Genomic DNA, 114,109 nt, shown 5'->3' on the forward strand with positions numbered 1-114,109 from the left:
ACACTGGATTGTGGAGGCCCACAACCTCAGGCACACCACCAAACCCTGTGGGAGCGAGCCTGCTCGCGATGACGCCGGCCCATCCAACATCAAGGCCAACAGACCCACCACCCTGCCACAGTCAGGGTTACAGCGATGTCATCAGCCTGCCTTGACCTTGCTGGCCTGGGGACCTCCGGCCATGGGGGTGGGGGTGGCTTTCATCAGTGTATCCAGCGCCTGCCGATAGTTCTTGCCGGCCAGGCTCATGCTGTTGTTGTGCGTTCCTCCAGGCACCAGCAACAGGTGCTTCGGCTCGTGGGCCGCCTTGAACAGTTGCTCGCTGAATCGCGGCGGAACGTAGTTGTCCGCCGCGCCATGCACCACCAGTAGCGGCATGTTGATTTCGGGGATCTTGTCGATGGAGTCGAACTTCTGCGACAGCAGCCAGCGCACAGGCAGGGAGGTGTCCGCCATGGCGGTCGCCACGTCGCCCAGCGAGGTGAACGTGGACTCGATGATCAAGCCTCGGGCCGGCACGGTGCTGCCGTCTTTCGCAGCCTTCTGGCCGAGTTCGGCGGCGAGGTCCACCGCGACGGCGCCGCCCAGGGAGTGACCGTAGATCAGTCGCAGGGCCGGGTCCGGCTGCAACGCTTCAAGCCGCTCCCAGGCAATCCGCGCATCCTCGTAGACGCTGGCCTCGGACGGCAGGTCGCCATGGCTCTTGCCGAAACCACGGTAATCGATCGCCAGCACCGAAAAGCCCAGGGCGCGCAGTTGCTGGATGCGGAACAACTGGCCCGTCAGGTTCCAGCGCACCCCGTGCAAATACAGGATCGCTGGCGCGTTCTTACGTTCCGCCGGCCACCACCACCCGTGGATATTTTCCCCGGCCTTGAAGCTTTTGGGCTTGAGGTCGAACTCCTGCACGCTGCTCGGAAGGCCGCTGAACCAGCTCGCCGTCCCCGGCTCGATGCGAAACACCAGCTCCCGCTCCTTGTGCTGCAACACCGCACAGCCCGCCGGCAAACCGACCACCATCGCAGCCATGCACAAATAGGCGAACCAGCGGCGCCGACGGCGAGGGAGTAAAGATGAAGGCATCGAAGCGACTCGCTACTCAAGACACAAAGATGCGTTTTAACAGATCCTCTCGCAGGATGGCGGGATTTTGCATGGCTGCCAGTTTCTGACGAGTGACCGGTGTGGTTGATTTGAGTACCCGAATCAGCCACACAAGGCACTTAGCCACGCACATCCTCAAACTCAGTCAACACAAACCGCTGCCTCGCCCCGCCATAAGGCACCTTGGGCACCCCCTCCAGGCGCTTGCGCAACACTTCGGTCAAGGAACACCCTGCTTCCAGGCTGTCGTCGCCAAAGTCCCCTTCGAGGTGTAGCGGATGCACAACCACTTCGAGAGCGCCATGGTCTGGTGGTGCTGCGTGTTGCAGGTCGGCCGGCGTGCAGACGTAGTCGGCCGTGGCGCCGCTGAGGTTGCGCAAGCGCCGGTTGAACAAGGTTTTGAAAATGCGTTTGGGCAGGTTCAGGTTGGCCCCCAGGTTGCGTGCCAGGCGTACGGGCACGCCTTGCCGTGCGGCGAAGCGGGCCACGACTTCGCCGATGGGCCAGATGTTGTGCACATGGTTGTGGGAATCGAGGTGGCTGGGCCGCACGCCGTAGTCCAGGCAACGTTGCCACTGGGCTTGGAGTTCCTCCAGCACCGCGGCCAGGTCCTTCGCGCCCAGACGCAGGGCATGACGCGACAGGCTCAGGTCGAATTCACCGTTTGCGTCGCAAAATGTGCGGCGCGCTGCAATCGACGGGCTCAGCGGCGAGCCATGAGTAATATTGAAGTGCAAGCCAATACGCCCGCGGAGCATGGGGTGCCGGGCCATCTTGCAGGCCTGTTCGAAACCTGGGGTATTGACCATCAGGGTGGCGGAGCTGATGACCCCTGCCTTGAAGGCCGATTGAATGATTGCGTTGTCGCTGAGGCTGAGTCCGAAGTCGTCAGCGTTGATTATGACTTCGCTAGGCATGACCGCTCTCCTTGCTTTTTGGATTGGGTGAAGAAACAGCCGTTGTGTTTTGTTGGCGCGGGCCCTTGCCGAGCCACGGCTTGAGACTCTTCCATAGCCGTAGCGCCAATCCCAGAACCAAGCCACCGGGTTGCCATGAATAGAAGCTCCAGCGCCAGTGTTCCAGTTGTCCGGTCATGCGCTCATGCAGTTGATGGCTGGAATTTTCCAGGCTGACTCGGGATGCATCGATCCAATGCCAGTTGTCATCCAACCCCCAGCGAATCCACTCTTCGAGCAGCACCCGGCCGCTGCCCAGGTCGGCGTGCCCCGGCAGGAATGCCAGGTTGTAGTCGTACAAGCGTCCCTGCTCCAACAGGCCGAGGCGATAGCTGATGCAGTGCCCATCCAATTCCAGCATCACCACCCGCACCAGGCCTTCGGCGGCGAGGGCTGTGAAGGCGTGATTCATCCACTGTCGGCGCATGGGGTCGGAGAAGATGCCGACACCTTCTTCACCTTTCCAACTGGCCGTCTCGACTTCGGCGAGGGTTCGCAGCAGCGGTCCCATGCCGATGGCATCCGGTGTTACCCGTTGGATGCGGGCACCGCACGCGGCGATCCGCTTGCGCGCCCGGCGCAGCTTGTAGCGCGGATCGCCGGAAATTTCCTGATGGTCGCTGTCGCTGATCAGATGCACCGGCACCCGACAACTCAACCGCCGTTCTCCGGTGGAACTCAATGCCATCCAAGCACTGAGGACGCTTTCTTCACCCACCGGTTCGGTCACTTCATTCAACTGTAGCAATGCATGGGGCAGTTGCTGACGGATCTGCATCAATGCCTGGCCCATGGCGTCGGCGTCCAGGTGCACCAGCAAGGCGATGCGGTCGGCCAGTGGATAGCCCAGGTGACGCAGCACCCGAAACCGCAGCCCGCAGATGCGTTCGCGCGTAGACACCAGGGGCAGGCACAGGTTGAGCGCCTGATCCTGCCAGCCCAGCAGCACATGCAGCTCCTGGTCGGGCTGCAGCGCCAGCTCTGCCGCTTGCAGCCAGGCCAGGGTGTTGAACGGCGTCGTATCGGCCACCAGGGTTCGCAGCTGTTCATAAGCTGATACAGGAAAGCTTGCCGCGCCCAGGGAGCGACACCATTGGAACCGGATGGTCATGAACGTCAGGCCGCCGCAGTGGATGGAACCGGTTTGGCCGGTTTACGGAAAGAGTCCAGGACCGAGCCGGTGTAAAACGTGTCACGGAAGAACCGCCAGCGGCCGAACAAGCAATACATATGAGTGATCTGGCCGCGCTCCTGATAGTCCATGCGCAGGTGCAGCTTGACGGCTGGAATGTTGCGCAGCTCGAAGACGTCGACCACTTTGTTGCAACCCTGCTCGGCCATGGCTTTCCACAGATCCAGCTGGAAATCCACCGATAGTTGGGTCCCCCAGTAAGCGCGGTACAGTTCACCGCCGAACTCGAAGAATTCACCCGGTTTGACCGGGAACCAGCAGCGAAAGAAATGGCGGTCGAAATAGTCCCGTTTGCTGCCCCAGATGAAAGCGACGGTGTCGCCCTTGTCGTCCAGGTACATGAGCCCGGTGTGGCCTTCGGCAGCCAGTTCGCGCATGGTCTCGACGCGATCGCCAAAGTACGTGGCGAAGGCATCGGCGTTACGGGTGGTAATGCGTTCCCGGCGCAACGGGGTATAAGGCCTGAGGTTGTTGGGCCGTATCGGACTGACCAGATCGCGTTCCATCCACACCAGCTGTTCGTGGAAATACAGGTAGTGTCTGCACAGCTGATTCAGAACGGCACGCAGACCTTTTTTCCGAATTTGATCACGCAATTTTTGCAGAACGTTCATGGTGCCTCCTGGCGAGGGGCGGGTTGGGGAAAGACCCCATTGCGAGCTTGCTCGCGATGGGGGTTGAATCGCCATGGACATCAAGCTGGGGCAGCCGATGCACGCGGCGGGGTCGGTTTACGAAAAGCGTCCAGTACCGAGCCGCGGTAGAACGTGTCGCGGAAAAACCGCCAGCGGCCGAACAGGCGATACACGTGGGTGAGCTTGCCGCGCTCCTGGAAGCCCATGCGCAGGTGCATCTTGATCGCCTGGATGTTTTGCAGATCGCAGACATCGACCATGGTGTTGCAACCGTGGTCCGCCATGACTTTCCACACTTCCAACTGCATGTCTGCCGAGATAGTGGTACCCCAGTACTCACGGATCGCCTCGCCACCGAACTGAAAATACTCGCCAGGCTTGATCGGAAAATTGCAGCGATAGAAATGGCGGTCGAAATAGTCCCGTGTACTGGCCCAGGCGAAACCCACGGTATCGCCCTGAGCATCCAGGTACATCAAGCCTATGTAGCCTTCGGCCGCCAGCTCGCGCATGGTTTCGACGCGGTCGCCGAAGTGCCGGGCAAAGGCATCGGCATTGCTGACCGTGATGAACTCCAGGCGCATCGGTGGGTAGGGCTTGAGGTTATGCGGGGGGAGTGGGGTCCGCACATCGTGCTCCAACCACACCAGTCGGGTGTGGAAAAACACGTAGCGCCTGAACAGCAGTTTGAGAACGGAGCGCAGGCCCTTTTTCTGAATGCCATCACGTAATGCTTGCAGAACGCTCATGGTGCCTCCTGACGGGTGGCGGGTTGGGGGAAAGAGAGGGCGGTCCAGCCGAGGGCAAACACGGTTTCTCCTGGCAAGAGAAACCGGATCTGCCCGGCCTCGCAGTTGAACGGGGCGCTGCGGCTTTGGTTGTCGGGGCCGAAATACACCAGCTCTGCCTGCGCCTGGGGGCAGGACGCGCCGTCCAGGCTGACCTGTTGCGGGCGCGTGCTTTTGTTCACGCCCAGCAGGCTGCGCCTCGCGTCGGTGGCCATGGCCAGCACGTCGACTTCGAAGGCGTCGTTATCCAGGCGTAGCACCTGATTGAGCCAATGCTGTTGGATGAACTGCTGGGCCAGACCCACCGGCTTGAGTTCGAAGCGCTGGTTGTCCAGCACCCGCACCATGCCCTTGGGGTACTCGGGTTCATCGGCGAGCATGAACCAGTTGAGCATGTCCAGCCAGCCGTCGGCGGAGGCATTGATGACCACGGACGTCCACCACAGGGCGGCGTAGTGGGTTTCCTGGTCGTAGGGGCTCAGGCTCGAACCGCTGGACATGTTGGTCTGGTCCAGCAGCAGGGCCTTGCGTGGTCGTCCGTTGTTATCCAGGCCCACCAGGCGGGCGGCCTGACGCACGCTGTGGCGGTACACACGGGTGGCGAGCAGGTCGCGAATCATCCATTCATGCCAGGCCAACGCGTCGATCTGGTCATCGTATTTCGTCAGCAGGCGTCGCGCCCAATCGATCCCGCGTTTGTCGGCAGCGTTGTCGGCCAGGGGGCCGTTGGTGAACCGTGAGCTGGCGGGAATAGCAATGCGCACGCCTGCTCGTGCGTTGGCGGGTAGGGCGCGGACCTGATTGGCCATGCTCTCGAACACTTGCTGGTAGCTGGCGAAATCGGCGTAGTTGAGGTTCGGCTCATCGGCGAAACCCAGGTAATGAATGCCTTTGCCACCAAGGGCGCGAGTCGCCGTGAGCCAGGCCTGCAAGCCGCTGTTGCTGACCCGATCTGCCCGCAGATCGGCCTTGCGTGCGCTACCGGCCAGCAAGGTGATGTCCCGGGTGATGCCGAAGCGGTCCTGGTATAGGCGCCGAAACTGATTTTCATAGTCGGGCTTGTCTGCAGTGATGTCGACCAGACTGTAATAGCTGGCGGCCTGGGGCTTGAGGGCTTCGATCACCGGGTAGGCCGATGGCGGGGGCATGACGTAGGGCAGGTAGACCCCCAGTTTCGGGGTTGTTCCCAGGACATCGTCATAGAGTTTCAGGCGCGCCTGCCCCGGGTCCTGGCGCAGCGGTTGCAGATGCTCTGGGTTTTGGGCGAACAGGTTCGCCGTGCCATCCAGCCAAAATGCCGCCTTGCCGTTGCCCTGCAATTGCAGGCGCCAGGTTTGCTCGACATTGGCGACGGGCAGGGCGACTCGATCGAACTGCCCATAGACCGGGTACGGCTTGAGGTTCAACTGCACCTGTTTGCCATCGGCGACGCGCTGGGCTCGCAGGTTGCGCACGCCGCCATGGAACTTGCCCGCCAGCACGGCCTGTTCGCCGGGGGCGACCTTGAAATACAACTCATCGCCGTCGTGGGTTTCGGCACTGAAATGCACCTTGGCCGGGGCGAACAGCGCCCGGGTATGGGCGTCGTGTTCGACGGAGTAGCGGCGGAAACTGTAGCCGGGAATTTCCAGGCGATAGCTGGCGGCTCCCGGCAACAAAGGCCACTGCTGTTCGCCACGCTCCTGGACCTTCTTGATCAAGCGTTTCCCTACCAGGCGCCCCTGGCCGTCGAGCAGGTACAGGTGTTCCGAATTGGCGTTGGCCTGCCAGGCCGGTACCCAGCGCACGGTCACCCGGTCCGGCCGGTCGGTCTGCAGGTACAGGCTGCCGTCGCGGATGCCGGTCCAGGACATGGAGGCGCCATGGGCCGGAAGTGCCAGGGCCCATAGGCATGCAGCAGCCATTATCCAGCACCGCGCCGACCCCATCGTGAGCAGGCTCGCTCCCACCCTGCATCGGCCGCGGATACTGTGATCGACACCAGGCCCCTGTGGGAGCGGGCTTGCTCGCGAAGGGGTCGTCACATCCAGCATCTGTACAGGCCGAGCCGCCGCTTTCGCGAGCAAGCCCGCTCCCACAGGGTTCGGTGAGATCCCTGTGGGAGCGAGCCTGCTCGCGATGGCGGACTGAGGGGCGACGAAGCTCATGCCGATTTCCCCATCAGCATCTGCCGCATCGGCAACAGGTCGCTGGGCAGGATGATCAACGTCTGCCACAGCGCCACGCCGCTGAGACGGCAATACATCGCCAGCAACGCCAGGGTCACCCCCAGGTAAGCGATGGAAGACGCGGCGGCGGCACCGACGATGCCGTAGCGAGGTATCAACAGCACGTTCAACGCCAGGTTCAACAACGCCCCCACACCCATCAGCAGCGATACCGTGCCGGGCCGGTTCTTGCCCAGCAGGTCCAGGCGCAGGATGCTCGCATAGCACAGCCCGAACAGCCCCGGCAGCAGCGCCAGCAAGGCCGGATAAGCCGGTTGGTAGGCCACGCCGAACAAGGTCACGATCAACCATTCGCCGATCAGCGCCATGCCCAGGCACGCACCGAGCATCACCGTGGCGGTCAGACGCAGGGCCAGGGGTGTCAGGCGCTGCATGTCGTGGTCCTGTTGCAACAGGCGTTTCATCAGGGGTGTGGTCACGGCCTCCGGCACGATCAGCAGCAGCTCGGCGGCGGCGCTGGCCATGGCGTAGTGACCCAGGGCGGCGCTGCCCAGCAGGGCGCCGATGAACAGGTAGTCCGAGCGCAGAATCACTTGCTGGAACAACAGGTCCGGATGGCTGCGGGCGCCGTAGCGCAGCAGCTCGCCCTGAGTGGCGCTGTTCCATTGCAACGACACATCGTGACCCCGCCGCAACCAGACCCAACCGGCCAGTACTACCAGGCTCAGGCCCGTCAACCAACTGATCAATGCCGCTTCCAGGGCCGCGTCTTTCCACATCCAGAACAGCGCCAGGAACAGCAACAGCGGCACCAGGGATTCCATCAGGCGCAAGGCATTGAAGCCGCCTACGCCGCCTGAGGCATTGTGCAGCGTCAGCAGGCCGCTCTTGAGCACACTCAACGGCACGGCGAGCAACAGCAGCCAGGCCAGCAGACCCAATTGCATGGTGATGTCCAGCTCCGCACCGAACACCCGCGCCAGCGCCACCACCAAGAAGGTCAACAGCCCGGCCAGCAGGCAGCCGAACACCAGCACCTGGCTGAGCAGCAGCCCCATCGAACGCTGCTGCGCCGCCTGATAGCCCACGGCTGAGTTCAAGCCACCGCTGGTGGCGGCGCTGATCAGGTCCGGCAGGGTGCTGAGCAGGGCGAACAGCCCGCGTTCGCTGGGGCCCAGGATGCGCGCCAGCAATACGTTGCGCAGCAGGCGCAGGCCGATCATCGCCAGGCGTGTGCCCATGCTCAGCACCAGGTGTTTGAGGTAATGCGCGCGGCTCATGGACGTGCTCCTCGACGAATGCGCCAAGCCAGCAGTTCGGGGTGCTGGGCGTTGCGTTGACTGACACCGAAGCGCGGCAGGTTCAAAGGGTCGCCGTCATTGCGATACAGCCCGGCCTCGGTCCCCAGGGCGAACGAGAAACCGTGGGCCGCCACTTGGTGGCGCACGCGTTCGTCGTTATCGCCATTGGGGTAGCAATACACCGGCAAGGGTTGAGCACAGGCGTTTTCCATGGCTATCCGGCTGCGACTCAGTTCTTCATGCAGGCGCTGGTCGTTGAGCTGGGTGAGGATCGCGTGGCTGGCCCCGTGGGGGCCGAAGCGCACCAGGCCTGAATCTTCGAGCATGCGCACTTGGGTCCAGTCCAGCGCCTGGGGCTGGGCACCAGGGGGGCAGGTGTCAGTGAGGTCGCTCAGGATTTGCGGATCAAGGGTTTTGAGGCTTTGCAGATAGTGCAACAACGACAGGCTGCGGCGTTCGTCATCCAGGTCGTCGAGCATCACCGGCAACGGCCGTCCGGCCTGTTGCAAGTGTTCGATCAGCGCCAGCCGCGCCACCTGGCCGTGGCTGCCCCACAGGGTTTCGCCGATGCTTTCCCACCAGAAGTGTTGGCGGCTGCCGATGAAGTCGGTGGACAGGAAAATACTCGCCGGCACCTGGTATTGGCGCAGCAGGGGAAAGGCATTCATGGCGTTGTCGCGCCAACCGTCGTCAAAGGTCAGGGCCACCCGCGGACGATCTGGAACGTTGGCGGGGTCGGCCAGCAGCAAGGTCATCAGGGGCACGCATTCGAAATGCCGTTGCAGCCAGATCAGCAAGTGTTCGAAGGCTTCCGGCCCCACGCACAATTCGTTGCGATGGGGCAGTTCGGCGGCGCGGTCGTTGCTCAGCACCCGGTGCAGCATCAGGATCACGCCGGCCCCCCGCAGCGGGCCGCGGCCCAGGGCCGTGTTGAGGTACAGCCAGCCGCCGGTGAGCTTGAAGACTTGTTTGATCGACATTCGCCACCTCCTCAGCGGTTCTGCTCGGGATTCCATTGGCTGTAGCGCCGGCCCCGCAGGAATTGCCACAGGCCAATGCTCATGCCCGCGAGCGTCACCAGCACGAACGCCGCCAGGCGAAAGGGCCGGGGCAAGCGGTGGTGCATATCCAGCAGGCCAAGCAGTGCCATGGCGTAGCCGAGCACTTGGGCTGCCAGGCTCAGGCGATAGAACCCCTGGTCGCTCCACAACCAGAGGTTGCTGAGCAGCAGCGGCAGCAGCAACACCGGCGCCAGGCGGCGGATCAGCTTGTGGCTGATCAGGCCGATGGCGTACAGGCCATGCCGCAGCGGATTGAGCAGTGCCCGGCGTTGGGCCAGGCTTTGCAAGCCACCGACGGTGACCCGCTGGCGCCGACGAAACTGCTTGTCGGCCTCGTCCACCCCCTGGTCGATCACCCGGGCCTTCGGTGCATAGACGATGGATTTGCCGGCGGCCGGGGCGCAGGTGCTGAGGAAGAAATCATCGTTGACCTGGGCCGGGATCGGCTCGAACAGCTCCCGGCGCAGGGCCAGCAGCGCGCCATCGGCCGAAACCATGCAGTCGGTGCGGCTTTCCACCCGCCGCAACCAGCCCTCGTAGTGCCGATACAGGCTGTCGCCCAGGCTCAGGCCCTTGCCCGGCACGGGGATTTCCATGTGTCCGGCACAGGCGCCGACCTCCGGATCACCCAGCGGGGCGAGCAAATGGCCGAGGGTGTCGTGGCTCCATTGGTTATCGGCGTCAGTAAAGACCAGGATCTCGCCGCTGCTGTGGGCCACGCCGGTATTGAGGGCCGCGGCCTTGCCCTGGCGGGGCAGGTCGAGCACGGTGAGACGCGGGTCGATCACCTTGCGCGCGCAGACCACTGTGTCGTCGCTGGAGCCGTCGCTGGCGAGGATGATCTGCAGCGAGCGCGCCTGATAATCCTGGGCGAGCAAGGTACGCAGTTTGTCTTCGATGTGTCGTGCTTCGTTGTGGGCGGCGATGACGATGCTGATGTCCATCGGCAGCGCCTGGCCGTAGCGCCGGACTGGAAACAGCGGCGTCAGTAGGCCGAGCATGAGTGGGTAACCGAGGTAGGCATACACCGGCAGCAACAGGCAGGTCCAATAAATGAATTCAGCCACGGGCAGGTCTCCTGACGTTCCAATGACAGAGGTTGAGCAACAACGCGGCACCGGTCAGGTGCAGGCGCATCCCGTGCAAGGCCCACAATTGCAAGGTCAAGCGCGGGTCGCGACGACTCTGGCGCAGGCTGAGGAACAAGGGCGCAAGTGTGGTGATCAGCAACAGCAGCGACGCCAGGCGCAACTGACCCTGGAGCAAGGCGACCAGTGCCAGCAGATCCAGCCCCCAGGTCGCGATGGACAGCACCGGGAAACGCAGCAGGCGCAAGCTCGGACCGTGGCTGCGCAGCAGTTGCAGATGACTGCCCTGGCGCCACAGTTCCTTGCTTATCCACTCGCGCCAACTGCCTTCGTAACCCCAATGCAAGGCCACGCATTCGTTGACCAGCAACAGTTGCGCGTCGATCTGGCGCAGGCGCAGGGAGAAGTCCTTGTCCTCGCCGGTGCGCAGGGCTTCGTCGAAACCGCCGACCCGCTCGAACCATGAGCGACGCATCAACAGGTTGGCGCTGGGCAGCCACTGCACCCGGTGCAGGCGATGGGAGCCGGGACGCTGGCTGCGGCGCTGCCAGGCTTCGGCGAACCAAGGCGCCTGGCGGGGAGTGTCGAGGTCCAGGCCCAGTACATCGCCTTGATGACCCTCCAGCTCCAACAGCAGCTTGAGCCAGTTGGCCGGCATCTCGATGTCGGCGTCGATGAACGCCAGCCAATCGCCATGGGCCACCGCCGCGCCGCGGTTACGCAGGGCACCGATGTGCACACCGGGCACGATCAACACCCGCGCGCCCAGTTCATTGGCGATGCGCGGGCCATGATCGTCGGAGCCGTTGTCCACCACGATCAGCTCGCATTCCAGCTGCGCCTGGCGGGCAGCTTCCTGGGCCGCCAGCAAGGTACGGCCGATGTGCCGGGCTTCGTTGTACATCGGGATCACGATGCTGACCCGGTTCATGGGCGCGCCTCCTGCGGCGTTGCCTGTTCGGCCTCCTGGCGCAACACGGAGGTCAAGGCAAGCATGATCCACAGCAGCTTGTGGTTCGGCGCACTGAGGAACATCAGGAACAGCATCAGCGACAGGAAGCTCATGCCCAGGTGCGTCAGCAGATCCGCCTGTGCCCAGTCCCGGCGTTCGAGCCAGATCCGGCGGGCCTGCAGCAGGTTGTACAGGCCCAGGCCCAGCATGCCGACGAACATCAGCCCGCCCGGGATGCCGATTTCACTGAAGATTTCCAGGTAGGTGTTATGGGCCCGGCGATACAGGTCCCCCAGCTTGCGATTGGCCGAGAACGCCTTGGCGTAGCCGGTGGGCGCATAGTGCAGCGGGAAGGTGCCGGGGCCGGTGCCGAGCACCGGGTTTTCGCGGATCATCTGACTGCCGACCACGATGTACGAAGCACGCCGGCCGAGGGATTCATCCTTGTGGGCATTGACGCCGGCACTGAGAATGCTCAACGACTGGATACGTGCGACGTAGCCGGCTGGCATCACGGCGACTGCCAGGGGAACCAGGAGCGCCAACCCGAGCATGGCGAACCCCAGGTGCCGTGGACGGATGCGCGGCAATTGCGCGCGATAGTGATACAGCCCGATCGCCAGGCTGAGCAGGAGCACCACCAGCCCCGAACGCGATTCAGTCTTGGTCATGCCACCCAGCAGCAGCGCCAAACAACCCATCCAGAACAACCGGTGCAGCAGGTTCGGCCCGCGCACCACCAGCAGCAACGCCAGTGGCATGGTAAAGGCGATCAGCAGGGCGAAGGCGTTCGGGTCCTCCAGCAGGCCCGAGGCGCGGCCCTGGTCCTGGTATTTGGCGGAAAACATCGCCATCACGCAGGTGGTGCTGACACTCAGCGTCATCAGGCGGCAGAACAGGTCGAGGTTCAGTTCGCGGCCGATCAGCAGGGTGATGACGAACAGGATCAACCCCACGCTCAGTTCGCGAAAATGGGTCATCGACAGTTCCAGGCTGTCCGACAGGTAAAGGCTCAGGCTATACAGCATCATGAAGCCGATCAGCGGCCGCCAGATATTGCTGCGCAGGCGCGTGCCCGGAATCTGGTGCAGGGCCAGTTGCAGCATCAGTATCAGTATCAGTGCCAGACCGAAGAATTTGCTGCCAGAGAGCGGGTTGTCCTTGAACAGCCCTTCGAACGGGACCAGCGCAGCGATGCCCAACAGGCCCCAGCCGGGTTTGCGATAGAGCAAGGCGACACCCACCAGGCCCAGCACCGCCCCCGGCGCCAGGAACGGATAAGGGCTGGCCAGCAAGGCCAGGCAAACCAGCCCCAGCAGGCTGACAATCGAGAGAGGGACAATCATGGACGAGCCTCCCGTGCCGTACGGATGTAGAGCTGCGACCAGCGTTCGGCCAGCGTGCGCAGGTCGTAGCGGTCCTGTTGGGTGCGGCGTGCGTTATCGGCCAGGATCTGCGCCAGGGGCGGTTCGCTGAACAGCGTTTCGATCTGCCGGGCCAGTTCGGAGCTGTCGGCAGGTGTGGCGAGCAATCCGTTGTGACGGTCCTGTACCACATCGGGAATGCCGCCGACGCCGAATGCCACCACCGGTACCCCGGCTTGCATGGCCTCGAGCAGAATCATCGGCGTGCCTTCGGTGCGCGAACTGATCACCAACGCGTCGAGGCGGCTCCACCAGGCGTTCATGTCGGTCTGGTACCCGGGCAGTTCGATACGCGTGGGTAGTCCGGCATCGTTGATGCGCTTGAGCAGGGCCTGACGTTCCGGGCCGTCACCGAGCATCACCGCGTGCAGCGACGGATGCCGCTGGCACAGGGGGATCAGGGCGTCGAGGAACAGGTCCGGGCCTTTCTCGCTGCTCAGGCGGCCGACGTAGCCGACCCGCCAGCGCTGGCCGTCATCGCGGTGGGCCACTGGTGCCGTGGGCGTCGGCAAACCGTTGGGGATCACGGCGACTTTTTCCGCCCGCACGCTGGCCTGGCGATGCAGCACCGCGATGCTCTCTGCCACGCAGACCACGCGCTTGACCGACGCCGTGCGGCACAATTGCAGGCTCAGCCAGGTGTAGAAACGCTGTTTCGGGCTGCGCGGCGTGAACCCGTGCTGGGTGATGACCAGTGGCAGGCGCAGCAACGTGGCCGCGGCCCAGCCGAACAGCAGCCCCTTGAAGTTGTGGGTGTTGAGCAAAGGTTGCTCGCTGCGCCGTTGGCGCAGGTGTTGCAACAGCTCGGCCCAGCTCCCGCAGTGATGGCAATCGACCCCGGCCTGGCGAAAGCGCGCGATCAAGGTCGGCGGCGCCGCGAGGAACAGCACCTGGTGCTGCCCCGGAGTCGCCAGGCAATGATCGAGCAGCATCCGCTCGGCCCCGTAGAAGCCACCGCTGTCGAGCAAATGAATGATCGGCAGGGGGCTGCTGCGGTGGGACGGGCCGAACGGCGCGTTCAATTGCGCACCCAATGGACAAGGCTGGGCAGGCTCCAGTTGCGGTGCGGATTGATCTGGTCGGGGGACTGCTCGTTGATCACCAGCAGCACCGGTACGTCCAGTTGCTGGCTGATCTGCGCTGGGTGCTTGAAGCGATGGTCGAAGAACTCACGCACGTAGACCAGGGCAATCGCCAGCAGCAGGCCGCTGAACAGGCCGAACGGGATAATCAGCATCGGCTTGGGGAAGGCCGCGGCGGTCGGTTCGAAGGGCGGGCTGAGCACGCGGGCGTTGGACAGGTCGTTGTCCAGCGAACGGGCGGTGCTGGCTTCGGCGAACCGTTGGGCGTAGGTGGAGAACGCCGCATGCAGGGCGTTGATCTCGGTGTCCATCTGCTGCAGCTTGCTCTGGGTTTCCTGCAACTGGTGGATACGCCCCTTGAACGCGGCGATACGCTGGACCTTCTGATCGATCACCGAGCTGACCACCGCCAGGTCGGTGGTGCGTTCCTGGATCCGGTTGTTCACCACCTTCAGGAATTGTTGACGGGTGCGCACGATCTGTTCCCGGGCCAGCAGCATCGGTTCGCTGCCGGGTTGGAAGATCGCCAGGTCGTTCATGTAGCGGCTGACCTGGCCGGTCAGTTGCTCACCCAACTGTTTGATCTCCCGGTCTTCGAAGGCGATGTTGTCCACGGTGGTGGTGAAGGTGAAGGGAAAGGTGTAGTCGTTGAACCGCGAGCTGTTCGCCGCCGCCAGACTGGTCTTGAGATAGTCGAGCCAGCGTTGGCTTTGCAGCAGGCGATCCTGGTACAGGTTCAAGGCCTGCTCTTCAGTGTTGATGGCGTTCAGGCGGAAGGTGATTTCCTCCTTCGGATCAGCCGACCCGACGCCTTCAAGCAAGGCCAGCCGGGTACCTTCCAGGCCGTCGAGGCGACTCTGGTATTGGCTTTTCTTCTGCTCATAGAAGGCCTGCGGCAACTCGATCGATTGCAGCTCCTGGCGACTGGAGAGGTAGTTCTGCAGCAGTTGCGCCACGAACCGAGTGCCTTGCTGCGGATCACCGAAGCTGTAGACGATGGAGATGACGTTGGAGCCGGGTAGGGTCTCGATCTTGAGGTTGTCGACGGCTTCGTCAGTCAGCGTATCGAGCACGGTGTCGCGCACCGGATCGACCTCCAGTCCGAGGCCATCGCGCAGCGGGTTGATCACGTACTCGCGCAGCGGCGTGGTGACGTAGCGCTTGAACGGTTCACTGACCCATTTGTTGAAGATGCCGGGGCTGGGGTTGTACTCGCCCTGGTCGCGCAGGGTACTGATGGTCTGCCGGATCAGCGCCGGCGAACGCAGGATATTGCTCTCGGTTTCCATGTCCGCCAGGGACGGCGGAATGAAGGTGGCGTTTTCCTGGTTCAGCGACGTGGTGGCGTCGCCTTGTGAGAGTTTTTTCGACTGTACGATCACCTGGGCGGTGATATCGAAGCTCTGTTTGAGCACCAATGGCAGCGCCAGGGCAATCACGGCGAAGATCAGGAAGATGCGCTTCACCCACTGCTTGTTGGCGAAGAAGATCCTGAAGAACTCATGCAGATAGTTTTCCTTGGGATTCATGATCGATCACCTGGCTCAGTTGCTGTTGCTGCCTTTGTTGTCGAGGCGGTAGCCGAAGCTGAGCCCCACGCCCTGGAACAGCACCACGTCAGCCAGTTGCCTGGCGAGTTCGCCGGCGCTGGCAAGCTTGGTCTTGGGCACGAAGAGCATGTCTTCCGGTTGTAGGTAGGCAATTTGCGAGGCATCGCCGCTCAGGGCTTTTTCCACGTCGTAGTGACGGGCTTCGACCTGGTTGCCGTTGCGACGCATGATCACCACCGAGTCGAGCCTTGCCTTGACGTTCGTGCCCCGGGCAAGGGTCAGTGCCTCGAGCACGGAGATCGGCCGGCGGATCGGGTAGGAACCGGGTTGGGCCACTTCACCGAGGACATAGATTTCATTACCAGCGGTGGACTTGAGCAGCACGTCCACGGTCATGTGGCCGGGCAGTTGGGCATAGCGCTCGTTGAGGAAGGTCTCCAACTGGGTGACGGTCATTCCTTGCAACGGCACCGAGCCGATTTCCGGGAAGCTGGCGTAGCCATCCCGGCCCACGATGATTTCCCGGCTCATGCCGGTGGCCGGGTGGGTCAAGGTGTTGCGCAGGTTCGTCTCGTTGGACAGCGGGCTGGTCACCAGCACCGTCAACTGGTTGCGATTGGGCTGGAACAGCATTTTCTGGTCGTAGGCCCGTTGCACCGCCAGGCGCGCTTCGTCGGTGGTCATGCCGGCGACTTTCACCGACGTATTGGCTCCCGGCAGTTCAATACTGCCGTCGGGCATGACCAGTTGCGAGCCGTTGAGCTGGCTGGCGGCGGTGAAGTTCAGGGCCACCTGGTCGCCCGGTTGCACGCGATAAGCCTGGGGACTGGTGGTGCCAATGTGAAAGATCACATCGAGCACATCCTGGGGCCGCAGGGTCTGTTCGACCTTGGGCATGTCGGTGGCCTGGGCGTTGGCCGGTGCGGCCGTGAGGATCTGCACCGGCATCGATCGGGTATCGCTGGTGCTGGAGCAGCCGGCAAGCGGCAGCAACAGCAGGACAAGCATCTTGGCGTTCATCTCGTCATCCTTCTGCACGCTTACAGGTTGTTGTAGAGCCATTTGGGCATGTAGTACTTGCGCCGGTTGAACACACTGCCCACCACTTTCGCGCCGGCCTGGGCCAGGCGCTGGCGGGTGGCCTGGGCCACTTCCCAGCGGGTGTCTTCACCACGTACCACCAGCACCACGCCATCCACCTGGGCGCTCATGACCAGGGTGTCGGAGGCCGCATACACGGCGTCGGCGTCGATCACCACGAAGCGGTACTGCGCGGCCAGGTGCCTGAACAGATGTCGCAGTTGTTCGGGATTGAGCCGTTCGGCATTGCGCCCCAGGCGGCCGATGGGCAGCACGTCGAAGGGCAAGCTGGAGGTTTGCACCACGCAGTCCTGCAACAGGGGCGGGGTGAGGTGGTTGAACAGCAGGTCGCTGAAGCCGCGCTCCTTTTGCAGCCCCAGTTGCTGGCTGAGGTTGCGCGGTGACTGGCTGGCGTCCACCAGCAATACGCGGCCGTTGCTCATCTGCGCCAGTTGAGCGGCCAGTGCCATGGCGCTGGTGCTGGTCCCGGTGCCGGTGTTTGCGGACGTCAGAAGCAGGATCCGCAGGGAAGGGTCGAGCACGGTCGAGGTCAGGTTGGTCTCGCTCGGGCTTGCGATGCTCAGGATATTCGTTGAACCGTCCATTTAACTCGCTCCGTGGCCGCTGAAAACTTTGAAGGGGGTAATCATCAGGATCTTCAAATCCAACAACAGGCTCTGCTCGGCGATGTAGCTGAGGTCCAGTTCCACGCGCTGGTCGAAGTCGATATTGCTGCGCCCGGAGATCTGCCACAGGCCGGTCAGGCCGGGGTAAATGCTCAGGCGCACAAGATGGTTGTCCTTGTAGCGATAGGCGTTGAACGAGGTTGGGCGCGGGCCCACCAGGCGCATGTCGCCGGTCACCACATTGATCAGGTTCGGCAGTTCGTCGAGGCTGCTGCGTCGCAGGAACCGGCCGATGGGGGTGATACGCGGGTCGTTGTCGATCTTGAAGTCGATGGCGTCGGCACCGTGTTTGTTGAGGTGGCGCAGCGACTCCTTGAGGGCCTCGGCATTGGCGACCATGGTGCGGAACTTGTACATGCCGAAGACGCGGCCGCGGTAGCCGGTGCGCTTCTGCACGAACAGCACCGGTCCGGGGCTGGAGAACTTGACCAGCACGGCCAGGCCCAGCAGCAGCGGGCAGAGCAGGACCAGAAGGACCAGGGCACCGATGCAGGCCACCACCCGGTTGGTCCGCGAGACCGTCCACGGTCGACCACCGTCGCGGCCGGTCAGCCAGCCACGACCTTGCCGGTGGATGGCCGCGTCCAGGCGCCTGCGGTGTTCGGGGTCGACACGCTTGTCGCAGGGGGTGTTGATCGGAAGGGATTGCTCATGACGGGTCATAGACTCCTCCGCTGGGTTTCGTCTGCAAGTTCAGCCGCGAGCGGCGGGCGGGCAGCAGGCAGCGCGTAGTAATCGAGGAACCAGTCGATGAAGCGGCCCAGGCCTTCGTCCAGTTCGATGCGTGGCTGGAAGCCGGTGGCCCGTGCCAGGTCGCTGGCGTCGGCGCAGGTGTTGAGCACATCCCCCGGTTGCAGGGGCAGCAGTTCGACACGGGCGGTCAGCCCCAGGTGTTTTTCCAGTAGCGCAACGTAGGTCCGCAGAGCCACGGGGTGTTGCCCGCCGATGTTGTAGATGCGCCAGGGCGCGCGGCTGGTGGACGGGTCCGAGGGGTCCAGATCCCGTGCTGCAGTGACGCGGGGCGGACGTTCGATCAGCCGGGCGATGCTTTCGACGATGTCGTCGATGTAAGTGAAATCACGCTGGTGCTCGCCATGATTGAACAACTGCAGCACCCGGCCTTCGGCGATGGCGCGGGCGAACTGGATCGGCGACATGTCCGGCCGGCCCCAGGGGCCATACACGGTAAAAAAGCGCAGGCCGGTGCAAGGGATGCCGAACAGGTGGCTGTAGCTGTGGGCCATCAGCTCGTTGGCTTTTTTGCTGGCGGCGTACAGCGACAGCGGATGGTCGACGTTGTCCCGTTCTGAATAAGGCGTGCGCGGGTTGGCGCCATACACCGAGCTGGAAGAGGCGTAGATCAGGTGCCTGAGCGGGTGACTGCGGCAGCTTTCGAGGATGTTCAGGAACCCGGTGAGGTTGCTGTCGACGTAGGCCCGTGGGTTCTCCAGGGAGTAGCGCACCCCCGCCTGTGCAGCGAGGTGGATCACCACGTCCGGGCGGTACGATTGGAACAGATCATCGAGGGCGCCGGCGTCGGTCAGGTCCAGCCGTACCAGGGGGAAATCACCGGCCTGGGCCTTCACCCAGGCGATGCGGTCATGCTTGAGCTGGGGGTCGTAGTAGTCGTTGAAATTGTCCAGCCCGCACACCCGATGACCGTCGCGCAGCAGTCGCCGCACGCAGTGGGCGCCGATGAAACCGGCCGCGCCGGTCACCAGGATATTCACGCTTGCGGCCCTGGTGCCGAGCCGTCCGGCACGGTGTGCCGTAGCCCGATGCCGCGATACAGCAGCCCGGCGGCAGCGAGTTGGTCCGGGTTGTACAGGTTACGGCCGTCAATGATGACCCGGGCGCGCAGTTTGCTGGCCAGCAGGTCGAAATCCACCACGCGGAAGTTCTTCCACTCGGTGCAGATCACCAGCGCGTCGGCGTCTTCCAGGGTGTCGTCACGAGTGGCGCACAGGTTCAGATCCTTGCGGTAGCCGTAGAGCCGCCGGCATTCAGACATGGCTTCCGGGTCGTAGGCCTGGACGCGAGCGCCTTCGCGCCATAGTGCTTCCATCAGGTAGCGACTGGGCGCTTCGCGCATGTCGTCGGTGTTGGGCTTGAAGGCCAGGCCCCAGACAGCAATCGATTTACCGGCCAGGCCATCGGGAAACTGTTTGGCGAGCTTCTCGAACAGAATGTGCCGCTGGCGGTCGTTGACGTCGGTGACGCTGCGCAGCAGGTGCAGCGGCATGCCACTTTGTTCGGCGGTGTGCAGCAGGGCCCGCAGGTCCTTGGGGAAGCACGAGCCGCCGAAGCCACAGCCGGGATAGATGAAGTGATACCCGATGCGTGGGTCCGAGCCGATGCCCTTGCGCACCGCTTCGATGTCGGCACCCAGCCGTTCGGTGAGGTTGGCCAGTTCGTTCATGAAACTGATGCGGGTGGCGAGCATGGCGTTGGCGGCGTACTTGGTCAGTTCGGCGCTGCGGTTATCCATGAACATCAGCTTTTCGTGGTTGCGGCAGAAGGGGGCGTAGAGTTCGCTCATCTGGTCGCGGGCCAGGGAGTCGGCGGTGCCGACGATGATCCGGTCCGGGCGCATGCAGTCGGCCAGGGCGCTGCCTTCCTTGAGAAATTCGGGGTTGGACACCACCCGCACGTTCAGCCGTTTCAGGCCCCGTCGGGCCAGCGCCTGGCGAGCGCATTCGGCCACCTTGTCGGCGGTGCCCACTGGCACGGTGGACTTGATGATCAAGGTGCGATCGCTGTCCATGAAGTCGGCGATCTGCCGAGTCACCGCCAGTACATGGCTCAAGTCTGCCGAGCCATCTTCATCGGCGGGGGTGCCGACGGCAATGAAGATAAGTTCGCCATGGCTGACCGCATCGCTGGCCTGGGAACTGAACGACAGGCGCCCGGCCTTGATGTTGTCTTCGAGTAATCCGGAGAGCCCCGGTTCGCTGATCGGGGGGACCGCTTGCTGCAGTTGCCGGATCTTGTTCGGGTCGATGTCGATGCACAACACACGATGCCCGACGTCGGCTAACGCCGCCGCCTGGATCAACCCAACATACCCCGTCCCAAATACGCTCACGTCCATTCTGGCGTGCCTCGTAAATCGTTTTTATGTAACTCGGATGAAACTGTTTAGGGGGGTATAGCGCAGCCTCAGAAAAGCGTGTCAGCAAAATGACAGTTGTCACTGTTGGCAAAACTAGAAAGCGTTTGGCCTTTTGATATCAAGTTATTGACAGTCTTGGAAAAGTGCCGGTTTTAAAGGCTTGAAGGCGCGTCAAAAAAATCGATGAACGGTATTTATCCATAGGTTTTTCATTTTTTTTAGGGCTTTTCGTGTCATTTTTGGGCTAACTTTTTTTTGACGCGTGTTTGGTTCATTGCCTTTCTTGCGCTTTTGAAAGCCGCTGCTAGTGTCCAGGAACAGAGCCCTTTGCGAACGTCACGATTGCGTCGAGAAAGAGATGGCCCGATACCTCAAGGAACTGCTGCTGGCGCTGTACCTGATCAGGGGATATGACTATTACCTTGACCGTCTGGCGGCGCTGGGTATTGGCTTTGCGACGGTGTTGTTCGTCGCGATGTTCGTGGCGTTGGTAGCGGCGTTGTGGATGACCGCCTATATCCGCCAAACCCTGGTACGGCACCTGTTCGCACTGGCGATGTTTGCGTCGGCGGTGTTCTTCGAGGTGTACACCCGGGTGACCGACAGTTACCTGACCTACAGCCAGTTCGTGTCAATGGTGTATTCCGGTGGTTTTATCCAGGAGGCGGCCTGGCAGTATCGCGAGGTGATCATTCATGCGGTGGTCGCTGGGCTGTTGCTGTTGTTGGGGATCGGCCTCAAGCCTCGCCGACGGATACCGTTGCCCGGTTATCTGCCCGTTGCCGCGCCGCTATTGGGCGTGCTGTTGCTCAGCGGCGTGCTCTTTGTGCGGGCAGGTGAGGGCGCCCGCGGGCTACCGGCTATGTACACGCCGCTGGCCTATTTGAACTTGTTCGCCTATGAGTCCTTGCACAACACGGTCGGCCCCCGGGAGCCGGTGCGCCTGGTGCGGCAAACGCCGCCGATCGGGCACGACATCGTGCTGATCATCGATGAAAGCATCTCCGGCAACTACCTGGATATCAACACGCCGTCGGGCGTACACACCGGGCTCAAGACACCGCCATCCGGGGTGGATATTTTCAACTTCGGCTATGCGGCGTCCATTGCCAATTGCAGTGCCGACACCAACGTCACCCTGCGCTATGGCGGCACCCGCGCCGACTACATGCGTATCAACAGCACCCAGCCTTCGATCTGGCAGTACGCCAAGGGCGCGGGCTTGCGCACCGTCTACATCGACGCCCAGCGCACGGGTGGCAACCTGCAGAACCTGATGACCGATCTGGAGAAAAAGGACATCGATGTGTTTGTCCAATTCGATCAGATCAGCGTGCGCGACCGCGACATGGCGGCGGCAGACAAGCTGATCGAGTTGCTCGGCGATGACCAGCCGGAGTTGGTGCTCATCAACAAGGTCGGCGCGCATTTCCCGGTGCACGACAAATACCCCGACGATTTCATGAGCTACCGTCCTGCTTTGCCGCGTGGGCAGTATCAGGACGTGGCCGACACCGGCCGGCGTGACGGTTTCAATGGCCAGAAGGATGACTGGGTGCTCTACCGCAACGCCTACCAGAACACGCTGCTGTGGAACGTCGGCGAGTTTTTCCGGCGGCTCTTCAGCCAGGCCTCCTTGGCCAATGCCGTGCTGATCTACACGTCAGACCATGGCCAGGACCTGCATGAACGCGGTAACCCGGGACTCAACACCCATTGCGGCGGCGACCCGGCGGAGGAAGAGGGACTGGTGCCATTGGTGGTGATCCAGGGTAGCCACCTGCAGACGCTCGACTGGCGCGAGGCCTGGGCCAGGAACAAGGACCGCTCCAGCCACTACAACATCTTCCCGACGCTGTTGCAGCTGATGGGCTATGACCGTGCGGGAGTTGAAGCCCTGTATGGAAAATCCCTGGGCCAACCGACCGAAGACGACTTCACCTTCAACTACCGATTCAATGCTCGCCTGGGTGCCAAACCGGCCTGGAAACACATTGACCTGAACAGCATCGTGACCCCCAAACCGGTCCAGGCTGAGATGGCAGCAGGGCACTGAAGGGTGGGTCAGCTTGCATAGATGTTGACTGTGCCGCCGCCATCGCGAGCAGGCTCGCTCCCACCCCCTGATCTTGGGTGGACACACCATCCATGCCCACCGCCAATCCCTTGTGACAGCCTATCTTGTTGCGGCGATCGTTCCGGGGTGGGTGGGGTCGTGGAGAAGTGAGAAGCCCTGGTCGAGCAACGTGCGGCCAATGAAGCGCGACCCCCCATCGTTCAAGTGCGCGTCATCGCGATAGAGCATTTGCCCGTCGATGATCGGGCTGCACAGTCCCGCAGGGCAGATCACTTGATTGGGGTCGATAAAACGTACCTGGGGCAACCTGACGCGTATCCCTGCCCAGTAAGGTGCAGTTATATCCAGTTGGGCCGAGCATCGGCGATCGATGCCGAACATCAAGCGGCGCACGGGACAGGTCGCGGCTTTGTCGATGTTCTGGTTACTGAGGATCACGATCACCTGGTCTGTGTTGGCCGCCACTCGCTTGATGCTGGCTTCGACCCTATCGGCGGCGGCTGCGTCTTTCGGCCAGGCCCCGGCCAGCACGACGTAAGGGTAATGATTCTGCTCGATCAGGCTGAGCACGCGTCTGTTACGTTCCATGCAATGGGCGGCATACACCGTCGATACCTGAGCGGTGTAGCTGAAGATTGGCGGGCAGCCATCCAGGGTGTAATCCATCAGCTCGATGCCGTTGGGTTCGGCCAGGATATCCACCATGCCGGTGAAATGGTTGGCGAACGAGTCACCGACCATGATCCCGTCTATCTGCTCCTTGTGTGCTCCAAGTCGACAATGGGGGTTGGGCTCGGTGTCGTATTGCGCATTGGGCATGTGGCAGTCGCTGCGAAGTTTGTTCGGTTCGACCAGAGTCATTGCCTCGAGCGCCGCCACTTCAGGCGCAAAGCGCTGGGGAAAACCGTGCAACTGCAGGCTCAGCGCAGCCAGCACGGCGAGCCCAAGGGCCGGAGCGATGAATCGTCGAGTGAATACGTGTGCAAACGGTAATTGTGCTCCGGTCCGTCGAAAGGGGCGTTCGATATAGCGCCAGGAGCACCAGGACAGGGCGATCGACACCCCCAACAGTGAAATCCCCACGGGAAGGGTAATGGCAATGCCCAGGTAATTCAGATAGGCAATCAATGGCCAGTGCCATAGATAAAGCGAGTAGGAGATCAGGCCGATGAAGACCATGGGCCGGTTGTTCAACAAGCGAGACTGAACGCCTGCACTGCCGGCCAGAATCAGCAGCGCAGCGCCCAGGCAAGGCATCAAGGCATTGAGGCCGGGGAACGGGGCGTCGGGGCTCAGAGCAAACAAGGAAAAACCGATCAACCCGGCCCCTACCAACGCGAAACCCAAGGCTGCCCGCTTGTCGAGCGGCCTTGGCCGATACAGATAAATGCCCAGCACCCCACCCACCATCAACTCGAAAAAGCGCGTGGGCAGCAGATAGTAGGAGGCGGTGACGAAGACGTTCGTGGCGTACTCAGAAAAAGCAGTCGCCGCGATAATGCCCACCCCCAGCACGGCCAGCACATAACGCGGCGCCAGCCGATGAATCGCCAGGATGAGCAGTGGCCAGATCACATAGAACTGTTCTTCAATACCCAGCGACCAGGTGTGCAACAACGGGGCCTCGCTGGCGTCCGCCGCGAAGTAATTTCCGTACTTCACCCAGATGTAGATATTCGAAACCCCCAGCAGGGAGAACAGTGCACTGACGTTGAACCGGGTCAGGTCGGCCGGAGAAAGGATGACAGCTCCGGCGATCACGCTCGCCAGCAATACCGCTACCAATGCGGGAACAATGCGGTTGATGCGCCGCTGATAAAAACGCTTCACCGAAAAGCGGTTGTGCTTGATCTCGGAAAATACCTGGGAGGTGATCAGAAAACCCGAGATGACGAAGAAAATGTCGACGCCCACGAACCCGCCCGGGAGCAGGTTGGTGTTGAGGTGATGGATGAGCACGGCGAAGACTGCAACGGCGCGAAGCCCGTCGATATCGTGGCGATAGTCGCTGTGAGACATGTCGGTGATCGTCCTTGAATGCGAGATCGTCAAGGGTCGTCATATTCATGACGGTTTCGCCGACAGCCTGGAAGCGGCGTGAATTACTGATTGATTAATAGCTGAAAATAGGTTCCGCACAAGATTATCGGATCCAATATCGCTTCATGCTGACAAGCGGTTACTGCCTTTGCGCAGATCCAGCGATAGGGTCTGTACTCAACTCCGTTATCCTGAGCCTCACTGTGTCTCATCCGAGCCTTTCCATGCTTGAAGTCCGCGATGTGTTCAAAAGCTACGTCACTCCTCAGGGCCCGTTGCCGGTGCTGCAAGGCGTCGACCTGACCCTGGCGCCGGGCAGCAGCCTGGCGCTGATGGGGGAGTCCGGTAGCGGCAAAAGTACGCTGCTGCACTTGGTCGCCGGGCTGGACAAGGTCGATCGCGGCAGCATCCGCAGTGGCGATTACCGGCTCGACGGCATGAGCGAAAGCCAGTTGGCGAGTTGGCGGCGAACGGAAATCGGCCTGGTGTTCCAGCAGTTCAACCTCATCAGCAGCTTGTCGGTCGAAGACAACCTGGCGTTCCAGGCGCGATTGTGTGGTCGTCATGACCCTGCCTGGCAGACCCATCTGATACAGCGACTCGGGCTTGGGGACCTGCTGCGACGTTATCCCGAACAGCTTTCCGGCGGCCAGCAGCAACGGGTTGCCCTGGGCAGGGCGCTGGCCTCGCGTCCGCCTTTGCTGCTGGCCGACGAACCCACCGGCAGCCTCGACGAAGCCACCAGCGATGAAGTGCTGCACCTGTTGCTGGAGCTGTTGGACGGCAGTTCCACCAGCCTGCTGATGGTCACCCACAGTCCACGGGTGGCGGCCCGTCTGGCTGAACGCGTGGTGTTGCACGGTGGGCGGTTGGCGCAGGTGGGCCAGGATTGATGATCTTTCGCCAGACCCTCAAGGCCTTGCTCAGCCATTGGCGCCTGCACCCGGTGCAATTTTTCAGTGTATTGACCGGCCTCTGGCTCGCCACCAGCCTGCTGACCGGTGTGCAAGCCTTGAACAGTCAGGCCCGGGACAGTTACGCCCGGGCCAGCCGGCTCATTGGCGGCGAACCCCAGGCCAGCCTCAGTGCCCCCGGCGGCGGTACTTTCCCCCAGCAATGGTTTGTCGATCTGCGCCGCCAGGGTTGGCCGGTGTCGCCGGTGTTGCAGGCCAGGGTGACGCTCAAGGGGCGTGAAGACCAGCGCCTGCAACTGATGGGCATCGAACCGGTGTCGCTGCCCCCCGGTGCGGCGCTGGCGGGGCAGGCGCGGGAGATGAGCGAGGTGGTGGCGTTTTTCACCGAACCCGGCCGTACCTGGATCGCTCCGCAAACCCTGCATGCCTTGGGACTGGGTGAGGGCGACCGGCCTCTGACCACCGATGGACACACCTTGCCGCCCCTGCACACCCAGGCGGACATGGCGCCGGGCATGCTGCTGATGGACATCGGCTTCGCCCAGCAAGTGCTCGGGCTGCCGGAGCGGTTGTCGCGATTGCTACTGCCCGCCACATTCACCGCGGCGTTGCCCGAGCCGTTCAACGGTCGTTTGCAGTTCAAGCGCGCCGATGAAGAAAACAATCTGTCGCGCCTGACCGAAAGCTTTCACCTGAACCTCGATGCCCTGGGCTTCCTGTCGTTTGTGGTGGGGTTGTTCATTGTTCATGCGGCGATCGGCCTGGCCCTGGAACAACGCCGCAGTTTGCTGAGAACCCTGCGAGCGTGCGGCGTCAGTGCGCGGATGCTGGTCACCAGTCTGACGGTCGAGCTGGGGGCACTGGCGTTGTTGGGCGGCGTTGCCGGGGTACTGAGCGGCTATTGGCTGGCGAGTCTGCTGTTGCCGGATGTCGCGGCGAGCCTGCGAGGGTTGTACGGCGCCGAGGTGCCCGGGCAATTGAATCTCAGCCCGTGGTGGTGGCTGAGCGGGGTTGGCCTGAGCCTGCTCGGCGCGCTGCTGGCCGGCGCCGACAGTTTGCTGCGGGCGGCGCGCTTGCCGTTGCTGGCGCTGGCCAACCCCCAGGCCTGGCATCAGGCCCATGCGCGCTGGTTGCGCCGTCAGGGCTGGGTGGCGACATTGGCGGCGCTGATTGCCGTGTTTGCGTTGATTCGGGGCGACAGCCTGGCCAGCGGTTTTGTCCTGATGACGGCCTTGCTGCTGGGCGCGGCCCTGGCCTTGCCGGTGGTGCTCAATCGTGCGCTGAACCTGTTGCTGCGTCGCAGCCGTTCCGTGCTCGGACAATGGTTTCTCGCCGACTGCCGGCAACAACTGCCGATGTTGAGCCTGGCGTTGATGGCCTTGTTGCTGGCGTTGGCGGCAAACATCGGTGCCGGCAGCATGACCGCAGGTTTCCGCCTGACCTTCACCCACTGGCTCGAACAGCGCCTGACCGCGGAACTGTACGTCAGCCCGCAGACCCCGGCCCAGGCCGGTGAGCTGCACGCCTGGCTCAAGCAGCAACCGACCGTGACCGCCATACTGCCCAACTGGCAAGTCTCGGTGCCGCTGCAAGGCTGGCCGACGGATGTCTTCGGCGTCATCGATCACCCCCTCTATCGCCAGCATTGGCCGCTGTTGGAATCCGCCGACAGACCCTGGGAGCAACTGGCCGCCGCCGACACGCTGATGCTCAGCGAACAGTTGGCTCGCCGCCTCAAGGTTCGGGTTGGCGATCAACTCACCCTGCCGACCCCGCAAGGGCCATGGACGCCGCGTATCGTCGGGATCTACGCCGACTATGGCAATCCCAAGGGCCACGTGTTGGTCAACGCCGACCACTTGCTCGTCCATTGGCCGCAACTGACGCCGTATCGCTTCAACCTGCGGATCGAGCCGTCCGCCATGCCGACGCTGCTGGCGGCGCTGCAAAGCCGATTCGACCTGGACGACAACCGGATCGTCGATCAGGCCCGGCTCAAGGGCTGGTCGACCCAGGTGTTCGAACGCACCTTTGCCGCCACCGCCGCGCTGAACGGCCTGACGCTGGCCGTGGCTGGGGTAGCGCTGTTCATCAGCCTGCTGACCCAGAGCCAGAGCCGCCTCGGCCAGTTGGCGCCGCTGTGGGCGTTGGGCGTGACACGTCGGCAACTGATGCTGCTCAACCTTGGCCAGACCTGGCTGCTGTCGCTGCTGACCCTGGTGCTGGCCGTGCCGCTGGGTGTCGCCCTGGCCTGGTGCCTGGATGCGGTGATCAATGTGCAGGCGTTCGGTTGGCGCTTGCCGTTGCGGGTGTTCCCGGTGCAACTGGCGCAACTGCTGGCGTTGGCGATGTTCGCCACGTTGCTGGCGTCCGCCTGGCCGCTGTACGCCTTGTACCGCACCCAGCCTGCGGATCTGCTCAGGCGCTTTTCCCAGGAGGACCGCTCATGAAAATCAGGATCGGCCTGCTGCTGTTGGCGCTGCTCAGCGGTTGTGACAAACCGGCGGAACCTCCAAAAGGCTTTGCCGGCCTGGGGGGCGAGGCCGTTGCCTTCACACCGGTAGTGCCGGGACGGGTGTTCGGCTTTCCTGCGGATCACGGCGTTCACCAGGGCTATCGCATCGAATGGTGGTATGTCACCGCCAATCTCAAGGATGCCGAGGGGCATGAATTTGGCGTGCAATGGACACTGTTTCGCAGCGCCTTGAGCGCCGGGCCCCAAGCGGATGGCTGGCGCAACCAAACGATCTGGCTCGGTCACGCCGCGGTCACCTCTGCGACAGTCCATCATGCCGCCGAGCGCTACGCCCGGGGCGGGGTGGGGCAGGCCGGGGTACGGGCGGAGCCCTTCGAGGCCTGGATCGACGATTGGCAATTCACGACCCAAGCGAGCGGCACCGACCCGTTGGCCGACATGCAACTGAAGGTCCGTGACCCACACTTTGGCTATGAGCTGCGCCTCACGTCGGCCCGTCCGCTTGTTTTGCAGGGCGACAAAGGCTTTAGCCAGAAATCCGAACAGGGGCAGGCGTCGTACTACTACAGCCAGCCGTTCCTCCAGGCCAGTGGTCAGCTGGAAATCGACGGTCAGCGTTATACGGTCAGTGGCCCGGCCTGGCTTGATCGCGAATGGAGCAGCCAACCGCTGACCGCGAACCAGACTGGATGGGACTGGTTCTCCCTGCATCTGGACAGTGGCGAGCATGTGATGCTCTACCGCATGCGTCACAAGGAAGGGGCGCCGTATCTCACCGGCACCTGGATTGATGCCCAGGGCCAAGCGCAACCCCTGCACGCCGCCGACATCGAGCTGGTGCCGCTGGACACGGCCCAGGTCGCCGGACGCTCGATGCCGGTTCGCTGGTCCATCAAGATCCCCGGCAAGCAGGTCGAGATCACCACTCGCGCCCTGAACCCCAATGCCTGGATGGCCCTGCGCATTCCCTATTGGGAAGGGCCGGTGCAAGTGAGCGGCAGCCAGGGAGGGAGCGGTTACCTGGAAATGACCGGTTATTGAGATCGTCGGAACTCCCGGGGAGCGGCTCCCTCATACCTTATGAATGCCCGGACAAGGCCTGATAGGAGCCCGTCATGAGCGACGACCTCAAACCCCCGGCGCTGGCCGATTGGCAGCGATTGTTCGACGACAAGGCCTATTGGCAGCAGTCGCCCGATGCTCATTTCACCGAGTTGATGCAGGTGGCCAACGACCTGTTCGGCCAAGGGGCTATCGACCTGGCGCAGTGGCAGGAGCTCAAGGCCCGGGCCGAACAACTGCACCAGCGCTCCCCGGACGCCAACGTCGCCGAAGAAGTCGCCGACCCCGATGCCTGATCTGTGAGCCCGAACACGCCAGGAGTAGTCATGAAGGACAACCCCGATCACACCACTCAGAACCCCGACGAACCGGCGCTGCCTGGCGAAGTGGAGCGCGATAACGATGCCCTGCGTCCGAACGATCCGGCTAAGCGCAAGCAGCAGGAGGGTAACCCCGGAGCGGGCGAGACCGATGCGCAAAAAGCCGGACGCCATCCCGCGAGTCCGTCATCTCGGTCCAATAAGAACGGCGATGTATAACTATTGTCAGGCTGATGTAACGCGTTACATGGCTTTTGTTGGGGGGATAGTTGTACTGAGCTGTTGCATTCATCTAACAGGTTGTAGAGCTATTGATGGGATCCAAGTTCTGAAAGTCAGTCAAACGATTAATTGAATGGATGAGTGCGTATTGGCTGCCAATAAAAAAATAACTCAATAGTGAATAATTATTTATAACAGCTGGCGGACACGGCTCGAAAGTTCCACTATGATTGAGCCCGTTCGCCCAGTGTCTGGCTCTTTACCAGTGCATGGAATGCCGAGGCCGTCACACTGGGCGAACACCGTCTGAAAACTTCCTCATACTTATCCACATCGACCAGCCGAGCCGGCCGATGCATGAACGGCTGTCCCGGTATTACCCGGCAACCGGCGAGCGCCAATCATCGGAGCCCGACGTTCCGCTGACTTCGTGAGTCCAAGTAATCTTGCGATAGGTGAAATGCACATCTTCCAGATGGGTAAAGTGTGCGTTCGCCGGGTCTTGGCAGTTGAGCATGTAGTCCTTGATATCGACGATGATCGCGTCTTCCAATGTAGTGGTGTAGTAATGCTCCTGGGTGCCGGCAGCAGAAGTGCGATACCACTGGATTTCAACTTTGGTCAGGCGTTCGCCGCAGGTCAGGGCCGCCAGCAACAGCGGCGAGGCCTTGTCGAAGACCTTGGTGATGACCAGAGGTTTATGCACGCGTTGGCCGGTTGGCTGGCCGGACTGTGGATCGCGCGGGATGATGACCTGATGCTGGAAGCCCTGCACCATGACCTGGTCTTCATGACCTTCCTGATAGGTGTTGCCCACCGAGTCGGCAGTAAACGCACCGGCGGTGATCAGACCTTGTTTGGTGCCTTCGATGGACATGTACGCGGGGGTAGCCAATGGATGTTCTCCTTGCTGGATAACTAAAGGACCCCGGACGGGATCGTCCGAGGTGCCGGAAGGGTTATCAAGAGCTATGCCATTGGCTAAAAAACTTCGTTATTTCAAATAGTTATTGAGTTTTTTCAACAGTTGTCGAGTGTTTCTCCGGTCATTTGGACGCGATGTGCGCAATGGCCTGCGCAGTGTCGTGCAATTTCTTGCGCAACTGTTGCGGGCCCGTGGGAACAGGCTGGATGATCCGGTTGATAGCTTTCATGGCGAAAGAGGGTGGGCATTTTTTGCCAGTCCCGATCTTATAGCAGCAACACTCCCGCCGGCCTGCGAAGCAGCCTCATGCTAGTCAGCTCAGAGAAATAAAAGCGATATACAACTCTTGTGGCGAGGGGATTTATCCCCGCTGGGCTGCGAAGCGGCCCTAAATCCTCTATCTCGGTGCATCAGACGAATCGTGTTGAATGCCTGGGGCGGCTTCGCCGCCCAGCGGGGATAAATCCCCTCGCCACAGATCAGTTCTCGGCATGGAATCTTTCCAGGCATGCAGAGGAGCGGGCACTCTACAAACCCAACGCCATCCTGCACTCATCAATGGAGCGCTGTTGCGTCTCGGCGTACAGCCCCAGCTCATCGATCGTCGTTCGTCCCAACGCGGCTTCGAAGGCCTGACGATTGGATTGTCCGGCGTAACGGCTCTGGGCGTCATCGCCGAGGTTCGACTGGAAGATACCGGCGGCGCTGACCGGCAGGAAATCTTCATACACCAGCGGTTCGGCGCGCAGGTATCGCTGTTCAACCAAGTGTTCCAGCGACGTCGATGGCTCGAGTGTGCCTCTGGCGGCCAGGCCCTTTTGCGTCACGAAATAGCGGAAGTACGCCAGTGCCTGCCGGCGCAACTCATCGTGGCTGTCCGGGAACGGCGCAAAGTGTTCGGTCATCAAGGTGTTGTAGCGCGCGGCATTGGCCTCGTTGGGAAATTCCCCCAAGGCATCCCGCGCCGCATTCAGCAACTGATCGTAGAGCGCACGACCCTTGGGCGTGAGGGCGGCGCCCCGTTGTTCGATTTCACCGAAGCGGGCGCTGTGGCTGCCTTGGGCGTGGGGCTGGTCGGTGAACGCGACGGGTTCGTCGAGCGCCTTGAAACTGGTCTGGCGCAACAGGATCGGACACTGGCGGCGGGGCGGGCCTTCGATCACCGCCTTGGGGGTGATGCCATGCACGGGCATCTGCGCCTGGACAATGTCGATGTCCAGGGTGCGCGGTGTCAGGTGGTTGATGTGCGGGCCCTTGAAGGCGACCACGTCAGCGATCAGGCGGTGCTGGGCGCTGAGTTGACGGTACTGTTCGGCGGTGACGGTGGCGCTGTGGTGCCAGCGAAACGTTTCCAGGGCTTGCAGGACGAAGTCGTCGGCCTGGGCTTGCGTCAGGCCACCCTGGCGTTCAGCGAGGTCGATGAGCGCAAGGGCTTGGGGCGTAAAGATCTGCCGTTTGACCAGCACCGATTCGGCAAACGCTCGAAGCTCGCTGTTGTCGATCAGTTCCAGGCGCAGCAACGAGGTGAACACCCGGAACGGGCTGATCTGCAAGGCGCTTTCATGCACGGCGCGAAAGGCCGTGGAATGCACCGGTACCCCGGCGGGCGTGAGGTCGTAATAGCCCACCGGCTGCATGCCCATGACCGCGAAAAGCCGGCTCAGGGTCGCCAGCTCCGCAGCCGTGCCAACGCGGATCGCGCCGTGGCGTTCGAGGTCCAGGCGCTCGCGTTCGCCGGTGCTGTCCAGGTGTTCCGCCAGTTGCGGATCGTTGACCAGCACCTGGGCATTGGTCTGTTCCACCAGGTTCATCAGCGTGCCGTACAGGGGCACCTCGTCGCGGTACATGTCGGACATCGCCCTGGAGAAGCGTTGGCGGATCAGGTCGGGACTGACGAAGCTCATGGTGGGAATTCCTGGTTCGGGCTGTGGGAATTGGGAATGAAAGTGGAACGAAAGATCGCAGCCTTCTCCAGCCCCCGCAAACGAAGAATCTTCAGGACTTCATTCTGTCAGGGACTGATCCCACAGGACGTTCACTGTCCCAACCCCTTGAGAAACCCCCGATACAACGCCGCTGTCCGTTCCGGTTTTTCTATGGGCGGCAGGTGACCGAGCCCGTCCCAGATTTCCACCCGCAGATCGGCGATCCCCTTGCTCCATACCGGCACGCAGCTGACGTCGATCATCCGGTCCTGGCGGCCCCAGAGCAGCAGCGACGGCGCGCGTATGTCGGCCAGGCGCGGCTCCATTGGCGGGCTGGCGTTGAAGTCCGTATAGATCTCCGCCAGTTCCTCCCGGCACCTGACGTATTTATCGGCCACCGCTGCCAATACCACTTTCGGCACCCAGGGTGGTGAGTCCATGGTCATCGCGTAGAACGGTGGGAAATCACTGCGCGAGCGCATCAGGGATGGGTTGCGCCCGGCAGCCACCTGGCGGTCCATGTCGCTGGGCTGGGGCGACGTCACGCCGGCCGGATTGAGCAGCGCCAGGGTCAGCACCCGCTCCGGCGAAGTGGCCGCCAGCCAGGCGGCCAGGTAACCGCCCATGGAGTTGCCGATCACATGGACCTTGTCCAGGCCACAGGCGTCGAGCAACTCGATCACCCGCCGGGCCTGGGTCGGAATGTCATAGCCGCCGCCGGCCTTGAAGCCGGTTTCACCATGGCCGGGCAGGTCGGGGATCAGCACCCGGTAGTCACGAATGAAGGGCCGGGCGAACCGCAGCCAGAGGTTCTTGTCGGCACTGTAGCCATGCAGCATCAGGATGCAGCCGGACGCTTCGTAAGGTCCGCCTTGCAGGGTGGACACTGTCATTTCGCTGATGGGCACGGTGATCTTGTGCAACCGGGAAAGACGCGTCTCCACAGCCATGCTCAGGTCGAACAGCACCTGGCCGATGCTCGGATAGGTCAGCCAACTCCAGACAACGAATACAGCAAGGATCACCCACAACAACAGCATGCCTTCTCTCCATGAACGACAACGGAATGTGTTTGGCCAGCCAGGGCCGATGGGGCAGACGGTACTTGTTTGCTGCTACCCCCTGTCATGTATAGCCAAAATCTGCCGGGGACTACAGGAATTAAATCCCCCGCCTTCGGGTGGCGGTTGCCCATGGGCTCGGGTTAGGGTGCCCCTGCAGTCTTTCTTTACGGAACAAGGATGAATCATGATGATTACCGCTTTGCGCTCCCGTCTGGCCGTGAGTATCGGCCTAAGCCTGGTCCTCGGTGCCTTGGCGCCCGCCGCTTTCGCACAGCCGAATCAAAAGGTCCTCGCCGATGCCGAACAGTACAAAGGCGAGGCCCTGGCACTGCTCGAAAAACTGGTGAATATCGATTCCGGGTCCGGCTACGTGCCGGGGCTGACCCAGGTTGGTGACATTGCCATCGATGAGTTGAAGAAGCTGGGCGCCAGCATTGAAAAAGTGCCGAATTCCGATGGCAGCCAGCACATCCTGGCGACCCTCAAGGGCACCGGCAAGGCGAAGATCCTGCTGATGGCCCACATGGACACGGTGTTCAAGGAAGGCTCGGCTGCCGAGCGTCCGTTTCATATCAAGGACGGCCGCGCCTACGGGCCTGGCGTAATGGACGACAAGGGTGGCATCGTCGCTGGCATCTATGCGTTGAAGGTGCTCAAGAATCTGGACTTCAAGAACTACGCGCAGATCACCTTCCTGCTCGACGCCAGCGAAGAAACCGGCTCGGACGCCGCCACCGATCTGATCAAGAAAACCGCCAAGGCCCACGACGTGACCCTCAACCTGGAACCGGGTCGCCCGGCCGACGGCCTGGTGGTGTGGCGCAAGGGCAGTGCCACGGCGCTGGTGGAGGTCAAAGGCAAGGCGTCCCACGCCGGTGTGGCACCAGAGCTGGGGCGCAATGCGGCGATGGAAGCGGCGCACCAGATCCTTCAGCTCGGCAAGCTCGGCGACGCGGACAAGAAAACCACCATCAACTTCACGGTGCTCAACGCGGGCGACCGCACCAACGTGATCCCCGACAAGGCCACCGCCAAGGCTGACGTGCGGGCCGCTGTGCCGGAAGAGTTCGACCGTATCGAAAAAGACCTGGCCCGTGTGTCCCAGGACAAACTGATCGCCGACACCGAGGTCACCACCAGCCTGAAACGTGGCCTGCCGCCAATGCCGCAGACGGCGGAGTCGGATCGCCTGATGGCCATGGCCCAGGGCATCTATGGCGAGCTGGGACGCAAACTCACCGAAGAGGGCAGCGGCGGCGCGGCGGACGCCAGCCTGTCGGCCGGGGTCGGCACGCCGACGCTGGACGGTTTCGGGATCGTCGGCGGCAACATCCATACGCCCGAGGAATACGCGGAAGTGGAAAGCGTCGTGCCACGGGTTTACCTGCTGTCGCGGATGATCATGGAGTTGGCGGGACGGTAGCCATCAGGACCCAGTGCAAAATCCTGTGAAGGGGCGATCCCTGCGGGGTAAGGCATACCCCGTGGCGAGAAATCCTGTGGGAGCATGGCTTGCCCGCGATGAAGCTCACGCGATTGACCGGGTAACCGAGCGCCTGTATCGCGGGCAAGCCTTGCTCCCACAAAGTCCCCTCGCCACAAAGGGGTGTGTGGAATTGGCTAGCGCGGGTCGACGTTATCCAGCGCCCGGTTCGCCAGCAATCCACTCAGTTCGATCAATTGCTGGATGCCCAGGGCCACATGCCGCCGCGAGCCGTCTAGCTCGAACGCCAGGTCGCTGATCATGACATTGGCCGAGGACAGGGTTTCGCTGAGGTTGGCGAGCAGGCACTCGGTGTCGACGCCGTTGACCACGGTGAAGAGTTGGCCTGGATCGGTCTTCGCTTCGGTCGGGTGGGGCTTGAGGTAGAAGTCGAGGGCGCGCTTGGCGGCTTTGTCGAGTTCCGATGCGTTGGGATCGGTGTTCGGTGGGTTGGGGGTTACTTTGAACATGGTTGAAGCTCCAGGTAATTAAATTGGAGCCATCACTCTCTCGCTACCAAACGAAGGGTGGCGGCCATACGAAGGTTGGTAGACCGGTTACCTGGCACCCGGCGCGTCCGAGGACGCCCTACGCATGACCACCATCAAATAGAAGACAAAAACGTCCCCTGCATCCGGTTGCACAATGCGCCAGGAAAACCGGGCTACCAAACCCGATCGCTGATTCGTCAGCGACCGGAAAACGATAAAGCCGGGGCCCCAAGGCGCACAAGCCGGCGGATTCTGGCGTAGTTGTAGGCAATGGCGCAAGGCGATGTGGTTATGGCCTACATCGCAACGAATCCAGTAAACACCGGGTTCCTGGAGCGAGGGATTTTTTGTGGGAGCAAGGCTTGCCCGCGATGAAGTTCACTCGATTTACCTTGGAACCTGGTGGTCTGTATCGCGGGCAAGCCTTGCTCCCACAAAATCTCCTCGCCACAGGGGGCGGTCGGAGGATTTCAGTACACCCAAACCTCCACCCGCCGATTCCTGATCCGGCCCTCATCCTCGCTATTGGCCGCCACCGGCATCAGTGCGCCGAACCCACGCACTTCCCGCAGGGTCACGCCGTTCCTGACCAGCTCACGTCGCACCGCCATGGCCCGCAACTTGGACAGCAGGTCCGCTCGCGCCGGATCATCCTTGGCGTCGCCGAAACCCACCAGCGTGACGTGCCGTTCGGTTTTGCCGTGTTGCCGGAGGTAGTCGAGCACGCGGCTCAGGTCCTGGCGGGCCTTGTTGTCGAGGCTGGCGCTGCCTTCGGCGAAGCGGAAGTTGACGGTCAGGCGTTGGGCGTGGCGGCTCAAGGACTGGTAGCCCTCCGGCATCAACGCATTGGGCGTGACGGCCATGGCCCGCACGGTCTGGGCGATGAACCCGTTCGCCGCGACGATGGCCTGGCCCTTGTCACTTTGGGTGAACGCCACCAGCGCCTCGGCCCATGGGGTGCTCGCCTGGGGCGGCAGGTAGAAGAACAAGCGCCGGGACAACGGGTAGTCTTCCGTGGCAATCAGGTTGTTCAACGGCAACATGGGTTGGGAATCGCCGTCGGCTATCGCCAGCGCCTTGGCCTGGCGCACGTAGGGCAAACCGATGAAACCGATGCCTTGGGGATCCTGGCTGACGGCATCGGACAACTGTTCGCTGGATTCGAAGCGCAGGGCGGCGGGGTCCAGTCGTTTGCCCTGGCGGTTGAGCACCAGTTCCTTGAAGGTGTCGTAAGTGCCGGACTGGTCGTCCCGGGCGTAAAGCCGTATCGGTCCGCCGACGCTGCCCACCGACTCCCAGGTCTTCGCGTCGCCGCTGAAGATCTTTGCCAGTTGCACCGTGTTCAGCTGACGCAGCGGGTTGCGTGGGTGAAGGATAATCGCCAGGCCATCAATGGCGATGACCTGCTCGGCCGTAGGACTTTTCAGATCCCCCAGGGGCTGCAGCTCCTTCAGCTCGTTGTCCTTGATCGGCCGGGAAGCGGCGGCGAGATCGGCGCTGCCCTGCTTGAGGGCGGCGAATCCGGTGCTGGAGCCATGGGCGGCGATGTCGATCTCCACCCGCCGGCCATCGGCGGTCTGGCCGACGATACGCTGCTCGTTGTCATGGCCGGTAATTTCGCTGCTGACCTTGAGCAGCCCCTGATCCTCCATCAACCCTCTGGCCAGGGCTGGCCCCAGCATCGCGCCAATGGTATTGGACCCTTGGATGCGCAGGGCCGGGCCGGCTTCCGGAACGGGCAAGCGTTCGGTTGCCATCGTCAATGGCAGCCATAACGCCAATAGCCAGGCAACGCATTGCCGCATGTCGACACCCTAAGAACCCAAGACGATGCGGGGGAGAATAAGTCAGGCAGATGTCTGAAAGATGACAGGGCGATTGCGTCTTAAACGGCCGTCTCGGTGGCCGCCAGCTCGCTGACCAGGCGCTCGATCAGCGCGCGCACGCGGCTGGGCTGGACGCGGGCTGTCGGGTAGACAATCTGCAGCAGGGTGCTGCCGGCGGTGAAATCTGGCAGCAACTCGACCAACCGTCCGCTCTTGAGATCTTCGCGCACATCCCAGATCGATTTGAGGCTGATGCCGTGCCCCTCCAGGCACCATTGGCGCACCAGGCCGCCGTCATTGGCGATCCGCCGACCCTGGACGATCACCCGGTGAACCTCGCCGTGCCGGCTGAACGTCCATTCCCGCGCGGTGTTGATGCCCAGGCGCATCACCAGGCATTCGTGCCCGGCCAGTTCCGAGGGATGGGTGGGCGTGCCGTGACGTTCCAGGTAGCGGGGCGCGGCGCAGACCACCCGACGGTTTTCCCCCAACGGCCTGGCTCGTAGCGAACTGTCGGCCAGGGCGCCGTAGCGGATGGCGAAATCGAGCCCCTGGCTGACCAGGTCCACGTAGCCGTCCCCCAGGTTCAAATCGAGGCTGACGTTGGGGTGCTCGTCGAGAAAACGCGACAGGATCGGTTCGATGTATTGGCGTCCCAGATCCTGTGGGGCACTCAAGCGAATCGGCCCGCTGAGGTGCTGGGTGCCGCTGCGGATACTGGCGTGCAGCTCGCCGGCTTCGTTCAGCAATCGGCGCGCGCCTTCCACCAGCAGCCTGCCTTCGTCGGTCAGGCTGATTGCCCGCGTGGTGCGATTGAGCAGGCTGGCACCGTAGTAGCTTTCCAGCGTGGCCAGTCGTTCCGAGACCGAAGCCGGGGACAGCCCCATTTCCCGGCCCGCGGCAGACAGCCCGCCTTTTTCAACGATGAGTAGAAACAGTTCGAGGTTCTTGAGAAACATTGTTCGGAGTTTCCGAAATGTATTTTCGTAAGCGGCTCAATTATCAGGAAAACCCGCAAGGCCTACCTTAGCACCCACTTGATCACACCGCAGCGTTTTCCCAGGAGTCCGCCATGGCCGTTCCCGAGGCACCCACTGATATCCACAACCCCGAGCGCAGGACCTTTCTGGCCCAGGCGGGAGTCGGGGCCGCGCTGCTGGCCGCCGGTGACTTGCTGGCACCAGGGCCGGCATACGCTGGTGTCCCCGCCGCAACTTCCGGCGCCGCGAAGGGCGCTTTCTGGCCGGGCAGTACCCGGTTGGTCATTTCGATTTCCATGCAGTTCGAGGCCGGCGGGCAACCCCCGAAAGGCACCGACAGTCCGTTTCCTCTGGTCGATTTTCCGAACAGCGTTCCTAGCGATCCGGCCACCAATACCTGGTTTGCCTATGGGTACAGGGAAGGGATCCCACGGCTGTTGGATCTGTGGGATCGTCATGGCGTCAAGGTCACGTCTCACATGATCGGCGAGGCCGCGCGCCGCCATCCGTCCCTGGCCCGGGACATCGTGGCCCGCGGTCACGAAGCCGCCGGGCATGGGCCACGCTGGAGTTCGCAGTTTGCGATGAGTCGCGATGAGGAGCGCACCTTCCTGCGCGAGGCCGCGCGTATGGTGCAAGAGGCCACCGGGCAAGCGGTCACCGGCTACAACTGCAATTGGTTGCGCCGTGGGCCCAATACCCTGGGGTTGTTGCAGGAGTTGGGTTACCTCTATCACATCGACGATGTCAGCCGCGACGAGCCTTTCATCGAGTCGGTCAATGGCAAGGATTTCGTGGTGGTGCCCTATACCTTGCGCAATAACGACATTGTGCTGATCGAAGGTCGTCATTACTCCCCCCAGGCGTTTCTGGAGCAGGTGAAGCTCGATTTCGATCAGCTTTATGAAGAAGCCGGCACCCGGCGGCGAATGATGTCCATCAGTGCCCATGACCGCATCAGTGGCACGCCGCAGATGGTCAGGGTCTGGGACGAATTCCTGCGTTACGCCAAGCGTCACCCGGGCGTGGCGTTCATGCGCAAGGACGACATTGCCCGCTACGCCCTGGCCAGCCCCCTGACAGTCCGTGAAGCCGAAACCCTCTGATGTCTTGACCCCTGACTGTGGCTCATCGCCCGGTCCTTCTATCGAAAGGAACCCATCATGCTCTTCTCGTCCCTTGCCATACCCGGCGGTCCACGCCTGGCTGGTTTTCTCCTGTCCATGGGCCTGTCACTGGGCGCTTCGGCCGCCACTGATGCGCTGGTCGAGCCCCAGAACCTGATTGTCGACCGGAGCCTGTCTGCGGAACAGGCATCGGCCTCGATCCTGGCGGCCCGGCGATATGACACCTTCTGGCACACCGGGAACGAAACGTTTGCCCGGGAAGCACTGGCGCCGACCTTCATCGACAAGACCCCGCCTGCCGGGCGCAAACAGGGGCCGGAGGGCCCGTTGCTGGCCTCCCGTGCCTTCCGCCAGGCGGTGCCGGACCTCACGTGCACGGTGGAGCAAATGCTGGTGGTGGGGGATAGGGTGGTGGTGCACCTGCGGTTTCGTGGCCATTTCAGCGGCACCTTCGACCAGCTCAAGGGGCAGGGCCAAGCGGTCGAATTCATTGCCACGGACATCTACCAGGTGGAGCAAGGCAAAATCGTCGCCAACTGGCACATCGAGGACAACCTGACCCTGTTCAAGCAACTGGGTGCCCTCTGACCCACAGGCTCGCCGCAACGGCGAGCCTTTCTGCTTGGCCGATCAGCTCAATTGCAGCCAGATCGGCGCATGGTCCGAAGGTTTCTCCATGCCCCGCAGTTCATAGTCCACGCCGGCATCCTTGACCCGTGGCAGCAGGCCGTGGGAGGTCAGGATCAGGTCGATGCGCAGGCCGCGCTTGGGTTCGTCCTCGAAACCGCGGCTGCGGTAGTCGAACCAGCTGAAGCGGTCGGTGACGTCCGGGTTCAGGTGACGGAAGCTGTCCACCAGGCCCCAGTTCTTCAGACGGGCCATCCATTCGCGTTCTTCCGGCAGGAAGCTGCATTTTCCGGTTTTCAGCCAGCGCTTCATGTTGTCCGGGCCGATGCCGATGTCGCAGTCTTCCGGGGAGATATTCACATCGCCCATCACCACCACAGGCTGGTCGTTGCTGAAGCGGCTTTCCAGCAGGTGCTGCAAATCGCTGTAGAAACGTTCCTTGGCCGGGAACTTGGTCGGATGATCGCGGCTTTCACCTTGTGGGAAATAGCCGTTCATGATGGTCACCGGCACGCCATTGGCATCGGCGAACGTGCCCCAAATAAAGCGCCGCTGGGCGTCTTCATCGTCGCCCTCGAAACCTTTGTACAAACTCAGCGGCGCCTGGCGGGAGAGCAGGGCGACGCCGTAATGGCCTTTTTGCCCGTGGTAATGCACGTGGTAACCCAGGGCTTGCACTTCGGCCAGGGGAAACTGTTCGTCGTGGACTTTGGTTTCCTGCAGGCCGATCACGTCCGGCTGATGCTTCTCGATCAGTGCCGCCAGCTGATGGGGGCGGGCGCGCAGCCCGTTGATGTTGAAGGAGACGATCTTCATGGTCGGCTGTCCTGGCAAAACTGCGATGCTAGCTGACATGTCGGAGAGGAGCCAGCGTGGCAGTAGGACAAATGCACTGCTAATGTCCTGTAGCGAGGGCTCTGTGGGAGCAAACTGTGGGAGCAAGCCTTGCTCCCACAAAGCCCCCGCCCAGGCCTCACCAAGCCCGCCCAGGAGATTCCCCACCATGCCTGAAACCGCCATCGCCGATATCCACATGCTCGACAGCGGCTATTCCCGCGAAGCCCGTTCGTTGCTGTACCAGGCCTATCGCCATGAGCCGACGTTCAGCTACCTGTTCGAGTCCGAGCGCCCGGGTTACGAGCAGAGGGTGAGGGCGACGGTACGGGAGTTGGTCAAGCAGCATTTTCTCCAGGAGTTGCCCGCCATTGGCTTGTTGGTCAATGACCGGCTGATCGGTATCGCCCTGATCGCTCCCCCCCAACGCCGCCTGGGCATCACCGAAAGCTGGGCCTGGCGCCTGCGCATGGTGTTGAGTACCGGTTTTCGCTGCACCCGGCGCTACCTGGAATACCACGCGGCTGTGACGGGTTGCCTGCCGTCGGATGCGGTCCATGTGCTACCGCTGCTGGGGGTGCATCCACAGTTTCAAGGCAAGCACTTCGGCGAGCAGTTGCTCGAGGCGGTGCACAACTGGTGCGCGGTGGACGAGCACTCCCAGGGCGTGGTCCTGGACACCGGTAACCCGCGATACCTGGAGTTCTATAAGCGCCAGGGGTATGAGGAAATCGGCGAGATTGCGGTAGGACCGATCCGCGAGCACGTGTTTTTTCACCCCAATCCTCAGGTTTTGCAAAGCGCGACGGCCTGAACCTGCTCCCGTCTGCGAACTTTTGAGACATGTCCGGTTCTATCAGGCTTCCAAGCCCGTGTTAGCATCCGCGCCATGAAACTCCCAGGACGAATAACCAGTGGCGCGCTCCTGCTGTCTCTCAGCTGCGCGGTGCTGGCACAAAGTGAATTGGATGTACGGGTCAAACCGTCCAATGATGCGCTCAAGGCCAACGTCGAAGGTTACATCGGCGGCCTGGGTGATCGTGACGAGGAGGCCTTGCTGCGCTTCAGTCGTGGCGCCGAGGAGCAGGCACGCAAAGCCGCCCAGGCACTGGGCTACTATCAGCCGCGGATCGACAGCGAGGTCAAGGGCGGCAAGCCGCCTCGCCTGATCCTGAGCATCGACCCCGGCGAGCCGGTGCATTTGCGCAACGTCACCGTGCGCATCGACGGCCCGGCGGCCTCACTCAAGGCCTTTCGCGTACCCGACAACGCCGCCCTCAAGCCGGGCGCGGTGCTCAATCATGGCCGCTACGAAGACGCCAAGCGGACGATCCAGAACCAGGCTTCGCGCTATGGCTTCTTCAGCGGGCGATTCGTCAGCCAGAAACTGCAGGTGGACCCCCAGGCCGGCGTCGCCGATATCGAGCTGATCTACGACAGTGGGCCACGCTACACCCTGGGGGCGGTGAGTTTCGAGGGTGATACACCCTTCGACGAAGACCTGCTGCGACGCATGGTGCCCTTCAAGGCCGGTACGGCCTACGACTCCGAGTTGATCGCCGAACTGAACCAGGCCCTGCAATCGAGCGGGTACTTCGAAGGTGTGCGCGTGGATGCGGCGCCCACCGCCGCGACGGACAACGTGATCCCGGTCGCCGTCAAGCTCGACACCCGCAAGCCGCGCACCATGGGCCTGGGCCTGGGGTTCTCCACCGACGTCGGCCCGCGGGCCAAGGCCAACTGGACGCGTCACTGGGTCAATCCCCAGGGCCACAGCTACGGCTGGGAGACGGAAGTGTCGGCACCCCGGCAGAACGTCGGCCTGTGGTACGACGTGCCGCTGGACCCGCCACTGACCGACAAGCTGCGCTACGCCGGTGGTTATCAGTATGAAGAGCTGGCCGATACCGACAGCCTCAGCAAATTGCTGACCGTGGGGCCCGAGTGGCACAGCAAGTTGCCCAGTGGCTGGCAGCGGGTGATATCGCTCAAGTGGCAGCGCGAGGAGTATCGCCTGGGGGATGATTCGGGCCTGAGCACGCTGCTGATGCCGGGCGTTAGCTATTCGTACCTGCGCAGCGACAACCGTATCGATCCGCACAACGGTTATCGCTTGCAGTTCGACACCAAGGTTGCCAAGGAGGGGCTGGGGTCGGACAACAACGTGGTCTACGGCACGGCCATGGTCAAGGGCCTGACCACGGTGTTCGACAAGCATCGTCTGCTGGCTCGGGCCCAGGTGGGCGGCAGCGCCACCAATGGCTACAAATCCATCCCACCGTCCCTGCGTTTTTTCGCCGGCGGCGACCAGAGCGTGCGCGGCTACGATTATCAGAGCCTGTCGCCGGAAAACAACGAAGGCGATCGCATCGGTGGTCGCTACATGGTCGCCGGCAGCCTCGAATACCAGTACTCGATTGCGGAAAAATGGCGGGTCGCGACCTTCATCGATCAGGGGAACGCCTTCAACAGCCTTGAACTGCCAAGTCTCAAGACCGGCGTGGGTGTTGGCGTGCGCTGGGTGTCGCCGGTCGGTCCGATCCGCCTCGACCTGGCCCATGCACTGGACGACGAGGGCGGTATCCGATTGCACTTTTCCATGGGGCCTGAATTGTGAGTCGTGGTTTGAAAAGAACACTGCTGGTGCTTGCTGCGTTGCTGGCATTGGTCGTGCTGACACTGGGCACCCTGCTGGGCACGCAGCCGGGTAGCCGTTGGATGCTGGGCCTGGTGCCGGGGCTGAGCGTGGAAAACTTCCAGGGGCGGTTGGGCGGACAGTGGAGCGCCGACCACCTCTTGTGGCAGCAGGACAGCCGCCGCGTGGAACTCGATGGAGTGATATTCGCGTGGTCGCCGCTGTGCCTGGCGCGCATGACCTTGTGCATCGAACAGCTCAAGGTAGATAAAGCCAGCCTGCAACTGCCACCCTCGGTCGACGCGCCGAGCAGTGGTCCGCTGAGCTTGCCGGACCTGGACTTGCCGGTCGCCATCGAGTTGGGAGAGGTACAGGTCGGCAGTCTGACGTTCAACGGCAGCGAACAGCTCAAGGGCTTGCAACTGGTTGCCCATTGGACCGCGTCGGGCTTGCAGATCGATTCGGTGCAATTGCAGCGTGATGAGCTGAGCCTGAAGCTTTCCGGGCTGTTGAAACCCGCAGGCAACTGGCCGCTGAAAGCCCAGGGGAGGTTGACCTTGCCGGCGCCGGGCGATACGCCGTGGGCGCTGGACCTGACCGTCGACGGCGACCTGCTCAAGACCCTCAACGTCAACGCCGACAGCAGCGGCTACCTGCAAGGTCGGCTGGCCGGCGAGCTGCAACCGTTGGCGGACAACCTGCCCGCCAAGGTGCGCATCACCGCCGACGGCTTCAAGGCCAGCGCCGATCTACCGGACACGCTGCTGCTCAATCAACTGGAACTGACCGGTGAAGGTGACCTGAAAAACGGCTATCAACTGCTTGGCAAGGCCACGCTGCCCGCCGAGCAGGGACCGGTGGCGCTGTCGCTGCAAGGCAAGGTGGACGCCGGTGGTGCACAGATCGCTGGCGTGGACCTGAACGCCGGTGACCGGCAGAGTTTGAACGTGACCGGGCAGGTGGACTGGCGCGAAGGTCTGAGTGCCGACGCGAAAATCGCCTGGCTGGATTTCCCCTGGCATCGCCTCTATCCGCTGATCGACGAGCCGCAGGTGACATTGCGCAACTTCAACGGTGAAGTCTCTTACACCGACGGTCAGTACCTGGGGAATTTTCAGGCCGCGCTGGACGGCCCCGCGGGGGCCTTCAGCCTGGGCAGCCCGTTCAGTGGCGACCTGACGCAGATCCATTTGCCGCAGCTCCAGCTCGCGGCGGGGCAAGGCAAGGCCGAAGGGCACCTGGACCTGCAATTTGCCGAGGGCATTGCCTGGGATACCGCGCTGGACCTGTCGGCCATCAACCCGGCCTACTGGCTCGGTGAACTGCCCGGCACCCTGGCCGGACCACTGCGCAGCAAAGGGTCGTTGAAAAACGACACCCTCAACCTCGACGCGGACCTGGACCTCAAGGGCAAGTTGCGCGGGCAGCCGGCGCTGTTCCAGGCCAAGGCCAGCGGCAGCGGTGAGCAATGGAACCTCGGCGCGCTGGACATCCGCCTGGGGGATAACCGCATCAACGGCAGCGCCAGCCTGCAACAGAAACTCACCGGCCAGATCGACATCAAGCTCGCGCGACTGGCCCAGCTCTGGCCGCAACTGCGCGGTCAGCTCAACGGCCGTATCGATGTGGCCGGGACCCTCAAGGCTCCCCAAGGCAAGCTCGGTCTGCAAGGCACTCAGCTTGCCTTCCAGAACAATCGCCTGCAGAGCCTGAACCTGGACGCCACCCTCGACAGCGCGCAGCGGGGCAAGGTCGATCTCAAGGCCAGCGACATCCGCGCCGGCGACACTGCATTGGGCGTGCTGACGGTCAGCGGTCAGGGGGATATCAAGCAGCAGAAACTCAGCCTGAATCTGCAAGGACCACAACTGAACACCGCCTTGGGGTTCGACGGCACACTGGATCAAGGCAACTGGCGCGGGCGCCTGAACAGTGGCGATCTACAGGTCGGCGGTCAGGACTGGCGGCTGCAAGCCCCGGCGAAGCTGGAGCGCCTGGCCAACGGCACGCTCAATTTCGGCGCCCACTGTTGGCGTTCCGGCCAGGCCAGCCTGTGCGGCGAAGACCAGCGCCTGATGCCGGAACCGAAGCTGCGCTATCACCTCCAGCAGTTCCCCATTGAAAGCCTCGCCCAGTGGATGCCCAAGGACTTTGCCTGGCAGGGCCGGCTCAACGCCGATCTGCAGTTGGACCTGCCGGCCAGCGGTCCGAACGGGCGGGTTCTGGTGGACGCCAGCGGCGGCACGCTGCGGATTCGAGATAAGGAACAGTGGCTGGATTTTCCCTACCAGACCCTGAAGCTGGACAGCCGCCTGACCCCCAAGCGCATCGACACTGAGCTGAATTTTGTCGGCGCCCGGCTTGGCGAACTGATGGTGCAGGCACAGATCAACCCACTGCCCGCCAGCAAACCCCTCAACGGCTCGTTCCGCCTGACCGGCCTGGACCTGTCCGTGGTCCGGCCGTTCGTGCCGATGGTGGAAACCCTCACCGGTCACCTCAACGGCAGCGGCACATTGTCCGGCGGTTTGCTGGCGCCCCAGGTCAACGGCGATCTCGTGCTCAGCGATGGCGAGGTGTCCGGGCCGGAACTGCCGGTCAGCCTCGAAGCCTTGCAGATGCGGGCGATGATCGCCGGTGAAACGGTACGCCTCGACGGCAGTTGGAAAAGTGGCAAGAGCGGGCAGGGCAGCCTGAGCGGCAACTTGGGCTGGGGCGAGGCCTTGAGCATGAACCTGGCGCTCAAGGGGTCGCAACTGCCGGTCACCGTGGAACCCTATGCGGTGCTGGAGATGGCGCCGGATCTCAACATCACGCTGCACGGCGAGCGGTTGTCGATTGCCGGCAAGGTGCTGGTGCCCAAGGGCGAGATCACCGTCCGCGAATTGCCGCCCTCCACCGTCAAGGTCTCGGACGACACGGTGATCGTCGGCCACCAGACCGAACAGGGCAAAGCACCGATGGCCGTGGCGATGGACATCGATGTAATCGTGGGCCAGGAGAAACTCGCGTTTTCCGGCTTCGGCCTGACGGCCAACGTCCAGGGTCAGGTACACATCGGCGACAATATGGACACCCGCGGCGAGCTCTGGCTCAACGACGGCCGTTACCGGGCCTACGGGCAGCGGCTGACGGTACGGCGGGCGCGGCTGCTGTTCGCCGGGCCCATCGACCAGCCCTACCTGGACATCGAGGCGATTCGCCAGACCGATGATGTGATCGCCGGCATCCGCTTGAGCGGGAGCGCCGAGCAGCCGGTCACGCAAATTTTCTCGGAACCGGCCATGAGCCAGGAGCAGGCGCTGTCCTATCTGGTGCTGGGGCGACCGCTCAGCACCACCGGCGAGGACAACAACATGCTCGCCCAGGCGGCACTGGGCTTGGGTTTGATGGGCAGTTCGGGGGTGACCACCAGCCTGGCAAGTGATCTGGGCATCAAGGATTTCCAGCTCGACACCCAGGGCAGTGGCGACGCCACCAGTGTGGTCGCCAGCGGCAACCTGTCGGAAAAACTCAGCCTGCGCTATGGCGTAGGGGTGTTCGAACCGGCCAACACCATCGCCCTGCGCTACAAGCTCAGCAAAAAGGTCTACCTCGAAGCCGCCAGCGGCGTCGCCAGCTCGCTGGACATCTTCTACAAGCGCGATTTCTAACCCCCCCCATATCCCCTGTGGGAGCGAGCCTGCTCGCGATAGCGGTCTATCAGTCAACTCATCACTGACTGGCACACCGCCATCGCGAGCAGGCTCGCTCCCACAGGTTTTTCTGCGTTCGTCGGACTTTTATGTAGCCTGCTAACGATTTGTTTGACATTTGCTGCCTAAGCAGTAATATCTCGACATACATTCACTGCCTAGGCAGCAAACGGTGTCCTGATGAAGCATTTCACTCCAGACGAATTCCACAACTGTCACCTCGGCATGCTGCTCGGACGGGCCGCGCTGCTCAAAGACCGGATCATCGACACGCACATGGAGCCGGTCGGCATTACGGCTGCGCAGTTCAAGGTGCTGATCATCATGGCCCAGCACGGCATCGATACGCCGGCCGAACTGTGCCGTTACCTGTCCCTGGACAGCGGCTCGATGACGCGCATGCTCGATCGCCTGGAGCAGAAGGGTTTCCTGGTTCGCCAGCGTTCGGCCGAGGACCGCAGGCAGGTGCGATTGGTCCTGACCGAAGCCGGCCAGGGGCTCGCCGATCGCCTGCCCTACATCGGTGCCGATGCCATGAATCAACTCGCTGGCGCCATCAGCCGCGAGGAGTTGCAGACCCTCGAACAGATCCTCAAGAAAATACTGCTCGCTGCCGGTGATCCCATCACTGTGTTGCGACTGGGGGACAAATGAAGCGTAAAACCTTGCGTACCCGGTTGAGCCTGGTGCTGCTGGCCATGAGCCTCGCGGGCTGTGCCAGCTACAGCGGCCTGAAGACCGAAGGCGTCAGCCTCGAGGCCCAGAACCTCAAGGCCGGGCAATCCCTCAATGGCGTCAAGCTGTCGCCGGCTTCATGGCCGAAAAGCGACTGGTGGTCCAGCCTGGGCGACCCGCAACTCGACGGTCTGATCCGTGAAGCCCTGCGCGACAGCCCGGACATGCAGATCGCCGGCGCTCGGGTGCATCAGGCCAGTGCCGCTGCCTACGCCGCCAACGCGGCGCGCTTGCCGACCCTGGATGCCAGCGGCAGTGTCAGCCGTTCGCGGCTGGCCCGTGACCAGGACCCGGCGGGGCAGGGCGGTGCGTACAGCACCCTGCGTTCGCTGAGCGTGGATTTCAATTACAACTTCGACCTCTGGGGCGGCCAGCGGGCGGCCTGGGAAGCAGCATTGGGCCAGGCTCGCGCGGCGGAAATCGACCGCCAGGCCGCGCAGTTGACCCTGGCCGCCGACGTGGCCCGGGCCTACAGCGACCTGGGGCAAGCCCACATCATTCATGACCTGGCCGCTGAAGACCTCAAGCGCACCCGGCAAATGCTTGATCTGAGCAAGCGTCGTCTCACTGCCGGGATCGACAGCGAATACCAGTTCCAACAGACCGAGAGCCTGGAAGCCAGCGCGAGTGCGACGCTGATCGACACGGAGAAACGCCTGCAAAGCGCCAAGATCGCCTTGGCAGTGCTGCTGGGCAAGGGCCCGGACCGTGGCAACGAAATCGCTCGGCCCAATGTGTTGCAAGCCAGTGCCGTCGCGTTGCCGTCGAACCTGCCGGCCGAGTTGCTGGGGCGCCGCCCGGACCTGGTGGCGGCACGCTGGCGGGTCGAGGCGGCGAGCAAGAGCATCGAAGCCGGCAAGACCAGCTTCTACCCCAACCTCAACCTGAGCGCGGCGGCGGGGGTGCAGTCCTTGTTGGGTGACGCGATGTTCGGTTCGGCCAGCCGCTTCTTCAACGTGGCGCCGACGGTGTCGCTGCCGATTTTCGACGGCGGGCGCCTGCGGGCGGACCTGGACGCCCGGGATGCCGACTATGACCTGGCGGTGGCGCAATACAACAAGAGCCTGGTCACGGCCCTTGGGGATGTCAGCGACACCATCAACCAGTTGCGTGACATCGCCCGGCAGATCGGGGCCCAGCAACACGCCACCGATATTGCCCAGAGTTCCTACGACACCGTGGTCCAGCGCTACGGCTCGGGCATCGGCAATTATCTGGACGTGCTGAGCATCGAGCAGCAACTGCTCCAGGCCCAGCGCCAATTGGCGACCCTGAACGCCGAGCAGATCGATTTGTCGATCCAATTGATGCAGGCCCTGGGTGGCGGTTTCGAGACCGACACCCTGGCTTCGGCCACGGCGGTTTCCGCCACGCCGCATAACTGATTCGAGGTATTTGTCATGGCCACCGCAGAAAATACTCAAGCATCCGAAAACCAACAGGACAACAACCCACGCAAGCGCAAGGTGATGCTGCTGGCGCTGGCAGTGATCGTCATTCTCGCCGGCCTGGGGGTCTGGGCCTGGCATGAACTGTACGGCCGCTGGAGCGAAAGCACTGACGATGCCTATGTGAACGGCAACGTGGTGGAAATCACGCCACAGGTCAACGGCACGGTGGTGAGCATCGGTGCCGACGATGGCGACCTGGTGCGCGAAGGCCAGGTGCTGGTGCAGTTCGACCCGAACGACGCCGAAGTCGGCCTGCAGAGTGCCCAGGCCAACCTGGCCCGTACGGTCCGCCAGGTGCGTGGGTTGTACAGCAATGTCGACGGCATGCGTGCGCAGGTCAATGCGCAAGAAGCCGAGGTGCAGAAGGCCCAGGAGAACTACAACCGACGCCGTAACCTGGCGGCCGGCGGGGCGATTTCCCAGGAAGAACTGTCCCACGCCCGGGATGACCTGACCTCGGCGCAGAACGCCCTCGCCAATGCTCGGCAACAACTCAAGACCACCAGCGCGTTGGTGGATGACACCGTGGTGTCGTCCCACCCCGACGTGCAGGCCGCTGCCGCACAGTTGCGCCAGGCCTACCTGGCCGACGCCCGCAGCACGTTGATTGCGCCGGTCACCGGTTATGTCGCCAAACGCACCGTACAACTGGGGCAACGGGTGCAGCCGGGCACGGCGCTGATGGCCGTGATTCCACTGGATCAGCTGTGGATCGACGCCAACTTCAAGGAAACCCAGCTGCGTGAGATGCGCATCGGCCAGCCGGTGGAGATCGAAACCGACCTCTACGGCAGCGATGTGAAGTACAGCGGCACCGTCGACAGCCTCGGCGCGGGAACGGGCAGCGCGTTTGCCCTGCTGCCGGCGCAGAACGCCACCGGTAACTGGATCAAGATCGTCCAGCGGGTGCCGGTGCGCATTCATGTCAACGCCCAGGAATTGGCCAAGCATCCGTTGCGGGTCGGGCTGTCCACCGTGGTCAGCGTCAACCTGCGGGATCAGAGCGGTCCGGTCCTGGCCCAGCAACCTCCGCAGAAAGCCTCGTTCAGCACCCAGGTCTACGACCGCCAACTGGCCGATGCCGACGCGATGATCACGCGCCTGATCCACGAAAACAGCGCTGCCGCGAGCAAGACTGCGCAGCGTTGAGGATCAGGTGAGACGTCTATCGACCTGTGGGAGCGAGCCTGCTCGCGATGGCGGCATGACAGTCGACTTTTATGTCATCTGATACACCGTTATCGCGAGCAGGCTCGCTCCCACAGGGGTGGCCTCTCTTCGCCGGATTCGTCTGCGAGTTTCACGTCCGTTTCGCTTCCTAGGATTTCGCAATGAGCAATAACGCGTCTTTCTCGCCGCCCAGCCTGTTGCTCAGCACCATCGGGCTGTCGCTGGCGACGTTCATGCAAGTGCTCGACACCACCATTGCCAACGTCGCCTTGCCGACCATTTCCGGCAACCTGGGTGTCAGCTCGGAGCAGGGCACCTGGGTGATCACTTCGTTCGCGGTGAGCAACGCCATCGCGCTCCCGCTGACCGGCTGGTTGAGCCGTCGGTTTGGCGAGGTGAAGCTGTTTTTATGGGCAACGATGCTGTTCGTGCTTGCGTCGTTCCTGTGCGGCATTTCCACGTCGATGCCGGAGTTGATCGGCTTCCGCGTGCTCCAGGGCCTGGTGGCCGGGCCGCTGTACCCGATGACCCAGACCTTGCTGATTGCGGTGTATCCGCCCGCCAGGCGGGGGATGGCCCTGGCGTTGCTGGCGATGGTCACGGTGGTGGCGCCGATTGCCGGGCCGATCCTGGGCGGCTGGATTACCGACAGTTATAGCTGGCCGTGGATCTTCTTTATCAACGTGCCCATCGGGGTATTCGCGGTGATGGTGGTGCGCCAGCAGCTCAAGGCGCGGCCGGTGGTGACCAGTTATCAGCCGATGGATTACGTCGGGCTGATCACACTGATCATCGGCGTCGGCGCGCTCCAGGTGATTCTCGACAAGGGCAACGACCTGGATTGGTTCGAGTCGAACTTCATCATTATTGGGGCGTTGATTTCGCTGGTTGCCCTGGCGGTGTTCGTGATCTGGGAAATGACTGACCGTCACCCGGTGGTCAATCTCCGCTTGTTTGCCTATCGCAATTTTCGCATCGGCACCATCGTGCTGGTGGGCGGCTATGCCGGGTTCTTCGGCATCAACCTGATCCTGCCACAATGGTTACAGACGCAGATGGGCTATACCGCCACCTGGGCCGGGCTGGCCGTGGCGCCCATCGGCATCCTGCCGGTGTTGATGTCACCCTTCGTCGGCAAGTACGCCCATAAATTCGACCTGCGCCTGCTGGCCGGCTTGGCATTCCTGGCCATCGGCCTGAGCTGTTTCATGCGCGCCGGGTTTACCAACGAAGTGGACTTCCAGCACATCGCCCTGGTGCAGCTGTTCATGGGGATCGGGGTGGCACTGTTCTTCATGCCGACCTTGAGCATCCTGATGTCCGACCTGCCGCCGCACCAGATTGCCGACGGCGCGGGGTTGGCCACGTTCCTGCGGACCCTGGGGGGCAGCTTTGCCGCGTCCCTGACCACCTGGATCTGGATCCGCCGGGCGGACCAGCACCATGCGTACCTGAGCGAGAGCATCAGCACCTTCGACCCGGCCACCCGCGAGGCGCTCAACCAGCTCGGCGGCGCGAGCCCGCCGGCCTATGCGCAGCTCGATCACATTCTGACCAGCCAGGCGTACATGCTCTCCACCGTGGATTACTTCACGCTGCTGGGCTGGGCGTTCATGGGCTTGATCGTGCTGGTGTGGCTGGCGAAGCCGCCATTTGCGGCGAAGGCGGGGCCGGCGGCCAGCGGGCACTGACCGGGACCTGAAACACAATCCGCTGTGGGAGCAAAGCTTGCTCGCGACAGCGGTGTGTCAGTCAACATCCATGCTGGCGGCGATAGTCATCGCGAGCAAGCTTTGCTCCCACAGGTCGCTCCCACAAGGGGGCTGTGTCTGTCAGTCGGTGGGGGCTGCCAGCAATGGTGGTGGGGCAAACCCAAACGGTGCCAACGCAAACCCCTGTTCATCCACCTGTAACGCCCAACCCTGCTTGTCCCAATCCCCCAACACGATGCGCCGGGCGGCGTGTTCGCCGAGTTGCAACTTATGGATAGCGGGGCGGTGGGTGTGGCCGTGGATCAGGGTCTTCACGCCATAGTGCTGCATGATCCGCGGAATTTCCTCGGGGGTGACGTCGACGATGTCGTTGGCTTTCATCCGCACCTGGGTCGTGCTTTCGCTGCGCAGCTTGCGCGCCAGCTTCTGGCGACTGCCCAGTGGCAGGTGGCGCAGGATGAACAGCGTGACCGGGTTGCGCAGCCAGCGCCGCAGCTTCATGTAGCCTTCGTCGCGGGTGCAGAGGCTGTCGCCATGCATCAGCAGCACCGGTTCGCCATTGAATTGCACGACGCTCGGGTCCTTGATCAGGGTGCAGCCAGCCGCCTTGCAGAAGGCTTGCCCCAGCATGAAGTCGCGATTGCCATGCATCAGGAAAATGGCCGTGCCGCTGTCGCTGAGTTCGCGCAGGGCCTGGCAGATGGAACGCTGGAACGGCGTCATGGCATCGTCACCGATCCACGCTTCGAAGAAGTCGCCGAGAATGTACAACGCCTGCGCCGAGCGGGCGCGGGTGGCGAGTAAATCCAGAAACGCCCGGGTGATATCCGGGCGCTCCTCTTCCAGATGCAAATCTGAAATCAGTAGGATCACTCAATGATCTCGGCTTTCTCGATGATCACGTCATCCTTTGGAACGTCCTGGTGGCCGGCCTTGGAGGTGGTGGCAACGCCTTCGATCTTGTCGACCACGTCCTGGCCTTCGATCACTTCACCGAATACCGCATAGCCCCAGCCCTGAGCGGTCTTGGCAGTGTGGTTGAGGAAGCTGTTGTCGCTGGCATTGATGAAGAACTGGGCCGATGCCGAATGCGGATCCATGGTGCGCGCCATGGCGATGGAGTATTTCTTGTTCGGCAGGCCGTTGTCGGCTTCGTTCTGGATGCTCGGGCTCTTGTCCTTCTTTTCCTGCATGCCAGGCTCGAAACCACCGCCCTGGATCATGAAGCCCTTGATCACGCGGTGGAACACGACGTTCTCGTAGTGACCCTTCTTGACGTATTCAATGAAGTTGGCAACGGTCTTTGGCGCCTTCTCGGCGTTCAGTTCCAGGACGATGTCGCCGTGGTTGGTGGTCAGTTTGACTTTGCTCATGATGACTACTCTTTCTAGGAATTCGTGGGTTTCGGGGCCCGGAAGCCCGCAACCGGTCTGGCTGCAATCGGCCAGGTTGGGCAGTTTAGCGTGCCAGGCACGAAATTCGAGGCGGTTTTTCACCCAGCGGCCGATTAAATTCAATCGTTTGCCGGCCTGGCCTGTCAGCGGCTTGACAGCATCGGCTATGATACGGGCTTTGATTTATCAGGCCGCACCCGGCCGCGCACTTGTAAGTTCAAGGATCCTATGAGCAAGCCCACTGTCGACCCTACCTCGAATTCGAAGACCGGCCCGGCCGTACCGGTCAATTTCCTGCGCCCGATCATCCAGGCGGACCTGGATTCGGGTAAGCACACACAGATCGTCACCCGTTTCCCGCCGGAGCCCAACGGCTACCTGCACATCGGCCACGCCAAGTCGATCTGCGTGAACTTCGGCCTGGCCGAGGAGTTCGGTGGCGTCACGCACCTGCGTTTCGACGACACCAACCCGGCCAAGGAAGACCAGGAATACATCGACGCGATCGAAAGCGACGTCAAGTGGCTGGGTTTCCAATGGTCCGGTGAAGTGCGCTATGCCTCGCAGTATTTCGACCAGTTGCACGACTGGGCGGTCGAGCTGATCAAGGCCGGTAAGGCCTATGTCTGCGACCTGACGCCGGAGCAGGCCAGGGAATACCGTGGCAGCCTGACCGAGCCGGGCCGGAACAGCCCGTTCCGTGATCGCAGCGTGGAGGAGAACCTGGACCTGTTCGCTCGCATGCGCGCCGGCGAGTTCCCGGACGGCGCGCGGGTGCTGCGGGCCAAGATCGACATGGCCTCGCCGAACATGAACCTGCGCGACCCGATCATGTACCGCATCCGTCACGCCCATCACCACCAGACCGGTGACAAGTGGTGCATCTACCCGAACTATGACTTCACCCACGGTCAGTCGGACGCCATCGAGGGCATCACCCACTCGATCTGCACCCTGGAGTTCGAAAGCCATCGTCCGCTGTACGAGTGGTTCCTCGAGCACCTGCCGGTGCCGGCCAACCCGCGCCAGTACGAATTCAGCCGTCTGAACCTGAACTACACCATCACCAGCAAGCGCAAGCTCAAGCAACTGGTGGATGAAAAGCACGTCAACGGCTGGGACGACCCGCGCATGTCGACGCTGTCGGGCTTCCGTCGTCGTGGCTATACGCCGAAATCGATCCGCAACTTCTGCGAGATGGTCGGCACCAACCGTTCCGACGGCGTGGTGGACTTCGGCATGCTGGAATTCAGCATCCGCGAGGACCTGGACCAGAGCGCTCCGCGTGCCATGTGCGTGCTGCGTCCGCTGAAGGTCGTCATCACCAATTACCCGGAAGGCCAGGTCGAGAACCTCGAGCTGCCTCGCCACCCGAAAGAAGACATGGGCGTGCGCGTCCTGCCGTTCGCCCGGGAAATCTACATCGACCGTGAAGACTTCATGGAAGAGCCGCCAAAAGGCTACAAGCGCCTGGAGCCGGCCGGTGAAGTGCGTTTGCGCGGCAGCTACGTGATCCGTGCCGACGAAGCCATCAAGGACGCCGACGGCAATATCGTCGAGCTGCGTTGCTCGTACGATCCCGACACCCTGGGCAAGAACCCGGAGGGTCGCAAGGTCAAGGGCGTGATCCACTGGGTGCCGGCCGCCGCCAGCGTCGAGTGCGAAGTGCGCCTGTACGATCGCCTGTTCCGCTCGCCGAACCCGGAAAAGGCCGAAGACAGCGCCAGCTTCCTGGACAACATCAACCCTGACTCCCTGCAAGTGCTTACTGGTTGTCGTGCCGAACCCTCGCTGGGCAACGCACTGCCGGAGGACCGTTTCCAGTTCGAGCGCGAAGGCTACTTCTGCGCGGATATCAAGGACTCGAAACCAGGTAGCCCGGTATTCAACCGTACCGTGACCTTGCGCGATTCCTGGGGTCAGTGATCAAGTCTTAAGGGAAACCCTGTGCTTACGATCTACAACACGCTCACCAAGAGCAAAGAAGTCTTCAAGCCGCTGGATGGCAACAAGGTGCGCATGTACGTGTGCGGCATGACCGTGTACGACTTCTGCCACCTGGGCCACGGCCGCAGCATGGTCGCCTTCGACCTGGTGACCCGCTGGCTGCGTTTCAGTGGGTATGACCTGACGTATGTACGCAACATCACCGACATCGACGACAAGATCATCAACCGTGCCAACGAGAACGGCGAGTCGTTCGAGGCGTTGACCGAGCGCATGATCGCGGCGATGCACGAGGATGAGGCGCGCCTCAATATCCTCAAGCCGGACATGGAGCCGCGGGCCACCGATCATATCCCTGGCATGCATGCGATGATCCAGACCCTGATCGACAAGGGTTATGCCTACGCGCCGGGCAATGGCGACGTGTACTACCGCGTCGGCAAGTTCATGGGCTACGGCAAGCTGTCGCGCAAGAAGATCGAAGACCTGCGCATCGGCGCGCGGATCGAAGTCGGCGAGTCGAAACAGGACCCGCTGGATTTCGTACTGTGGAAAGCCGCCAAGCCGGGTGAGCCGAGCTGGGATTCGCCGTGGGGCAAGGGCCGTCCGGGCTGGCACATCGAATGCTCGGTGATGTCTACCTGCTGCCTGGGCGAGACCTTCGATATTCATGGCGGCGGCAGCGACCTGGAGTTCCCGCACCACGAAAACGAGATCGCCCAGAGCGAAGCAGCCACCGGCAAGACCTACGCCAACGCGTGGATGCATTGCGGCATGATCCGGATCAACGGCGAGAAGATGTCCAAGTCCTTGAACAACTTCTTCACCATCCGCGACGTGCTCGACAAGTACCACCCCGAGGTCGTGCGTTACCTGCTGGTGTCAAGTCACTACCGCAGCGCCATCAACTACTCGGAAGACAACCTCAAGGACGCCAAGGGCGCCCTGGAGCGTTTCTACCATGCGTTGAAAGGCCTGCCGAACGTGCCGGCCGCCGGTGGCGAGGCATTCGTGGCGCGGTTTACCGAGGTGATGAACGACGACTTCGGTACGCCGGAAGCGTGCGCGGTGCTGTTCGAGATGGTGCGCGAGATCAACCGCTTGCGTGAGAGCGATCTCAATGCAGCGGCGGGCCTGGCGGCACGCTTGAAGGAACTGGCCAGCGTGCTGGGTGTGTTGCAGCTCGAGGCAGACGACTTCCTCCAGGCCGGCGCCGAAGGCCGTGTGGACGCTGCCGAGGTCGAGGCATTGATCCAGGCGCGCCTGAACGCGCGGGCCAACAAGGACTGGGCCGAATCCGACCGCATCCGCGACCAGCTCACCGCCATGGGCGTAGTGCTGGAAGACGGGAAGGGCGGGACAACCTGGCGCTTGGCTGACTAGGGCCTTCATGTGGGAGCGAGCCTGCTCGCTCCCACATTGTTCCGGGTGAACCCGGCACCCATGTACATCCCCGATCTCTGTGGGAGCGAGCCTGCTCGCGATAGCGTCAGATCAATCAACACCTTCGTTGAGTGCTGAACCGCTATCTCGAGCAAGCTCGCTCCCACAATTTTTTGTGTCCAGCCTTCCGATCTTTCTTTTATGAGCTAGTACTGTCAGGTCGATTCGACGTTCTCTCTGACGGGTACCTTCCATGTTGGCTCATTGGTCTCTCGCGGCAATTCATCTCCTGGCGTTCGCCCTCGGCTTGTGGGCAGTGCTCACGCGCGGTACGGCGCTGCGACGCTTGGCCGGTGGTGCGGATGCGGTTCGAAACGTATTGATGGCGGATACCGTGTGGGGCCTGTCGGCCCTGGTCCTGCTGGTGACCGGCGGGATGCGCGCTTTCGGCGGCTATGAGAAAGGCACGGACTATTACCTGCATCAACCCTTGTTTCATCTGAAGATGACCTTGCTCCTGTTGATCCTGCTGCTTGAACTCGTGCCGATGATCACCTTGATCAAATGGCGAGTGGCGCTGGGCAAAGGGACAACGGTCGACGCTTCAAAAGCCGGCCGGTTGGCCCGGATCAGTCACATCGAAGCCTTGCTGATGGTATTGATGGTGGTCGCCGCCACTGGCATGGCCCGGGGCGTGAGCATGAGCTGACTGGCACGAACACCCGCTTCATCGCCATTAAAACGAAACGTCCGACAGCCATGCTACGAGTCATGGCATTAATATCGGTGTCACGGGGTGGACGCAGAAGCAGGGGCGGGGTGACGCGGAGGGAGGCACGGACGGCCCGAATCTTTAGCCAGCCAATGCGATGATGCAAACGGGCTGGCTACGGACTGCTGCAAGGCTCAGGGAGTTTGCGGCTTGTCGGGGGCAGTGAGGCCCGCCTGAATGCGCTGATAGATCTCTTCGCGATGCACGGCGACGTTTTTCGGGGCATTGATGCCGATACGGACCTGTTGGCCGCTAACGCCCAGAATGGTGATCGTGATGTCGTCACCAATGTTTATGCTTTCACCGACTTTGCGGGTGAGTATCAGCATGGTGTTCTCCTTGATTACTTTATTAGGGCACCTGATTCAGACAGTGCAGATGTCGGTACTGCTTATAGATTAGTGCTAAGTGGCACAATGTGGGTGCCTCTTTCTGACGTGCAGATGCAGCATTAATTCCCAGGGTGCGACTATACAGAGAGACCGGGCAGGATTCTCGTGTTTTGCGTACTGTTTGCGGGGTTCTTGGTGGATGTGAGTGCTAAAATCTTTCCCTCATGTCTTCCAGAGGAAACGTTGTGCGCAAATTGGCTTGGGTTATCGCGGTGTTGATGCTGGCGGGATGCGGTGAGGGGCGTGAGGTCGAAGCACCGAAGCCGAAGCCATTCGCGTCCTCCGCACCAGCAGTCGCTGCTGCGCCGCAATGGGGGGTCGAGGTTCGGGGCGAGACGCCGCAGGCTATCAGCGACCTGACCGGATGGCTGATCGAGCATAGCTTCATGTCGAGCGTGGTCAGGGAAAATGGCAAGGAGCGGGTCCTGGTCGGACCGTTCAGCTCCAAGGCCGAGGCCGAGGCCAAGCATGAGCAGGTCACTGCAGCTCTGGTTCGGGCCAAGAAGCGTAACATCGAGACGCAGGTGGTGGATTTCCCGACGGCTCAATGATCGGATAGAACAAACCTGTGGGAGCGAGCCTGCTCGCGATAGCGGTGAATCAGTCGATGCTGAAGTGACTGACATACCGCTATCGCGAGCAGGCTCGCTCCCACAGTTGCTTTGTGCTGTTCACAAATACAGGTCAGCCGCAGGCTTTCAGGTCCACCGGGCCCACGAACTCGTTACCACGCCCCATGACGCAGGCCACGCTCTGGTTGCGTTGGCGTTCCCAGCTTTCCACCGGGTAGGTCTTGTCCCAGGCTTCGTACAGGCGCCGGTCCTGTTTCGACAGTTGCAGGCCATATTGCTTGCTCATGTAGAAATATGTTCGGGCGATCATTCCTCGAATGGACGGCCGTGGCATGACTTTCTTCGCCTTGAAATCCACCTGGGTCAGGCATGAGCCGTATTGGCCCTTTTGCACCGGCAGCCAGCCGAAGCTGAAGTTGTTCCGATCACCGTTCACTTCCCCGATGCTGGGCACCAGGTTGTGAAGATCGGCTTCGGCCCGTTGATAGACCGGGTCGTAGCGGGTGCAGTTCTTGCGCCCGCCTTGTTGCCAGCACTGACGCTGATGACCGATCTGCCACGCCGGAACGATATGTTCCCATTCGATACGGGCGGCGCGACTGGCGTTCTTGCGCGGTACATAACCGCAAGCCGCCAGGTTGACGCGATTGCCGGTGTACTTGCAGCCGCAATAGAACTCGGTGGATTGCGGGGCGTAGAGTTTCCAGGCGACTTTCTTGGCTTCGTTGAAGGTACGAGGGGCCCCGGCCTGGGCGCCTGTGGCGATGAGCACAAGCAGTAAAGCAACACAGCGGACTTTCATCGGACTCAATCTTCCTTCGGCACTACCCAGAAAACCTGCACACCACCATCGTCGCGATAGGCGAGGGTCACGTTGTCGTTCTCGTCGATTTCTTCCAGCAGGCGCTCCCATTCCTCCATGGGTTCGTCGGGAAGGCGAAAGATCAGGGCTGCCTTGGCTTTTTGTGCGGTGGGGGCGTTGATGATTTTCGAGACCCGCAGGCCGAGTTTTGTATAGGAATCTAAGGGGGTAGTTGCAGCGGAGGGCGTGGCCACAGGATTATCCTTATTAAGCTGTACGTGCATACAGTATTTAACCGTAGGCATTTACGCAACTGCTTAAAATTCAAGAAAATCGTCTGACAGCGCTTTTGACGTTTTGGTGTGGGAAAAAATGATTATTTATCGCTAAGACTGAAAAGCTGACAGCGGTAACTTCAGGTACGCTGTCCAGCGCGATGGGTTCGAAGCGGTGGCGTGATCACTAGACCCTGTGAACGCAACCGCAACGTTGACAAATCCCCAAAGCCTTACCATAGTTCACTTCACGCAAACGTTTGCGCGGCGTTCCGTGCACTGATTTGCTCACAATAATCATAAGATCGGAGTGAACCCATGAAGTTGCCATTCGCTGGACGCCTTCTCGCTGTCGCCATGCTCGCGGCCGCATCCACTGCGTTGCCGTTCTCCTCGGCATTCGCCCAGACCGCTGAAAAACCCAAGGTCGCCCTGGTCATGAAATCCCTGGCCAACGAATTCTTCCTGACCATGGAAGACGGCGCCAAGGCCTATCAGAAGGAACACTCCGCCGATTTCGACCTGATCTCCAACGGGATCAAGGATGAAACCGACACAGCCAACCAGATCCGCATCGTCGAGCAGATGATCGTGTCCAAGGTCGACGCCCTCATCATCGCGCCCGCCGATTCCAAGGCCATGGTGCCGGTGATCAAGAAAGCCGTCGACGCCGGTATCACGGTGATCAACATCGACAACCAACTCGACCCCGCCGTGGTCAAGAGCAAGAACATCAACGTGCCGTTCGTAGGCCCCGACAACCGCAAGGGTGCGCGCCTGGTCGGTGAATACCTCGCCAAGCAGCTCAAGGCCGGTGACGAGGTCGGCATCATCGAAGGTGTGTCCACCACCACCAATGCCCAGGCGCGGACCGCAGGCTTCAAGGATGCAATGGAGGCGGCGCAGGTCAAGGTCGTTTCCCTGCAATCGGGCGACTGGGAAATCAACAAGGGCAACCAGGTGGCCGCGTCGATGCTCAGCGAATACCCGAACATCAAGGCGTTGCTGGCCGGTAACGACAGCATGGCGGTGGGCGCGGTGTCGGCGGTGCGTGCCGCCGGCAAGGCAGGCAAGGTGCAGGTGGTCGGTTACGATAACATCAACGCCATCAAACCCATGCTCAAGGATGGTCGTGTCCTGGCGACCGCCGACCAGTTTGCCGCCAAGCAGGCGGTCTTCGGTATCGAGACGGCCCTTAAGATCCTCAAGGGCGAGAAAGTCGACAGCGGTGCCAACGGTGTGATCGAAACGCCGGTCGAGCTGGTTACGAAGTAATCGTCCTGGCGATGTAGTGGTGCTCGCCCATTCGGGCGAGCACATGGAGAGTCTTTATGTCCGTTTTCGACCCGAACGCTGTCCTGACTGTCAGTGGCATCGGTAAAACCTATGCCCAGCCAGTACTGACCGACATCGACCTGACGTTGATGCGTGGTGAGGTATTGGCACTGACCGGTGAAAATGGCGCCGGTAAAAGTACCCTGTCCAAGATCATCGGTGGGTTGGTGACACCGACGACCGGGCAGATGCAATTCCAGGGACAGGATTATCGCCCCGGCAGCCGTACCCAGGCCGAAGAGCTGGGCGTGCGGATGGTCATGCAGGAACTCAACCTGCTGCCGACCCTGTCCGTGGCTGAGAACCTGTTCCTCGACAACCTGCCCAGTCGTGCCGGCTGGATCAGCCGCAAGCAGTTGCGCAAGGCCGCGATGACAGCCATGGCGCAGGTAGGGCTCGATGCAATCGATCCCGACACCCCGGTCGGCGAGCTGGGCATCGGTCACCAGCAGATGGTCGAGATCGCCCGCAACCTGATTGGCGATTGCCATGTGCTGATTCTCGACGAGCCGACCGCCATGCTGACGGCGCGCGAGGTCGAGATGTTGTTCGAACAGATCACTCGCTTGCAGGCCCGGGGCGTTTCGATCATTTATATTTCCCATCGCCTCGAAGAGCTGGCACGGGTCGCCCAGCGCATTGCGGTGCTGCGCGACGGTAATCTGGTCTGCGTCGAGCCGATGGCCAATTACAACAGCGAGCAGTTGGTGACGCTGATGGTCGGTCGGGAGCTGGGCGAGCACATCGACCTGGGCCCACGGCAGATCGGTGCGCCGGCACTGACCGTCAAGAGCCTGAGCCGTTCCGACAAGGTTCGCGATGTGTCCTTCGAAGTCCGCAGTGGCGAGATATTCGGCATCTCCGGCCTGATCGGGGCAGGGCGTACCGAACTGCTGCGGCTGATCTTCGGCGCCGATGCAGCCGACAGCGGGACCGTGGCGTTGGGTTCACCGGCCACCGTCGCCAATATCCGCTCGCCGGCCGATGCGGTGGCCCATGGCATTGCCTTGATCACCGAGGACCGCAAGGGCGAGGGCTTGTTGTTGACCCAATCCATTGCCGCCAACATCGCCTTGGGTAACATGCCGGAGATTTCCAGTGCCGGTATCGTCAACGGCAGCGACGAACTGTCCCTGGCCCGGCGGCAGATCGATGCCATGCGCATCCGCAGCTCCAGCCCGACACAGCTGGTGTCTGAATTGTCGGGTGGCAATCAGCAAAAGGTGGTGATCGGTCGCTGGCTCGAACGCGATTGTTCGGTGCTGTTGTTCGACGAGCCCACCCGTGGTATCGACGTCGGCGCGAAATTCGACATCTATGCGTTGCTTGGCGAATTGACCCGCCAGGGCAAGGCGCTGGTCGTGGTGTCCAGCGATCTGCGGGAGCTGATGCTGATCTGTGACCGGATCGGCGTGCTGTCCGCCGGACGCCTGATCGACACCTTCGAGCGCGACAGCTGGACCCAGGATGACTTGCTTGCCGCCGCATTCGCCGGCTACCAGAAACGTGACGCGTTGCTCAACGAAGCGGCGCCTAGGGAATTTTCATGAAAACCGCATCTGCCGTCAGCAAGCCGAGTGGCAACTTCTATGGCCTCGGCACCTACCTGGGCCTGGCCGGCGCGCTGCTGGCCATGGTCGCGCTGTTCTCGGTCCTGAGCAGCCACTTCCTTTCCTATGACACGTTCAGCACCCTGGCGAACCAGATTCCCGACCTCATGGTGCTGGCGGTCGGCATGACGTTCATCCTGATCATCGGCGGCATCGACCTGTCGGTGGGCTCGGTGCTGGCGCTGGCGGCCTCGACGGTCAGCGTCGCCGTGCTCGGTTGGGGCTGGAGCGTCTGGCCCTCGGCCTTGCTGGGCATGGCCGTGGCGGCGCTGGCGGGGACCGTCACCGGTTCGATTACCGTGGCCTGGCGGATTCCATCGTTCATCGTCTCCCTGGGCGTGCTGGAGATGGCCCGCGGCCTTGCGTACCAGATGACCGGGTCCCGGACGGCTTATATCGGCGACTCCTTCGCCTGGTTGTCCAACCCGATTGCGTTCGGTATTTCACCGTCCTTCATCATTGCCTTGCTGGTGATCTTCATTGCCCAGGCCGTTCTGACCCGTACGGTGTTCGGTCGCTACCTGATCGGCATCGGCACCAACGAAGAAGCGGTGCGCCTGGCCGGTATCAATCCGAAACCCTACAAGATCCTGGTATTCAGCCTGATGGGCTTGCTGGCCGGTGTGGCGGCGCTGTTCCAGATTTCCCGTCTGGAGGCAGCGGACCCGAATGCGGGTTCCGGGCTCGAGCTGCAGGTCATTGCCGCCGTGGTGATCGGTGGTACCAGTCTGATGGGCGGGCGCGGTTCGGTCATCAGTACCTTCTTTGGCGTGTTGATCATCTCCGTGCTGGCGGCGGGCCTGGCGCAGATCGGCGCGACCGAGCCGACCAAGCGCATCATCACCGGTGCGGTGATCGTGGTCGCGGTGGTGCTGGACACCTACCGCAGCCAACGCGCCAGCCGGCGGTCCTGAGCCATGGCGACGATCAAGGATGTAGCGGCGCTCGCGGGGATTTCCTATACGACGGTGTCCCATGTCGTAAACAAGACCCGGCCGGTCAGCGAAGAGGTGCGGCTCAAGGTCGAGGCGGCGATCAAGCGCCTCGACTATGTTCCCAGCGCGGTAGCCCGTTCCCTCAAGGCCAAGACCACGGCGACCATTGGCCTGCTGGTGCCCAACAGCCTCAACCCTTACTTTGCCGAACTGGCCCGGGGGATCGAGGATTACTGCGAGCGCAACGGTTATTGCGTGATCCTGTGCAACTCCGACGACAACCCGGACAAGCAGCGCAGTTACCTGCGGGTGCTGCTGGAAAAACGCATTGATGGCCTGATCGTCGCTTCCGCCGGTGGCGACGCCGGCCTGGCTCAGGGACTGGCCGGCGTGCGCACGCCCATGGTCATCGTCGACCGTGGGCTGGACGGCGTCGATGCGGACCTGGTGCGCATCGATCACGAATATGGCGCGTACCTGGCGACCCGGCACCTGCTGGAGTTGGGGCACCACGATATCGCCTTTATCGGCGGGCCGGCGGACACCAGCGTGGCGCAGATGCGCCTGGCCGGTTACTGCCGTGCGCTGAAAGAGGCGGGGATCGAACTGCCCGTCGAGCGTATGCTCGAAAGCGATTTCACCAGCACGGGCGGTTACCGCGCCGCAGCCGAGTTGCTTGAACGCCAGCCACCCAGCGCGATTTTTGCGGCCAACGACATGATTGGCATCGGTGTGCTGCGAGCCGCCGCCGAGCGCAATGTGCGGGTGCCCAGCGAACTGTCGGTCATCGGTTTCGACGATATCCAGATGAGCCGCTATGTCTATCCGGCGCTGACCACGGTGGGGCAATCGATCCTGCAACTTGGCGAAATGGCGGCGGAAGTGTTGTTGCGGCGGATCGCCGCGCCCGGGCTTGCCACTGATCAACGGATCGTGACGCCCAGCATTGTCTTGCGAGAGTCGACTGCGCCGCTGTCCGGCGCATTCGCCCAGTACCGCTGAACCGAATGGATGAGTAGTGACGTATGTCTGCAAAAGTAGTGGTAATTGGCAGCCTGAACATGGACCTGGTGACGCGCGCGCCGCGTCTGCCCCGGGGCGGTGAAACGCTGATCGGCGAGTCGTTCTCCACCATTGCGGGGGGCAAGGGCGCCAACCAGGCGGTGGCTGCCGCGCGCCTGGGCGCGCAAGTGTCCATGGTCGGGTGCGTGGGCAGTGATGCCTATGGCCAGGAGTTGCGAGGCGCGCTGCTGGCCGAGGGCATCGATTGCCAGGCGGTCAGCGTCGTGGAGGGGGCCAGCGGCGTGGCGTTGATCGTGGTCGATGACAACAGCCAGAATGCGATTGTCATCGTCGCGGGTGCCAATGGTGCCCTCACGCCTGAGGTCCTGGACGGTTTCGACCAGGCGCTGCAAGACGCCGATGTCATCATCTGCCAGCTCGAAGTGCCCGACGCCACGGTCGGCCATGCACTCAAGCGCGGCCGCGAGCTGGGCAAGATCGTCATTCTCAACCCGGCACCGGCTTCCCGTGCGCTTCCAGCCGACTGGTACGCGTGTGTCGACTACCTGATTCCCAATGAAAGCGAAGCGGCCATGCTGAGCGGGCTGGCGGTGGACTCCCTGGAAACCGCCGAAGCGGCCGCGGCGCAGTTGATCGCCGCCGGCGCCGGTAAGGTGGTCGTGACGCTGGGCGCCCAAGGGCTGATGTTCGCCAACGGCTCTAGCTTCGAACACTTCCCGGCGCCGCGGGTCAAGGCTGTGGACACCACGGCGGCGGGGGATACCTTTGTCGGTGGCTTCGCGGCGGCCCTGGCCAATGGAAAAACCGAAGTCGAGGCGATTCGTTTCGGTCAGGTCGCCGCGGCGCTGTCGGTCACCCGTGTCGGGGCCCAGCCCTCCATCCCCACTTTGCTGGAAGTACAGGCTTTTCAATCATGAAAAAGACACCCTTGTTGAATGTGGCCCTCTCACGACTGATCGCCTCCCTCGGTCATGGCGATAAGGTGGTCATTGGTGATGCCGGGCTGCCGGTCCCTCCCGGGGTCGAGTTGATCGACCTGGCCCTGACCCACGGCATTCCCGATTTCGTCAGTACCCTGAAAGTGGTGCTCAGCGAAATGCAGGTGGAAAGCCATGTGTTGGCCACTGAAATCTTCGATAAGCAACCCTCGGCCCTGTCGACGCTGGAATCGTTGCAGACCGAAGGTGCAATGGGGGCACGGGAGTTGGTCAGTCATGAGCAATTCAAGGTCCTCAGCCGACAAGCTCGGGCGATTGTTCGCACAGGAGAATGCTCTCCGTACTGCAACGTTGTACTGATTGCTGGAGTCACCTTCTAAAACCCCGCACAAGGAGTGCACCATGCACCGCTATGCTCAGAAAATGCATCAACTGTTCCGGAGTCTGCTGCTGTTGTCACTGATCACCGCTACGAGCGCCCAGGCGGCGGAAAAAATCGATCTGATCATCGACACCGATCCCGGGGCCGACGACGTGGTCGCCTTGTTGTTTGCCCTGGCATCCCCCGAAGAATTGCAGATCCGTGCGCTGACCACCGTTGCGGGCAACGTGCGCCTGGACAAGACCTCCCGCAACGCTCGTCTGGCCCGGGAATGGGCAGGGCGCGAAGACGTGCCGGTATACGCCGGTGCGCCGAAGCCGATGATGCGCACCCCTATCTACGCGGAAAACATCCATGGCAAGGAAGGCCTGTCGGGTGTCACCGTCCATGAGCCGAAAAAAGGGTTGGCCAAGGGCAACGCCGTCAACTACCTGATCGACACCCTCAAGACGGCCAAACCCCACAGCATCACCATTGCCATGCTCGGTCCGCAGACCAACCTGGCCCTGGCGCTGATCCAGGAGCCGGACATCGTCCAGGGCATCAAGGAAGTGGTGGTCATGGGTGGCGCGCACTTCAATGGCGGCAACATCACGCCGGTGGCCGAATTCAATCTGTTCGCCGACCCGCAGGCCGCCGAGGTGGTCGCCAAAAGCGGTGTGAAGCTGACCTACCTGCCGCTGGACGTGACCCACAAGATCCTCACCAGTGAAGCTCGCCTCAAGCAGATCGCGGCCGTGAACAACAATGCCAGCAAGCTGGTGGGCGATATCCTCAACGAATACGTCAAGGGCGATATGGAGCACTACGGCATGTCGGGCGGGCCGGTGCATGACGCGACGGTGATTGCCTACCTGCTCAAGCCGCAGCTGTTCACCGGTCGCTCGGTCAATGTCGTGGTGGACAGCCGCGAGGGACCGACCTTCGGGCAGACCATCGTGGACTGGTACGACGGCCTGAAGGCGCCCAAGAATGCATTCTGGGTGGAAAATGGCGATGCCCAGGGCTTCTTTGACCTGTTGACCGAGCGTCTGGCGCGTCTCAAGTAATCCGCCTCAAGCACAAGACCCGTGGGCGCGAGCCGCTCGCGATAGGATTTTCAGTCGACAATAATGTTGGCTGGTCCGCCGCCATCGCGAGCAAGCTCGGCTCCCACCGGTTCCTGGTGTCGCCTCACTTCACGGCATCGATGGCGCTCGGGTAGCGTTCGAATGCTTGCTGGATGAAGTTCCGGGCCACCTCCGTGCCCAATTCCTTCACCAACAGCTCTATACCAATGATTGCCAGTTCCTCGGGGCTGCCAGGGCTATAGGAGCTGTGGCCCTCCGACCATTTGGCATTGATGGTGGCTTCGATGCTGATGATGCTCATGGCAGGACTCGCGGGTTGAGAGGTCTGTAGGTTGAGTTAACCACTTTTGCCCAGGGTTTGGCACTGCGACTTAGGCATCGGGTAAGGGCTGTGCGACACTTGTTTCTTTAATTGTTCAAGGAGTTCGCCGTGCAGATCGATTTGAACGCGCCTGACGGGCTGACCCTCGACGCCGTTCGCCAGTTGCTGGCATCGGCCAGCGACGACGAACACACGCAATTGCGCGTGACCAAGGGCGGTATCGCCTATCTGTCTTCGGGTGTGGTGGGGGGGACCGACATCGATGGCTTGCTGTTTCGGCTCGAAACGTGGGCAAAGGGGTCGGGATATGTCGGACGGGTCGCTGCCAGTGACGAGGTCTGGGTCATGCAGATCTACAATGCCCTGAAAGACAATTGGCCGAATCCACCTTTCGACTACATTGACGTTTATTGAGTGTCGAACATATTCAGTCACGATTCATGTCTGACCGGAGGTGTCGGCTCAGGCAAACTGCCGGTTTTCCAGGTGGGAGCGCTAGAGCGGCCCTTCCGTTGAAACCAAGCTTCGTTTGGGTTGTCGCACGCTCTCTGTTTATTGATCAAAGAAAGGAGGCTTCATGCCTTGGAAGCTCGCGTCATTGGGTATTTTGCTGGCCGCCGGGTTCTTGCACGGTTGCAGCAGCGCTGAATCGTCCCCTGATCCGGTTGCCGCCGAGACCCATTACGACCGCTGCGAAGCAAAGGCCGCCGAATTTGCCATCGGCAAACAGGCCTCGCCGCAATTGCTGGAACAGGCCCGCACCCGGTCCGGCGCGCAGATTGCCCGGATCCTCAAGCCCAACGACATGGTGACGCTTGAGTACCGCTCCGATCGCCTGAATCTCAATACCGATGCCAACCTGGTGGTCAATCGGGTGAACTGCGGCTGAGCCGCCGTTTTCAACCGCCCATAAAAAACCCCGTCACATGGACGGGGTTTTTTTAGCGCGCCGAGAAATTACTCTGGGCGAACTTGTGCAGCTTGCATACCCTTTTGGCCTTTCTCAGCCACGAAGGAAACGGTTTGGCCTTCTTTCAGGCTTTTGAAACCGTCGCTTTCGATAGCTTTGAAGTGTACGAACAGGTCGTCACCGCCACCTTGAGGAGTGATGAAGCCGAAGCCTTTTTCATCGTTGAACCATTTAACGGTGCCGGTTTGGCGATTAGACATGGTGTATCTCCAAGAAACATATATTTTCAGTAGTGCTGTGCTGCTCAGGCCAACTGGGCACACCTGGGTATCATAGTCGAAATGTTCGATTTGGGAGCCCCCCGGACGTGCTGTTTGCCGAACAGTCGTCTTTTCTTTACTGCCTTGACCCGCTGAAAGCCCCGGTTTTAAAGGCTTTCAGCCAAGTGTAAAGGCGATAAAAAAAGCTGTAAAACCTGCAAAATTCGTCTGAAAAAAGGCAAATTCGGAGTTTTTCATGGGCTCAAGGCGGTCTTCAAAGGCCTGTTTGCTCATTTTTTCTTCGAGGGATCAGCCTTGCATTTGGCGATCTGTCCGAGTGCCTTCTGCTGCAATTCCACGGGCGCCTTGTTGTCCATCAGGGCCTGGATGTCGGCGGCCGGATAGGATTTGATCGCATCGGCGCCACAGGCGCAGTGGGACTTGGCTGCTGCCGCGCCGATCTGAGGTGTGGCCGCCTGAGTGCACTGGGCCATGTATTTCTCACGCTCGCCCTTTGGCCAATCGGCGTGGGCGGTCAGCGGGAGTAGCAGGGCGAAGGGGGCGACTGCTGCCAATAACGTGTTCAGACGCATGCTGGGATGCTCCTTTTGGGTCGATGTCTTGTTATCAGAGGTATTGCGGGGCGTTTCAGTTCAGCACTCTGGCATAAAAACCAGGGGTTTACGCTTGGTGCGAGCAGGGCCTGTGGGAGCAAAGCTTGCTCGCGATGCTCGCGATAGTAGGGCGGGCCTGAAACATTGTGGTCGGCTGTTATACCTGATCGCGAGCAAGCTTTGCTCCCACAGGCTGCAATTCGAGCACGGCGATGACCGTTCATCTGTGCTAGCATGCCGGGCTCGGGTATTTTCAGGCACCGGATGACGACAGGTCCCGGCAGCGGCAAATGTTCGAATAACCCTGATTTGAATCCCAGTCACTCTGGTTCGGTTTCCCGGTTGGCCGCAAGGCTCCTGCCGCTGTAAGGCAGGCGTTCATGATTGAATGGCCTGGACTGGATCTTGTACTGGCTCATCCCAACCCACGTGACCTTTGGTAGGGGTCACCACTAGGAGAGGAGGCGCCATGCCAACTATTACTCTTCCCGACGGCAGTCAACGTTCATTCGATCATCCGGTATCCGTAGCCGAGGTCGCCGCATCCATCGGTGCTGGCCTGGCCAAGGCCACCCTGGCCGGCAAGGTCAACGGCAAACTGGTCGATGCCAGTGATGTCATCGACAGCGACGCCACGCTGCAAATCATCACCCCCAAGGATGAAGAGGGACTGGAGATCATTCGTCACTCTTGCGCGCACCTGGTCGGCCATGCGGTCAAGCAGTTGTACCCGAGCGCGAAGATGGTCATCGGGCCGGTCATCGACGAAGGCTTCTATTACGACATCGCCTTCGAGCGTCCTTTTACCCCAGACGACATGGCCGCTATCGAACAGCGCATGCAGCAGCTGATCGAGAAAGATTACGACGTCATCAAGAAAGTCACCCCGCGCGCCGAAGTCATTGAAGTCTTCAAGGCCCGTGGCGAGGACTACAAGCTGCGTCTGGTGGAAGACATGCCGGACGAGCAGGCCATGGGCCTGTACTACCACGAAGAATACGTCGACATGTGCCGCGGTCCGCACGTGCCGAACACCCGTTTCCTGAAGTCCTTCAAGCTGACCAAGCTGTCCGGTGCCTACTGGCGTGGCGACGCGAAGAACGAGCAGTTGCAGCGCGTCTACGGCACTGCCTGGGCTGACAAGAAGCAATTGGCGGCCTACATCCAGCGCATCGAGGAAGCCGAGAAGCGCGATCACCGCAAGATCGGCAAGCGCCTGGGCCTGTTCCATACCCAGGAAGAGTCCCCGGGCATGGTGTTCTGGCACCCTAACGGCTGGACGATGTACCAGGTGCTCGAGCAGTACATGCGTCAGGTCCAGCGTGAAAACGGCTACCTGGAGATCAAGACGCCGCAAGTGGTGGACCGCAGCCTGTGGGAGAAATCCGGGCACTGGGCCAACTACGCGGACAACATGTTCACCACCCAGTCGGAAAACCGCGACTACGCCATCAAGCCGATGAACTGCCCATGCCACGTGCAGGTGTTCAACCAGGGCCTGAAAAGCTACCGCGAGCTGCCAATGCGTCTGGCCGAGTTCGGTGCGTGCCATCGTAACGAGCCGTCGGGTGCGTTGCACGGCATCATGCGCGTGCGTGCATTTACCCAGGACGATGCGCACATCTTCTGCACCGAAGAGCAGATGCAGGCTGAATCCGCTGCGTTCATCAAGCTGACCATGGACGTCTACCGCGACTTCGGCTTCACCGAAGTCGAGATGAAGCTGTCCACTCGTCCGGAAAAACGCGTGGGCTCCGACGAGCTGTGGGATCGCGCCGAAGCCGCATTGGCGGCCGCCCTCGATAGCGCGGGCCTTGCATACGACCTGCAACCGGGGGAAGGGGCTTTCTACGGTCCGAAGATCGAATTCTCCCTGAAAGATTGTCTGGGTCGCGTCTGGCAATGTGGTACCTTGCAGCTCGATTTCAACCTGCCGATCCGTCTGGGCGCCGAATACGTGTCCGAAGACAACAGTCGCAAGCACCCGGTCATGCTTCACCGTGCGATCCTCGGTTCCTTCGAGCGTTTCGTCGGGATCCTGATCGAGCATTACGAGGGCGCGTTCCCTGCGTGGCTGGCGCCGACCCAGGCAGTGATCATGAATATCACTGATAAACAGGCAGATTTTGCCGCTGAGGTCGAAAAAACTCTCAACCAAAGCGGATTTCGTGCCAAGTCTGACTTGAGAAATGAAAAGATCGGCTTTAAAATCCGCGAGCATACTTTGCTCAAGGTTCCCTTTCTCTTGGTTATTGGAGATCGGGAGGTCGAGATGCAGACTGTCGCTGTGCGTACTCGTGAAGGTGCTGACCTGGGCTCGATGCCCGTCGCCGAATTCGCCGAGTTCCTCGCGCAAGCGGTTTCCCGGCGTGGTCGCCCAGATTCGGAGTAATTATTATTAAGCGTGAAATGAGACAAGATAAACGAGCTGCACCGAAGGCCCCGATCAACGAGAATATCTCGGCACGCGAGGTTCGGTTAATTGGCGCTGACGGCGAGCAGATTGGCATCGTCTCGATTGATGAAGCGCTTCGTATTGCTGAAGAAGCCAAGCTTGATCTGGTGGAAATTTCCGCAGACGCAGTCCCACCCGTTTGCCGGGTGATGGACTACGGCAAGTCGATCTTCGAGAAGAAGAAACAGATTGCTGCGGCGAAGAAAAACCAGAAGCAGATTCAGGTAAAAGAAATCAAGTTTCGTCCAGGGACGGAGGAAGGGGATTACCAGGTAAAACTGCGCAACCTGGTACGTTTCCTGAGTGACGGGGACAGGGCCAAGGTATCCTTGCGATTCCGCGGCCGTGAGATGGCCCACCAGGAGCTGGGGATGGAACTCCTCAAGCGGGTTGAACAAGACCTGCTCGAGTACGGTTCGGTCGAACAGCATCCTAAGATGGAAGGACGCCAGCTGATCATGGTCATCGCCCCGAAAAAGAAGAAGTAATCACCAGGGCACGGCAGGCCTTGCGATTATGTTTATCAACTGAATGCGGAGTATCCGAACATGCCAAAGATGAAAACCAAAAGTGGTGCTGCTAAGCGGTTTCTGAAAACTGCTAACGGCATCAAGCACAAGCACGCTTTCAAGAGCCACATCCTGACCAAAATGTCGACCAAGCGTAAGCGTCAACTGCGCGGTAGCAGCTTGCTGCATCCGTCTGACGTGGCAAAAGTCGAGCGCATGCTGCGCCTTCGTTAATTTTTGGATCAAGAATAGAGGAAGTAACTCATGGCTCGTGTAAAGCGTGGCGTCATTGCCCGTAAGCGTCACAAGAAAATTATGAAACTTGCTAAAGGCTACTACGGTGCGCGTTCCCGCGTATTCCGTGTTGCCAAGCAAGCCGTAATCAAGGCAGGCCAATACGCCTACCGTGACCGTCGTCAGAAAAAACGTCAGTTCCGCGCTCTGTGGATCGCTCGTATCAATGCTGGTGCTCGTACCAACGGTCTGTCCTACAGCCGTTTGATCGCTGGCCTGAAAAAGGCGTCCATCGAGATCGACCGTAAGGTTCTGGCTGATCTGGCAGTGAACGAAAAAGCGGCGTTTGCTGCGATTGTCGAGAAAGCTAAAGCCACCTTGGCTTAAGTACCCCCGGCAGTCACCGGGGTCCACCTCTGTGGGCCCAGGTGTTAAACGTCATAAATAGGGGAAGAGCCTTAAAGCTCTTCCCCTATTTTGTATCTGGAGTCTGTACATGGAAAACCTGGATGCGCTGGTCTCTCAAGCACTAGAGGCTGTGCAAAGCGCTGAAGATATCAATGCCCTGGAGCAAATCCGGGTTCACTACCTTGGCAAGAAGGGCGAGTTGACTCAGGTGATGAAGACCCTGGGGAACCTGCCGGCCGAAGAGCGTCCGCAGGTCGGTGCGCTGATCAACGTCGCCAAGGAACGTGTCACAGAAGTCCTCAATGCGCGCAAGGCGTTGTTCGAGGAGGCGGATCTGGCTGCCAAGCTCGCCGCCGAGTCTATCGACGTGACCCTGCCTGGCCGTGGCCAGACCTCCGGTGGCCTGCACCCGGTGACCCGGACCCTGGAACGCGTCGAGCAGTTTTTCACCCGTATCGGCTATGGCATTGCCGAAGGCCCTGAGGTCGAAGACGACTACCACAACTTCGAAGCGCTCAACATCCCAGGCCATCACCCGGCCCGGTCGATGCACGATACCTTCTATTTCAACGCGAACATGCTGTTGCGCACCCATACCTCGCCGGTACAGGTCCGCACCATGGAATCGAAAAAGCCGCCGATCCGCATCGTCTGCCCAGGCCGTGTGTACCGTAGCGACTCGGATATCACCCACTCGCCGATGTTCCACCAGGTCGAAGGCCTGCTGGTCGATCGCGACATCAATTTCGCCGACCTCAAAGGCACCATCGAAGAGTTCCTGCGGGTGTTCTTCGAGAAAGAGCTGGCCGTGCGTTTCCGCCCTTCGTACTTCCCATTCACCGAGCCATCGGCTGAAGTCGACATGGAATGCGTGATGTGCAGCGGCAAGGGCTGCCGGGTCTGCAAGCAGACTGGCTGGCTGGAAGTCATGGGCTGCGGCATGGTTCACCCGAACGTGCTGCGTATGTCCGGGATCGATCCGGAAGAGTTCTCGGGGTTTGCTTTCGGCATGGGCGTCGAGCGTCTGGCCATGCTGCGTTACGGTGTGAATGACTTGCGCCTGTTCTTCGACAACGACTTGCGGTTCCTTGCGCAATTTCGCTAGGTCGCGGTCCGTAACGAATCTATTAGGAGAGCAGGATGAAATTCAGTGAACAATGGCTGCGCGGCTGGGTTAGCCCGCAGGTAAGCCGGGACGAGCTGGTTGCTCGCCTGTCGATGGCCGGTCTTGAGGTCGATAGCGTGACGCCGGCCGCCGGTGAGTTCAGCGGCGTGGTAGTGGGCGAGGTGCTGAGCACCGAACAACACCCGGACGCTGACAAATTGCGGGTTTGCCAGGTCAGCAATGGCGGGGAAACCTTTCAGGTGGTCTGCGGCGCGCCAAACGTGCGCCCGGGCCTGAAGATCCCGTTTGCGATGATCGGTGCCGAGTTGCCGGGCGACTTCAAGATCAAGAAGGCCAAGCTGCGTGGCGTCGAGTCCAACGGCATGTTGTGCTCCCAGGCCGAACTGCAGATCGGCGAAGGCAACGATGGCCTGATGGAACTCCCGGCCGATGCGCCGGTGGGCCAGGACATCCGTGAATGCCTGGGCCTGGACGATGCCAGCATCGAGGTCGACCTGACGCCGAACCGTGGCGACTGCCTGTCCCTGGCCGGTCTGGCCCGCGAAGTGGGCGCCTTGTACGACACCCCGGTGACTCGCCCGACAGTCGCGCCGGTTCCGGCAGCGCATGACGAAGTGCGTTCGGTCGAGGTCCTGGCACCCACAGCGTGCCCGCGTTACCTGGGCCGTGTGATCCGTAACGTCGACCTGTCGAAGCCGACGCCGTTGTGGATGGTCGAGCGCCTGCGCCGCGCCGACGTGCGCAGCATCGACGCTGCCGTCGACATCACCAACTACGTGATGCTGGAGCTGGGTCAACCCCTGCACGCGTTCGATCTCGCCGAAATCAACGGCGGCGTCCGCGTGCGCATGGCCGAGGAAGGCGAGAAGCTGGTCCTGCTCGACGGCCAGGAAGTCACTCTGCGCAGCGATACCCTGGTGATCGCCGACCACTCCCGCGCCCTGGCCATTGCCGGCGTGATGGGCGGCGAGCACAGCGGCGTATCCACGTCGACTCGCGACGTATTCCTCGAAAGCGCGTTCTTCGATCAGATCGCCGTCGCTGGCAAGGCCCGCTCCTACGGTCTGCACACCGATGCCTCGCACCGCTACGAGCGCGGCGTGGACTGGCAACTGGCCCGTGAAGCCATGGAGCGCGCCACCGGCCTGCTGCTGGAGATCACCGGTGGCGAAGCCGGCCCGATCATCGAGACCGTCAGCGAACAGCACCTGCCCAAGATTGCGCCGGTCACCCTGCGTGCCCAACGCATTTCCCAGATGTTGGGCATGGACATGGACGCCGCCGAAGTCGAGCGTCTGCTCAGCGCCCTGGGCCTGAATATCAGTGCCGATGGAGCAGGGCAGTGGCGCGTCGAAGTGCCAAGTCATCGTTTCGACATCAGCCTGGAAGTCGACCTGATCGAAGAGCTGGCCCGCCTGTACGGCTACAACCGTCTGCCGGTTCGCTATCCGCAGGCTCGCCTGGCCCCACAGGCCAAGGCCGAAGCCCGCAGCGACCTGCCGGAACTGCGCCGACTGCTGGTGGCCCGTGGGTATCAGGAAGCGATTACCTACAGCTTCATCGATCCGCGCCAGTCCGAACTGTTCAACCCGGGTGTCGAGCCGCTGTTGCTGGCCAATCCGATCTCCAACGACATGGCAGCCATGCGCTCGTCCCTGTGGCCAGGCCTGGTCAAGTCGCTGCAACACAACCTGAACCGTCAACAGGACCGCGTGCGCCTGTTCGAAAGCGGCCTGCGCTTCGTTGGTCAACTGGACGGCTTGAAGCAGGAACCGATGCTCGCCGGCGTCGTCTGCGGCAGCCGCCTGCCGGAAGGCTGGGCGCAAGGTCGCGATGTCGTCGACTTCTTTGACGTCAAGGCTGACGTGGAAGCGGTACTCGGCTTCGCCGGTGCCCTTGACGCATTCACCTTCGTGCCGGGCAAGCATCCAGCCCTGCATCCGGGTCAGACCGCGCGCATTGAGCGAGACGGGCGTGAAGTCGGCTATGTCGGCGCCATCCACCCTGAACTGTCGAAAACCCTGGGCCTCGATCGTCCAGTGTTCGTCTTCGAGCTGGTTCTGGCCGAAGTGGCACTGGGGAAAATGCCGAAATTCCAGGAGTTATCGCGCTTTCCTGAAGTGCGCCGTGACCTGGCGTTGCTGGCGGACCGCGACGTTGCTTCCAGCGCTGTGCTGGACGTAATCCGTGAAAATGCAGGCGAATGGCTGACGGACCTCAGGCTCTTTGACGTGTATCAGGGTAAAGGCATTGATCCGCATAGAAAAAGCCTTGCAGTCGGCTTGACCTGGCAGCATCCATCGCGCACTCTTAATGACGATGAGGTGAATACCGCAACGCAGAATATCCTCACCTCGCTCGAAAACAGGTTGAACGCCACGTTAAGGAAGTGACGTATGGGGGCTCTGACGAAAGCTGAGATGGCGGAACGTCTGTATGAGGAGCTGGGCCTGAATAAACGGGAGGCCAAAGAATTGGTCGAACTGTTTTTCGAAGAAATCAGGCACGCTCTCGAAGACAACGAGCAGGTCAAATTGTCCGGTTTCGGCAATTTCGACCTTCGGGACAAACGCCAGCGGCCTGGCCGCAATCCGAAAACGGGAGAAGAAATCCCGATCACGGCTCGCCGTGTGGTCACCTTTCGTCCAGGGCAGAAGTTGAAGGCCCGAGTTGAGGCTTATGCTGGAACCAAGTCATAACGACGAGCTACCCGTCATCCCGGGCAAACGCTACTTCACCATTGGTGAAGTCAGCGAGCTGTGTGCGGTAAAACCACACGTGCTGCGCTATTGGGAGCAGGAGTTTCCTCAACTCAACCCGGTCAAGCGCCGCGGAAACCGCCGATACTATCAACGACAAGACGTGTTGATGATCCGGCAGATCCGCGCGCTGCTGTACGACCAGGGCTTCACCATCGGCGGCGCGCGCCTGCGCCTCTCCGGTGACGAGGCCAAAGACGATACCACCCAGTACAAACAGATGATCCGCCAGATGATCGCCGAGCTTGAAGATGTGCTGGTGGTGCTCAAGAAATAAAATTCTGCTTTTAAATACTTCCAGTTTTCAAAAGCTTGCGTTATATTCCTGAGCGTTCCGCTGAGAAGCGGAACAAGATTCACGCCTAGTCGGGGCGTAGCGCAGTCCGGTAGCGCACTAGCATGGGGTGCTAGGGGTCGAGTGTTCGAATCACTCCGTCCCGACCATTATTCCTGAGTAAAATCAGACACTTAAGCCGATCAGCTAGATCGGCTTTTTTGTGCCTGCGCAAAACTAGCCGGTAATTTCACTGATATTCAGGTAGGGAGTCGCCTCGGACCAAGCGATCTTCGCGTGGTCCCGCTGGTAGATATTGGTCATGGTTACGCTGGTGTGTCCGGCGATCTTCTGCCCGTCCTTTCCGACTTCCTGATATGGCCGCAGCGATGGTCTTGTCTTCAAAGTTTTCCGAGTACGCCGGAAGTGGACGGCGTACAGGCCGAGGGTACCTGTTGCCAGCGCGCGAGGCGGCAGGACGTCGCGCTCGTAGAGGTCGAAGGGCCCTACGAAGATCTCCGATGATTTGCCGGGTACGGCGCTGCTGCCTCTGTAAGCCTGGAAAACCCACAAGTTCGCCCTGGGCATGGCCGAGGTGCAGCCGACCTGGTATCAAGGCCCTGTGTGGCCAATAGAGCCGCTCATTCCGAAATCATTGCACCGGTACTGGTCTCTGCCGAAACGATTCAGGCCTGACTTGTGAGGCGACGGCTATGTTGATGTGTGCCAGAAGCCCCGAAGGATCGATGGGAAGGTGTCGGAGCCAACCGGCGGCGCTATACGCTATTACGCAACCACGATGTCGGCAGCGCCGAAATGGGTGAACGGCGCGAAAAGGCGCTGATCTTGGGGTATCACATTTCTTTAAGAAAGTCCCATGGTCCGGGGATGGTGAATTTCTAAAGGGAACATGACAAAAGTAAGGCAAGTCATGAGCGCACTTGCCTTATCGGGCGCGGCAAAGAACCTATCGGTCAGTGATACTGAAGGTTAGGTGTCTTTATGTAAGACATCCTTGAGGATGTTATATAGTCTCGATGTGCGTTCAGGAGTTGATTCGCAGTTTATATGGAAAGAAGTGTCATAAAAGCTTGTTTTCGGAAAGAAGAAGTCTTCTGGCTTACCCAGAGTTGGTATTCCCGCATTTTTGATTTGGTCCATGATACTTCCCAGCGCTAGGTGGTACCACTGCTGCACAGAGCGTTCGTCCTCAACTGTAACACTCGGTATGATATAGAAATGCACGCCTTTATCGTTGAGTCTCTGGGCGGTTTGTTTCAAAAGCTTCAAGACCTGAGGGTTTACTTTGGGTTCTGAAGCGAGTTGAACGCTAGCTATTGTAGTGATAGGTTGGTTGCCGCATGCTCCTTGCATATCGCCATACTCGTTCATGTTCAAGAATGTGTATGAAAACGGTTGCGGGACGGTCCAGTCTATTTTAGCGTGTTGATCTTTAACCTCTTGGGCTGTGAGCGCCCTGCGGTTTGGAAATTCTTGCAGTATGGCGACTCTGCGAAATTTTGCATCCACATTCACTAAAAGTGTTTTGACATCCACTGCCGAAATATATTTCAATTTTGTTTTTAAAGGAAGGCCATAAAAATAATCGCTGTACCATGCAACCATTTCTCGCAGAATCCAATCCTTGGGGACTCTGTAATCATTGAGATAATATACCCACACAGGTGCCAGGACGACAGTATCACCTGCGCGAGAATTTTTGATGGCTGATTCCGTGATGGCGTCTAATGGAAGGTTTCCATGCAATGCTAAGTTGGCTACAGGGACACCAAGCTTTTCTGACAGGGTTTTGCTATTTACTCCGAAGACCGTGCTTGAATCTCCAAACAGCAACAGGCGTTTACCTTCAGTGTTTTTTCCTACAAGCTCTTTATAAGTTATCCAGTTGGCGGCGTCATAACCCGATGCGATTGGTGCTCCGAACTGGTAAAAGAAAAGTGCAATATAAGCCAGTACGCAAACGGCTAGGCTCAAGGCTGCTGTCAAGACGAATTTTCTATACAGGTTCATAGTCAAAATTGAAAATACAGGAAAGGGCTAATGATGTTGTTGCCAAATGTGGAAAGCAGGCTGGTTACTACAATTGCCACGCAAGTCATCGCCGCAGCTACGCATATTGTGGAGTTCATCCTTTGGCTTTCTTGAGCATTAACGGCAACTCGTTTTTCTAACAGGTCAATGACCTCATAAATATTAGGTAACGCCCAAATAATAAACATCGACACAAGAAAATAGCTTGCATAGGTAATAAAGCTGAGATTTTTAAAAATAGAATCCCAGGGAACAGCTTGTTTAGAGCCTAGCATCGCATGAGCTATCGTGATGGCAGAATGGACGTTTTCTGCGCGAAAGAAAACCCACGCAAAAATGACAGCAGCGAATGTCATTGCCACGCAAATTACATTAGATGCGAATCGAGGAATCAACCCGGATAAGTATGAGCGAGGCAATTTCTGGAAGATATGGTTAGCACACAAGTATGCGCCATGGAGCCCTCCCCAAATGATAAAAGTCCAACTCGCACCGTGCCATAGACCACCGAGTAGCATAGTAAGCGACAAATTCACGAGGCGACGAGTTTCACCTTTACGGTTTCCACCTAATGGGATGTAAAGGTAGTCTCTCAAAAATTGAGATAGCGTCATATGCCATCGTCGCCAGAACTCAATTATGCTCTTGGCTTTGTATGGCGAGTTAAAGTTTACAGGTAAGCGTATTCCGAAAAGCAAGGAGAGCCCCACAGCCATGTCGGAGTAGCCAGAGAAGTCGAAATAAATTTGCAGGGTGTATGCCATTGCGCCTGCCCACGCGACCATTGTTCCGATTGCCTGTCCAGTAGCCGCTGCGTGGAATAGTGGATCCGCATAGGTGCTGATCGGGTCTGCAAGTAAAAGTTTTTTTCCAAGGCCTACGGCGAATAAGGCGATCCCTATTGCTATGTTTCTTGAGTTGGGTTTGTAAATTGCCGGGTCTTTGAACTGGGGCATCATTTGTCCGTGATGCAGAATCGGACCGGCTATCAAGTGGGGGAACCAAGTTACAAACAGTATGTAGTGCGAAAAGTTGTATTCTTTCGCTTTGCCTTTCCATGTGTCTACTAAAAAAGCAATTTGTGTAAATGTGAAAAACGAAATGCCTAACGGCAGAATCAAGCTCAGGGCGGGGATGTGGGCACCTGTGAGTCTGCTGATTTCTCCAAGGAAAAAGTTTGTGTACTTGTAGTAGCAAAGCAAGGCCAGGTTACTGACTATTCCCACGTATAAGGCTGTTTTGGCTACGTGTATGTTTGCTTCCTGATTTTTGCAGATCAGATACCCAATGCAGTAGTTAAACAGGATGGAAGATAGCAAGAGAGCGATATAGGTCGTGCTCCACCATCCGTAGAAAAACAAAGATGCCGCTGCCAACCATATCGCCGCAGCTTCTCGCCCCCAGAAACGTGCGAGCAGAAAAAAACCCAGAAATGCAACCGGTAGGAACGCGAATATGAATTCGAACGAAGTGAAAAGCATGACGCACGCTGTCCTGAATCTTGAGACGCGGAGTTTACGTCACTTGTATGGGCCAAGACAGATAGACGGCTGACCTTTTTGGAGAGTTACCATAATGTCTATAACTGCTGCCATAAACCCCTTCAAGCATAGGGTGCTAGGGCTCAGGTGTTTGAATCACTCCGTCCCGACCACCCTCAGACGGCCTAATCAACGAGAAACGCCACGATGTCACTGACTGTGCTGCGTGCTGTTCGTGTCACGCCGATCAGTGTGGCGGAGGCCGAACCTGTCCATTCGCCGTAGCCGACTAGCCATAGCCTTGACTCTCTGGTCGAGTGGGTGCCTTCGACTTCAACGCGGCCTTCGGCGTTGACCACTCCCAGTGAATCCAGGTGCTGTAAGGCCGGCCTGAATCCGGTGCACCAAATCACCGCGTCTACCGCAGATTCAGAACCATCGGCCCAGATAACTCCGTTGCGAGTGAAGCTTTTGAAAGGTCGTACCGACTTGAGGACGTTGCGTTCTCGGGCCTCGACAACTGGCGCAACCATGACAATATCGCCTAGCCCACCCACTGGCTGCTCAATGAGACGCCCCTCCAGTTGGGCTTTCCAACGCTCGGTTGCTCGCTCGAACAGGACCCGTCCATCCACATCGTCAGGCAGGAATATTGGTTCAACGGGAGTGACCCATGTGGTCTCGGCGACTTTTGAGACTTCGGCCAGAATCTGTGCCCCTGAATTACCGCCTCCTACCACCAATACCTTCTTGCCCGCGAATGCTTGTGCTTCGACATAGTGGGCGGAATGCAACTGCCGACCGGCGAATAGCTCGGCATTGGGGTAGTGGGGAACGTAAGGATTGCTCCAGGTGCCTGTAGCGCTGACAACAACCTTGGTATCCCAATGCTTGTCGTCAGAATGTACCCGCAGGCCAGTTTCCGTTCGCTCAACAGAAGTGACCCGAACCGGACGCTTCACCGGGAAATGGTAGCGCTGTTCGTATTGGGTGAGGTATTCGATCACATGATTTCGTGAAGGGTAGCCATCTTGCGTGGGGGGCATCATCCAGCCAGGTATCGAACTCCAGGTGGCAGGCGAGAATAGACGCAACGAGTTCCAGCCATGCCGCCAGGCACCTCCGGGTTCATTCTCTGCGTCGAGGATGATGAACGAAAGAGGTGTGCGGCGCAGAAAATACGCTGTAGCCAGGGCTGATTGCCCCCCGCCGATAATGACCACGTCTGGTTGAGCGCTGAGCGAATCAATCATCGGGCGAACCTCTCAGAGCACATTGAGAGGGATTTTCAGGTAACAAGTGCCATTGCTTTCAGGTGGAGGCAGATGACCTGCTCGCATGTTCACTTGCACGGATGGCAGGATAAGTGTCGGCATGCCCAACGTAGCGTCCCGCGCTTGGCGCATAGCTACGAAATCCGCTTCTCCCGTGCCCTCATGCACATGAATATTGTGGGCACGTTGCTCAGCAATGGTGGTTTCATTGCGGTAGTCATCTCGACCCGGGGCCTTGTAGTCGTGGCACATGAACAAACGGGTATCGTCGGGCAACTTGAACAATTTTTGGATGGACTGGAAGAGTTTTCGCGCATCGCCGCCGGGAAAGTCGCATCGAGCCGTGCCGTAATCAGGCATGAACAGTGTGTCGCCGACAAAGCCAGCATCTCCGATTAGATAGGTCATGCAGGCCGGTGTATGTCCCGGCGTATGGATGGCGTGCGCTTCGATTCCTCCGACCCAAAAGCGCTCACCGTCTTTCAGCAGCCGGTCGAATTGACGACCATCGGTGGCAAACTCGCTGCCGACGTTGAACAACTTACCAAAAGTATTCTGAATCACGCTGACCTGATCGCCGATGGCCAGTTGGCCGCCCAACTCGCGCTTTAGATACTGAGCCGCGGATAGATGGTCGGCATGTACATGGGTCTCCAGTAACCAATCCACCGTAAGCGTCTGCTTGCGCACATAGGTAATTAAACGTTCCGCGCTTTTGCAGGAGGTGCGACCTGATGCGGGGGCGTAATCGAGCACAGAGTCGATAACGGCGCAGCGGCCTGTAGTTGGGTCACTGACAACATAGCTGTAGGTATACGTAGCGGAGTCAAAAAAAGCTTCTACATGGGGTTTCATGATGGAATTCTCTTTTCGATACACGAGTGCAGTGCTGATCTGCCAACGGTTTGTAAGGAACCGTGATCAGCGCTGCGTACCTGATGTGCAACGGTTTTCGTTCAGCGACGGTTACAGGTTTTGATGCCTAGCAACGCGTAGAGGGGGCAGAAACGGAAAATGCCGGTTGCCAGCGGCACTAAACCTATCCAGCCCCATACGCCGATCACACCGGACAGACTGAGGCCAATGAGAAGCAGACCGACGACGATACGCAGGCCACGGTCAATGGTTCCGATGTTTGCTTTCATGGCGATCTCCCGATCAATGGCTGCGCCGGGTCTCCAGCGCGGTAAACAACAACATGCCGGCCAGCATGGCCAACATGAATACGATTATCTGCCAGCGTCCAGTCAGCAGAATTGCGACTGCGGGGCCAGGGCAGATGCCCGCTATTCCCCAGCCAATGCCGAACAACAGGCTCCCGCCAATCAAGCGCCGGTCCAATTCACGTTTGATCGGTAGCTGCATGGGCCTTCCCAGCAGCGAACTGGTGTGTTGTCGCGCCCAGGTTAGCGGGCCAACGGCTGTGCCAATGGCCCCGATCATGACCAACGCCAAGGACGGATCCCAGGCACCAGCCAGATCCAGGAAAGCGAGTACTTTGCTCGGGTTGGCCATGCCTGCCAGAAGCAGACCCAAGCCGAACAGCAGGCCAGCAATGAATGCGGTCAGTTTGATCATGTCCACCCCTCCAGCAGATGACGCAGGACAAACACTGTGGCGAAACCACTGAACATGAAACAAACAGTGGCGACCATCGATCGCGGCGAAAGGCGCGATAGGCCGCATACCCCATGGCCACTGGTGCAACCTGACCCGTATCGTGTGCCAATGCCCACCAATACACCGGCGACGGCCAGTCCGAACCAGCCACTTTTGAACTCGATCTGTGGCAGCGTGGCGAACAAGCTCCAGATAAGCGGCGCGATGAGCAGGCCCAGGAGAAAAAGAGCTTTCTCACTCACCCCCTCGCTCCCGCGCTGCAAAAGGCTGCCGATCAGACCGCTGATGCCTGCGATACGTCCATTGGCAACGACAAATAGACTGGCGGCCAGGCCAATCAATGCGCCTCCGGCAAGGGACGACCAGGGTGTGAAGTTGAGCCAGTCGACATTCATGAGGATTCTCCGGCGCGAAACTGTTGATAGAGGTTCTGGATGACAACCAATGCTGCGGGGCTCCGGATGCGATAGAACACCTGCTTTGCGTGACGGCGGCTTATGCACATGACTAAATCGCCTTCACCAGCAACGCCACCGCAACTACCACGGAAACTACGGCGAAGCCTTTCTGTAAGTATGGACCCGCTAGCCGGGCCGCGATCAGGCGTCCGCACACCATTCCAGCCAATGCTCCGATGGAAAACGGAATGGCCACTGCCCACTGCAGGTGGCCGGCTGCCGAGCTTGCGGCAACACCGGAAATCGAAACCAGCGCGATCACGGCCAGAGACGTTGCGAGCACTGACTGCGGGGTCAAATTGGTGTATCGCTGGAGCGCCGGCACCATCACAAAGCCTCCGCCCACGCCGAGCAATCCAGACAATCCCCCCGCGACAATGCCGGAGACGGTGAGTGCCCATGCACACGGACCGGTCCAGTTGAGCTTTCCTCGGTTGACGTCCAACAGACAAGGTGGTGGTTTGGATGTGACGAAGGGCTTCGACTCAGTGGAGGGCGCGAGGGATCGTCGATAGACCCGAAACGCAACGTACATCAGCACGAAGGCAAACATGATCGTCAACGGGCGATTGGGTGTGCGCTGCGCCAGCCAAAGACCAAGGGGAGAACAGACGATCCCCGCGCCTGCCACCAACAGCGCCGCTTTATAGCGGACGGTGCCGTTCTTGAGTCCCATCACGGCACCCAGGGTCGCAGCTAAACCGACAGCCAGTAAGCCAATGGGGCCCGCCTCGGCCATGCTCAACCCGACGCCGAACACCAGTAGTGGAACGGCCAGTATTCCTCCGCCAGCGCCGGTCAGCGCCAGAATGATTCCTACGGTAAGCCCCAGCAGCAAGACCACGATCATCCCAGTCTCCTTGCCTTCAGTCCTGATTTCATAAATCAGCCATCTCAGGTTTCGCCATCCACTCATGGCCCTTGAGCATTCCCTTCCAATACAGCGGTGGAAGAATCCGCTCTTTGAGCAGCCATGCCAGCCTCGATGGCCGGGTACCGTCAATCAGCCAGGATGGAAAACTGGGGGCAACCTTGCCGCCATAGGTGAATTCAGCCAGTACGATCTTGCCGCGTTCAACCGTCAGCGGGCAGGAGCCGTACCCGTCGTAATGGGCGCTGCCTTTCGCTTTCCCCATTGCTGCCAACACATTATGGGCAACGACTGGTGCCTGTTTACGTGCTGCTGCCGCGGTTTTCGCGTTGCTGGAGTTGGTGGCGTCTCCCAGTGCGTGAATATTTGCCCAGGTTTTATGACGCAGAGTGGCAGCGTCGACATCAATCCAGCCAGCCGCGTCTGCGAGAGGGCTGATCCGAACGAAATCCGGCGCAATCTGTGGCGGCACCACATGCAGGAGATCAAAGTTGCGCGTAACAAGATGGGCGCTGCCATCCGGATTGACACAGTTGAACGTTGCAGTCCGTGCGGGTCCATTTACGCTGGTGAGGGTGTTGCCGAAGTTCAGGTCGATGCCATAGGCCGCGACGTATTCCATCAATGCAGGCACATAGTCGGGAACGCCGAACAGCACCGCGCCGGCGCTGCAAAACTCGATCTCGATGTTATCCAATACACCGGTACGCTTCCAATGATCGGCAGACAGGTACATGGCTTTTTGCGGCGCCCCGGCACATTTGATTGGCATGGGCGGTTGCGTGAAGATGGCTCGTCCACCATTCAGTTGCTGCACGAGTTCCCACGTATAAGGCGCAAGGTGATACAGGTAGTTTGAAGTCACGCCGTTGCGGCCCAGGGTGTCCGACAACCCCTCGATTGCATGCCAATTGAGCTTCAGGCCAGGGCAGACGATCAATTGCTCATATTTGACGACTCTGCATCCATCAAGAATGACGGCATTTCTTTCGGGTTCAAAAGCGGCGACCGCCGACTTGATCCAATGCACACCGCGGGGGATGGTCGTACCCATCGTGCGGGCAGTTTGGGGCGCATCGAAGACGCCACAGCCGACAAGTGTCCAGCCAGGCTGATAGTAGTGCACATCTGCCGGGTCGATGATGGCAACGTCGAGTCCTGGGGCACGTGCCAGCAAGCTGGATGCCGCCGCAATACCTGCCGCACCGCCCCCGATGATGACCACAGTGTGCTGCGCCTCAGCGACTTCGACCGGCGTGCGCCCCTGATTCACAATACGGCGGATGACGCCTTTCATATCGAACCCGGCTTTTTTGGCGGTCTCGACGATGTGGGGCAGGGATTGTTGCCCCGCTTGTGATAGCGCCCACATCGTTGTCGAGCGCATACCGGAACGGCAATAGGCCAACACCGGTTTTGGCAGTGCTTCAAGGAGCTTGCCGAAGGCGATAGCTTGCTCGTCGGTGACTTTGCCTGATTCCGCGGGAAGGTAGTGCGCCTCGAGGCCAAGGGCTTGGGCGGCTCGTTTGATTTCGGCAAATAGGGGTTGGTCGCCTCCTTCGCCATCGGGACGGTTACACACGATGGCGCGAAAACCGGCGTCTTTCAGTTCTGCCAATTGATTGGGAAAAATCTGTTCTGATACCGACAGTCCAGGTGCAAGGCAACGAATGTCCATAAGGGTCTCCGTCAAGGGTATTTTTCTTCTGATTTTTTAGGGGGAGGGGCAACGTCAGGCGGCGTTGAGCGGGATTTTCAGGTAGCGCGTCCCGTTCGCCTCAGGCTCAGGCAAGTGCCCGGCGCGCATGTTGACCTGAACGGATGGCAGGATCAGTGTTGGCATGTCCATCGACGCATCACGCTTGGTGCGCATCGCCACGAACGCCTCCTCACTGATGCCATTACGCACATGGACGTTGTGCGCGCGCTGGTCGGCAACGGTACTGACGAACTGCACTTCGCGACCACCAGGCTGGTAGTCGTGGCACATGTACAACAAGGTGTCGGCCGGCAGACTCAGCACCTTGTTGATTGAATGGAATAACGTACGCGCGTTGCCCCCGGGAAAGTCACAGCGTGCAGTACCGTAGTCCGGCATAAACAGGGTATCGCCGACGAATGCGGCCGTTTCGGTCCCATCGCTGATCAAATAAGTCATGCAGGCTGGTGTATGGCCCGGTGTATGGAGCGCGTGGCATTGCAGCGTGCCAATGGCAAACGGTTCGTCATCAACGAATAGGTGATCGAACTGGCTTCCGTCGCGGGCCATGCCGCGACCGGTATTGAACAGCGTGCCGAACACTTCCTGCACCGTCGAAATCTGGCTACCGATTCCTATTTTTCCACCGAGCTTTTCCTTCAGGTATGGCGCGGCCGTCAGGTGGTCCGCATGGACGTGGGTCTCAAGGATCCAGTCGACCCTCGCATTGAGTTCGTTCACTCTCGCAATCAATTTGTCGGCAGACGTTGTGGCGGTATGGCCGGACTTGGGATCGTAATCAAGTACGCTGTCGATCACCGCGCAGTGGTGGGTGGTCTCATCCAATACCAGATAGCTGACGGTATGGGTGGCAGAATCGAAGAATCCTTCGACGTGAAGTTTTATGCTCATGATCTGTCTCCTTAGGGGGCTTTTACCAAGCCGCTCACACTAAGGACTGACACAGCAATAAATCTGCCAGGCAGGGTTTTCTTGTAGGTTTTGATTTATCTACATGATTTTATTGATTTTTATTTTGATTGGGATGGTTTGATTCTTTCCATTTTTACGTGGATTTACTGCCATTGGCAGTCCGTGTTGACAGAGGTGGCAGTGCCACTACAGGATGGGGTGACTCTCTGGAGCCACGATGAAAACTATCCTGCCCACACCAACCCAATCGCTGCCGCACTCGGAACAAGTGCAGTCACTGGTTTCGTTCCTTGAGCACGAACCCCAGCCAATGATCGTGCTCGATCCGGACTACAACATCCTGGCTGCCAACACGGCCTATCAACGGCAGTTTGGCAGCGCTGACAAACCCTTTATCGGTCATAAGTGTTATCAAATCTCACACCATTACGACGTACCTTGTGATCAGGCGGGTGAGAATTGCCCGATGAAGAAAGCGCAGGAAATGCGCGGACCGGATCGTGTCCTGCACATTCACCACACGCCTCGCGGGCCTGAGCATGTCGACGTCGAGTTGCGTCCGATTCTGGATGAGCACGGTGTTATTACTGCCTACGTGGAGCGTCTCACCCTGGTCCGCAGTGCCTATGCACGACCCAGCAATGAGGGGCTTGTCGGCTGCTCACCCGCCTTCAACCGTGCCCTGTCGGAGCTGCAGCGGGTGGCACCATCAATGCTGCCAGTGCTGTTGCTGGGCGAATCCGGTACGGGCAAAGAGCTGTTTGCCCGCGCCGTACATGAAACCAGCGAGCGGGCCACTGGACCCTTTGTCGTCGTTGATTGCTCTGGATTGACCGAAACGTTATTCGAGAGCGAACTGTTCGGCCATGAAAAAGGAGCATTCACCGGTGCCACCACGCGTAAGCCTGGCCTGGTTGAAACTGCCCAAGGCGGCACATTGTTCCTCGATGAAATTGGCGATGTTCCACTGGCGATGCAAGTGAAGTTGTTGCGCCTGATCGAGTCGGGCACTTATCGCCGTGTCGGGAGTGTCGAAACCCTTCATGCTAACTTCAGGTTAATTGCTGCGACCCACAAACCATTGGAAAAGATGATGGAGAAGGGGGAGTTCAGACAGGACCTGTACTACCGCATCAGCGCCTTTCCAATTCAACTACCGCCCTTGCGTAACCGAGTGGAAGACATTGGTCTGCTTGTAAATTCATTTCTGCAACGTGCCGGTACAGGCAAGCGCCGACTGACGATAGATGCAGATGCTTTGATGCAATTGCAGCGGTACGCCTGGCCCGGCAATATTCGTGAATTACGCAACGTTCTGGAAAGAGCCAGTCTGTTTGCTGACGATGGGGTGATCCGCTCCGTACATTTGCCCCCGGTATCCGTGGCGGCGTCTGCTCAGTCCGCTCCTTCAACTGCTCTCGACGGCAACTCGCTGACACAGGAACTGGCGACTTTCAAAGGTACTCGCAGTGAGCTGGCCAGGCACCTGGGTATTAGCGAACGGACCTTGTACCGACGATTGAAAGAGCAAGGTCTGGCCTAGTAACGAGTGTTCAAGCTCAGGACTGCCAATGACTGCCAGCCCTGGCAGATTGGCAGTGCACTAGCCCTGCCGAGGCATCTCGCGTATCACCGGTCTAGTGATTAACTGACTGTTTTAAAAAGATAAAATCCAACCCCTTGCCCTTGGCACGCCCTGTGCTATCTGCATAGTCATGACCATTTCCGACAAACGACTGCGACGCCATCTGCTCACGGCAGTAGTGATCAAACTACTGGTGCTGACAGTGTTGTGGTGGCTGTTCATCCGGGATTCGCGCGTTAGCGTCGACTCGAACACTATCGGCGACAGGTTCGGCGTACCCACCACGACTCAAGGGGCAAGCAAGTGATTTCAGAACACCTGGTGGATTTGTCTCGGCTGCAGTTTGCAGCCACCGCGCTTTACCATTTTCTTTTTGTACCGCTCACCGTTGGCATGGTTTGGCTGCTGGTCATCATGGAAAGTGTCTATGTGATGACCGGTAATGTCATCTGGAAAGACATGACGCGTTTCTGGGGCAAGCTGTTCGGTATCAACTTTGCCTTGGGGGTGACCACGGGCATCACTCTGGAATTTCAGTTCGGTACCAACTGGGCGTACTACTCGCATTACGTCGGCGATATTTTCGGAGCCCCGCTGGCAATCGAAGGCTTGATGGCGTTCTTTCTTGAGTCGACCATGATCGGCCTGTTCTTCTTTGGTTGGGATCGTCTGAAGAAAGAGCACCATTTACTGGTCACGTTGCTGATGGCGATTGGCACAAACCTTTCAGCGTTGTGGATTTTGATCGCCAATGGATGGATGCAGAACCCGGTGGGTTCAGAATTCAGTTACATCACCATGCGCATGGAGGTGGTTGATTTCTGGGCGGTGGTTTTCAATCCAGTGGCGCAGGCCAAGTTCGTACACACCGTCTCAGCCGGTTACGTCACCGGCTCGATGTTCGTGCTGTCGATTTCCAGTTGGTATTTGCTCAAGAATCGTGATGTCGAGTTTGCCAAACGCAGCTTCCGGGTGGCGGCAGCCTTTGGCCTGGCATCGGTGCTGAGTGTGATCGTACTGGGTGATGAGTCTGGTTACACGGTGGGTGAGGCACAGCAAACAAAAATGGCTGCCATGGAGGCCATGTGGGAAACCAAGCCTGCACCGGCAGGCCTGACATTGGTGGCCAGTATCAATGAAGCCGAGTCCAAAAATAACTGGGAAGTCGAAGTGCCTTGGTTGATGGGCCTCATTGGCACACGATCAGTCAGCAAGCAGATTCCAGGCATTCACGAGATTAAAGAAAAGAACCGCGCTCGAATTCTCCGAGGCATTACCGCCGTCAATGCTCTTGAAGCCGTCAGGGCCAATCGCACCGATTCAGCAGCGCTCAATACATTCGAGAAATACCAGGCCGATCTGGGCTTCGGACTGTTGCTCAAGAAGTATGTCGAGGACGTCAACCAGGCCACGCCGGCCATTATCGAAAAGGCTATAAACGATACGGTGCCGCGCGTGACGCCGATGTTCTGGGCGTTCAGGATCATGGTATGTCTCGGTTTTGCCATGCTTATGCTCTTCGGACTGGCCTTCTGGAGCACCCTGAAATCGACCTGTACGCGCCGCCGCTGGTTACTGCGTTGGGCGCTCTGCATGCTGCCTGCGCCATGGATTGCCTGTGAGCTTGGCTGGTTCGTCGCTGAATACGGCCGCCAGCCTTGGACCATCTACGGCGTGCTGCCAACCCACATGAGCGTATCCACGCTCAGCGTCAACAACCTCTATGGCTCGCTGGTGGGATTCATCGTTTTCTACACCGTGTTGCTAGTGGTTGAAGTGTTCCTGATGGTCAAGTTTGCCCGTCAAGGTCCAGGCAGCCTGGGTACCGGTCGTTACGTTCACGATGCCCATTTGAAGGAACTCATCCATGCTTGATTACTTCACGCTGAAAATTATCTGGTGGGCGCTGGTCGGTGTGCTGCTGATCGGCTTCGCCATCATGGATGGCCACGATATGGGGGTTGGCACCTTGTTGCCTTTTGTTGGCCGCAATGACATGGAGCGTCGCGTCATCATCAACACCGTCGGTCCGCATTGGGACGGCAACCAGGTATGGTTCATCACTGCGGGCGGCGCATTGTTCGCGGCATGGCCTGTGGTGTATGCCACAGCGTTCAGCGGTTTCTATTGGGCGATGATTCTGGTCCTCTGGGCGTTGTTCTTCCGCCCCGTGGGTTTTGACTATCGCAGCAAGATCCACAACTCCACCTGGCGTAGCACCTGGGATTGGGGACTCTTCGTGGGAGGGGCCGTGCCACCCTTGGTGTTCGGGATTGCGTTTGGAAACCTGCTGCAAGGTGTACCTTTCCACTTCGACAATTTTCTGGTGTCGACGTATACCGGCAATTTCTGGCAACTGCTCAATCCCTTCGCATTGCTTACCGGCGTTGTGAGCAGCGCAATGATTACCCTGCAAGGTGGTGCTTATCTGGCACATCGCACTGAGGGCGCTATCCAGGCAAGGGCAATCAAAGGCGCGGTGGGTGCAGCGGTCGTGCTGGTCTGTACCTTTATAGCTGCCGGCATCTGGCTGCAATGGATTGATGGCTATCGCATCACGTCGGTGGTCGATACGGCGGGATTACCTGACATTCTCGGCAAATCCGTGGTACGCGAAGCTGGAGCCTGGATGGCCAACTATGGCCATTATCCTTTGCTGTGGTTACTGCCCGCGCTGGGGTTGAGTGGCGCAGCAGGTGCCGCTTTGTTGTTGAGGGGGCGGCATACACTTTCAGCGTTTATCGCATCATCGCTCGCGGTCATCGGTGTTATCAGCACGGCGGGTATATCGATGTTTCCGTTTGTTATGCCGTCATCCACGATGCCTGCAGCGAGTCTTACGGTGTGGGACAGCGTCTCCAGTCACTTGAGCCTGACCATCATGTTCTGGGCCACGCTGATCTTCATGCCACTGATTGTGCTTTATACCTCTTGGGCTTACCGCGTCATGCGGGGCAAGGTAACCATCGCGCAGATCAAAGCCAACGAACATTCGGCCTATTAGTGCCGGCAAAGGAGTCATGAACATGTGGTATTTCGCCTGGATGCTGGGTGTCGGTTTTGCGTTGCTACTGGCTATTCTCAATGCGATGTGGGGCGAGAACGAAGTCGGCCGAGCCTCGAGTGACAACGAGGAGGCACGGCCATGATGCCGCGTGTCGCTGACCCACAACCGATCTCACAGATTCGTTTGCCGAGTCTGGTTATCGCTATAGCAATCATGCTTGCATGTACGCTCTATCCTCCCATGATGGCTGCTCCCGACGGCAGACCGGACCATGCTCTGGCGACTGCATTGTTCGCAGCCATGAGTGTGGCTTTTGTGAGAGGTGTGGGATTTGTTCCGCGGATGCTCGTGTGGCGTTGGCTTTTCTCACGCTGGATCTGTTTGGCAATGCTGGCGGTTGCTGGCTGGGTAAAGTTTCATTGAGCGTTGGCGACAAGAGAACGTACGCCTCATGAGCCACCATTGCGAACAGCGATCCGACAAAGCGTTTCACATCGGACGGGTTTCAATCTGCGCCTGCAACCGACCGCCGACAATGGATATTTCCTTGAATCGCTGTTCGTCGCGCAGCACGAACAACGCATCCATCCCGCGTTCCTGAGCCAGACGTGGCCCTTCGGTTTCACCCAACACCATCAGCGCTGTGGCCCAGGCGTCAGCGAGCATGCACGAAGCGGCCACCACGGTGACAGCGGCGAGCCTGTTGCACAGCGGCGCGCCGGTGGCCGGATTCATGGTATGGGCATAGGCTTGACCGGCCACGTCGACCCAGTGTCGGTAGTCCCCGGAGGTCGCGATTGCGGCATCGCCCAGTTCCATCACACCCATGACTTCACGCACGCCCCGTTCAGGTTTTTCCACCGCCACGACCCAGCACTGACCGTCGGGTTTGACGCCCCGGGCGCGCATCTCGCCGTCGATGCCGACGAGGTAGCGAGTGATACCAAAACCGTCCAGGCAACGGGCCAGTTCATCGACGCCAAATCCTTTGGCGATGCCATTCAGATCAAGCTGCAGCGGTGCGAGTTTGCGCACCTGTTTGCGTAAAGGATCAACCACCAACGTGGCGCTGGCTGATAGCCGGGGGGGAGGCATTGTAGCGAGCGTCTGCTCTGTGACTGTCTGTTCTCCGGGGCCGAATCCCCAGGCATTAACCAAGTCACCCACCGCGACGTCGAAGGCACCACCGGATTGCTGACTCACACGCAGTGCCGCAGACAACACTGTTGCCAGTTCCTGTGGCACGGCAATCCATTGCTGCTCGGGCGCTGCGTTGAGGCGGTTGAGGTCCGAGTCGGGTTTCCAGGTGGACATTTGCTGGTCCACCCGGGCTACGGCACAGGCTAGGTGACGTGCCACTTCGTCGGTGTCGATCCCGGCCCCGGCGTAGAACAGGGCGGTGTAGCGGGTGCCCATGGTTTCGCCGCTCAGGCTGAAGCGCAGCAACTCAGTAGACGTCTTCACGGTAGCGTCCTTGTGCCTTGAGGGTCAGAACATCCAGATTGAGAGGCGCCAATACTTCATCGAGGGCTTGCATCACGCCTTTGGCCATCTCGCGGCTGCCACACACCAGCACTTGGGCGCCTTTCTCAATCAGTCGACGCAGGGCCAGGGCATCGCTGATCAGTCGGTCTTGCACGTAGCTGCGGTCCTGAACCTGAGAAAAGGCGGCGCGCAGTGTCGTCAGGCGGCGGTCGGCCAGGTACTGGTTGAGCTGCGGCTCATAGAGAAAGTCCGAGGCCGGGTTGCGTCCACCCCAATACAAATGCATCGGGTGGCGGGCCGTGTTGTTGCGGATGAAACCGGCCAAGGGGCCGATGCCGGTACCGGCGCCGATCAGGATCACCGGGTGCGTGCCCGACGCCGGACGAAATTGCGGGTTTGGCTGGATAAACGCTTCGATCGACGCACCAATGTCCAGGCCGTGAAGAAACTCCGAGCACACGCCACCGTTGTGTTTGCGCACGCAGATTTCCAGCACGCCGTCCTGCGAGCCGCTGGCCAGTGAATAGAAACGCGGGGTCTGGCTGCCCGGGGGCACTATCGCGACCAAGTCACCGGCCAGGAAGTCCGGCAACTCGCTGGACGCTTTGAAGCGCAAGACGTGGGTGGGGGCGTTCACCTGTTCGCCGTAGACAATGCGCTCGGTCAGCTGCAATGGGTGAGTCTGTGGCCGCTGCGGGGCATGGATCAGTGCCAGGTCATGCTGGAGCACTTCGCCCAGCGCGTGGCCCCAGCGCGTAAATTCCTGAGAGGACTGGCGGTTGACGGTTTCCAACCCCAGTAACGGCGCGCCACCGGCTTGCAACATGGCGTCGTGCACCTGATGGGCGAACTGGCAGAACTGCGGGAACTGCCGATCACCGAAGCCCAGCACAGCAAAGGGCAGTCCGGGCTTGAGACCGGCTTTGGCCAGCCGCGCCAGGAACTGCGAGGCCGAGGCTGGCGCGTCGCCGTCACCGTGGGTCGCCGTCAGGATGAGCACCCGCTGGGCGTTGCTGTAGTCGTTGGCGTACTGATTCATGGTCGCGCTATGCACCCGGTGTCCGGCCAGGTGCAAGGCGGCGTGCAAGGTGTTGGCACAGCCCCAGGTGCTGTTGTTTTCACTGCCCACCAGAATCACGCTGTCGGCAGAGTGGGCCGGGGCGTTGTGGCGGATCTTCGGGCCAGCCTTGCGGCGGCGCCACCACAACAGGATGCCGGTCACGCTCATCAACGGTACGCAGAGGGCGCAGAGTCCCAGGGGTAGGCCCAGCCACCACAGGCCCTCGCCGGTGTGCATCTGGTAAATCAATTCATAAAGATGATGCATCGAGTCGTGGGGCTGATAGGACAGCAAGGCACCGCTGACCTGATCCACGTAGCCGTCGCCCTGGATCGTGCGCAAGGAAAACACATCCTTCGGGTTGCCGGGGCTGGGGTAGACCAGTTCGCGCAGTTCATTGAGGTCGGTGGCCTGCAAGGCTTGAAGGCTCGCCACCGGCAAGGCCGGGCCGTTACTGACGTGGGCGGGGAAGGCGGGCTCACTCTGACTGCCGTCAGCGATAAAGCCGAAGGTGGTGGCAGACATATAGAGCCCGCTCAACGCCGACAGCAGCAGCCCGAGCAAGGCCAGTCGGCCGACCTCAGCATGCCAGCGCTGGCTGAAGGTGCCCCGCAGTGGCCGCAGCACGTTGTGCCAACCCCCCAGGCGTCGGGCGAGCAATAGTGCGCCAGACACCGACAGCATCAGCATGAACAGCGCGCCGACCCCCGACACCCCGTGGCCTGGCGAGCCGAGGAACATCGAGCGGTGCAGCTCTTTCACCCAGCGCGTGAACGCGGAGGGTGCATAGGGTGCCAGGCCTTCGCCGGTCAGCGGATCGACCGTTTCAGCCCCGGCCTGACCGTTCCGGTTGTAGTAGACGATGACTGTCCCGGACGCTGTACGCTGGATCTGCTCTACGCCCGGGAAGTGATTGGCAACACGTCCGGCCAGTTGGCCGACGTTGAGTTGTCCGGTCGCGGTGGTGGTACTGTGCAAGCGTTCCAGCGCCGGGTCGACCGACAGGATCGCGCCGCTGATGGCCAACAGCATGACCAACAGGGCCGCGATCAGACCGGGCAGGGAATGGGACTGGCGAAGCATGTTCAGCCTCCGGAAAGGGCAGGTGCTACAGATCGTAAGTAAACGACTCGACATAGGTGCTGCCGGCCACTGGCTGGCCCGCGCCCTTGGACGTGAGCGGCACGCTGACATCGGCGCGGGCGTCACGTTTGTCTTCTACGGCACTGTCGATGCGGATCTGGTACCCGGCATCGATCAGGGTATCTGCCAGCTCGACGCTGACTTTGAGCGTGCGCCCACTGCCGACGCTGGCACCGCTGACCCCATCAAACTCGGTGCGGTTCATTCCGCTACCACGGGCCCAGTCTCCCAGGTGCTTGTAGTACTTGGCCTTTTTGCCGGCCACCCAGAGGGTTTTCTGGTATTGGCCATTGGCGTCGGTCACGTAGATCGCCAGGTAGGCATCATTGCCGCTGTAGTCCTTGAGCTGGGTGGTCAGCGTCACTTCACGGGCATGGGCCAATCCCGGCAGGGCAATGGTGCCGGCGAGGCAGGTGGCTGCGATGATCTTCTTCATGAGTGTCTCCTTCTGATCGTTAGGTCGAGAGCCTGGACCTGCTTGCTGACAGCAACCTGAAGCGCAGGAAAAACTCATCGAGAGGTGAGGCGTCATTCAGTGATCGGGCTGCGGAGGTAGTCGTTGGCATCGCCATCGTCGCGGAAATGGATCTCTAGGGTGCGCAGGCGCAGCGAGGCCGGTGAGTAGCTGGCTTCGATGGCGTTGCCTTTTCGATCCAACCCCTTGAGCTCGTAACAGCCGTCGTCAACCTTGATGCGTTGCACGTTCCAGCCGTATTGCCGCTCGACTTGCAGACGCAAGGTTTCACGGGGTTGCCAGTCGCTCACCGGGTCGGTGCAGTCTTCGTCGGCCAGGACGTGACCGCTGAGCAGCAGGCTCAAAAGGGTTGCATGGGGAATAAAACCTGACTTCATGATCTGTCTCCTGCCGCGGTCGGCGTCTGTCGCATACCCTAGAGTGCATTCCTGACAATCAGCTGAATCTTCAGATTCACGTCAGGTAAGGCGATTAAGGTGCGGCACGACAACCACCACAGGAGTTGCCAGATGCGGGTTCTATTGGTCGAGGACGCCCTTGGGTTGGGGGACGCGGTGCGCGAGCAGATCGCGGATGACGGTCACGCTGTGGATTGGGTGCAGCGTCTGGACCATGCGCGCGACAGCGTACGCACCACACCATACGACCTGATTCTGCTGGACTTGATGCTGCCGGACGGTCGCGGGCTGGATTTTCTGCGTCAGCAGCGCACGGCGGGGAATGTGGCCCCGGTGATTATCCTGACGGCCCAGGATCAGATTTCCGACCGCATTGCCGGCCTCAATGCCGGGGCTGATGATTATCTGGTCAAACCGTTCGACCTGTCCGAGCTCTCTGCCCGTGTCGCCGCGGTGGCCCGACGTTACAGCGGCAACCCCAACCCGCAGATCAGGCTCGGTAACCTGCAGGTGGACATGAGCGCCCGCACTGTGCAGCGTGACGGTACCATTGTGGACCTGACGGCCCGCGAATGGGCGCTGTTCGAAGCGTTCGTGCAGCGTCCCAGCGCGTTGTTGTCCAAGTCGCAGTTGGAAGAACGGCTGTATGCCTTCGGTGCCGAAATCGAGAGCAACACCATCGAGGTCTACATCAGTCGTCTGCGTAAGAAACTCGGACGCGAGCTGATTGAAACCGTGCGTGGCATGGGCTACCGGTTGATGGCCGGATGAAGCCTTCTTCGAGCCTGCAAAAACGCCTCGGCCTGGGGCTGACCCTGGGCATGACCTTGCTGTGGCTGGGCGCGACAGTTGGTGCCTGGCTGGTGGTACAACATGAGTTGAACGAGGCGTTCGACAGCGCACTGGAAGAGACCGCGCAACGCATCTTGCCGCTGGCCGTGTTGGAAATCAGCAACCGTGAGGGGCCCCGTGAGGCTCAGCACGTTGCGACGTTGAAAATGCATAAGGAATATCTGACGTACCTGGTGCGAGATGCCAGCGGCCAGATCCTGATGCAGTCCCACGATGCCAACCCGAAGATCTTCAATCAACAACCGATTGAGGGTTTTTCCACCTCTGGAAAGTACCGCTTGTATGGCGCCAGCGCATTGCGCGGAACGCTGTTCATTGAAGTCGCCGAGCCGCTGGGGCATCGCCGTGAAGCCGCGCGAGAAGCTCTGTTTGCCTTGTTGTTGCCACTGTTGGCGCTGATTCCCATCAGCCTGTTGGGCACTTGGTTGTTCGTGCGAATCAGTCTGCGCAGTGTGCTGGCATATCGTCGTGCGGTCGAGGCGCGAGGCGTGGGTGATTTATCGCCGATCAAGGTGGCCCGCCTGCCGGCAGAAATTGATCCGTTGGCCGAGGCCGTCAACCATCTGCTGGAGCGTTTGCGCAAGGCCCTGGAAGCCGAACGCAGCTTTACCGCCAACAGCGCCCATGAGCTGCGCACGCCATTGGCCGCGACCCTGGCGCAGATCCAGCGGCTACACCACGAGGCGCCCGAAGGCCCGTTGCGAGTACGAGCGGCGAAGATCGAAAACGCATTGCGCGAGTTGGCGCGGCTTTCGGAAAAGCTCATGCAACTGGCCAAGGCCGAGGGCGGTGGGCTGCTGTCCGAAACACCTCAGGACCTGATTCCATTGCTCGCCCATGGGGTCGATGAATGGAACCAGCGCAATGGTCAGCGCATCGAGTTGCATTTGCCCGGCCAAGCCAGCGTGTACTCAAGCATCGATCCGGACGCCTTTGGCATCCTCCTGCGCAACCTGATCGAGAATGCGCTCAAGTATGGGGCAGCAGATCAACCGATAGAAATCAGCCTCACCGAAGAGGCGCTACTGCGGGTGGTCAATGGCGGCCCTGCGGTGCCGCAGTCGGTATTGCAGCGTCTTACAGAGCGCTTTGTACGTGGTCACAGTGAAATCAGTGGTTCAGGGTTGGGGTTGGCGATTACGAAAACCATCGTGCAAGGGGTCAACGGGAGAATGAAATTGGTGTCCCCTGCGACAGGTCGACAGGAGGGTTTCGAAGTGTGTGTCTGGTTACCGCTTGCCTGACTCCAGCCAGGTCGTCCATGACCGCGATTCGAGGCACAGGCACAAAAAAGCCCGGACACCGCCGGGCTGTTCAGAGAATACATTCAGTGCGAGTCCACTTCTTTCGCCACCTCGACAGATGATTCCCTGCGCTTGCGAACCCGGTCAAAGAGAGCGTGAACCGGGTGTAGAACAGCCGCAAGCGTGCACAGCAGCAAGATGACGAACATTAAAATCAACGGCGTGCTTTCGTGCGAAAACATGGTGGGTACTCCTGTAGTCACTATGTTGTAACCCGTAGGGTAGACGCGTTTGACGGTGATTGGGATGAACGTATGTTCATCCTCGGGCGCTTGAATTGTGGTACGACAGAGCTTGCACTGGCTGGCACCGCGCAGGGAGTGTGCAAGGATTATGCGCCGAAGTCATCCGGCGCATCGGCGGCTCTCATTCAGCCACCAGCAACAATGACTGCGGCATCGCGCGCTGAGGGTGTTGCGGTTCCTGCAAACCCGTCAGCCGAAAGCCGGCCATGTCCAGGGCATTAAACCAGCTGGGCAGGGTGCGCAGGTACCACGGCATGGGCTGCCACTGTCCCTTGAAACCTTCGAAGTGTTCCTGCCGCCAACCATCCTGATAGTCGCCCGCGGCGGCGACCCAGGGATGCAAGGTCTGGATCACCAGGGCGCCGCCAGGGACGAGCAGAGCCTTCATGGCGGTGAGCAGGGGGATGATGTCCTGGTGCAACAGGGCAAAGTTGGCGCAGATCAGGTCGTAGTCGCTGCCGACGTCCACTTTCGCCTGCACCAGCGCTTCATAGCTGGCCAGGTGCACGGGCGAAGATCCGGCCGTCCGTGCGGACGCCACCAGCGTGGCATCGCCATCTACTCCAACGGCCTGGATGCCCCGCCCAGCCAGGGCCCGCAATAGCCAGCCTTCACCGCAACCCAGGTCGAGCACGCGCCCGGGTTGGCGGCTCAGCACTGCCAGCAGGATGGCCTGGTCGGTGATTTAGCGTCGGCTTTCGATGGCGCCGGTGCGGATGACGTCGATCCAGGCCTGGGCGTTGTGGTGCCAGCTTTGAAGGAGCTCTGATTCGTGGGTGGGCATAGCGGTGTCCGGTGCAAGGGTGAATGCAAGAATAGAGTACGCTGACCAGTCACCATTGATGAGCGCTCAGCTCCCGGTCCTCGCATCTGCGCGATTCTTTTCACTGCAGAAATCGAGGAATGCCCGCAGCTTTGGCAGGACTTGGTTTCGATGGGGAAAATAGGCAAAAAAACCCGGGCTTTCAGGCATGAAGGTGTCCAGACAAGGTTCCAGCAGCCCCTGATCAATCAAAGGTTGGACGTTGCTGGAAATGTTATAGGCCAATCCAACTCCGGACACTGCCGCAGCCAGGCTGGTCGCGGGGCCGTTGACGATCATCGGCCCCTTCACGTCTATCGCAAAGACTCTTGGTGTCCCCTCGGCATCCTGCTCCACAAAACCCCATCGATAGAGGGCGCCGCTGACCAGGCGGATGTTGATGCAGGCATGTTCGCCAAGCTGGTCGGGATGTTGTGGTTTGCCCCGCTTGGCAAAGTATCCGGGCGACCCGACCACGGTCAGGGGTGACGACCTGCCGAGGCGCACGCCCACCATGTCCTGGGCGATCATGTCGCCGATGCGGATCCCTGCGTCATAGCCTTCGGCAACGATATCGACGTAACGGTCTTCAAAGACCAGTTCCAGCTCCACTTCGGGGTATGCAGCGGTAAATCCCGGGAGCATCGGCTCGATCAGGGGCTGTGCCACGTAGGGCACGCTCAGGCGCAACAAGCCCCGCGGATGCAGGCCAAAGCGCTGCGCAGCGTCAAACGCCACTCCGATGTGGGCCATGCCGGTTTCAACCTGTTCGAGGAATACCTTGCCCGCTTCGGTCAATCCCACGGACCGTGTCGTGCGCGCCAAGAGCGGCATGCCGACACGCGCCTCGAGGCGCTTGATGCTCCAGCTTACCGCGGCAGGTGTGACACCCAGTTCCAGCGCTGCGGCGGTAAAGCTGCGCTTTTGCGCAACACGGGTAAACACAACGATTCCATCAAGGAAGTCTGCGCGCATTATTAAATACAACTTAAAAGTTCATTAAAAAATACACTTACTATTAAATAATCCGCAAGTAAAGACATCCTTTATGCTACTGACATGAAAGCGAACCCATCCCCTTCACTGATCACACGACTGACGTTTTGCCTGCTGCCGGGGCAACCGTCGTGCTCTTTACCGTAGGAAATGCCATGTCACAGACTCTCACCGAATGCAGTCAGCCCAAGTCGCAAAAGGTAAGCTTCCCGAGCGGAGACGGGTTTGTCGTTGCGAGCCTTTACCTTCCTGAGAGTTACGATTCATCGTGTCGTTATCCGGCTGTCGTGGTCGGCGGCTCGTTGAGTTCAGTGAAGGAGCAGATGGCGGGTAACTATGCCGGCGAGCTTGCCCGGCGTGGCCTCATTACTCTGGCGTTGGATTATCGCAACTACGGCGAGAGCAGCGGAGCCAAGCGCCAGTACGAGGACCAGGCATCCAAGACTGAAGATTTGTCCGCCGCGCTCATCTTCCTGAAGAGGCGCGCAGACGTCGCGGGAACGGGTCTGTTGGGCATCTGCACATCGGGCGGAACGGTCCTCTATGCGGCAGCGAAGGATCCCAGTGTGGGGGCGGTGGCCGCTGTCGCGGGTTATTTTCCTGATCCAGGGTTATTGCTCATGATGTTTGGCGGCGAAGCGGCTATCGAGCAGCGGAGGGCGGCCGGCCGTGAAGCTCGCAAGCGTTATGAGGAAACGGGGGTGATCGAGACCATTCTCGCCTACAGCCCCACCGACACGACCGCCATGAGCACCAGCCCCAGCGAGTACTACATGGACCCCTCCCGTGGCGGCGGGGTGCGGGCCTGGCGTAATGAGTTCGCGGTGATGGCCTGGGAGCCTTGGCTGGACTTCGATCCCCTTGCGCAAGCTGCGCACGTCACCGCCCCCGCGTTGATCATCCATTCGGACGGCTCGGCCTTTCCCGATCAGGCCCGCAAGGTCTATGAACGCCTGGCCGGGCCAAAGGCGTTGGCTTGGCTGGAAGGGGGGCACTACGACTTCTACGATCAAGCCAGCACGGTGCGCCAGTCCGCGGACCGGCTGGCCACTCACTTTTGCGACAGGCTTGCTTGAAGATCAGGCCTGGCCGTCCAACGCGCAGGACTTGTATCTGGTTCAATCAAGTCAGAACCACGGCGCATGATCAGCACCGAGACCTCGTAGGTGAGGACCTTTCTAGCGTGCTCGGTAAAAACTTCAACCCTCAGGACGACCCAGCCTCGGTCATTTCTTCGGGGGTGGGGCGTCGAGGTACGCACCTTGGCGACAATGCTGATCACATCCCCCGGTAGCACGGGGGACAACAGGCGGAATTTATCGAATTGTCCACCCGCGACAACGCGGGTACGCAGGTACAAGACCTCGCACATGAGGCGCTGGACGATCGCGAAGGTTTGTATCCCGCTGGCGCAGTGAACACCGAGAGGACTGTTGCGCGCCTGTTCCGGATCAATGTGCATGTCCAGAGGATCATATTCCAGGGCAAAGGCGATGATCTCCTCCTCACTCATCGCCTCAGGCCGTGATGCCGTCCACGTGGTGCCTGGCTTGAAGTCTTCCCAGAAGAGCGTTGCATGCGTCATGGGGCCAATCCCCTCACTTGCTTTTTCAAACCAGCAGTCCTCTACAAGCCGTCCTGATCTTGGAGCGCGAACTTGACCGCGGCAATGTTCAAATACCTCAGCCTTGGTGAACGTTTCGGACGTTGACAGAAGGGGGCAGGCAATCGAACGTAGTGATATCGAGCCAGGATCGCGCCGGCAACGCCACGTAGCGCGAAGCGGTGAAGGCGGTCCCGCTCTCGCATGGCGTTATGGAGAAGAGATGATACAGGCTCAATACAAGGGAACCACGTCAATCGGTTTGGTGCATGAAGCGTTGTCCGGGGCGATTCGACGTGGCCTGGATGTGCAGCCGATTCTGCAGTTCGCCCGTATTGATCCCGAGCTTCTGAATGCGCCACAGGCACGTGTCGAGGCGTCTGCTTTTTCACGTCTGTGGATCGCCTTGTCAGACCAGTTGGATGACGAGTTCTTCGGCATCGATAGTCATCCGATGCGCCGGGGAAGCTTCCAACTGATGTGTCATGCGGTCATCGGATGCCGCTCCCTGGAACAGGCGTTACAGCGCATCCTTACTTTTCTTCGAAGTATCCTCGATGATATTTACGGGACGCTGGAGATCGAGGGAGACGACGCGCGGATCGTCATTCATGACCATGGAATCGAACGCCGCCTGTACGCCTATGGCACGTGGCTGATCCTGGTACATGGCCTGCTGTGTTGGTTGGCCAATAGGAGAATTGCGCTGCAGGAGGTGCGCTTTCGACCCGCCCGTCCAGAGGACGACAGTGATTATCGGATGCGGTTTTGTGCGGACATTGAATACGGTTCGGCGACGACCTGGGTTCGCTTTGACCGGAGTTTCCTAGGCCTGAGAATTGCCCAGAACAGCAGCCACCTGTCGGCCTTTCTTCGAGAGGCGCCGGCCAATCTGTTAGTGAAGTATCGCAACGACGAAAGCCTGAGTGCCTTGATTCGACATCGACTGCGGGAACAAAGCCCTGACGACTGGCCGGAGTTGGATGCGATCGCCAAGGACCTGCGGATCTCAAGCTCGACGTTCCAGCGCCGTCTCCAGGCCGAGGGTGCCAGCTATCAACGCCTGAAGGACGATCTGCGACGGGACATGGCGATCAATCTGTTGAGCCAGGCTGAGCTGAGTGTCAGCGATGTAGCGGCGCTCACCGGATTCCAGGAGACCAGTGCGTTCCACCGCGCTTTCAAGAAGTGGACCGGCGTCAGCCCTGGGGTGTATCGCAGTAACCCCGCCGCCTCCTAGTGAGCGTTGGGCCAGTCCCATCCCCCAGCATTCGAGATGTTTCCTGTACCGCGCCCGGGGTACGCGAAAATCGCGGCGCGGGCGCTGCTTGCAACACACCGTCGGCCTCTTGATAAACGCCTCTGGCCCGCATCTGCGGGTGCTCGGCGGCCTCTGCAAGCGTCAGCACGGGCGCAAAGCAGGCGTCGCGGCCTTCAAGCAGCGAACACCATTGTGCTCGAGTGCGTGTCGCAAACAGGCGGGCCAGCTGTTCGCTTTGCTCGGCCCATTTGTCTGGATCTTCGCAACCGGACCGGACCCCGGGCGGCGCGTCGATCAGCGCCATCAACTCGGCAAAGAACCGCGGCTCAAGAGGACCCACGGAAATCTCCCGACCGTCCGAACAGGTGTAGCAGCGATAATGAGGCGCGGCGCCTGACAGCAGGTTCCGATCCCGTTCCAGGCTGATCGCGCCGCTGGGCAACAGCCCGGCAAAGAAGGTCATCATGGAAGACACGCCGTCGATGATCGCGGCGTCCACCACCTGGCCTTTACCCGAACGTTCACGTTCCCACAGCGCCGCTAAAATGCCGAAGGCCAGGAACATGGAACCGCCACCGAAGTCTCCGACCAGATTCAGAGGAGGCGGAGCGTTACCTTGCGCAGTGCCGATCGCCGCCAACGCGCCGGTGAGGGCAAGGTAGTTGATGTCATGGCCAGCGCGTTGGGCGAGTGGCCCGGTTTGCCCCCATCCCGTCATTCGCCCATAGATCAATCGCGGATTACGTGCAGTGGCTTCCAGGGGGCCCAGTCCCAGGCGCTCCATCACCCCAGGACGAAAGCCTTCGATGAGCACGTCCGCGTCTTCGATCAGGGCCAGGGATTCCTCGACCCCGCTTTCACTTCGGATATCCAGCGTGATGTGCTTGCGGCCCCTGTCGACGACCGGGTTCGGCCATCCATTTCCACCTTCACGCTCAATGCGTATGACCTGCGCGCCCATGTCCGCGAAGAGCATCGCGCAGTGTGGACCAGGACCAATGCCTGCGAACTCGATCACTCGCAGTCCCACCAGGGGACCTTGGCGCTTCACTGTTTCGTCGGGCATAAGCACTCCATTGCATGAGCTGTTCATGCAAGACGGCTGAAGATGAGGTCAGGACATGAGCGGTAGGGCGATGGGTCGCCAGGCAAGACACGGCGTCATGTTCGGCAACCTTCGCAGTCGCTGGCAAGGGTGAAAAAGTTCAACTGCCGTGACTTGTTTGGACACCCAGGGGCCAACGCGGCGTGGCGTCAGATCACCAACAGTCAAGTTGGACAGGCCAACGCCAGGCAGTGCCCGGAACGGTCAGTCACAACGATGTCCCCGGGCATGGGCCAACTTCATTTTGAATTCTAGGATGAGCCACAGGTAGCCCATCAGATTGGTGACCCCTGTGCACTTCTCCAATAAGAACAAGATCGAAGGAGACATCCTATGCAGTCGGTAAATGTCTATGCCCTCACGGGCGACTCAAAGTTCAATCGCTTCCATGGCCTTATCCTGTTCTGGTGCGTGCTCATTCTGATTATCGATGGGTATGACCTCGCTGTCGTGGGCGCCGCGCTGCCCGCCATCATGACGGACATGAACATTGATCCGACCAGCGCCGGTGTCATGGCCGGTTCCGCACTGTTCGGGACAATGCTCGGCGCAATCTTTCTCGGGACGCTGGCAGACCGCATCGGTCGACCGAAGATGGTCGCCATTTGCGTGGCGCTGTTCAGCTTTTTTACCTCCGCGGCGGGCCTCACGAGCGATCCGATCAGTTTCAGCATCGCGCGGTTCATCGCCGGGCTTGGTATTGGCGGTGTCCTGCCGATCTGTACGGCGCAAATGGGCGAGTTCTCTCCCATCAAGCTACGTACCCGCATGGTGACGTTGGTGTTCGCAGGTTATTCGGTCGGGGGCATTCTGGTGGCTCTGACCGCCAAGCAACTCATCGAAAGCCATGGCTGGCAGTCGGTTTTCTATGTAGCGGGCCTGCCGGTGTTCTTGATCCCCTTCATCTTGAAGACCATGCCCGAGTCCATCGGCAATCTGCTCAAGAAGGGGCGCCAGGACGAGCTGCGTGCAATCGCCCGGAGAATCGATCCGAGTTTGGTGATGAGCGATAACGCGGTCATGACCGGCAATGCGCAGGTATTGGACAAGCAGGACGCGCCGGTTCGAAATCTCTTTCGAGACGGCCGTGGGTTCAGCACCGTGATGATCTGGGCGGCTTTCATGACTGGTCTGTTCATGGTCTACGCCCTCAATTCCTGGCTTACCAAGTTGATGGCCATGGCCGGATTCAGCCTCGGGTCTGCGCTGAACTTCGTCATCGTCTTCAACCTGGGGGCGATAGCGGGCGCGCTCGGGGGCGGTTGGCTCAGCGACAAGCTGAACATCAAGCATGTGCTGGTCGCGTTTTATCTGATCGGCGCAATCGCGTTGACGGTGCTGGGATACACCCGGTCCACGAGCCTGTTAGTTGCAGTCGTGTTCATCGTCGGTGCATCGACCCTGGGCACGCAGCTTCTGGCGTATGCCTATGCGGGGGATTTCTACCCCTCGACCATTCGTTCCACCGGCGTTGGGTTCGCCTCCGGGGTTGGCCGGGTCGGGGCTATCGTCGCGCCGATTCTCATCGGTTGGTTGGTGTCGATCAAACTACCCCTCGAACAGAACTTCATGGCAATCAGCCTGGCCGGCCTCATTGGCGCCGCCGCCGTTTCCCTGATCAATCAGACCCGCGCCGATTCGGTCCGCGTGCGAAAGGCCACCGCGCTGGCTGGCTGACAGCTGAACGCCAGCGTTTTTTTGTGAATTCGTTATCCATGGGACAAGAGCATGAACCGCTTATCACAACCTCCACTCTCGCCTGAATTGCTGAGTCGAACGGTGGATTGGGCGATCACCACGCGTCGTAGCATGAGGGCCTATTTGCCGACCCCGGTGCCGCTTGAAGAGGTCGAAGCCATTCTCGACATCGCCCGTTTCTGCCCCACTGGCGTGAACATGCAACCGTGGCGGGTCCATGTGGTGACGGGGGCGATCAAGGATCGGCTATCCCAGGTCATCGCCCAGCTCGATGACGATCCAGCGTTGAGCCTTCATCTTGAAGACGCCTACGAGTATTACCCTCGCCACTGGGTCGCTCCTTACATCGATAGGAAAAGACAAGTGGGTTGGGAGTTGTACGGCCTGCTGGGTATCGAAAAGGGTGACAAGCAACGCATGCATCAGCAGCACGGCCGCAATTATCGGTTTTTCGATGCGCCGGTGGGCCTGTTGTTCACCATCGATCGGGTGCTTCAGAAAGGCAGCCTGCTCGACTATGGCATGTTCCTGCAAAGCGTGATGGTAGCGGCCCGTGGCAGAGGGCTGCACACCTGTCCCCAAGCCGCCTTCTTGAAGTATCACCAAGTGATCGCCGAGTTACTCGGTATCCCCTCCGATCAGATGCTGGTGTGCGGCATGAGCCTTGGCTATGCGGACGAGTCCAGCCTGGAAAACAGCCTGGTGACCGATCGAGAGCCGGTGAGCGCGTTTGCAACGTTCCATCACAATAATAAGGAGTCAATGGTATGAGTCGTGAAGCCTATGAGTACGGTCTCGACCGAAATCCTGCGAATCATCTGCCTCTCACACCGCTCGGGTTCCTGGACCGTGCGGCGCTGGTGCACCCGGGCCGAGTGGCGGTCATTCATGGCGATCTGCGAAGAACCTGGTCTGAAACCCGCGACCGCGCCTTTCGCCTCGCCTCTGCGCTGGTTGCCAGGGGAATCGGGACGGGCGACACCGTTTCGATCCTGTCGCCTAACACGCCCGCGATGTTCGAAGCGCACTACGGTGTGCCGTTATCCGGCGCGGTTCTGAACTGCGTCAATTATCGGCTCGATGCAGAGGGCGTGGCGTTCATTCTCCGCCATGCGGAGTGCAAGCTGCTTTTTGTCGATCGCGAATTTTCCGCGCTGGCCGCGGCGGCTATCGAACTGCTGGGGGAGCGCCCGACAGTCGTCGATATCAACGATCATTTGGCGCCTGTGGGCTCAGCGATCGGTGAGATCGATTATGAGTCGCTGCTGTATGAAGGCGATCCCGAGTTTGCTGGCGTTTGGCCGGTTGATGAATGGCAACCCATCGCACTCAATTACACCTCGGGCACCACCGGCGACCCTAAGGGGGTTGTCGCCAGCCATCGGGGAACGTACCTGATGAGCCTGCTGCAACTCACCAACTGGCCGGTCTCCAAAGCGCCTCGCTACCTGTGGACGCTGCCGATGTTTCATGCCAACGGATGGTGTTTTACCTGGGCGATCACGGCGGCGGCGGGTACGCACGTGTGCCTACGCAAGGTCTCTGCAGAGGCAGTGTTCGATGCCATCGACCAACACGGGATCGATCATTTCTGTGCCGCGCCCATTGTCATGGCAATGATTGCCAACTCAACGACGCGACCGCCGCTGGCGTTGCCGGTGCGGGTATTGACTGCCGGTTCTCCACCCCCCGCGGCGGTATTGAATGCGGTCGTCTCGCTTGGTTTCGATGTTGACCACGTCTACGGGATTACCGAGGTCTGTGGCACGCCTGTCAGTTGTGTATGGCAGGACGACTGGTCTGATCGCCCATCGTCTGAGCAGAGCTCACTTCGGGTACGCCAGGGTGCGCGAGCGGCGGCATTCGAAGGGTTGATGGTGGCGGATGCCGAGACCCTTGAACCGGTACCGCACGACGGTCACACCACCGGTGAGCTATTGCTTCGCGGCAATACGGTGATGATGGGCTACCTGAAAAACCCGAGTGCCAATGAAAAGGCGTTTGGCGGCGGTTGGTTCCATACGGGCGACGTCGCAGTCGTACATGAGAATGGTTATGTGCAGATCACCGATCGCTGCAAGGACGTGATCATCTCGGGCGGGGAAAATATCTCGTCCATCGAAATCGAGGACGTGATTCACGGCCATCCGGCGGTGCTGCACGCGGCAGTGGTTGCTCAACCGGACGATAAATGGGGCGAGGTGCCGTGTGCCTTTATCGAACTCAAGATCGGCGCAACGCCGCCCGGCGAGGCGGAATTGATTGCCTTCTGCCAGGAACGTCTGGCGCGATTCAAGTGCCCACGCAGGGTCGTGTTCATGGTGCTGCCGAAAACGGCAACCGGGAAAATCCAGAAATTCATTCTTCGCGAACAAGCGGGAAGCCGGGAGGCGATCGTTCGGCTGGCGTCGGGAGGGTAAGTCCTCGGCTGTAGGGCGAGAACCGATTCAGGGGGGGGCGCTACCGTGGACTTTTTGAGGTCTGTGCCTGTTTGGCTGAAGGTGTCTTGAACAAGCTGGAGAAGGCCGCGATTAGTTTAACCATTGAGCCGTCCCTGGCTCATTAGGCAACGTTGTTTAGAACTTGAAGCGTCCGACCAAGCCTCTCAGTTGACCAGAAATGTCCGTCAATCGGCCCGAACCGGTCTGCGCCGAGTGGGCAAACTCCTCGACCAGCTGCGCATCGGCATGGATCTGCGCGATGTGCCGGTTGATGTCTTCGGCCACCTGATGCTGTTCCTCGGCGGCGGTGGCGATCTGGGTGTTCTGGTCGCGGATCGAGTCCACCGAGTTGCGGATCTTGTCGAAACTGTCGCGGGCCTGTTGGATGCGTTCCACGCTGGTTTGCGACACCAGCAGGCTGTTCTGCATCTGCTGGGTCACTTCCTGGGTGCGGCGGGCCAGATTACCGAGCAGGCTGTCGATCTCGCCGGTGGAGTCGGCGGTGCGCCGTGCCAGGGCCCGTACTTCATCGGCCACGACGGCGAATCCGCGACCCTGGTCGCCGGCGCGCGCGGCTTCGATGGCGGCGTTGAGGGCTAACAGGTTGGTCTGCTCGGCAATCGAGCGGATGGTGTCGAGGATGGTGTTGATGTTCTTGCTGTCCTGCTCGAGTGCCTGCATGGTCTGGGTCGACTGCTGCAGGTCTTCGCTCAGTTTCAGCACGCTGCCGGTGGCTTCGCCGATGTGATGCTGGCCATCGTGCACATCACGGTAGCCGGTGTCCGCGCTGGTGGCGGCCTGGCTGCAGGAGCGGGCCACTTCGTTGGCGGTCGCGACCATTTCATTGAAGGCGGTGCTGACCAGCTCCACTGCCTGGCGTTGGCGACCGGCGGCTTCGTTCATGTTGGTGGCGACTTCGCTGGTGTCGGCCGCCGCGCTTTGCAAGTCGGAGGAGGCACTGCCGATTCGCTGTACCAACTGTGCAATCATGCCCAGGAACTGGTTGAACCAGCTGGCCAGGGTGGCCGTTTCGTCCTTGCCTTGTACGGAGAGTTGACGGGTGAGGTCGCCTTCACCTTCGGCGATTTCCTGCAAGCCGTTTGCAACGCCGCGAATCGGTCGCACGATGACGCTGGCGAAGCTTGCCCCAACGACCGCGAAGATCACTGCCAATACCGCTGCGATAATCGCGATCAACCAGGTGAGGCTTGAGGCCCCGGCCATGACTTCGTCGCTTTTGATCAGGCCGATGAAGCGCCAGCCCAGGCTCTTGGAGGTGACGATGTTGACCATGTAGGACACGCCATCGATCTCGACCTGGGTCATGCCGTCGCCGCTCTTGGCCAGCGCGGCATAGTTGGGGCCCAGGTCGGCGAGAGGCTTGAAGTTGTGCTTGGCGTCGCTGGCATCCACCAGCACGTTGCCGTTCCCCTCGACCAGGATGAGGTAGCCGCTTTCGCCCAGCTTGATGTTCTTGACCAGTTCGGTCAGTTGCTTGAGCGACACGTCGAGGCCGACGACGCCCACCAGTTTGCCGGCAGCGTCGGATACCGTGTGAACGATGCCGATCAGCGATATATCATCCGGCGCCCAGTAATAGGCGTCTGTGCGCACAGTCACGCCAGGCGAGGCGATGGCGGCCTTGTACCATGGGCGCACGCGTGGGTCGTAGTTGGAGATCTTGGGGTCATCCGGCCAGCTGGCATAGCCGCCATCGGCAAGGCCCACGGAAAGATAGGCGGTGGTCGGATGGCTCTTGGCGAAGCGGTCGAAGATATCCAGGATCTGTTTATTGGTTTCAGGGAGTGGCGTTTGTGCCGCGTCGGCGGCGGAATAGTTTTTCAGGTCCTTTGCCGCCACGATCCGCGGGTCCTTGGCGAAGAATTCGACGTTCTGACTGATGCCATCGAAGAACGTCTTCATGCCATTGTCGATCTGGCGGATTTCCCGGCCGCTGCTGTCGAGGAAGTTGGTTTTTGCCGCTTCGCGCAGGTTCAGCACGACGAGCACCGCCACCAGGACGACCGGAAGGCAGGCGATGGTCGCGAACGCCCATGTCAGCTTCTGTTTGATATTCATGACTTCTCCCGCGGGTATTTATAAGTGTTGGGTCGGCGGAAACAATGGCGGTGTAAGTTGCGAGTGCTGGAAAGGAAGCGCCCATGTCTACTCTCAGCCTATCGACTAAAGGCGAACAGACTTTAGAGCCGCAGGTACTTAAAGGCGTCCCGCGTCGCTAATCCACACGATAGCGACGTTCCCCATACCATGGCCGCTTGCCTGAGATGCGAGAGTGGCGCAAGTCTGATCGTCTTCAGGAAGAGGCCCTATGCCAAGCGCATTCGAGAGCGTACTTAAAAACAAGAACATGGCTTATCGGCCACTCGGCTCGCCGGGGGTGGATCAGGCGCCGACCCGCGTCGCGTTCGTATTGATGGACAATTTCTCGATGATGTCCTTCACCGGTGCGGTGGATGCCCTGGTAACGGCCAACCTGATGTGTGACATGCCCCTCTACGAGATTCTGACGGTCGGAGTGTCGGGGAGCCAGGTGACGAGTGACCTGGGGATTGTCATTTCCACTGACATCGAGTTGGCGCAATTGCCGGAAAACCAGGACGTTCTCATCGTCGCCGGGGGTTTTCGTGTAAAGCTGCAAGGTGTCCCCCTGCTGCGGCGCAAGCTGCGCGCCAATGCGGCGTCGGGGGCGATACTGGGTGGGCTGTGGAATGGGGTTTTCTTCGTTGCCGACGCCAGCCTGCTGGACGGTTTCGAATGCGCCGTTCACCCGGAAAGCCGAGCGATGATGGTGGAGGTCTTCCCTCATGTGAAGGTATCGAGCCGGGCCTATGTCGTTGATCGCGGACGGGTCAGTTGTGCCGGTGCCAACAGTTCGCTGCGCATGATGCTCCAGCTGATCCGCCAGACGGGAGGGGAGGCCCTGGTGGGGGCCATCGAGGAAATTCTGCGGTGTGACGAATCGGGCGATGCGTCGGATTTGCCGCCCGTCTTCGTCGAGACGGACCCGAGGCTGCCGGAAAGCCTCAAGCTGGCGTTGGAGTTGATGTGGCAGAACATCGAAGAGCCATTGACCATCGATGAACTGGCGGCCTGCGTGAAGATTTCCAAGCGCCAGCTGGAGCGGCGCTTCTGCAGTTTTCTCGGCGCGACCCCAACGCGTTACTACCTGGAGTTGCGCCTGACCCGGGCACGCCAGCTCATCCAGCAGACCAATCGATCGATGACAGAGGTCGCCGTGGCGACGGGCTTTGTCAGCTCCCCGCATTTTCAGCGGCGTTTCCGGGATTTTTTCGGCGTTCCGCCAGGCAGCTATCGTTCGACGTTTGGGCGGAAGCAAACGTCGGGATGAGTTCTTTGAGAAGCTGAAACCGGGCTCGCGCTCATAGGGTAGTGCGAGCCCGGTCCTGTGTTCAGGTATTCCATGTCCGAGAACTTTGCTCGGCAGCGACATTCGCACAGAGGCGAAGGGGGACGGCGTTGGGGTCAGGTCCTATCGTCCGGTTGTTCTTCAACAGGCGGGTTGTCGGGTTGCGAGGCGGTCAGGGTCGTGCCTTTGCACAAGATCTTTCCCACTTCATCGGCAATGGAACCTTCAACGATTCGCCCTTGCATCTGGTCGAGTTGGGCTTTTTCCAGAACTTCCAGGCTGTTATACATCCCCATTTGGCGAACACTGCGATTGGCACAGTCGAGTTCCACCTTTGTATAACTGTTGAAATATGCACCTTCCCGTTTCACGATGGCCTGAATGGCGGAACCGCTTTCGGTAAACGAAACAAGGGAGTACTTGGCGACCGAATCATCGTAGATGTACGGTATTTTTTGCACGTCCGCTGTTGCATGACAGGCTACGCAAAGAGCGACGAGGGGAATAACGGTTTTCATGCTTTCTTCCATGAATAAGCAAGGCGAGGGTTGGGTGGCTAAGTGAGATCATTTTGCTTGGTTTGTAACATCCAATCAATATCACATAGAGATGACACGTTGGATCGTTGGCCGGGTAACCTCATCGTAGGAACTTTCAGAGCTTAGCCTTCTTTGGTGAAAAAAAGCCTACGTTCGTCGTTTGTTAACGTGGACTATTCACAAAGGTCTGTTGGTAACGAACATGGAATGTGAGGCTTGGTCATCGTTGTAAGCGAGCCGGATGGCGCCGGCAACCAAGCCTCAGGTTTGGGAAGAACCGCGGGTGAGCCGCGCAGATCATGGCATTTGTGGCAATTCCCTGGGTTGCAGATCGAACACCAGCACCTCGGCATCCTGGCCATTGCTCAACGTCAGTACCTGTTCTTCCCGCACTCGCACGCCATCACCTTCCTGTAACGACACGCCATTGAGCTCGACGTTGCCCCGGGCGACATGCACATAGGCATAGCGATCAGGTGCCAATGTCAGGGTGGCGCTTTCGCTGCCATCGAACAGTCCGGCATAAACCCGTGCGTCCTGGCGCACCTCAAGGGAGCCGTCGGCGCCGTCCGGCGAGATGATCAATTGCAGGCGACCGCGTTTCTGCCCGCTGCTGAAATGCTCCTGCTGGTAGCGTGGCTTGGCACCGCTGACATTCGGCACGATCCAGATCTGCAGGAAGTGCACCGGCTCGTCCGCGCTGTGGTTGAACTCGCTGTGGGCCACGCCACTGCCGGCGCTCATCAGTTGCACATCGCCTGGGCGAATGACCGAGCCTGTACCCAGGGTGTCCTTGTGTTCCAGCGCGCCTTCGAGCACATAGGAGAAAATCTCCATGTCCCGGTGGGGGTGCTGGCCGAAACCCTTGGCGGCGGCCACCCGGTCATCGTTGATGACCAGCAGGTCGGAGAAGCCTTGTTGATTGAGGTCACGGTAGTTGGCGAAGGAAAAGGTGTGGAACGAGGTCAGCCAGCCGTGACGGGCGATTCCGCGGTCCGCAGCTTTGCGAAGGGTCAGCATGGTAGTTCTCCTGGTTCAGTGGGCGACGGCTTTGGCCGTTCGCCGGGGACAGAAGAAGGTTAATGGTTATGCTGCCGCTTAATAAGTAGGTGAAAAACGAAAGACTGTCACTTATAAGTGGACAATAAGCAGGCCTGCCAGCCGGTGCGGTGCGTTAACATGATGTCGAAGCCGCGTCTGGTGCGACATCGGACCTGTGGGAGCGAGCCTGCTCGCGATGGCGGTGAGTCAGCTCACGGGGTTGTTGACCATATCAACGCCATCGCGAGCAGGCTCGCTCCCACAGGGTTCATCAGGCGAGCTTGAAATTTCGCTGCGTTCCTCTGGATTTTCTTTTTGGCGTGTTAACTGATGAAAACCGTTGCAATGGTGCTGTTCCCGGATTTTTTACTACTCGACATGGCCGGGCCGATGGAGGTGTTTTCCATCGCCAACCGCTATCTTGAGCCGGATCAACGCTATCAATTACTGACCCTGGGCACTGATCGCGGCCCATTGCGGGCCTCCAACGGCGTGGCGGTCGAGGCCGACATCCACATCGACCAGGCCTGGGCGGCCTATGATGTACTGCTGGTGCCGGGCGGGCCGGGGGCCTACAACGATCGACATCCGGGGTTGCACACCTGGCTGCGGGCCGCGACGC

106 protein-coding genes, 1 tRNA gene and 3 pseudogenes (1 of these 110 cut by a window edge) are annotated in these 114,109 nt (G+C 60.3%); 53 read left to right on the forward strand and 57 right to left on the reverse strand.

The window, feature by feature from the left end; all coding sequences use genetic code 11:
* Positions 1–141: 141 nt before the first annotated feature.
* From ACODTO_RS11895 to ACODTO_RS11980, 18 genes are all read right to left on the reverse strand, one after another.
* Complete coding sequence (locus ACODTO_RS11895) at positions 142–1,083, reverse strand: alpha/beta hydrolase (RefSeq protein ID WP_489106471.1); 942 nt, start codon at positions 1,081–1,083, stop codon at positions 142–144.
* 140 nt (positions 1,084–1,223) lie between these two features.
* Positions 1,224–2,021, reverse strand: coding sequence for a ChbG/HpnK family deacetylase (locus tag ACODTO_RS11900; RefSeq protein WP_489106472.1), 798 nt, complete (start codon positions 2,019–2,021; stop codon positions 1,224–1,226).
* Positions 2,014–3,171, reverse strand: coding sequence for a GNAT family N-acetyltransferase (locus ACODTO_RS11905; protein WP_489106473.1), 1,158 nt, complete (start codon positions 3,169–3,171; stop codon positions 2,014–2,016). The genes ACODTO_RS11900 and ACODTO_RS11905 overlap by 8 nt, the downstream gene beginning before the upstream one ends.
* A 5-nt stretch (positions 3,172–3,176) precedes the next feature.
* Positions 3,177–3,866 carry an N-acetyltransferase gene (locus ACODTO_RS11910; RefSeq protein WP_139644498.1) on the reverse strand — a complete coding sequence of 230 codons (690 nt, stop codon included), beginning with the start codon at positions 3,864–3,866 and terminating at the stop codon, positions 3,177–3,179.
* 80 nt (positions 3,867–3,946) lie between these two features.
* A complete protein-coding gene (locus ACODTO_RS11915) occupies positions 3,947–4,636 on the reverse strand; it encodes a GNAT family N-acetyltransferase (protein ID WP_175385636.1) in 690 nt (229 codons plus the stop codon).
* Positions 4,633–6,579, reverse strand: coding sequence for a hypothetical protein (locus ACODTO_RS11920; protein WP_489106474.1), 1,947 nt, complete (start codon positions 6,577–6,579; stop codon positions 4,633–4,635). The genes ACODTO_RS11915 and ACODTO_RS11920 overlap by 4 nt, the downstream gene beginning before the upstream one ends.
* Before the next feature lie 239 nt (positions 6,580–6,818).
* Positions 6,819–8,123, reverse strand: a complete 1,305-nt coding sequence (locus ACODTO_RS11925; protein WP_139644493.1) for a lipopolysaccharide biosynthesis protein — start codon at positions 8,121–8,123, stop codon at positions 6,819–6,821.
* Complete coding sequence (locus ACODTO_RS11930; protein ID WP_489106475.1) at positions 8,120–9,124, reverse strand: polysaccharide deacetylase family protein; 1,005 nt, start codon at positions 9,122–9,124, stop codon at positions 8,120–8,122. The genes ACODTO_RS11925 and ACODTO_RS11930 overlap by 4 nt, the downstream gene beginning before the upstream one ends.
* Before the next feature lie 11 nt (positions 9,125–9,135).
* Positions 9,136–10,272 (reverse strand): glycosyltransferase family 2 protein, encoded by a 1,137-nt coding sequence (locus ACODTO_RS11935; RefSeq protein ID WP_489106476.1) that lies wholly within the window; start codon positions 10,270–10,272, stop codon positions 9,136–9,138.
* On the reverse strand, positions 10,265–11,224 hold the full coding sequence (locus ACODTO_RS11940) for a glycosyltransferase (RefSeq protein ID WP_489106477.1): 960 nt from the start codon (positions 11,222–11,224) through the stop codon (positions 10,265–10,267). Before ACODTO_RS11940 ends, ACODTO_RS11935 begins: the two co-directional genes overlap by 8 nt.
* Positions 11,221–12,591: an O-antigen ligase family protein gene (locus tag ACODTO_RS11945; protein WP_139644484.1), complete on the reverse strand. Its 1,371-nt coding sequence runs from the start codon at positions 12,589–12,591 to the stop codon at positions 11,221–11,223. Before ACODTO_RS11945 ends, ACODTO_RS11940 begins: the two co-directional genes overlap by 4 nt.
* Positions 12,588–13,691: a glycosyltransferase family 4 protein gene (locus ACODTO_RS11950; protein ID WP_489106478.1), complete on the reverse strand. Its 1,104-nt coding sequence runs from the start codon at positions 13,689–13,691 to the stop codon at positions 12,588–12,590. The genes ACODTO_RS11945 and ACODTO_RS11950 overlap by 4 nt, the downstream gene beginning before the upstream one ends.
* The gene (locus ACODTO_RS11955) at positions 13,688–15,280 is read right to left on the reverse strand and encodes a GumC family protein (RefSeq protein WP_139644479.1); all 1,593 of its coding nucleotides are present in this window, start codon (positions 15,278–15,280) and stop codon (positions 13,688–13,690) included. The genes ACODTO_RS11950 and ACODTO_RS11955 overlap by 4 nt, the downstream gene beginning before the upstream one ends.
* Positions 15,281–15,295: 15 nt before the next feature.
* Positions 15,296–16,321: a polysaccharide biosynthesis/export family protein gene (locus ACODTO_RS11960; RefSeq protein WP_139644478.1), complete on the reverse strand. Its 1,026-nt coding sequence runs from the start codon at positions 16,319–16,321 to the stop codon at positions 15,296–15,298.
* A 20-nt stretch (positions 16,322–16,341) separates the two neighbouring features.
* Complete coding sequence (locus tag ACODTO_RS11965) at positions 16,342–16,986, reverse strand: CpsD/CapB family tyrosine-protein kinase (protein WP_489106479.1); 645 nt, start codon at positions 16,984–16,986, stop codon at positions 16,342–16,344.
* Entirely contained in the window at positions 16,987–17,730 is a 744-nt protein-coding gene (locus ACODTO_RS11970; protein ID WP_139644475.1) for a sugar transferase, read from the reverse strand. It lies immediately after the preceding gene.
* Positions 17,727–18,797: an NAD-dependent epimerase gene (locus ACODTO_RS11975; protein ID WP_139644472.1), complete on the reverse strand. Its 1,071-nt coding sequence runs from the start codon at positions 18,795–18,797 to the stop codon at positions 17,727–17,729. The genes ACODTO_RS11970 and ACODTO_RS11975 overlap by 4 nt, the downstream gene beginning before the upstream one ends.
* Positions 18,794–20,158 carry a UDP-glucose dehydrogenase family protein gene (locus ACODTO_RS11980; protein ID WP_175362023.1) on the reverse strand — a complete coding sequence of 455 codons (1,365 nt, stop codon included), beginning with the start codon at positions 20,156–20,158 and terminating at the stop codon, positions 18,794–18,796. Before ACODTO_RS11980 ends, ACODTO_RS11975 begins: the two co-directional genes overlap by 4 nt.
* A gap of 379 nt (positions 20,159–20,537) precedes the next feature.
* Between ACODTO_RS11980 and ACODTO_RS11985 the strand changes: the two genes are divergently transcribed.
* A complete protein-coding gene (locus ACODTO_RS11985; RefSeq protein WP_489106480.1) occupies positions 20,538–22,235 on the forward strand; it encodes a sulfatase-like hydrolase/transferase in 1,698 nt (565 codons plus the stop codon).
* Between the two features lie 120 nt (positions 22,236–22,355).
* On the opposite strand, the gene ACODTO_RS11990 is transcribed toward ACODTO_RS11985, so the two are convergent.
* Complete coding sequence (locus tag ACODTO_RS11990; protein ID WP_139644466.1) at positions 22,356–24,275, reverse strand: acyltransferase family protein; 1,920 nt, start codon at positions 24,273–24,275, stop codon at positions 22,356–22,358.
* Between the two features lie 245 nt (positions 24,276–24,520).
* Here ACODTO_RS11990 and ACODTO_RS11995 point away from each other — a divergent pair, with 245 nt between their 5' ends.
* From ACODTO_RS11995 to ACODTO_RS12015, 5 genes are all read left to right on the forward strand, one after another.
* Positions 24,521–25,189 (forward strand): ABC transporter ATP-binding protein, encoded by a 669-nt coding sequence (locus tag ACODTO_RS11995; protein WP_489106481.1) that lies wholly within the window; start codon positions 24,521–24,523, stop codon positions 25,187–25,189.
* Entirely contained in the window at positions 25,186–27,660 is a 2,475-nt protein-coding gene (locus ACODTO_RS12000; protein WP_489106482.1) for an ABC transporter permease, read from the forward strand. Before ACODTO_RS11995 ends, ACODTO_RS12000 begins: the two co-directional genes overlap by 4 nt.
* Positions 27,657–28,727, forward strand: a complete 1,071-nt coding sequence (locus ACODTO_RS12005; protein WP_489106483.1) for a lipocalin-like domain-containing protein — start codon at positions 27,657–27,659, stop codon at positions 28,725–28,727. The genes ACODTO_RS12000 and ACODTO_RS12005 overlap by 4 nt, the downstream gene beginning before the upstream one ends.
* Positions 28,728–28,801: 74 nt before the next feature.
* On the forward strand, positions 28,802–29,044 hold the full coding sequence (locus ACODTO_RS12010) for a hypothetical protein (RefSeq protein WP_041022076.1): 243 nt from the start codon (positions 28,802–28,804) through the stop codon (positions 29,042–29,044).
* A 30-nt stretch (positions 29,045–29,074) separates the two neighbouring features.
* Entirely contained in the window at positions 29,075–29,287 is a 213-nt protein-coding gene (locus tag ACODTO_RS12015; RefSeq protein ID WP_139644458.1) for a hypothetical protein, read from the forward strand.
* 379 nt (positions 29,288–29,666) lie between these two features.
* On the opposite strand, the gene ACODTO_RS12020 is transcribed toward ACODTO_RS12015, so the two are convergent.
* The 3 genes from ACODTO_RS12020 to ACODTO_RS12030 all read right to left on the reverse strand — a co-directional run bounded on the left by ACODTO_RS12020 (position 29,667) and on the right by ACODTO_RS12030 (position 33,180).
* Complete coding sequence (locus ACODTO_RS12020) at positions 29,667–30,185, reverse strand: Hcp family type VI secretion system effector (RefSeq protein WP_041022074.1); 519 nt, start codon at positions 30,183–30,185, stop codon at positions 29,667–29,669.
* A gap of 557 nt (positions 30,186–30,742) precedes the next feature.
* Positions 30,743–32,119: a 2-oxoadipate dioxygenase/decarboxylase HglS gene (gene hglS / locus ACODTO_RS12025; protein ID WP_489106484.1), complete on the reverse strand. Its 1,377-nt coding sequence runs from the start codon at positions 32,117–32,119 to the stop codon at positions 30,743–30,745.
* A gap of 131 nt (positions 32,120–32,250) precedes the next feature.
* Positions 32,251–33,180, reverse strand: a complete 930-nt coding sequence (locus ACODTO_RS12030; protein WP_175362030.1) for an alpha/beta fold hydrolase — start codon at positions 33,178–33,180, stop codon at positions 32,251–32,253.
* 208 nt (positions 33,181–33,388) lie between these two features.
* On the opposite strand from ACODTO_RS12030, the gene ACODTO_RS12035 reads away from it, so the two are divergent.
* Complete coding sequence (locus ACODTO_RS12035; protein ID WP_139644452.1) at positions 33,389–34,627, forward strand: M20/M25/M40 family metallo-hydrolase; 1,239 nt, start codon at positions 33,389–33,391, stop codon at positions 34,625–34,627.
* Between the two features lie 197 nt (positions 34,628–34,824).
* On the opposite strand, the gene ACODTO_RS12040 is transcribed toward ACODTO_RS12035, so the two are convergent.
* From ACODTO_RS12040 to ACODTO_RS12050, 3 genes are all read right to left on the reverse strand, one after another.
* A complete protein-coding gene (locus ACODTO_RS12040; protein WP_489106485.1) occupies positions 34,825–35,157 on the reverse strand; it encodes a DUF6124 family protein in 333 nt (110 codons plus the stop codon).
* 491 nt (positions 35,158–35,648) lie between these two features.
* Complete coding sequence (locus ACODTO_RS12045; protein ID WP_175385624.1) at positions 35,649–36,983, reverse strand: substrate-binding domain-containing protein; 1,335 nt, start codon at positions 36,981–36,983, stop codon at positions 35,649–35,651.
* Between the two features lie 80 nt (positions 36,984–37,063).
* Positions 37,064–37,963, reverse strand: coding sequence for a LysR family transcriptional regulator (locus tag ACODTO_RS12050; protein ID WP_489106486.1), 900 nt, complete (start codon positions 37,961–37,963; stop codon positions 37,064–37,066).
* Positions 37,964–38,076: 113 nt separating this feature from the next.
* On the opposite strand from ACODTO_RS12050, the gene ACODTO_RS12055 reads away from it, so the two are divergent.
* A complete protein-coding gene (locus ACODTO_RS12055) occupies positions 38,077–39,090 on the forward strand; it encodes a polysaccharide deacetylase family protein (protein WP_489106487.1) in 1,014 nt (337 codons plus the stop codon).
* Between the two features lie 57 nt (positions 39,091–39,147).
* Positions 39,148–39,699: an ester cyclase gene (locus tag ACODTO_RS12060; RefSeq protein ID WP_175362033.1), complete on the forward strand. Its 552-nt coding sequence runs from the start codon at positions 39,148–39,150 to the stop codon at positions 39,697–39,699.
* A gap of 42 nt (positions 39,700–39,741) precedes the next feature.
* On the opposite strand, the gene xthA is transcribed toward ACODTO_RS12060, so the two are convergent.
* The gene (gene xthA / locus ACODTO_RS12065; RefSeq protein ID WP_464709345.1) at positions 39,742–40,554 is read right to left on the reverse strand and encodes an exodeoxyribonuclease III; all 813 of its coding nucleotides are present in this window, start codon (positions 40,552–40,554) and stop codon (positions 39,742–39,744) included.
* A 187-nt stretch (positions 40,555–40,741) separates the two neighbouring features.
* Here xthA and ACODTO_RS12070 point away from each other — a divergent pair, with 187 nt between their 5' ends.
* From ACODTO_RS12070 to ACODTO_RS12100, 7 genes are all read left to right on the forward strand, one after another.
* The gene (locus ACODTO_RS12070; RefSeq protein ID WP_139644436.1) at positions 40,742–41,386 is read left to right on the forward strand and encodes a GNAT family N-acetyltransferase; all 645 of its coding nucleotides are present in this window, start codon (positions 40,742–40,744) and stop codon (positions 41,384–41,386) included.
* Between the two features lie 75 nt (positions 41,387–41,461).
* Positions 41,462–43,189: an autotransporter assembly complex protein TamA gene (locus ACODTO_RS12075; RefSeq protein WP_489106488.1), complete on the forward strand. Its 1,728-nt coding sequence runs from the start codon at positions 41,462–41,464 to the stop codon at positions 43,187–43,189.
* Positions 43,186–46,860 carry a translocation/assembly module TamB domain-containing protein gene (locus ACODTO_RS12080; RefSeq protein WP_489106489.1) on the forward strand — a complete coding sequence of 1,225 codons (3,675 nt, stop codon included), beginning with the start codon at positions 43,186–43,188 and terminating at the stop codon, positions 46,858–46,860. Before ACODTO_RS12075 ends, ACODTO_RS12080 begins: the two co-directional genes overlap by 4 nt.
* Positions 46,861–47,082: 222 nt before the next feature.
* On the forward strand, positions 47,083–47,556 hold the full coding sequence (locus tag ACODTO_RS12085) for a MarR family winged helix-turn-helix transcriptional regulator (RefSeq protein WP_041022605.1): 474 nt from the start codon (positions 47,083–47,085) through the stop codon (positions 47,554–47,556).
* Positions 47,553–49,022 carry an efflux transporter outer membrane subunit gene (locus ACODTO_RS12090; protein ID WP_489106490.1) on the forward strand — a complete coding sequence of 490 codons (1,470 nt, stop codon included), beginning with the start codon at positions 47,553–47,555 and terminating at the stop codon, positions 49,020–49,022. The genes ACODTO_RS12085 and ACODTO_RS12090 overlap by 4 nt, the downstream gene beginning before the upstream one ends.
* 15 nt (positions 49,023–49,037) lie before the next feature.
* Positions 49,038–50,237, forward strand: a complete 1,200-nt coding sequence (locus ACODTO_RS12095) for an HlyD/EmrA/EmrK family protein (protein ID WP_139644428.1) — start codon at positions 49,038–49,040, stop codon at positions 50,235–50,237.
* 182 nt (positions 50,238–50,419) lie between these two features.
* Positions 50,420–51,949, forward strand: a complete 1,530-nt coding sequence (locus tag ACODTO_RS12100; protein ID WP_139644426.1) for a DHA2 family efflux MFS transporter permease subunit — start codon at positions 50,420–50,422, stop codon at positions 51,947–51,949.
* 141 nt (positions 51,950–52,090) lie between these two features.
* On the opposite strand, the gene ACODTO_RS12105 is transcribed toward ACODTO_RS12100, so the two are convergent.
* Both ACODTO_RS12105 and ACODTO_RS12110 read right to left on the reverse strand, forming a co-directional pair.
* Positions 52,091–52,843: a UDP-2,3-diacylglucosamine diphosphatase gene (locus ACODTO_RS12105; protein ID WP_175362038.1), complete on the reverse strand. Its 753-nt coding sequence runs from the start codon at positions 52,841–52,843 to the stop codon at positions 52,091–52,093.
* A complete protein-coding gene (locus tag ACODTO_RS12110; protein WP_024781009.1) occupies positions 52,840–53,343 on the reverse strand; it encodes a peptidylprolyl isomerase in 504 nt (167 codons plus the stop codon). The genes ACODTO_RS12105 and ACODTO_RS12110 overlap by 4 nt, the downstream gene beginning before the upstream one ends.
* Before the next feature lie 249 nt (positions 53,344–53,592).
* Between ACODTO_RS12110 and ACODTO_RS12115 the strand changes: the two genes are divergently transcribed.
* The 3 genes from ACODTO_RS12115 (at position 53,593) to ACODTO_RS12125 (ending at position 57,403) form a co-directional block, all read left to right on the forward strand.
* Positions 53,593–55,290, forward strand: a complete 1,698-nt coding sequence (locus ACODTO_RS12115) for a glutamine--tRNA ligase/YqeY domain fusion protein (protein WP_139644424.1) — start codon at positions 53,593–53,595, stop codon at positions 55,288–55,290.
* 21 nt (positions 55,291–55,311) lie between these two features.
* Positions 55,312–56,694 carry a cysteine--tRNA ligase gene (gene cysS / locus ACODTO_RS12120; RefSeq protein WP_175362040.1) on the forward strand — a complete coding sequence of 461 codons (1,383 nt, stop codon included), beginning with the start codon at positions 55,312–55,314 and terminating at the stop codon, positions 56,692–56,694.
* 253 nt (positions 56,695–56,947) lie between these two features.
* Positions 56,948–57,403: a DUF2214 family protein gene (locus ACODTO_RS12125; protein ID WP_489106491.1), complete on the forward strand. Its 456-nt coding sequence runs from the start codon at positions 56,948–56,950 to the stop codon at positions 57,401–57,403.
* Between the two features lie 197 nt (positions 57,404–57,600).
* Here the strand turns inward: ACODTO_RS12125 and csrA are convergent, their stop codons facing one another.
* Complete coding sequence (gene csrA, locus ACODTO_RS12130; protein WP_003179932.1) at positions 57,601–57,795, reverse strand: carbon storage regulator CsrA; 195 nt, start codon at positions 57,793–57,795, stop codon at positions 57,601–57,603.
* A gap of 248 nt (positions 57,796–58,043) precedes the next feature.
* Here csrA and ACODTO_RS12135 point away from each other — a divergent pair, with 248 nt between their 5' ends.
* Entirely contained in the window at positions 58,044–58,409 is a 366-nt protein-coding gene (locus ACODTO_RS12135; RefSeq protein ID WP_139644417.1) for an SPOR domain-containing protein, read from the forward strand.
* A gap of 133 nt (positions 58,410–58,542) precedes the next feature.
* On the opposite strand, the gene ACODTO_RS12140 is transcribed toward ACODTO_RS12135, so the two are convergent.
* Both ACODTO_RS12140 and ACODTO_RS12145 read right to left on the reverse strand, forming a co-directional pair.
* Positions 58,543–59,232 (reverse strand): endonuclease, encoded by a 690-nt coding sequence (locus ACODTO_RS12140; RefSeq protein WP_047700657.1) that lies wholly within the window; start codon positions 59,230–59,232, stop codon positions 58,543–58,545.
* 5 nt (positions 59,233–59,237) lie between these two features.
* On the reverse strand, positions 59,238–59,537 hold the full coding sequence (locus ACODTO_RS12145; RefSeq protein ID WP_052126365.1) for a DUF1654 domain-containing protein: 300 nt from the start codon (positions 59,535–59,537) through the stop codon (positions 59,238–59,240).
* A 288-nt stretch (positions 59,538–59,825) separates the two neighbouring features.
* On the opposite strand from ACODTO_RS12145, the gene ACODTO_RS12150 reads away from it, so the two are divergent.
* Genes ACODTO_RS12150 through ACODTO_RS12180 form a run of 7 tightly spaced genes read left to right on the forward strand, consistent with a single transcriptional unit; the run spans position 59,826 to position 66,779 of the window.
* A complete protein-coding gene (locus ACODTO_RS12150; RefSeq protein WP_041024379.1) occupies positions 59,826–60,782 on the forward strand; it encodes a sugar ABC transporter substrate-binding protein in 957 nt (318 codons plus the stop codon).
* 56 nt (positions 60,783–60,838) lie between these two features.
* Positions 60,839–62,392, forward strand: a complete 1,554-nt coding sequence (locus ACODTO_RS12155; protein WP_489106492.1) for a sugar ABC transporter ATP-binding protein — start codon at positions 60,839–60,841, stop codon at positions 62,390–62,392.
* Positions 62,389–63,366: an ABC transporter permease gene (locus ACODTO_RS12160; RefSeq protein WP_041024377.1), complete on the forward strand. Its 978-nt coding sequence runs from the start codon at positions 62,389–62,391 to the stop codon at positions 63,364–63,366. The genes ACODTO_RS12155 and ACODTO_RS12160 overlap by 4 nt, the downstream gene beginning before the upstream one ends.
* 3 nt (positions 63,367–63,369) lie before the next feature.
* Entirely contained in the window at positions 63,370–64,389 is a 1,020-nt protein-coding gene (locus tag ACODTO_RS12165; RefSeq protein WP_175362044.1) for a LacI family DNA-binding transcriptional regulator, read from the forward strand.
* A gap of 23 nt (positions 64,390–64,412) precedes the next feature.
* The gene (gene rbsK / locus ACODTO_RS12170) at positions 64,413–65,327 is read left to right on the forward strand and encodes a ribokinase (RefSeq protein WP_139644411.1); all 915 of its coding nucleotides are present in this window, start codon (positions 64,413–64,415) and stop codon (positions 65,325–65,327) included.
* Positions 65,324–65,728: a D-ribose pyranase gene (rbsD, locus tag ACODTO_RS12175; protein ID WP_489106493.1), complete on the forward strand. Its 405-nt coding sequence runs from the start codon at positions 65,324–65,326 to the stop codon at positions 65,726–65,728. Before rbsK ends, rbsD begins: the two co-directional genes overlap by 4 nt.
* Positions 65,729–65,750: 22 nt before the next feature.
* Positions 65,751–66,779 (forward strand): nucleoside hydrolase, encoded by a 1,029-nt coding sequence (locus tag ACODTO_RS12180; protein ID WP_139644407.1) that lies wholly within the window; start codon positions 65,751–65,753, stop codon positions 66,777–66,779.
* Between the two features lie 124 nt (positions 66,780–66,903).
* On the opposite strand, the gene ACODTO_RS12185 is transcribed toward ACODTO_RS12180, so the two are convergent.
* Positions 66,904–67,101: a hypothetical protein gene (locus ACODTO_RS12185; protein WP_139644405.1), complete on the reverse strand. Its 198-nt coding sequence runs from the start codon at positions 67,099–67,101 to the stop codon at positions 66,904–66,906.
* A gap of 129 nt (positions 67,102–67,230) precedes the next feature.
* Here ACODTO_RS12185 and ACODTO_RS12190 point away from each other — a divergent pair, with 129 nt between their 5' ends.
* Entirely contained in the window at positions 67,231–67,536 is a 306-nt protein-coding gene (locus ACODTO_RS12190) for a hypothetical protein (protein WP_139644403.1), read from the forward strand.
* Between the two features lie 163 nt (positions 67,537–67,699).
* A complete protein-coding gene (locus ACODTO_RS12195) occupies positions 67,700–68,011 on the forward strand; it encodes an I78 family peptidase inhibitor (protein WP_139644401.1) in 312 nt (103 codons plus the stop codon).
* Positions 68,012–68,079: 68 nt separating this feature from the next.
* Here ACODTO_RS12195 and ACODTO_RS12200 read toward each other — a convergent pair whose 3' ends face one another.
* Together ACODTO_RS12200 and ACODTO_RS12205 are read right to left on the reverse strand one after the other, a co-directional pair.
* Complete coding sequence (locus tag ACODTO_RS12200) at positions 68,080–68,292, reverse strand: cold-shock protein (RefSeq protein ID WP_003179963.1); 213 nt, start codon at positions 68,290–68,292, stop codon at positions 68,080–68,082.
* A 290-nt stretch (positions 68,293–68,582) separates the two neighbouring features.
* A complete protein-coding gene (locus tag ACODTO_RS12205; protein ID WP_139644399.1) occupies positions 68,583–68,885 on the reverse strand; it encodes a hypothetical protein in 303 nt (100 codons plus the stop codon).
* Between the two features lie 490 nt (positions 68,886–69,375).
* Here ACODTO_RS12205 and thrS point away from each other — a divergent pair, with 490 nt between their 5' ends.
* From thrS to ACODTO_RS12250, 9 genes are all read left to right on the forward strand, one after another.
* On the forward strand, positions 69,376–71,298 hold the full coding sequence (thrS, locus tag ACODTO_RS12210; protein ID WP_024779373.1) for a threonine--tRNA ligase: 1,923 nt from the start codon (positions 69,376–69,378) through the stop codon (positions 71,296–71,298).
* Positions 71,298–71,849 (forward strand): translation initiation factor IF-3, encoded by a 552-nt coding sequence (infC, locus tag ACODTO_RS12215; protein WP_169432615.1) that lies wholly within the window; start codon positions 71,298–71,300, stop codon positions 71,847–71,849. Before thrS ends, infC begins: the two co-directional genes overlap by 1 nt.
* 60 nt (positions 71,850–71,909) lie before the next feature.
* Positions 71,910–72,104, forward strand: coding sequence for a 50S ribosomal protein L35 (rpmI, locus tag ACODTO_RS12220; protein ID WP_002553160.1), 195 nt, complete (start codon positions 71,910–71,912; stop codon positions 72,102–72,104).
* A gap of 30 nt (positions 72,105–72,134) precedes the next feature.
* Positions 72,135–72,491 carry a 50S ribosomal protein L20 gene (gene rplT / locus ACODTO_RS12225; protein WP_024779372.1) on the forward strand — a complete coding sequence of 119 codons (357 nt, stop codon included), beginning with the start codon at positions 72,135–72,137 and terminating at the stop codon, positions 72,489–72,491.
* Between the two features lie 109 nt (positions 72,492–72,600).
* Positions 72,601–73,617, forward strand: a complete 1,017-nt coding sequence (pheS, locus tag ACODTO_RS12230) for a phenylalanine--tRNA ligase subunit alpha (RefSeq protein WP_139644397.1) — start codon at positions 72,601–72,603, stop codon at positions 73,615–73,617.
* Between the two features lie 35 nt (positions 73,618–73,652).
* Positions 73,653–76,031, forward strand: a complete 2,379-nt coding sequence (gene pheT / locus ACODTO_RS12235) for a phenylalanine--tRNA ligase subunit beta (RefSeq protein ID WP_489106494.1) — start codon at positions 73,653–73,655, stop codon at positions 76,029–76,031.
* A gap of 3 nt (positions 76,032–76,034) precedes the next feature.
* Positions 76,035–76,337, forward strand: coding sequence for an integration host factor subunit alpha (gene ihfA, locus ACODTO_RS12240; RefSeq protein ID WP_002553164.1), 303 nt, complete (start codon positions 76,035–76,037; stop codon positions 76,335–76,337).
* Positions 76,318–76,674 carry a MerR family transcriptional regulator gene (locus tag ACODTO_RS12245; protein ID WP_003179985.1) on the forward strand — a complete coding sequence of 119 codons (357 nt, stop codon included), beginning with the start codon at positions 76,318–76,320 and terminating at the stop codon, positions 76,672–76,674. The genes ihfA and ACODTO_RS12245 overlap by 20 nt, the downstream gene beginning before the upstream one ends.
* 90 nt (positions 76,675–76,764) lie before the next feature.
* Positions 76,765–76,841 (forward strand) — tRNA-Pro (locus ACODTO_RS12250).
* A gap of 820 nt (positions 76,842–77,661) precedes the next feature.
* Here ACODTO_RS12250 and ACODTO_RS12255 read toward each other — a convergent pair.
* The 10 genes from ACODTO_RS12255 to ACODTO_RS12300 form a co-directional block, all read right to left on the reverse strand.
* Positions 77,662–78,678, reverse strand: coding sequence for a hypothetical protein (locus tag ACODTO_RS12255; RefSeq protein ID WP_175385616.1), 1,017 nt, complete (start codon positions 78,676–78,678; stop codon positions 77,662–77,664).
* Between the two features lie 26 nt (positions 78,679–78,704).
* The gene (locus tag ACODTO_RS12260) at positions 78,705–80,204 is read right to left on the reverse strand and encodes an MBOAT family O-acyltransferase (protein WP_489106495.1); all 1,500 of its coding nucleotides are present in this window, start codon (positions 80,202–80,204) and stop codon (positions 78,705–78,707) included.
* Between the two features lie 185 nt (positions 80,205–80,389).
* Positions 80,390–81,457: an ArsO family NAD(P)H-dependent flavin-containing monooxygenase gene (locus ACODTO_RS12265; protein WP_464709332.1), complete on the reverse strand. Its 1,068-nt coding sequence runs from the start codon at positions 81,455–81,457 to the stop codon at positions 80,390–80,392.
* A 12-nt stretch (positions 81,458–81,469) separates the two neighbouring features.
* Complete coding sequence (locus ACODTO_RS12270; protein ID WP_489106496.1) at positions 81,470–82,333, reverse strand: MBL fold metallo-hydrolase; 864 nt, start codon at positions 82,331–82,333, stop codon at positions 81,470–81,472.
* Positions 82,334–82,434: 101 nt separating this feature from the next.
* Positions 82,435–82,623 carry a YgaP family membrane protein gene (locus ACODTO_RS12275; protein WP_464709329.1) on the reverse strand — a complete coding sequence of 63 codons (189 nt, stop codon included), beginning with the start codon at positions 82,621–82,623 and terminating at the stop codon, positions 82,435–82,437.
* A 13-nt stretch (positions 82,624–82,636) separates the two neighbouring features.
* The gene (locus ACODTO_RS12280) at positions 82,637–83,056 is read right to left on the reverse strand and encodes a DUF6691 family protein (protein ID WP_139643948.1); all 420 of its coding nucleotides are present in this window, start codon (positions 83,054–83,056) and stop codon (positions 82,637–82,639) included.
* A complete protein-coding gene (locus tag ACODTO_RS12285) occupies positions 83,053–83,493 on the reverse strand; it encodes a YeeE/YedE family protein (protein WP_139643945.1) in 441 nt (146 codons plus the stop codon). Before ACODTO_RS12285 ends, ACODTO_RS12280 begins: the two co-directional genes overlap by 4 nt.
* A 112-nt stretch (positions 83,494–83,605) precedes the next feature.
* The gene (locus ACODTO_RS12290; RefSeq protein WP_139643942.1) at positions 83,606–84,406 is read right to left on the reverse strand and encodes a sulfite exporter TauE/SafE family protein; all 801 of its coding nucleotides are present in this window, start codon (positions 84,404–84,406) and stop codon (positions 83,606–83,608) included.
* A 28-nt stretch (positions 84,407–84,434) separates the two neighbouring features.
* Positions 84,435–86,105, reverse strand: a complete 1,671-nt coding sequence (locus tag ACODTO_RS12295; RefSeq protein ID WP_489106497.1) for a bifunctional protein tyrosine phosphatase family protein/NAD(P)/FAD-dependent oxidoreductase — start codon at positions 86,103–86,105, stop codon at positions 84,435–84,437.
* Positions 86,106–86,159: 54 nt separating this feature from the next.
* Entirely contained in the window at positions 86,160–87,038 is an 879-nt protein-coding gene (locus ACODTO_RS12300) for an MBL fold metallo-hydrolase (protein ID WP_489106498.1), read from the reverse strand.
* Between the two features lie 238 nt (positions 87,039–87,276).
* Between ACODTO_RS12300 and ACODTO_RS12305 the strand changes: the two genes are divergently transcribed.
* The 6 genes from ACODTO_RS12305 (at position 87,277) to ACODTO_RS12330 (ending at position 92,074) form a co-directional block, all read left to right on the forward strand.
* Positions 87,277–88,602, forward strand: coding sequence for a sigma-54 interaction domain-containing protein (locus ACODTO_RS12305; RefSeq protein WP_489106499.1), 1,326 nt, complete (start codon positions 87,277–87,279; stop codon positions 88,600–88,602).
* Positions 88,603–88,774: 172 nt separating this feature from the next.
* Positions 88,775–88,951: a cytochrome oxidase putative small subunit CydP gene (cydP, locus tag ACODTO_RS12310; protein ID WP_489106500.1), complete on the forward strand. Its 177-nt coding sequence runs from the start codon at positions 88,775–88,777 to the stop codon at positions 88,949–88,951.
* Positions 88,948–90,519 (forward strand): cytochrome ubiquinol oxidase subunit I, encoded by a 1,572-nt coding sequence (locus ACODTO_RS12315; protein WP_489106501.1) that lies wholly within the window; start codon positions 88,948–88,950, stop codon positions 90,517–90,519. The genes cydP and ACODTO_RS12315 overlap by 4 nt, the downstream gene beginning before the upstream one ends.
* Complete coding sequence (cydB, locus tag ACODTO_RS12320) at positions 90,512–91,648, forward strand: cytochrome d ubiquinol oxidase subunit II (RefSeq protein ID WP_139643927.1); 1,137 nt, start codon at positions 90,512–90,514, stop codon at positions 91,646–91,648. Before ACODTO_RS12315 ends, cydB begins: the two co-directional genes overlap by 8 nt.
* Before the next feature lie 22 nt (positions 91,649–91,670).
* Positions 91,671–91,793, forward strand: a complete 123-nt coding sequence (cydX, locus tag ACODTO_RS12325) for a cytochrome bd-I oxidase subunit CydX (protein WP_139643924.1) — start codon at positions 91,671–91,673, stop codon at positions 91,791–91,793.
* Positions 91,790–92,074 carry a cyd operon YbgE family protein gene (locus ACODTO_RS12330; protein ID WP_139643920.1) on the forward strand — a complete coding sequence of 95 codons (285 nt, stop codon included), beginning with the start codon at positions 91,790–91,792 and terminating at the stop codon, positions 92,072–92,074. Before cydX ends, ACODTO_RS12330 begins: the two co-directional genes overlap by 4 nt.
* Before the next feature lie 66 nt (positions 92,075–92,140).
* On the opposite strand, the gene ACODTO_RS12335 is transcribed toward ACODTO_RS12330, so the two are convergent.
* The 4 genes from ACODTO_RS12335 to ACODTO_RS12350 form a co-directional block, all read right to left on the reverse strand.
* Complete coding sequence (locus ACODTO_RS12335) at positions 92,141–93,115, reverse strand: FAD:protein FMN transferase (RefSeq protein WP_489106502.1); 975 nt, start codon at positions 93,113–93,115, stop codon at positions 92,141–92,143.
* Positions 93,099–95,279, reverse strand: coding sequence for a PepSY domain-containing protein (locus ACODTO_RS12340; RefSeq protein ID WP_489106503.1), 2,181 nt, complete (start codon positions 95,277–95,279; stop codon positions 93,099–93,101). The genes ACODTO_RS12335 and ACODTO_RS12340 overlap by 17 nt, the downstream gene beginning before the upstream one ends.
* A 25-nt stretch (positions 95,280–95,304) precedes the next feature.
* Positions 95,305–95,775, reverse strand: coding sequence for a DUF2271 domain-containing protein (locus ACODTO_RS12345; RefSeq protein ID WP_175362059.1), 471 nt, complete (start codon positions 95,773–95,775; stop codon positions 95,305–95,307).
* Between the two features lie 92 nt (positions 95,776–95,867).
* The gene (locus tag ACODTO_RS12350) at positions 95,868–96,191 is read right to left on the reverse strand and encodes a PepSY domain-containing protein (RefSeq protein ID WP_139643911.1); all 324 of its coding nucleotides are present in this window, start codon (positions 96,189–96,191) and stop codon (positions 95,868–95,870) included.
* A gap of 132 nt (positions 96,192–96,323) precedes the next feature.
* Between ACODTO_RS12350 and ACODTO_RS12355 the strand changes: the two genes are divergently transcribed.
* Together ACODTO_RS12355 and ACODTO_RS12360 are read left to right on the forward strand one after the other, a co-directional pair.
* A complete protein-coding gene (locus ACODTO_RS12355) occupies positions 96,324–96,983 on the forward strand; it encodes a response regulator transcription factor (RefSeq protein WP_489106504.1) in 660 nt (219 codons plus the stop codon).
* Entirely contained in the window at positions 96,980–98,308 is a 1,329-nt protein-coding gene (locus ACODTO_RS12360; protein ID WP_175385608.1) for a sensor histidine kinase, read from the forward strand. Before ACODTO_RS12355 ends, ACODTO_RS12360 begins: the two co-directional genes overlap by 4 nt.
* Before the next feature lie 83 nt (positions 98,309–98,391).
* Here ACODTO_RS12360 and ACODTO_RS12365 read toward each other — a convergent pair whose 3' ends face one another.
* The 3 genes and pseudogenes from ACODTO_RS12365 to ACODTO_RS12375 all read right to left on the reverse strand — a co-directional run bounded on the left by ACODTO_RS12365 (position 98,392) and on the right by ACODTO_RS12375 (position 100,360).
* Entirely contained in the window at positions 98,392–98,550 is a 159-nt protein-coding gene (locus ACODTO_RS12365; RefSeq protein ID WP_489106505.1) for a hypothetical protein, read from the reverse strand.
* Positions 98,551–98,734: 184 nt separating this feature from the next.
* Positions 98,735–99,397: pseudogene (locus tag ACODTO_RS12370) on the reverse strand (class I SAM-dependent methyltransferase).
* Positions 99,398–99,463: 66 nt separating this feature from the next.
* Positions 99,464–100,360, reverse strand: a complete 897-nt coding sequence (locus tag ACODTO_RS12375) for a LysR family transcriptional regulator (protein ID WP_217505420.1) — start codon at positions 100,358–100,360, stop codon at positions 99,464–99,466.
* Positions 100,361–100,566: 206 nt separating this feature from the next.
* On the opposite strand from ACODTO_RS12375, the gene ACODTO_RS12380 reads away from it, so the two are divergent.
* Complete coding sequence (locus ACODTO_RS12380) at positions 100,567–101,487, forward strand: alpha/beta hydrolase (RefSeq protein ID WP_489106506.1); 921 nt, start codon at positions 100,567–100,569, stop codon at positions 101,485–101,487.
* Here the strand turns inward: ACODTO_RS12380 and ACODTO_RS12385 are convergent.
* Entirely contained in the window at positions 101,463–101,996 is a 534-nt protein-coding gene (locus ACODTO_RS12385) for a MaoC/PaaZ C-terminal domain-containing protein (RefSeq protein ID WP_175385604.1), read from the reverse strand. The two genes, ACODTO_RS12380 and ACODTO_RS12385, sit on opposite strands and share 25 nt — an antisense overlap.
* Before the next feature lie 325 nt (positions 101,997–102,321).
* Here ACODTO_RS12385 and ACODTO_RS12390 point away from each other — a divergent pair, with 325 nt between their 5' ends.
* On the forward strand, positions 102,322–103,254 hold the full coding sequence (locus ACODTO_RS12390) for an AraC family transcriptional regulator (protein WP_489106507.1): 933 nt from the start codon (positions 102,322–102,324) through the stop codon (positions 103,252–103,254).
* Here the strand turns inward: ACODTO_RS12390 and ACODTO_RS12395 are convergent.
* Positions 103,214–104,341 (reverse strand): CaiB/BaiF CoA transferase family protein, encoded by a 1,128-nt coding sequence (locus tag ACODTO_RS12395; RefSeq protein WP_489106508.1) that lies wholly within the window; start codon positions 104,339–104,341, stop codon positions 103,214–103,216. The two genes, ACODTO_RS12390 and ACODTO_RS12395, sit on opposite strands and share 41 nt — an antisense overlap.
* A 372-nt stretch (positions 104,342–104,713) precedes the next feature.
* Between ACODTO_RS12395 and ACODTO_RS12400 the strand changes: the two genes are divergently transcribed.
* Genes ACODTO_RS12400 through ACODTO_RS12410 form a run of 3 tightly spaced genes read left to right on the forward strand, consistent with a single transcriptional unit; the run spans position 104,714 to position 108,498 of the window.
* Positions 104,714–106,057 (forward strand): MFS transporter, encoded by a 1,344-nt coding sequence (locus ACODTO_RS12400; protein ID WP_139643884.1) that lies wholly within the window; start codon positions 104,714–104,716, stop codon positions 106,055–106,057.
* A gap of 51 nt (positions 106,058–106,108) precedes the next feature.
* Complete coding sequence (locus ACODTO_RS12405; protein WP_489106509.1) at positions 106,109–106,849, forward strand: nitroreductase; 741 nt, start codon at positions 106,109–106,111, stop codon at positions 106,847–106,849.
* Positions 106,846–108,498: an AMP-binding protein gene (locus tag ACODTO_RS12410; protein ID WP_489106510.1), complete on the forward strand. Its 1,653-nt coding sequence runs from the start codon at positions 106,846–106,848 to the stop codon at positions 108,496–108,498. The genes ACODTO_RS12405 and ACODTO_RS12410 overlap by 4 nt, the downstream gene beginning before the upstream one ends.
* 156 nt (positions 108,499–108,654) lie before the next feature.
* Here ACODTO_RS12410 and ACODTO_RS12415 read toward each other — a convergent pair.
* Both ACODTO_RS12415 and ACODTO_RS12420 read right to left on the reverse strand, forming a co-directional pair.
* Positions 108,655–109,191 (reverse strand): annotated as a pseudogene (locus tag ACODTO_RS12415) (methyl-accepting chemotaxis protein); the annotation flags it as partial.
* Between the two features lie 324 nt (positions 109,192–109,515).
* A pseudogene (locus tag ACODTO_RS12420) lies at positions 109,516–110,598 on the reverse strand (cache domain-containing protein); the annotation flags it as partial.
* Positions 110,599–110,848: 250 nt separating this feature from the next.
* Between ACODTO_RS12420 and ACODTO_RS12425 the strand changes: the two are divergent.
* Positions 110,849–111,889 carry a GlxA family transcriptional regulator gene (locus ACODTO_RS12425; RefSeq protein ID WP_175385598.1) on the forward strand — a complete coding sequence of 347 codons (1,041 nt, stop codon included), beginning with the start codon at positions 110,849–110,851 and terminating at the stop codon, positions 111,887–111,889.
* Positions 111,890–112,023: 134 nt separating this feature from the next.
* On the opposite strand, the gene ACODTO_RS12430 is transcribed toward ACODTO_RS12425, so the two are convergent.
* The gene (locus ACODTO_RS12430) at positions 112,024–112,425 is read right to left on the reverse strand and encodes a hypothetical protein (protein WP_175385597.1); all 402 of its coding nucleotides are present in this window, start codon (positions 112,423–112,425) and stop codon (positions 112,024–112,026) included.
* A 318-nt stretch (positions 112,426–112,743) separates the two neighbouring features.
* Positions 112,744–113,466, reverse strand: coding sequence for a pirin family protein (locus ACODTO_RS12435; RefSeq protein WP_175362075.1), 723 nt, complete (start codon positions 113,464–113,466; stop codon positions 112,744–112,746).
* A gap of 351 nt (positions 113,467–113,817) precedes the next feature.
* Here ACODTO_RS12435 and ACODTO_RS12440 point away from each other — a divergent pair, with 351 nt between their 5' ends.
* Positions 113,818–114,109 carry the start of a GlxA family transcriptional regulator gene (locus ACODTO_RS12440; RefSeq protein WP_139643863.1) on the forward strand. It continues 659 nt past the right edge of the window, so only the first 292 of its 951 coding nucleotides appear in the window; it begins with the start codon at positions 113,818–113,820; its stop codon lies beyond the right edge, outside the window.

Source organism: Pseudomonas sp. FG13 (assembly GCF_057809755.1).

Coding starts and splice junctions, on each gene's coding strand:
- ACODTO_RS11895 (WP_489106471.1), bottom strand. CDS start 1,083: ATGCCTTCATCTTTACTCCCTCGCCGTCGGCGCCGCTGGTTCGCCTAT.
- ACODTO_RS11900 (WP_489106472.1), bottom strand. CDS start 2,021: ATGCCTAGCGAAGTCATAATCAACGCTGACGACTTCGGACTCAGCCTC.
- ACODTO_RS11905 (WP_489106473.1), bottom strand. CDS start 3,171: ATGACCATCCGGTTCCAATGGTGTCGCTCCCTGGGCGCGGCAAGCTTT.
- ACODTO_RS11910 (WP_139644498.1), bottom strand. CDS start 3,866: ATGAACGTTCTGCAAAAATTGCGTGATCAAATTCGGAAAAAAGGTCTG.
- ACODTO_RS11915 (WP_175385636.1), bottom strand. CDS start 4,636: ATGAGCGTTCTGCAAGCATTACGTGATGGCATTCAGAAAAAGGGCCTG.
- ACODTO_RS11920 (WP_489106474.1), bottom strand. CDS start 6,579: ATGGCTGCTGCATGCCTATGGGCCCTGGCACTTCCGGCCCATGGCGCC.
- ACODTO_RS11925 (WP_139644493.1), bottom strand. CDS start 8,123: ATGAGCCGCGCGCATTACCTCAAACACCTGGTGCTGAGCATGGGCACA.
- ACODTO_RS11930 (WP_489106475.1), bottom strand. CDS start 9,124: ATGTCGATCAAACAAGTCTTCAAGCTCACCGGCGGCTGGCTGTACCTC.
- ACODTO_RS11940 (WP_489106477.1), bottom strand. CDS start 11,224: ATGAACCGGGTCAGCATCGTGATCCCGATGTACAACGAAGCCCGGCAC.
- ACODTO_RS11945 (WP_139644484.1), bottom strand. CDS start 12,591: ATGATTGTCCCTCTCTCGATTGTCAGCCTGCTGGGGCTGGTTTGCCTG.
- ACODTO_RS11955 (WP_139644479.1), bottom strand. CDS start 15,280: ATGAATCCCAAGGAAAACTATCTGCATGAGTTCTTCAGGATCTTCTTC.
- ACODTO_RS11960 (WP_139644478.1), bottom strand. CDS start 16,321: ATGAACGCCAAGATGCTTGTCCTGCTGTTGCTGCCGCTTGCCGGCTGC.
- ACODTO_RS11965 (WP_489106479.1), bottom strand. CDS start 16,986: ATGGACGGTTCAACGAATATCCTGAGCATCGCAAGCCCGAGCGAGACC.
- ACODTO_RS11970 (WP_139644475.1), bottom strand. CDS start 17,730: ATGACCCGTCATGAGCAATCCCTTCCGATCAACACCCCCTGCGACAAG.
- ACODTO_RS11980 (WP_175362023.1), bottom strand. CDS start 20,158: ATGGACGTGAGCGTATTTGGGACGGGGTATGTTGGGTTGATCCAGGCG.
- ACODTO_RS11985 (WP_489106480.1), top strand. CDS start 20,538: ATGGCCCGATACCTCAAGGAACTGCTGCTGGCGCTGTACCTGATCAGG.
- ACODTO_RS11990 (WP_139644466.1), bottom strand. CDS start 24,275: ATGTCTCACAGCGACTATCGCCACGATATCGACGGGCTTCGCGCCGTT.
- ACODTO_RS11995 (WP_489106481.1), top strand. CDS start 24,521: ATGCTTGAAGTCCGCGATGTGTTCAAAAGCTACGTCACTCCTCAGGGC.
- ACODTO_RS12005 (WP_489106483.1), top strand. CDS start 27,657: ATGAAAATCAGGATCGGCCTGCTGCTGTTGGCGCTGCTCAGCGGTTGT.
- ACODTO_RS12010 (WP_041022076.1), top strand. CDS start 28,802: ATGAGCGACGACCTCAAACCCCCGGCGCTGGCCGATTGGCAGCGATTG.
- ACODTO_RS12015 (WP_139644458.1), top strand. CDS start 29,075: ATGAAGGACAACCCCGATCACACCACTCAGAACCCCGACGAACCGGCG.
- hglS (WP_489106484.1), bottom strand. CDS start 32,119: ATGAGCTTCGTCAGTCCCGACCTGATCCGCCAACGCTTCTCCAGGGCG.
- ACODTO_RS12030 (WP_175362030.1), bottom strand. CDS start 33,180: ATGCTGTTGTTGTGGGTGATCCTTGCTGTATTCGTTGTCTGGAGTTGG.
- ACODTO_RS12035 (WP_139644452.1), top strand. CDS start 33,389: ATGATGATTACCGCTTTGCGCTCCCGTCTGGCCGTGAGTATCGGCCTA.
- ACODTO_RS12040 (WP_489106485.1), bottom strand. CDS start 35,157: ATGTTCAAAGTAACCCCCAACCCACCGAACACCGATCCCAACGCATCG.
- ACODTO_RS12045 (WP_175385624.1), bottom strand. CDS start 36,983: ATGCGGCAATGCGTTGCCTGGCTATTGGCGTTATGGCTGCCATTGACG.
- ACODTO_RS12050 (WP_489106486.1), bottom strand. CDS start 37,963: ATGTTTCTCAAGAACCTCGAACTGTTTCTACTCATCGTTGAAAAAGGC.
- ACODTO_RS12055 (WP_489106487.1), top strand. CDS start 38,077: ATGGCCGTTCCCGAGGCACCCACTGATATCCACAACCCCGAGCGCAGG.
- ACODTO_RS12060 (WP_175362033.1), top strand. CDS start 39,148: ATGCTCTTCTCGTCCCTTGCCATACCCGGCGGTCCACGCCTGGCTGGT.
- xthA (WP_464709345.1), bottom strand. CDS start 40,554: ATGAAGATCGTCTCCTTCAACATCAACGGGCTGCGCGCCCGCCCCCAT.
- ACODTO_RS12070 (WP_139644436.1), top strand. CDS start 40,742: ATGCCTGAAACCGCCATCGCCGATATCCACATGCTCGACAGCGGCTAT.
- ACODTO_RS12075 (WP_489106488.1), top strand. CDS start 41,462: ATGAAACTCCCAGGACGAATAACCAGTGGCGCGCTCCTGCTGTCTCTC.
- ACODTO_RS12085 (WP_041022605.1), top strand. CDS start 47,083: ATGAAGCATTTCACTCCAGACGAATTCCACAACTGTCACCTCGGCATG.
- ACODTO_RS12090 (WP_489106490.1), top strand. CDS start 47,553: ATGAAGCGTAAAACCTTGCGTACCCGGTTGAGCCTGGTGCTGCTGGCC.
- ACODTO_RS12095 (WP_139644428.1), top strand. CDS start 49,038: ATGGCCACCGCAGAAAATACTCAAGCATCCGAAAACCAACAGGACAAC.
- ACODTO_RS12100 (WP_139644426.1), top strand. CDS start 50,420: ATGAGCAATAACGCGTCTTTCTCGCCGCCCAGCCTGTTGCTCAGCACC.
- ACODTO_RS12110 (WP_024781009.1), bottom strand. CDS start 53,343: ATGAGCAAAGTCAAACTGACCACCAACCACGGCGACATCGTCCTGGAA.
- ACODTO_RS12115 (WP_139644424.1), top strand. CDS start 53,593: ATGAGCAAGCCCACTGTCGACCCTACCTCGAATTCGAAGACCGGCCCG.
- ACODTO_RS12125 (WP_489106491.1), top strand. CDS start 56,948: ATGTTGGCTCATTGGTCTCTCGCGGCAATTCATCTCCTGGCGTTCGCC.
- csrA (WP_003179932.1), bottom strand. CDS start 57,795: ATGCTGATACTCACCCGCAAAGTCGGTGAAAGCATAAACATTGGTGAC.
- ACODTO_RS12140 (WP_047700657.1), bottom strand. CDS start 59,232: ATGAAAGTCCGCTGTGTTGCTTTACTGCTTGTGCTCATCGCCACAGGC.
- ACODTO_RS12145 (WP_052126365.1), bottom strand. CDS start 59,537: ATGCCTACGGTTAAATACTGTATGCACGTACAGCTTAATAAGGATAAT.
- ACODTO_RS12150 (WP_041024379.1), top strand. CDS start 59,826: ATGAAGTTGCCATTCGCTGGACGCCTTCTCGCTGTCGCCATGCTCGCG.
- ACODTO_RS12155 (WP_489106492.1), top strand. CDS start 60,839: ATGTCCGTTTTCGACCCGAACGCTGTCCTGACTGTCAGTGGCATCGGT.
- ACODTO_RS12160 (WP_041024377.1), top strand. CDS start 62,389: ATGAAAACCGCATCTGCCGTCAGCAAGCCGAGTGGCAACTTCTATGGC.
- ACODTO_RS12165 (WP_175362044.1), top strand. CDS start 63,370: ATGGCGACGATCAAGGATGTAGCGGCGCTCGCGGGGATTTCCTATACG.
- rbsK (WP_139644411.1), top strand. CDS start 64,413: ATGTCTGCAAAAGTAGTGGTAATTGGCAGCCTGAACATGGACCTGGTG.
- rbsD (WP_489106493.1), top strand. CDS start 65,324: ATGAAAAAGACACCCTTGTTGAATGTGGCCCTCTCACGACTGATCGCC.
- ACODTO_RS12180 (WP_139644407.1), top strand. CDS start 65,751: ATGCACCGCTATGCTCAGAAAATGCATCAACTGTTCCGGAGTCTGCTG.
- ACODTO_RS12185 (WP_139644405.1), bottom strand. CDS start 67,101: ATGAGCATCATCAGCATCGAAGCCACCATCAATGCCAAATGGTCGGAG.
- ACODTO_RS12195 (WP_139644401.1), top strand. CDS start 67,700: ATGCCTTGGAAGCTCGCGTCATTGGGTATTTTGCTGGCCGCCGGGTTC.
- ACODTO_RS12200 (WP_003179963.1), bottom strand. CDS start 68,292: ATGTCTAATCGCCAAACCGGCACCGTTAAATGGTTCAACGATGAAAAA.
- ACODTO_RS12205 (WP_139644399.1), bottom strand. CDS start 68,885: ATGCGTCTGAACACGTTATTGGCAGCAGTCGCCCCCTTCGCCCTGCTA.
- thrS (WP_024779373.1), top strand. CDS start 69,376: ATGCCAACTATTACTCTTCCCGACGGCAGTCAACGTTCATTCGATCAT.
- rpmI (WP_002553160.1), top strand. CDS start 71,910: ATGCCAAAGATGAAAACCAAAAGTGGTGCTGCTAAGCGGTTTCTGAAA.
- rplT (WP_024779372.1), top strand. CDS start 72,135: ATGGCTCGTGTAAAGCGTGGCGTCATTGCCCGTAAGCGTCACAAGAAA.
- pheS (WP_139644397.1), top strand. CDS start 72,601: ATGGAAAACCTGGATGCGCTGGTCTCTCAAGCACTAGAGGCTGTGCAA.
- pheT (WP_489106494.1), top strand. CDS start 73,653: ATGAAATTCAGTGAACAATGGCTGCGCGGCTGGGTTAGCCCGCAGGTA.
- ihfA (WP_002553164.1), top strand. CDS start 76,035: ATGGGGGCTCTGACGAAAGCTGAGATGGCGGAACGTCTGTATGAGGAG.
- ACODTO_RS12245 (WP_003179985.1), top strand. CDS start 76,318: ATGCTGGAACCAAGTCATAACGACGAGCTACCCGTCATCCCGGGCAAA.
- ACODTO_RS12260 (WP_489106495.1), bottom strand. CDS start 80,204: ATGCTTTTCACTTCGTTCGAATTCATATTCGCGTTCCTACCGGTTGCA.
- ACODTO_RS12265 (WP_464709332.1), bottom strand. CDS start 81,457: ATGATTGATTCGCTCAGCGCTCAACCAGACGTGGTCATTATCGGCGGG.
- ACODTO_RS12270 (WP_489106496.1), bottom strand. CDS start 82,333: ATGAAACCCCATGTAGAAGCTTTTTTTGACTCCGCTACGTATACCTAC.
- ACODTO_RS12275 (WP_464709329.1), bottom strand. CDS start 82,623: ATGAAAGCAAACATCGGAACCATTGACCGTGGCCTGCGTATCGTCGTC.
- ACODTO_RS12280 (WP_139643948.1), bottom strand. CDS start 83,056: ATGATCAAACTGACCGCATTCATTGCTGGCCTGCTGTTCGGCTTGGGT.
- ACODTO_RS12285 (WP_139643945.1), bottom strand. CDS start 83,493: ATGAATGTCGACTGGCTCAACTTCACACCCTGGTCGTCCCTTGCCGGA.
- ACODTO_RS12290 (WP_139643942.1), bottom strand. CDS start 84,406: ATGATCGTGGTCTTGCTGCTGGGGCTTACCGTAGGAATCATTCTGGCG.
- ACODTO_RS12295 (WP_489106497.1), bottom strand. CDS start 86,105: ATGGACATTCGTTGCCTTGCACCTGGACTGTCGGTATCAGAACAGATT.
- ACODTO_RS12300 (WP_489106498.1), bottom strand. CDS start 87,038: ATGAGCATAAAACTTCACGTCGAAGGATTCTTCGATTCTGCCACCCAT.
- ACODTO_RS12305 (WP_489106499.1), top strand. CDS start 87,277: ATGAAAACTATCCTGCCCACACCAACCCAATCGCTGCCGCACTCGGAA.
- cydP (WP_489106500.1), top strand. CDS start 88,775: ATGACCATTTCCGACAAACGACTGCGACGCCATCTGCTCACGGCAGTA.
- cydB (WP_139643927.1), top strand. CDS start 90,512: ATGCTTGATTACTTCACGCTGAAAATTATCTGGTGGGCGCTGGTCGGT.
- cydX (WP_139643924.1), top strand. CDS start 91,671: ATGTGGTATTTCGCCTGGATGCTGGGTGTCGGTTTTGCGTTGCTACTG.
- ACODTO_RS12330 (WP_139643920.1), top strand. CDS start 91,790: ATGATGCCGCGTGTCGCTGACCCACAACCGATCTCACAGATTCGTTTG.
- ACODTO_RS12340 (WP_489106503.1), bottom strand. CDS start 95,279: ATGCTTCGCCAGTCCCATTCCCTGCCCGGTCTGATCGCGGCCCTGTTG.
- ACODTO_RS12345 (WP_175362059.1), bottom strand. CDS start 95,775: ATGAAGAAGATCATCGCAGCCACCTGCCTCGCCGGCACCATTGCCCTG.
- ACODTO_RS12350 (WP_139643911.1), bottom strand. CDS start 96,191: ATGAAGTCAGGTTTTATTCCCCATGCAACCCTTTTGAGCCTGCTGCTC.
- ACODTO_RS12355 (WP_489106504.1), top strand. CDS start 96,324: ATGCGGGTTCTATTGGTCGAGGACGCCCTTGGGTTGGGGGACGCGGTG.
- ACODTO_RS12360 (WP_175385608.1), top strand. CDS start 96,980: ATGAAGCCTTCTTCGAGCCTGCAAAAACGCCTCGGCCTGGGGCTGACC.
- ACODTO_RS12365 (WP_489106505.1), bottom strand. CDS start 98,550: ATGTTTTCGCACGAAAGCACGCCGTTGATTTTAATGTTCGTCATCTTG.
- ACODTO_RS12380 (WP_489106506.1), top strand. CDS start 100,567: ATGTCACAGACTCTCACCGAATGCAGTCAGCCCAAGTCGCAAAAGGTA.
- ACODTO_RS12385 (WP_175385604.1), bottom strand. CDS start 101,996: ATGACGCATGCAACGCTCTTCTGGGAAGACTTCAAGCCAGGCACCACG.
- ACODTO_RS12395 (WP_489106508.1), bottom strand. CDS start 104,341: ATGCCCGACGAAACAGTGAAGCGCCAAGGTCCCCTGGTGGGACTGCGA.
- ACODTO_RS12400 (WP_139643884.1), top strand. CDS start 104,714: ATGCAGTCGGTAAATGTCTATGCCCTCACGGGCGACTCAAAGTTCAAT.
- ACODTO_RS12405 (WP_489106509.1), top strand. CDS start 106,109: ATGAACCGCTTATCACAACCTCCACTCTCGCCTGAATTGCTGAGTCGA.
- ACODTO_RS12410 (WP_489106510.1), top strand. CDS start 106,846: ATGAGTCGTGAAGCCTATGAGTACGGTCTCGACCGAAATCCTGCGAAT.
- ACODTO_RS12425 (WP_175385598.1), top strand. CDS start 110,849: ATGCCAAGCGCATTCGAGAGCGTACTTAAAAACAAGAACATGGCTTAT.
- ACODTO_RS12430 (WP_175385597.1), bottom strand. CDS start 112,425: ATGAAAACCGTTATTCCCCTCGTCGCTCTTTGCGTAGCCTGTCATGCA.
- ACODTO_RS12435 (WP_175362075.1), bottom strand. CDS start 113,466: ATGCTGACCCTTCGCAAAGCTGCGGACCGCGGAATCGCCCGTCACGGC.